At 60.4% G+C, this 87,816-nt stretch carries 77 protein-coding genes and 1 pseudogene; 41 read left to right on the forward strand and 37 right to left on the reverse strand.

Annotation, left to right across the window (positions count from 1 at the left end; genetic code table 11):
* Positions 1–73 precede the first annotated feature (73 nt).
* The 5 genes from AC1RAC_RS06745 to AC1RAC_RS06765 all read right to left on the reverse strand — a co-directional run bounded on the left by AC1RAC_RS06745 (position 74) and on the right by AC1RAC_RS06765 (position 4,231).
* A complete protein-coding gene (locus AC1RAC_RS06745) occupies positions 74–820 on the reverse strand; it encodes a YebC/PmpR family DNA-binding transcriptional regulator (RefSeq protein ID WP_105228200.1) in 747 nt (248 codons plus the stop codon).
* A 135-nt stretch (positions 821–955) separates the two neighbouring features.
* Positions 956–2,731 (reverse strand): aspartate--tRNA ligase, encoded by a 1,776-nt coding sequence (aspS, locus tag AC1RAC_RS06750; RefSeq protein WP_005790914.1) that lies wholly within the window; start codon positions 2,729–2,731, stop codon positions 956–958.
* 108 nt (positions 2,732–2,839) lie between these two features.
* Complete coding sequence (locus AC1RAC_RS06755; protein ID WP_003193872.1) at positions 2,840–3,061, reverse strand: FmdB family zinc ribbon protein; 222 nt, start codon at positions 3,059–3,061, stop codon at positions 2,840–2,842.
* A 162-nt stretch (positions 3,062–3,223) separates the two neighbouring features.
* Entirely contained in the window at positions 3,224–3,577 is a 354-nt protein-coding gene (locus AC1RAC_RS06760) for a ribbon-helix-helix domain-containing protein (protein ID WP_034128584.1), read from the reverse strand.
* 180 nt (positions 3,578–3,757) lie between these two features.
* Positions 3,758–4,231, reverse strand: a complete 474-nt coding sequence (locus AC1RAC_RS06765) for a Dps family protein (RefSeq protein ID WP_003193874.1) — start codon at positions 4,229–4,231, stop codon at positions 3,758–3,760.
* A 427-nt stretch (positions 4,232–4,658) separates the two neighbouring features.
* Here AC1RAC_RS06765 and AC1RAC_RS06770 point away from each other — a divergent pair, with 427 nt between their 5' ends.
* The gene (locus AC1RAC_RS06770; protein WP_003193875.1) at positions 4,659–5,261 is read left to right on the forward strand and encodes a cold-shock protein; all 603 of its coding nucleotides are present in this window, start codon (positions 4,659–4,661) and stop codon (positions 5,259–5,261) included.
* Positions 5,262–5,334: 73 nt separating this feature from the next.
* Here the strand turns inward: AC1RAC_RS06770 and AC1RAC_RS06775 are convergent, their stop codons facing one another.
* Positions 5,335–5,541: a SlyX family protein gene (locus AC1RAC_RS06775; RefSeq protein WP_005790924.1), complete on the reverse strand. Its 207-nt coding sequence runs from the start codon at positions 5,539–5,541 to the stop codon at positions 5,335–5,337.
* A 3-nt stretch (positions 5,542–5,544) separates the two neighbouring features.
* On the reverse strand, positions 5,545–5,970 hold the full coding sequence (locus tag AC1RAC_RS06780) for an HIT domain-containing protein (protein ID WP_054898003.1): 426 nt from the start codon (positions 5,968–5,970) through the stop codon (positions 5,545–5,547).
* Between the two features lie 740 nt (positions 5,971–6,710).
* On the opposite strand from AC1RAC_RS06780, the gene AC1RAC_RS06785 reads away from it, so the two are divergent.
* A complete protein-coding gene (locus AC1RAC_RS06785; protein ID WP_034128586.1) occupies positions 6,711–7,991 on the forward strand; it encodes an OprD family porin in 1,281 nt (426 codons plus the stop codon).
* Between the two features lie 182 nt (positions 7,992–8,173).
* Here the strand turns inward: AC1RAC_RS06785 and AC1RAC_RS06790 are convergent, their stop codons facing one another.
* Together AC1RAC_RS06790 and AC1RAC_RS06795 are read right to left on the reverse strand one after the other, a co-directional pair.
* Positions 8,174–9,016 carry a mechanosensitive ion channel family protein gene (locus tag AC1RAC_RS06790; RefSeq protein WP_054898004.1) on the reverse strand — a complete coding sequence of 281 codons (843 nt, stop codon included), beginning with the start codon at positions 9,014–9,016 and terminating at the stop codon, positions 8,174–8,176.
* Between the two features lie 137 nt (positions 9,017–9,153).
* Positions 9,154–9,639, reverse strand: a complete 486-nt coding sequence (locus tag AC1RAC_RS06795; protein WP_003193880.1) for a YajQ family cyclic di-GMP-binding protein — start codon at positions 9,637–9,639, stop codon at positions 9,154–9,156.
* 123 nt (positions 9,640–9,762) lie between these two features.
* On the opposite strand from AC1RAC_RS06795, the gene AC1RAC_RS06800 reads away from it, so the two are divergent.
* The 3 genes from AC1RAC_RS06800 to AC1RAC_RS06810 are packed head-to-tail and all read left to right on the forward strand — an operon-like array spanning position 9,763 to position 13,344.
* Positions 9,763–10,680, forward strand: coding sequence for a putative 2-dehydropantoate 2-reductase (locus AC1RAC_RS06800; RefSeq protein WP_200583300.1), 918 nt, complete (start codon positions 9,763–9,765; stop codon positions 10,678–10,680).
* 46 nt (positions 10,681–10,726) lie between these two features.
* Entirely contained in the window at positions 10,727–12,763 is a 2,037-nt protein-coding gene (locus AC1RAC_RS06805; RefSeq protein WP_054918432.1) for a sensor histidine kinase, read from the forward strand.
* A 2-nt stretch (positions 12,764–12,765) separates the two neighbouring features.
* Positions 12,766–13,344, forward strand: a complete 579-nt coding sequence (locus tag AC1RAC_RS06810; protein ID WP_032895497.1) for a cob(I)yrinic acid a,c-diamide adenosyltransferase — start codon at positions 12,766–12,768, stop codon at positions 13,342–13,344.
* 110 nt (positions 13,345–13,454) lie between these two features.
* Here AC1RAC_RS06810 and AC1RAC_RS06815 read toward each other — a convergent pair whose 3' ends face one another.
* The 3 genes from AC1RAC_RS06815 to secA all read right to left on the reverse strand — a co-directional run bounded on the left by AC1RAC_RS06815 (position 13,455) and on the right by secA (position 18,620).
* Positions 13,455–14,399 (reverse strand): Nudix family hydrolase, encoded by a 945-nt coding sequence (locus tag AC1RAC_RS06815; RefSeq protein ID WP_200583299.1) that lies wholly within the window; start codon positions 14,397–14,399, stop codon positions 13,455–13,457.
* A 143-nt stretch (positions 14,400–14,542) separates the two neighbouring features.
* Positions 14,543–15,760 carry a bifunctional glutamate N-acetyltransferase/amino-acid acetyltransferase ArgJ gene (gene argJ / locus AC1RAC_RS06820; RefSeq protein WP_014719725.1) on the reverse strand — a complete coding sequence of 406 codons (1,218 nt, stop codon included), beginning with the start codon at positions 15,758–15,760 and terminating at the stop codon, positions 14,543–14,545.
* Between the two features lie 124 nt (positions 15,761–15,884).
* Entirely contained in the window at positions 15,885–18,620 is a 2,736-nt protein-coding gene (gene secA / locus AC1RAC_RS06825) for a preprotein translocase subunit SecA (protein WP_014719726.1), read from the reverse strand.
* A 306-nt stretch (positions 18,621–18,926) separates the two neighbouring features.
* Here secA and AC1RAC_RS06830 point away from each other — a divergent pair, with 306 nt between their 5' ends.
* On the forward strand, positions 18,927–19,382 hold the full coding sequence (locus tag AC1RAC_RS06830; RefSeq protein ID WP_034128591.1) for a DUF721 domain-containing protein: 456 nt from the start codon (positions 18,927–18,929) through the stop codon (positions 19,380–19,382).
* 4 nt (positions 19,383–19,386) lie between these two features.
* Here the strand turns inward: AC1RAC_RS06830 and AC1RAC_RS06835 are convergent, their stop codons facing one another.
* Positions 19,387–20,865, reverse strand: a complete 1,479-nt coding sequence (locus AC1RAC_RS06835) for a helicase HerA-like domain-containing protein (protein ID WP_054898007.1) — start codon at positions 20,863–20,865, stop codon at positions 19,387–19,389.
* Positions 20,866–21,070: 205 nt separating this feature from the next.
* Here AC1RAC_RS06835 and AC1RAC_RS06840 point away from each other — a divergent pair.
* The 5 genes and pseudogenes from AC1RAC_RS06840 to gpgF all read left to right on the forward strand — a co-directional run.
* Positions 21,071–22,102 (forward strand): annotated as a pseudogene (locus tag AC1RAC_RS06840) (HAMP domain-containing protein); the annotation flags it as partial.
* Between the two features lie 93 nt (positions 22,103–22,195).
* The gene (locus AC1RAC_RS06845; RefSeq protein ID WP_370694806.1) at positions 22,196–22,960 is read left to right on the forward strand and encodes a methyl-accepting chemotaxis protein; all 765 of its coding nucleotides are present in this window, start codon (positions 22,196–22,198) and stop codon (positions 22,958–22,960) included.
* 221 nt (positions 22,961–23,181) lie between these two features.
* Entirely contained in the window at positions 23,182–24,303 is a 1,122-nt protein-coding gene (gene gpgS, locus AC1RAC_RS06850; protein WP_054898008.1) for an N-acetylglucosaminyl phosphatidylglycerol synthase, read from the forward strand.
* On the forward strand, positions 24,296–25,048 hold the full coding sequence (gpgD, locus tag AC1RAC_RS06855) for an N-acetylglucosaminyl phosphatidylglycerol deacetylase (RefSeq protein WP_492616453.1): 753 nt from the start codon (positions 24,296–24,298) through the stop codon (positions 25,046–25,048). The genes gpgS and gpgD overlap by 8 nt, the downstream gene beginning before the upstream one ends.
* Complete coding sequence (gene gpgF, locus AC1RAC_RS06860) at positions 25,036–26,145, forward strand: glucosaminyl phosphatidylglycerol flippase (protein WP_492616454.1); 1,110 nt, start codon at positions 25,036–25,038, stop codon at positions 26,143–26,145. Before gpgD ends, gpgF begins: the two co-directional genes overlap by 13 nt.
* Before the next feature lie 122 nt (positions 26,146–26,267).
* Here the strand turns inward: gpgF and purU are convergent, their stop codons facing one another.
* Positions 26,268–27,116, reverse strand: a complete 849-nt coding sequence (gene purU, locus AC1RAC_RS06865; protein WP_019821236.1) for a formyltetrahydrofolate deformylase — start codon at positions 27,114–27,116, stop codon at positions 26,268–26,270.
* A 352-nt stretch (positions 27,117–27,468) separates the two neighbouring features.
* Between purU and mvaT the strand changes: the two genes are divergently transcribed.
* Entirely contained in the window at positions 27,469–27,843 is a 375-nt protein-coding gene (gene mvaT, locus AC1RAC_RS06870) for a histone-like nucleoid-structuring protein MvaT (protein ID WP_019821235.1), read from the forward strand.
* A 90-nt stretch (positions 27,844–27,933) separates the two neighbouring features.
* On the opposite strand, the gene sbcB is transcribed toward mvaT, so the two are convergent.
* A complete protein-coding gene (sbcB, locus tag AC1RAC_RS06875; protein ID WP_463388764.1) occupies positions 27,934–29,361 on the reverse strand; it encodes an exodeoxyribonuclease I in 1,428 nt (475 codons plus the stop codon).
* A gap of 167 nt (positions 29,362–29,528) precedes the next feature.
* On the opposite strand from sbcB, the gene AC1RAC_RS06880 reads away from it, so the two are divergent.
* Genes AC1RAC_RS06880 through AC1RAC_RS06905 form a run of 6 tightly spaced genes read left to right on the forward strand, consistent with a single transcriptional unit; the run spans position 29,529 to position 36,199 of the window.
* A complete protein-coding gene (locus AC1RAC_RS06880) occupies positions 29,529–30,221 on the forward strand; it encodes an RDD family protein (protein ID WP_089042395.1) in 693 nt (230 codons plus the stop codon).
* Complete coding sequence (locus tag AC1RAC_RS06885) at positions 30,218–31,198, forward strand: stage II sporulation protein M (RefSeq protein ID WP_057975099.1); 981 nt, start codon at positions 30,218–30,220, stop codon at positions 31,196–31,198. Before AC1RAC_RS06880 ends, AC1RAC_RS06885 begins: the two co-directional genes overlap by 4 nt.
* Positions 31,185–32,714 (forward strand): DUF4129 domain-containing protein, encoded by a 1,530-nt coding sequence (locus AC1RAC_RS06890; protein ID WP_070415506.1) that lies wholly within the window; start codon positions 31,185–31,187, stop codon positions 32,712–32,714. The genes AC1RAC_RS06885 and AC1RAC_RS06890 overlap by 14 nt, the downstream gene beginning before the upstream one ends.
* Positions 32,711–33,868, forward strand: a complete 1,158-nt coding sequence (locus tag AC1RAC_RS06895) for a DUF4350 domain-containing protein (RefSeq protein ID WP_197900796.1) — start codon at positions 32,711–32,713, stop codon at positions 33,866–33,868. Before AC1RAC_RS06890 ends, AC1RAC_RS06895 begins: the two co-directional genes overlap by 4 nt.
* Positions 33,865–34,860: an AAA family ATPase gene (locus AC1RAC_RS06900; protein WP_197900797.1), complete on the forward strand. Its 996-nt coding sequence runs from the start codon at positions 33,865–33,867 to the stop codon at positions 34,858–34,860. The genes AC1RAC_RS06895 and AC1RAC_RS06900 overlap by 4 nt, the downstream gene beginning before the upstream one ends.
* 7 nt (positions 34,861–34,867) lie before the next feature.
* Positions 34,868–36,199, forward strand: coding sequence for a DUF58 domain-containing protein (locus AC1RAC_RS06905; protein WP_197900798.1), 1,332 nt, complete (start codon positions 34,868–34,870; stop codon positions 36,197–36,199).
* Positions 36,200–36,251: 52 nt separating this feature from the next.
* Here AC1RAC_RS06905 and AC1RAC_RS06910 read toward each other — a convergent pair whose 3' ends face one another.
* Both AC1RAC_RS06910 and AC1RAC_RS06915 read right to left on the reverse strand, forming a co-directional pair.
* Entirely contained in the window at positions 36,252–36,611 is a 360-nt protein-coding gene (locus AC1RAC_RS06910; protein WP_019821226.1) for a PilZ domain-containing protein, read from the reverse strand.
* A gap of 221 nt (positions 36,612–36,832) precedes the next feature.
* Complete coding sequence (locus tag AC1RAC_RS06915) at positions 36,833–37,207, reverse strand: tetratricopeptide repeat protein (RefSeq protein ID WP_003193903.1); 375 nt, start codon at positions 37,205–37,207, stop codon at positions 36,833–36,835.
* A 173-nt stretch (positions 37,208–37,380) separates the two neighbouring features.
* Between AC1RAC_RS06915 and pyk the strand changes: the two genes are divergently transcribed.
* Positions 37,381–38,832: a pyruvate kinase gene (gene pyk / locus AC1RAC_RS06920; protein WP_003193904.1), complete on the forward strand. Its 1,452-nt coding sequence runs from the start codon at positions 37,381–37,383 to the stop codon at positions 38,830–38,832.
* A gap of 178 nt (positions 38,833–39,010) precedes the next feature.
* On the opposite strand, the gene AC1RAC_RS06925 is transcribed toward pyk, so the two are convergent.
* A complete protein-coding gene (locus AC1RAC_RS06925) occupies positions 39,011–39,952 on the reverse strand; it encodes an iron-sulfur-binding ferredoxin reductase (RefSeq protein WP_054918389.1) in 942 nt (313 codons plus the stop codon).
* A 216-nt stretch (positions 39,953–40,168) separates the two neighbouring features.
* On the opposite strand from AC1RAC_RS06925, the gene AC1RAC_RS06930 reads away from it, so the two are divergent.
* The 4 genes from AC1RAC_RS06930 to AC1RAC_RS06945 all read left to right on the forward strand — a co-directional run bounded on the left by AC1RAC_RS06930 (position 40,169) and on the right by AC1RAC_RS06945 (position 47,030).
* A complete protein-coding gene (locus AC1RAC_RS06930) occupies positions 40,169–41,692 on the forward strand; it encodes a fumarate hydratase (protein WP_200583296.1) in 1,524 nt (507 codons plus the stop codon).
* Between the two features lie 599 nt (positions 41,693–42,291).
* Positions 42,292–44,058: an ATP-binding protein gene (locus tag AC1RAC_RS06935; RefSeq protein ID WP_492616455.1), complete on the forward strand. Its 1,767-nt coding sequence runs from the start codon at positions 42,292–42,294 to the stop codon at positions 44,056–44,058.
* Entirely contained in the window at positions 44,052–45,377 is a 1,326-nt protein-coding gene (locus AC1RAC_RS06940) for a sigma-54-dependent transcriptional regulator (protein ID WP_259037984.1), read from the forward strand. The genes AC1RAC_RS06935 and AC1RAC_RS06940 overlap by 7 nt, the downstream gene beginning before the upstream one ends.
* Before the next feature lie 333 nt (positions 45,378–45,710).
* On the forward strand, positions 45,711–47,030 hold the full coding sequence (locus AC1RAC_RS06945; RefSeq protein ID WP_034128609.1) for an MFS transporter: 1,320 nt from the start codon (positions 45,711–45,713) through the stop codon (positions 47,028–47,030).
* A 144-nt stretch (positions 47,031–47,174) separates the two neighbouring features.
* Here the strand turns inward: AC1RAC_RS06945 and AC1RAC_RS06950 are convergent, their stop codons facing one another.
* Complete coding sequence (locus AC1RAC_RS06950) at positions 47,175–47,930, reverse strand: COG4705 family protein (protein ID WP_019817341.1); 756 nt, start codon at positions 47,928–47,930, stop codon at positions 47,175–47,177.
* Positions 47,931–48,107: 177 nt separating this feature from the next.
* Here AC1RAC_RS06950 and AC1RAC_RS06955 point away from each other — a divergent pair, with 177 nt between their 5' ends.
* Complete coding sequence (locus AC1RAC_RS06955) at positions 48,108–48,740, forward strand: flavin reductase family protein (protein ID WP_054897657.1); 633 nt, start codon at positions 48,108–48,110, stop codon at positions 48,738–48,740.
* 125 nt (positions 48,741–48,865) lie between these two features.
* On the opposite strand, the gene AC1RAC_RS06960 is transcribed toward AC1RAC_RS06955, so the two are convergent.
* Both AC1RAC_RS06960 and AC1RAC_RS06965 read right to left on the reverse strand, forming a co-directional pair.
* On the reverse strand, positions 48,866–49,111 hold the full coding sequence (locus AC1RAC_RS06960; RefSeq protein WP_019817340.1) for a hypothetical protein: 246 nt from the start codon (positions 49,109–49,111) through the stop codon (positions 48,866–48,868).
* 41 nt (positions 49,112–49,152) lie between these two features.
* Positions 49,153–49,494 (reverse strand): antibiotic biosynthesis monooxygenase family protein, encoded by a 342-nt coding sequence (locus AC1RAC_RS06965; protein ID WP_003193915.1) that lies wholly within the window; start codon positions 49,492–49,494, stop codon positions 49,153–49,155.
* Positions 49,495–49,821: 327 nt separating this feature from the next.
* Between AC1RAC_RS06965 and AC1RAC_RS06970 the strand changes: the two genes are divergently transcribed.
* On the forward strand, positions 49,822–50,751 hold the full coding sequence (locus tag AC1RAC_RS06970) for an AraC family transcriptional regulator (protein WP_492616456.1): 930 nt from the start codon (positions 49,822–49,824) through the stop codon (positions 50,749–50,751).
* A 123-nt stretch (positions 50,752–50,874) separates the two neighbouring features.
* On the opposite strand, the gene AC1RAC_RS06975 is transcribed toward AC1RAC_RS06970, so the two are convergent.
* The 4 genes from AC1RAC_RS06975 to edd form a co-directional block, all read right to left on the reverse strand.
* A complete protein-coding gene (locus tag AC1RAC_RS06975) occupies positions 50,875–52,344 on the reverse strand; it encodes an ATP-binding protein (protein ID WP_054918370.1) in 1,470 nt (489 codons plus the stop codon).
* Positions 52,334–53,068, reverse strand: a complete 735-nt coding sequence (locus tag AC1RAC_RS06980) for a response regulator (protein WP_003193918.1) — start codon at positions 53,066–53,068, stop codon at positions 52,334–52,336. Before AC1RAC_RS06980 ends, AC1RAC_RS06975 begins: the two co-directional genes overlap by 11 nt.
* Before the next feature lie 137 nt (positions 53,069–53,205).
* A complete protein-coding gene (locus tag AC1RAC_RS06985; protein ID WP_089042387.1) occupies positions 53,206–54,162 on the reverse strand; it encodes a glucokinase in 957 nt (318 codons plus the stop codon).
* Positions 54,159–55,985 (reverse strand): phosphogluconate dehydratase, encoded by a 1,827-nt coding sequence (gene edd / locus AC1RAC_RS06990; protein ID WP_014719752.1) that lies wholly within the window; start codon positions 55,983–55,985, stop codon positions 54,159–54,161. Before edd ends, AC1RAC_RS06985 begins: the two co-directional genes overlap by 4 nt.
* Positions 55,986–56,206: 221 nt before the next feature.
* Here edd and gap point away from each other — a divergent pair, with 221 nt between their 5' ends.
* The 7 genes from gap (at position 56,207) to AC1RAC_RS07025 (ending at position 65,266) form a co-directional block, all read left to right on the forward strand.
* Complete coding sequence (gap, locus tag AC1RAC_RS06995; RefSeq protein ID WP_003193921.1) at positions 56,207–57,208, forward strand: type I glyceraldehyde-3-phosphate dehydrogenase; 1,002 nt, start codon at positions 56,207–56,209, stop codon at positions 57,206–57,208.
* 221 nt (positions 57,209–57,429) lie between these two features.
* Positions 57,430–57,948, forward strand: coding sequence for an RNA polymerase sigma factor (locus AC1RAC_RS07000; RefSeq protein ID WP_072447169.1), 519 nt, complete (start codon positions 57,430–57,432; stop codon positions 57,946–57,948).
* 74 nt (positions 57,949–58,022) lie between these two features.
* Positions 58,023–58,991 carry a FecR family protein gene (locus AC1RAC_RS07005; RefSeq protein ID WP_054897660.1) on the forward strand — a complete coding sequence of 323 codons (969 nt, stop codon included), beginning with the start codon at positions 58,023–58,025 and terminating at the stop codon, positions 58,989–58,991.
* A gap of 116 nt (positions 58,992–59,107) precedes the next feature.
* Positions 59,108–61,672 (forward strand): TonB-dependent receptor, encoded by a 2,565-nt coding sequence (locus AC1RAC_RS07010; RefSeq protein ID WP_492616457.1) that lies wholly within the window; start codon positions 59,108–59,110, stop codon positions 61,670–61,672.
* Between the two features lie 137 nt (positions 61,673–61,809).
* A complete protein-coding gene (locus AC1RAC_RS07015; protein WP_181123943.1) occupies positions 61,810–62,418 on the forward strand; it encodes a biliverdin-producing heme oxygenase in 609 nt (202 codons plus the stop codon).
* A 169-nt stretch (positions 62,419–62,587) separates the two neighbouring features.
* Entirely contained in the window at positions 62,588–62,989 is a 402-nt protein-coding gene (locus AC1RAC_RS07020) for a YbaN family protein (protein WP_014719757.1), read from the forward strand.
* Positions 62,990–63,127: 138 nt separating this feature from the next.
* On the forward strand, positions 63,128–65,266 hold the full coding sequence (locus AC1RAC_RS07025; RefSeq protein ID WP_096144452.1) for a methyl-accepting chemotaxis protein: 2,139 nt from the start codon (positions 63,128–63,130) through the stop codon (positions 65,264–65,266).
* A 46-nt stretch (positions 65,267–65,312) separates the two neighbouring features.
* On the opposite strand, the gene AC1RAC_RS07030 is transcribed toward AC1RAC_RS07025, so the two are convergent.
* Positions 65,313–65,876 (reverse strand): NAD(P)H nitroreductase, encoded by a 564-nt coding sequence (locus AC1RAC_RS07030; protein WP_034128618.1) that lies wholly within the window; start codon positions 65,874–65,876, stop codon positions 65,313–65,315.
* 140 nt (positions 65,877–66,016) lie between these two features.
* Here AC1RAC_RS07030 and AC1RAC_RS07035 point away from each other — a divergent pair, with 140 nt between their 5' ends.
* From AC1RAC_RS07035 to AC1RAC_RS07045, 3 genes are read left to right on the forward strand one after another with little or no spacing between them, the layout of a single operon-like run.
* On the forward strand, positions 66,017–67,456 hold the full coding sequence (locus AC1RAC_RS07035; RefSeq protein ID WP_492616458.1) for a di-heme oxidoreductase family protein: 1,440 nt from the start codon (positions 66,017–66,019) through the stop codon (positions 67,454–67,456).
* 31 nt (positions 67,457–67,487) lie between these two features.
* Positions 67,488–68,552 carry an imelysin family protein gene (locus AC1RAC_RS07040; protein ID WP_020301348.1) on the forward strand — a complete coding sequence of 355 codons (1,065 nt, stop codon included), beginning with the start codon at positions 67,488–67,490 and terminating at the stop codon, positions 68,550–68,552.
* Positions 68,553–68,554: 2 nt separating this feature from the next.
* On the forward strand, positions 68,555–69,652 hold the full coding sequence (locus tag AC1RAC_RS07045) for a DUF1513 domain-containing protein (protein ID WP_034128709.1): 1,098 nt from the start codon (positions 68,555–68,557) through the stop codon (positions 69,650–69,652).
* Between the two features lie 201 nt (positions 69,653–69,853).
* Here AC1RAC_RS07045 and AC1RAC_RS07050 read toward each other — a convergent pair whose 3' ends face one another.
* The 5 genes from AC1RAC_RS07050 to colR form a co-directional block, all read right to left on the reverse strand.
* Positions 69,854–70,081, reverse strand: a complete 228-nt coding sequence (locus AC1RAC_RS07050) for a hypothetical protein (protein ID WP_003193932.1) — start codon at positions 70,079–70,081, stop codon at positions 69,854–69,856.
* On the reverse strand, positions 70,078–70,797 hold the full coding sequence (locus AC1RAC_RS07055) for a lipopolysaccharide kinase InaA family protein (RefSeq protein ID WP_014719763.1): 720 nt from the start codon (positions 70,795–70,797) through the stop codon (positions 70,078–70,080). Before AC1RAC_RS07055 ends, AC1RAC_RS07050 begins: the two co-directional genes overlap by 4 nt.
* A 4-nt stretch (positions 70,798–70,801) precedes the next feature.
* Positions 70,802–71,482: a class I SAM-dependent methyltransferase gene (locus tag AC1RAC_RS07060; RefSeq protein ID WP_054897665.1), complete on the reverse strand. Its 681-nt coding sequence runs from the start codon at positions 71,480–71,482 to the stop codon at positions 70,802–70,804.
* 188 nt (positions 71,483–71,670) lie between these two features.
* On the reverse strand, positions 71,671–72,951 hold the full coding sequence (locus AC1RAC_RS07065; protein WP_054897666.1) for a sensor histidine kinase: 1,281 nt from the start codon (positions 72,949–72,951) through the stop codon (positions 71,671–71,673).
* Complete coding sequence (colR, locus tag AC1RAC_RS07070) at positions 72,941–73,624, reverse strand: two-component system response regulator ColR (RefSeq protein WP_003208587.1); 684 nt, start codon at positions 73,622–73,624, stop codon at positions 72,941–72,943. Before colR ends, AC1RAC_RS07065 begins: the two co-directional genes overlap by 11 nt.
* Before the next feature lie 201 nt (positions 73,625–73,825).
* Between colR and AC1RAC_RS07075 the strand changes: the two genes are divergently transcribed.
* Entirely contained in the window at positions 73,826–75,775 is a 1,950-nt protein-coding gene (locus AC1RAC_RS07075) for an LTA synthase family protein (protein WP_492616459.1), read from the forward strand.
* Between the two features lie 50 nt (positions 75,776–75,825).
* Positions 75,826–76,539, forward strand: a complete 714-nt coding sequence (locus AC1RAC_RS07080) for a phosphatase PAP2 family protein (protein WP_054897668.1) — start codon at positions 75,826–75,828, stop codon at positions 76,537–76,539.
* Positions 76,540–76,713: 174 nt separating this feature from the next.
* On the opposite strand, the gene groL is transcribed toward AC1RAC_RS07080, so the two are convergent.
* The 5 genes from groL to AC1RAC_RS07105 form a co-directional block, all read right to left on the reverse strand.
* Complete coding sequence (gene groL, locus AC1RAC_RS07085) at positions 76,714–78,360, reverse strand: chaperonin GroEL (RefSeq protein WP_034128624.1); 1,647 nt, start codon at positions 78,358–78,360, stop codon at positions 76,714–76,716.
* A 50-nt stretch (positions 78,361–78,410) separates the two neighbouring features.
* Positions 78,411–78,707: a co-chaperone GroES gene (locus AC1RAC_RS07090; RefSeq protein WP_017846112.1), complete on the reverse strand. Its 297-nt coding sequence runs from the start codon at positions 78,705–78,707 to the stop codon at positions 78,411–78,413.
* Between the two features lie 245 nt (positions 78,708–78,952).
* Entirely contained in the window at positions 78,953–79,429 is a 477-nt protein-coding gene (locus tag AC1RAC_RS07095; protein ID WP_034128625.1) for an FxsA family protein, read from the reverse strand.
* Positions 79,430–79,495: 66 nt separating this feature from the next.
* Positions 79,496–80,227, reverse strand: a complete 732-nt coding sequence (locus tag AC1RAC_RS07100) for a HugZ family pyridoxamine 5'-phosphate oxidase (RefSeq protein WP_057975083.1) — start codon at positions 80,225–80,227, stop codon at positions 79,496–79,498.
* Between the two features lie 102 nt (positions 80,228–80,329).
* Entirely contained in the window at positions 80,330–81,337 is a 1,008-nt protein-coding gene (locus tag AC1RAC_RS07105) for a DUF481 domain-containing protein (RefSeq protein WP_034128627.1), read from the reverse strand.
* Between the two features lie 194 nt (positions 81,338–81,531).
* Here AC1RAC_RS07105 and AC1RAC_RS07110 point away from each other — a divergent pair, with 194 nt between their 5' ends.
* The 4 genes from AC1RAC_RS07110 to AC1RAC_RS07125 all read left to right on the forward strand — a co-directional run bounded on the left by AC1RAC_RS07110 (position 81,532) and on the right by AC1RAC_RS07125 (position 86,309).
* Entirely contained in the window at positions 81,532–81,846 is a 315-nt protein-coding gene (locus tag AC1RAC_RS07110; protein ID WP_054897670.1) for an MGMT family protein, read from the forward strand.
* A 43-nt stretch (positions 81,847–81,889) separates the two neighbouring features.
* Positions 81,890–83,422 carry an AmpG family muropeptide MFS transporter gene (locus AC1RAC_RS07115; protein WP_089042382.1) on the forward strand — a complete coding sequence of 511 codons (1,533 nt, stop codon included), beginning with the start codon at positions 81,890–81,892 and terminating at the stop codon, positions 83,420–83,422.
* A gap of 197 nt (positions 83,423–83,619) precedes the next feature.
* Positions 83,620–85,335 carry a proline--tRNA ligase gene (locus AC1RAC_RS07120; protein ID WP_019817246.1) on the forward strand — a complete coding sequence of 572 codons (1,716 nt, stop codon included), beginning with the start codon at positions 83,620–83,622 and terminating at the stop codon, positions 85,333–85,335.
* A gap of 20 nt (positions 85,336–85,355) precedes the next feature.
* Positions 85,356–86,309 (forward strand): hypothetical protein, encoded by a 954-nt coding sequence (locus AC1RAC_RS07125; RefSeq protein ID WP_057975080.1) that lies wholly within the window; start codon positions 85,356–85,358, stop codon positions 86,307–86,309.
* A gap of 129 nt (positions 86,310–86,438) precedes the next feature.
* Here the strand turns inward: AC1RAC_RS07125 and dinB are convergent, their stop codons facing one another.
* A complete protein-coding gene (gene dinB, locus AC1RAC_RS07130; protein ID WP_003193948.1) occupies positions 86,439–87,497 on the reverse strand; it encodes a DNA polymerase IV in 1,059 nt (352 codons plus the stop codon).
* Positions 87,498–87,816 lie beyond the last annotated feature (319 nt).

An 87,816-nucleotide genomic window follows, 5' to 3' on the forward strand; every position in this document is an offset into this window, starting at 1 on the left:
CCTCGGTGCTTCTGTCAAATCGAGGTGATGCTATCGCAGGCAAGCCAGCTCCCACAGTGGATATTCATCGTTCTTAAGCGAGCTGTTCGGCCACAGACTCAGGGATGTCGGCATTCGAATACACATTCTGCACGTCATCCAGGTCTTCAAGCATGTCCAGCAGCTTCAGCACCTTCTGGGCACCGTCCAGGTCCAGTTCGGCACTGGTAGTCGGCAGCATCACGATCTCCGCGTCGGTGCCGTTGAAACCAGCGGCTTCCAAGGCATTACGCACGGCGTAGAAGCTGGCGAACGAGGTGAACACATCGATGGAGCCGTCTTCGTTGGTCACGACGTCATCGGCATCCGCTTCCATAGCGGCTTCCATCAGCGCGTCTTCATCGGTGCCCGGTGCGAAGGTGATCTGCCCCTTGCGCTCGAACAGGTAGGCCACCGAGCCGTCCGTGCCAAGGTTGCCGCCACACTTGCTGAACGCATGGCGCACGGCTGCCGCGGTACGGTTGCGGTTGTCGGTCATGCATTCGACCATCACCGCCACACCGCCCGGGCCGTAGCCTTCATAGGTCAGCTCGACCATATCGTCGGTGTCGGCCGCACCAGCACCACGGGCCACGGCGCGGTCGATGATGTCGCGGCTCATGTTGGCGCCCAGCGCCTTGTCCAGCGCCAGGCGCAGACGCGGGTTGGAGCCCGGGTCACCGCCACCCTGACGGGCCGCGACGGTCAGTTCGCGAATCCACTTGGTGAAGATCTTGCCTTTCTTGGCATCCTGACGCTCTTTGCGGTGCTTGATGTTCGCCCACTTGGAATGGCCAGCCATAACACAACTCCGAATTCTCTAGAAACCTTATCAATCCCGCCCCAGGCGAGATTTCCCTCTTTTAAACGCAAAGGCGCATCCGAAGATGCGCCTTTTTGACTGCGTACAACCTTATCGCGCTTTCACGCTGCAGCCTTACTCAGCCTTCGGCGTCTCGCGCAGGCGGATGTGCAGCTCGCGCAGTGCCTTGGCATCAACCACACCCGGAGCCTGGGTCATGACGTCCGCAGCGCTCTGGGTTTTCGGGAAGGCGATCACTTCACGGATCGACTGGGCGCCGGTCATCAGCATCACCAGACGGTCCAGGCCGAACGCCAGGCCACCGTGCGGCGGCGCACCGTATTTCAGGGCGTCGAGCAGGAAGCCGAATTTCTCTTCCTGTTCCGCTTCGTTGATGCCCAGCAGGCGGAAGACCGCTTGTTGCATCTCTTTGCGGTGGATACGGATCGAACCGCCACCCAGTTCAGTACCGTTCAACACCATGTCGTAGGCACGGGACAGCGCGCCTGCAGGGTTGGCTTCCAGCTCTTGCGGGGAGCACTTCGGTGCGGTGAACGGGTGGTGCAAGGCGCTGAAGCTGCCGTCGTCGTTCTCTTCGAACATCGGGAAGTCCACAACCCACATCGGCGCCCATTCGCAGGTCAGCAGGTTCAGGTCGTGACCGAGCTTGATACGCAGCGCGCCCAGGGCCTCGCTGACGATCTTGGCCTTGTCGGCGCCGAAGAACACGATGTCGCCATCCACCGCACCGACGCGATCGAGGATCGTGTTCAGGTTGGCTTCAGGGATGTTTTTCACGATCGGCGATTGCAGGCCGTCGACACCGTTGGCGCGCTCGTTGACCTTGATGTACGCCAGGCCCTTGGCACCGTAGATGCCGACGAACTTGGTGTAGTCGTCGATCTGCTTGCGCGGCATGCTCGCGCCGCCAGGCACACGCAGGGCGGCGATGCGGCATTTAGGATCGTTGGCCGGGCCGCTGAACACCTTGAAGTCGACGTCCTTGAGCTGGTCGGCCACGTCCACCAGCTCCAGCGGGTTACGCAGGTCTGGCTTGTCGGAACCGTAGCGGCGCATGGCTTCTTCGAAGGTCATGTGCGGGAACTCGCCGAACTCCAGGTCCAGGACTTCCTTGAACAGGTTGCGGATCATCTGCTCGGTCAGGCCCATGATCTCTTTTTCATCGAGGAAGCTGGTCTCGATGTCGATCTGGGTGAATTCCGGCTGGCGATCGGCACGCAGGTCTTCGTCACGGAAGCACTTGGCGATCTGGTAGTAGCGGTCGAAACCAGCCACCATCAGCAGTTGCTTGAACAGCTGCGGCGATTGCGGCAAGGCGAAGAAGCTGCCGGCATGGGTACGGCTCGGTACCAGGTAGTCGCGCGCGCCTTCCGGGGTGGCCCGGGTGAGGATCGGGGTTTCGACGTCGAGGAAGCCGTTTTCATCCAGGAAGCGGCGGATGCTGGTGGTCATGCGCGAGCGCAGGCGCAGCTTCTCGGCCATTTCCGGACGACGCAGGTCCAGGAAACGGTAGCGCAGGCGAGTTTCTTCGCCCACGTCGGAGTATTCGTTGAGCGGGAACGGCGGGGTTTCCGACTCGTTCAGCACTTCCAGCTCATAGCCCAGCACTTCGATGCCGCCGGACGCCATGTTCTTGTTCACGGCACCGGCCGGACGCAGGCGTACCTTGCCGGTGATCTTCACGACGTATTCGCTGCGCACGCGGTCGGCGGCGGCGAAGCTTTCGGCGCGGTCCGGGTCGAACACTACCTGGGCCAGACCATCACGGTCACGGATATCGAGGAAGATTACCCCGCCGTGGTCGCGGCGACGGTGAACCCATCCGCAAAGGGTGATTTCCTGACCTTCCAGGGTCTCGTTCAGTTGGCCGCAATAGTGGCTGCGCATCATGGTCGTGGTTTCACTTCTCGTAATTCGAAATTCGGTGGCAGGCCCGCCTCGTCACCGCACATTAAAGCAGGGGACGGATAATGCAGGAGCCTGCGCGTAGAGTTCAACTCAGTCTGCTTTGTCGCCGCCGGCCAGGTTCTTCTTGGCACCGGTCTTGAAATCAGTCTCGTACCAGCCGCTGCCGCTCAGGCGGAAGCCCGGCATGGACAACATCTTCTTCAACTCAGGTGCCTGGCAGGCAGGGCAATCGACCAGCGGCGCGGCGCTGATCTTCTGAATGGCTTCCAACTGATGACCACAGGAAGCGCATTGATAGTCGTACATGGGCATGGAGATGTCTCGGCGATCAGATCGTTACAGCGCCACGCCCTGCCCTGTGCATAAAGCCCGGCATGCGCAGCAAAGCGCGGGATTATATCTGGTAAATCAATACAGCGCAGCCGGCTTTGTGCCCAGGACCCGGCCCGTCGGGCTGAAGGCCCGGCCATCGGACTACTGCGCGAGCGTATCCCCGGACGTGAGGGCGCCCCGACCTTTGAGGACGTGAACCACGCACACCACCCTCACCAGCCCACTGAAGTTCTTCACGCCTCCGTAACGCAAATGCACTTCCCGATCGACATAGGACAACAGCGCACTGACCGAACAGGTATTGAGCCTGGCGATTTCCGTCAGGATATTCCAATAGATCTGTTCAAGCCGCAGGCAGGTAGAAAACCCATTGAGCCTGACCGAACGGGACAGTGGCTTGGCCAGCCCCATATCAAAACCCTTGGTAAAAGGGTCGACCTTTATCTTGTGAAAACCACAGGCTTCCATCATTCCCTTACCCACTCCACGTGACATACACCTGACACTCCATTGCCAAACAGCAGCCAATGGGCTTCTCCCATTGGACGATGGCCTATAAAACAGCAGCCAGCGCAGAGCAGCCAGAAGACGGGGAGTTGTTAGTTGTAGGACAACGCCAGGAAGCGCAGGGAAACCAGCAGGCGGCGCCGAAAAGGCGCCGCCTGGGTTCGACAGTTACTGGTTTTCAAGCAGGGAGCGCAGCATCCACGCGGTTTTCTCATGAACCTGCATACGCTGGGTCAAGAGGTCCGCCGTCGGCTCATCACTGACTTTGTCGAGCAATGGGAAGATGCCTCGCGCGGTACGCGTGACTGCTTCCTGACCGGCCACCAACTGCTTGATCATCTCTTCGGCGCTCGGCACCCCCTCTTCTTCCTTGATGGAAGACAGGCGGGCGTAAATCGAATAGGCACCCGGCGCCGGGAAGCCCAGGGCACGGATACGCTCGGCGATGGAGTCCACTGCCAGCGCAAGCTCGTTGTACTGCTCTTCGAACATCAGATGCAGCGTACGAAACATGGGGCCTGTGACGTTCCAATGGAAATTGTGGGTCTTCAGATACAGAACATAGGTATCGGAGAGTAGGCGGGAAAGTCCGTCGACGATGGATTTACGGTCTTCTTCACTGATACCAATATCGATTGCCATGTGTTTCCCCTTCAATTGACGAGCATTCATTGATCAGGTGCAGTTCCACTCTAGCAAGAGAGTGCGCCACGTGCAGCCCGACACACTCGGGCTGCATGCGGCAAATCGCCCCGCACCGACTGCGGGATCTGACTTGGCAAGCCTATTTACCTGTAGGAAGGGTCTAGGCCACCACTGAAAAAATCCCGCACCTGTCTAGGACAAGCGTTTGACGCAGAAATGCCTTGGCCGTGGCAACACCCCGAAATGCTTGATTTGAGTAGGCACAGCCTTTGCTGTTAAATAGACGCGGTGTGGCTGCCGTTTATTCCTGCGGCACGTCACATAGGCTGATACCCGCGCACGTGCTCAACGCCTCCCATTGTTCAGAAGCGAACCGTGCCAGTCAGCTCTTCCTTGTGATCCGTCTTAACGTGAGTTAACCAAAATGTTGAAAATCGTCCACCTGCTAACGGGCGTTGCAGCCTTGCTGCTGTCCTTTATTCCGAGCCTGCAGCCTGAAAGCCTGCCCTACCTGGAACAACACGACGCCCTGTACCTGGCCTTGTTCGGCCTTCTTAACCTGACGCTCGCGCCGGTAATCCCTTACTGGAACAAAGGCACGCGTCATCAACTGCAAAACCTGGTCAGTGCGCTGCTGGTGCTGACTGTTGTCGTACAAACCCTCACCCTCCTGGCGCCCATGCCTGAAGTCGGGGGCCATCCGGCCATCCTGCTCAGCCTGGTGATCGCTGTGGTCGCCATCGTTCTTCACCTGGCCATCAGCTTCTACCGCTCGTCTCCAGCGGCCGCGTCGCAAAACTATGACATGACCAACCGGGATACCGGGACCGTCAAGTGGTTCAACACCTCCAAGGGCTTCGGCTTCATTTCCCGCGACTCGGGCGACGATATCTTCGTCCACTTCCGAGCCATTCGTGGCGAAGGCCATCGCGTCCTGGTCGAAGGCCAGCGCGTAGAGTTCTCGGTGATGAACCGTGACAAGGGCCTGCAAGCCGAAGATGTCATCGCTGCCCTGCCGCGTCGCTGATCCCAGCCCTCGCAGCAAAAAAAAACCGCGATCCAGCCTTGGCTGGGTCGCGGTTTTTTTATTGCTTGCGCACTCAATAGTGTGGCGGCGGCGCTTCCTCTTCGGATGACTCGAACTGCCCGCCCATTTCTTCCTGGCGCTTGAGCAATGCAGTCATTTGCAATTGCAGACGTTCGACGGCCCGCTGCTGGGTGACCAGGATGTCGTTGAGGGTCTCAATGGTGTCGTCCTGGAAGGCCAGGCGGCTTTCCAGGTCGGTGACGCGTTCTTGCAGGTCCATGGTTCAGTCCTGGGTAAAGATGAAGTCGGCAGGCAATAGCTCTCGCAATCGGCTGCGAGTCGCGGCCACCTGCTCTTCGGTGTAGGGCCGGGCCGGGTGCTTGCCCCACACCGGGGCTGGCCAGGCGGCGTCGTCGCGCTTGCGCACAATCACATGCACATGCAACTGGCTGACCACGTTACCCAGCGCGCCGATGTTCATCTTGTCGGCCGCCAGCCCGTCGTTAAGCAGCTGCGCCAGGGCCGTCGTTTCTTGCCACAAGGTTTGTTGATCTGCGACATCCAGTTGAAACACTTCGCTGATACCTTCGATGCGCGGCACCAGGATGAACCAGGGGTAATTGGCGTCATTGGACAGCAGCAGGCGACAGAGCGGGAAGTCCCCAATGGCCAAGGTATCTTGTTGCAGGCGTTGATCTAAGGCGAACACGTGGCACTCCGTTCGGCAGGTCGGTAACAGGTGCCCAGCATACCTTCGAATGCCCAAGGCTTCACGGGCAATGCTGGCGGCCTTGAGGCAACCAGGCAAAAAGATGCACCCTTTAGAGGCAACAGCCCAGGTGAGCAACGCTAGGCCGGGCCTCAACGGGATGCACCAAAATAACCCACCTGTGCCTCAAAGGGATCCGCCGATTACCCACTGATAAGGGTCAACCGGTAACGTTTTACCCAGGTACAGGATTCAGGTACCACCGAACCGGGGTAACACCCTGGCGTCAAGCCCAACCGAAATGGCGTAAAACCCCCGTGCTTATGCGGTTTTTACAGGTTCATCACACTTTTCACGAAAAAATGACATTCGGTAAGTGGTTTGAGCACGCTTGTTGCATTCACCCCCATATCGTCGGCAACGACACCCGTTTGGACACAGGAGTTTCGCGATAAAAATAGTGGCGTTTCAATGTGTATCAGGGATGCGTTCAAACTTTGAAAGAAGTCTGAAAACAGCATTGAAGTTGTCAGCCTGGATACATTTCAGGCTGTGAATTTGCGACATGGATCTAGCGATTTACGACAGCCTCGTAAAGAAGCTGAAAGGATAATTGAGTAAGTATCGTCAATAGGGTCTGCGTGAGATAACTTTGCGCCGACACAAAAAGAAAGAGCCGCCCAGATAAAAATACAGGTGGGACGGCAGTACTCTTCCTAAAACCAAAGGAGCAAATCACGATGCGCGTGATGAAGTGGAGCATGATCGCCCTGGCTGTTTCAGCAGGCACCTCGCAGTTCGCAATGGCGTCCGCCCAGGACGATTCCAAGGGCTTTGTTGAAGACAGTACGTTCAGCATCAATACTCGCGCGCTGTACTTCAGCCGTGACTTCCGTAACAACCCGTCGGGCCCAGGCTCCAAGAGCCGTGCTGAAGAAACCGGCCTGGGCTTCAATGCCCTGTACGAATCGGGCTTCACCCAAGGCACCATTGGTGTCGGTGTCGACGTGATCGGCCTGATGGGCGTCAAGCTCGACAGCGGCAAGGGCCGCGCCGGTACCGGCCTGTTCCCAACCGGTTCCGACGGTCGCTCGCAAGATGACTATTCCAAAGGCGGCGGCGCGGTGAAGTTCCGCATCTCCAACACTGTGCTGAAAGTCGGTGACCAATACACCACAGCCCCAGTGTTTGCCTCCGACGACAGCCGCCTGCTGCCAGAGCTGCCGCAAGGTATCTCCATCACCAGCAACGAAATCAAGGGCCTGAAGCTTGAAGGCGGTCACTTCACTTCCAGCGTCGCGCAGAACCAGACCTACCACGACAGCCTGGGCCTGACCAAAACCGACTTCGTCGGCGGTGTGTATGCCTTCACTCCAGAAGTCACCGGCAGCCTGTACTACGCGAAAACCGAAGATTACTTCCGCAAGTACTACAGCAACCTGAACTGGACCCACGCCCTGAGCGATGATCAGTCGTTCGCCCTGGACTTCAACATCTACGACACCAAGAGCGACGGCGCCGGCCTGCAACGCGCAGAGAAAGATGGCGTGACCAAGCTCGACAACCGCGCCTTCAGCTTGCAGGGCGCGTACACCATCGGTGCTCACACCTTCACCCTGGCAGCCCAGAAAGTCACCGGTGACGGCGACTACGGTTACGGCGTAGACGGCGGCGGCACTGTGTTCCTGGCCAACTCCATCGCCCGTTCCGACTTCAACGCCGAAGGCGAAAAGTCCTACCAGGCGCGTTATGACATCAACATGGCAACCTTCGGCATTCCGGGCCTGAGCTTCATGACCCGTTATGTAACCGGTAGCGGCGCCAATACGGGCACCACCTCGAATGGCAAAGAGTGGGAACGCGACATCGAAGCCAAGTACGTGATCCAGAGCGGCCCGGCAAAAGACCTGAGCCTGCGCCTGCGTCAAGCAACTTACCGTTCCGGTGATGGCGTGTACTACGGTTCGCCGTCGATCGACGAGCTGCGTCTGATCGCCAACTACCCGCTGAACATCTTGTAATTGCCGGTTCAATTACAACGATGACTTGAGGCTTCGGCCTTAAACAAAAAGCCGCTCCTCTGTTTAAACAGGGAGCGGCTTTTTTATTGCAGTTTTATTTCAACCAACAAAACAACTAGCAAGCTAAGTAACTAGTTTTTCAAAGCTGACCTTTCGGCCAACTTCGATAGCATCACGCCAAGTTACTTCGGCGCACTTTCCTGCATCACCCGAATAACCCGTTGCGGAAACGGAATATCAATCCCGGCCGCTTTCAAACGGTCACGCGCCAGTTCATTGAACATAAACATCACGTCCCAATAATCCGGTGTGTTGGTCCAGCAACGCAGGGAGACGGTGATGGAACTGTCGCCCAAGGTCGACACCACCGCCACGGCGGCAGGGTCCTTCAGTACACGCGGGTCTTCAGCCAAAGCCAGCAGCACTTCACGGGCCTTCTGCAGGTCCGCCTCATAGTCCACACCCACGTCAAACACAACCTTGCGGGTCGGCTGGCGGTTGGTGTTGGTGATAAGGCCGTTGGACAGGCTGCCGTTGGGAATGATCACCGTCTTGTTGTCGCCGGTGCGCAGCACCGTGTGGAAGATCTGGATGCTGTCGACGGTACCCGAGGTACCCTGGGCTTCGATCCAGTCACCGATACGGAACGGGCGGAACAACAGAATCAACACGCCGCCGGCAAAGTTCGCCAGGCTGCCTTGCAAGGCCAGGCCGATTGCCAGGGTAGCGGCACCGATCGCCGCAACGAACGAGGTGGTGGCCACACCAATCATCGAGGCCACGTTGACCACCAGCATGACTTTGAGCGCGATGTTAGCAAGGCTGGTGATGAAGTGTTGCAGTGCCAAGTCAGCGTTACGCATGGCCAGCAGACGGCCCACGCGGTGAGTCAAGACGTTGATCAGCCACCAGCCGATGGCCAGGGTGACCAACGCCAGCAATACGCGGCTGCCATATTCCATGATCATGGGGAGCCAAGACTGGGAGGTCTTGATCAGGTGATCCATTTCAGCGTTCAAATCCATCTACTTTCTCCTGTTGTGCGGCGATAAGGCTGTATTGACTGCCTGAAAACGCAATTGAGCCCCGAAGGGCTCAATTGTAGGCAATGATGCTTGGGGCGTGGGACGTCAAAAGTGCCCACAGGTTCCCCAAAGTGCCATCAGTCGCGGAAGTTATTGAACTGCAGCGGCATGTCAAATGTCTTGGCGCGCAGGGCCGCGATGGCCTCTTGCAGGTCGTCACGCTTCTTGCCGGTGACACGAACCTGCTCGCCCTGGATGGCGGCCTGGACCTTGAGCTTGGCGTCCTTGATGTGCGCCACGATCTTCTTGGCCAGCTCTTTGTCGATGCCTTCCTTGAGCACGGCTTCCTGCTTCATCAGTTTGCCTGAGGCGTAGGCGTCCTTGACTTCCAGGCACTGCACGTCGATCTTGCGCTTGACCAGGGCCAGCTTGAGGATCTCGATCATCGCTTCCAGCTGGAAATCGGCTTCAGCGGTCAGGTTGACGGTCAGTTCCTTTTCCTTGAATTCGAAGCTGCCCTTGCCTTTCAAGTCATAGCGACGGTCCAGTTCCTTGACGGCGTTCTCGACGGCGTTGGTGACTTCGTGTTTGTCCAGTTCAGATACCACGTCGAACGAAGGCATGTGATTTCTCCAATATAAGGGGCGGGCTCAGTAGAGATGGAGCGCGCCCGAGCTAAAATGCCGGGGCATTATAGCGGTTCTTTCGCGCCGTTCACCGCTGGCGACCTTATGGAGTACACACTGATGTCGACCCCGTGGCATATTCTTGGCGCCGGCAGCCTGGGCACCCTCTGGGCCACGCGGCTGGCACGTGCGGGGGTGCCCGTCAGGCTGATTCTGCGCAATGAGGCGCGCCTGGCCGACTATCGAGCCGGCCAAGGGCTGACCCTGGTCGAGCAGGGTGTGGAACAGACTTACCCGGTAGTCGGTGAAACGCCTGACAGCCCGGAGCCGATTCATCGCCTGCTGGTCGCGTGCAAAGCCTACGATGCTCAAAGCGCTATCGCCCAGTTGCACCCTAGACTTGCGCCCGACGCCGAACTGATCCTGCTGCAAAACGGCCTTGGCAGCCAGGACGCAGTGGCTGCACAAGTGCCGTTGGCCCGTTGCATCTATGCCTCAAGTACCGAAGGCGCGTTTCGCGAAGGCGACTGGCGGGTGGTATTTGCCGGCCATGGTTACACCTGGCTGGGGGATGCGAGCCACCCCACGCCACCGCTGTGGCTGAACGACCTGCAAGCGGCCAGCATTCCCCACGATTGGGCCAGTGATATCCTCACACGCCTGTGGCGCAAGCTGGCGCTCAATTGCGCCATCAACCCGCTGACCGTGCTTTACCAGTGCCGCAACGGCGGTTTGCAAGCCCACGCGTGTGAAGTGGCAACCTTGTGCGCTGAATTGGCCGAGCTGCTGGAATGCTGCGGCCAGCCTGCTGCCGCACAGGACCTGCACAGCGAAGTGCAGCGGGTGATCCAGGCCACGGCGGCCAATTACTCGTCCATGCACCAGGACGTGGCCAACCACCGACGTACCGAGATCAGCTACCTGCTGGGCTATGCCTGCCAGGCGGCGGCACGCCATCAATTGGTGTTGCCGCACCTGCAACAGTTGCAAGCGCGCCTGGTCGAATATCTGCGCGCACGCGGATTGGCCAGCGACTGAGGCACGCGCTACCCTGCCTACCTGTCTATCACCTGGGAAACCCCTGATGCCATTGCGCCAGCGTCTTGAAAATCTACCGGTAGGGCAGAAACTGCTGGCGGCCCTGCTGGTGTTGTTGACCACCGTATTGCTGGTGGCCAACCTGACGTTTATCAGCGCCGCCTACTGGATCTCCCAGGAAAGCATGGCCCCCCAGGCCTTGCAGTCCATTGGTCGACTGGTGTCCAACCCCGCGCTTGCCGCCGAGGCTCTTGAGTCTCCGACCAAGGCCGAGGCGCTGCTCAATGAGCTGACCAGCTATTCACCGTTGCGCGCCGCCGCTTTGTACGATGGCGAAGGCAACCGCCTGGCGCAGATGCAGCACGGCGACCGCCTGCACCTGCCGGACCACTACCGGCATATCGAAGCGTGGCGCCTCACTGAGTTTCGCAGTAACCAGGTCATCACCCTGCCCCGTGGTACTCAGCCTTCGGGGCATTTGTTGCTGGTGGCCAGCAGTGAGCTGCCGGTGGCGTTCTATACCGGCACGCTGACCGCCAGCCTGGGCATCCTGATTTTCAGTGTGTTGTTGTGGCTGGTCATCGCCCGGCAGATCAAACGCCTGATCACACGGCCGATTCATGAACTTGAAGAACTGTCCCGCCAGGTGACCCGCGAGGAGAACTACGCTTTACGCGCCGGGCGTGGCAACCGTGATGAAATCGGCAGCCTGGCCGAAGCGTTCAACACCATGTTGTCGCGCATTGAAGCCCGCGAGCAGCAGCTCAAACGCGCACGCGACGACTCCCAGGCTGCGTATGACCAGGCTCAGGGCCTGGCCGAAGAAACCCGGCATACCAACCGCAAGCTGGAACTGGAAGTCCAGGTTCGCAGCAAGATCGAGAAAAAGCTCACGGGCTTCCAGAACTACCTGAACAGCATCATCGACTCGATGCCCTCGGCGCTGATCGCCCTGGATGAACAACTCTACGTTACCCAGTGGAACCAGGAAGCCACCGCCCTATCCGGCACTCGCCTGGACGAAGCCCTAAACCAGCCGGTTTTCCTGGCCTTCCAGCCGCTCAAGCCGTACCTGCCACAGATCAAGGCCACCGTGGAGCAACACACGGTGGAGCGGATTGAGCGGGTCACCTGGATCAAGGACGACGAGCCCAAGCATTACGCGCTGACGTTCTACCCGTTGATGGGCGGCGCCGGGCGCGGAGTGGTAATCCGAATCGACGACATCACCCAGCGCCTGTCCCTGGAAGAAATGATGGTGCAATCGGAAAAAATGCTCTCCGTGGGCGGCCTGGCTGCAGGTATGGCCCATGAGATCAACAATCCGCTGGGCGCAATCCTGCATAACGTGCAGAACATTCGCCGGCGCCTGTCCCCCGAGCTGCCCAAGAACCTGGAACTTGCCGAACAGGTGGGCATCGAGCTGGAGACGGTCAACCGATACCTGCAAGGCCGCGAAGTCCCGCAATTGCTCGACGGCATTCAGCAGGCCGGGGCGCGTGCCGCGAAAATCGTTACCCACATGCTCAGTTTCAGCCGCCGCAGCAATCGCCAGATGGCGCCCTGCGATTTGCCGGCGCTGATCGACCAGGCCGTGGAAATCGCTGGCAACGACTTTGATCTGACCATTGGTTTCGACTTCAAGGGTCAGGCGATCATCCGCCAGTTCGATCCGCAACTGGGCCCGGTACCCGGCACCGCCAACGAGCTGGAACAAGTGCTGCTCAACCTGTTGAAGAACGCCGCCCAGGCCATTCACCTGCGTGAAGACGACAGCGAACCTGGGCGCATTATCCTGCGCACCCGTCTGAACCCGCCGTGGGCAGAAATCCAGGTAGAAGACAACGGCATAGGCATGAGCGAAAACGTGCGCAAGCGCACGTTCGAACCCTTCTTTACCACCAAGGAAATCGGCCAGGGCACCGGGCTAGGCCTGTCGGTGTCGTACTTCATCATCACCAACAACCACAAGGGCCAGATGGAGGTGCATTCCACCCTGGGCCAGGGCACCTGCTTTACCTTGCGCCTGCCTTTGGCCGGCAGCCAATTGCCCCCCACTGAACTTACCCAACTGGAGCACTGACCATGGGCTTTCGCCTGTCGAAGATCTACACCCGTACCGGCGACAAAGGCGAGACCGGCCTCGGCGACGGCCGCCGCGTGCCCAAGGACCATCCACGCGTGGAAGCGATTGGCGAGGTGGATACCCTGAACAGCCAACTGGGCCTGCTGCTGGCCAACCTTGAAGAACAAAGCGGCAAGCACCCGGCGTTGAAGGACGTGATTGAAGTGCTCACGCCTTGCCAGCACCGTCTGTTTGACTTGGGCGGTGAACTGGCGATGCCGGTATACAAGGCGCTGAATGCGGCGGAAGTGGATCGGCTGGAAGCAGCGATTGATCGCTGGAACGAGGAAGTCGGGCCGCTTGAGAATTTCATCCTGCCCGGCGGCTCAGCCTTGATTGCCCAGGCCCATGTGTGCCGCAGCCTGGCGCGCAGCGCCGAGCGCCGCTGTCAGCACTTGAATGCGGTGGAGCCACTGGAGGGTGTGGGGTTGGCGTACATCAATCGGTTGTCGGATTTGCTGTTTGTGGCGGCCAGGGTGATTGCCAAGCGCCAAGGCGTTGCGGAAGTGTTGTGGCAGGCGGCGGCCAAGCCACACTGACCTGATCGTTCCCACGCTCTGCGTGGGAATGTATCAAGGGACGCTCCGCGTCCAAAACATGACGCAGAGCGTCACAGGAGGCATTCCCACGCAGAGCGTGGGAATGATCATCACACCTGCGGCCAGAACGCTCGAATACCTGCCACACCTTGCGCACCAGCCTCCCAGGCCTGCTCCCGCTGCGCCGGCCCAACCCCGCCCAACAGAAACACCGGCTTGCTGAACCCGGCGATCAACTGCTGCGCCTGCTCCCACCCCAACGGCAGGGCATCCGGATGGGTCTGGGTCGGCTGGACGGGCGACAGGGTGACGAAATCCACGTCCATGATTTCTGCCAGGGCCAGCTCTTCCGCGTTGTGGCACGAAGCCGCCAGCCAACGGTCTTTGGGCAGTGGGCGGCCCTTACTGGCGTATTTGCGCAACTGCGCCGAGGTCATGTGCCAGCCGGCAGCTGGGAAATCCCCCAGCCACTCGAACGGCCCCTTGAGCATCAATTGCGCCTTGCCGGCACACAGGCCCACCGCATCTACCGCCAGGTCACGGTATTTGGGGTCATAGCCGTTGGGCGCACGCAGTTGAACCAGCTTGATGCCACCAGCAATAGCCTTTTGGATACCGCGCAACAGCGTCGGGGTCTCCAGCTCGCCAGGGGTGATCAGGTACTCGGCGGGCAAGCGTGCCGCGGCGACAATCGGCGCATTCGCCGCCGGAAATTCATAGTTGACCAGGTCCCGCGGTGCCACCCACGCCAACGGCTGCCCTTCAGCGCCATGGGGCTCGCCGGTAAAAGCCGAGACTTCCCAGACATCCAGCAATACCTGCTTGTCCGGATAGTCATGTTGCACCTTGATCAGCGGCCGCGCCGTGGTGACCTGGATGCCCAGCTCTTCCTGCAATTCACGGGACAAAGCCGTGGCAACCGACTCATCAGCCTCCACCTTGCCGCCGGGAAACTCCCAGAGCCCGCCTTGATGCTGAGTATCGGCACGGCGCGCCAGCAGGATCCTGCCATCGACACCGCGGATCACCGCTGCTGCTACATGCACTCGTTTCACGCCACTGCTTCCTCTCGTCGTAGCCCTTTGTAGGAGCGAGCTTGCTCGCGAAGAACGTCAACGATAACGCGTGCATCCAGGATAACCGCGATGGCATTGAGTTTTTCGCGAGCAAGCTCGCTCCTACAGGGGGAGGGTCATTTTCAGGTACGGTATTCCGCGTTGATCTTCACGTACTCGTGGGACAGGTCGGTGGTCCAGATGGTTTCGCTGCAGTCACCACGACCCAGTTCGATACGGATGGTGATTTCTTCCTGCTGCATCACCGCCGAGCCCTGGGCTTCGGTGTAGGTTTCGGCGCGGGCGCCACGGCTGGCGATGCACACGTCACCCAGGAACACGTCGATCTTGCTCACGTCCAAGTCCGGCACGCCAGCACGGCCGACAGCCGCGAGGATACGGCCCCAGTTCGGGTCCGAAGCAAACAGCGCGGTCTTGATCAGCGGCGAGTGCGCCACGGTGTAGCCCACATCCAGGCATTCCTGATGGTTGCCGCCACCGTTGACTTCAACCGTGACGAACTTGGTCGCGCCCTCGCCGTCACGCACGATGGCCTGGGCCACGTCCATGCACACTTCAAACACTGCCTGTTTCAACGCCGCGAACAATGGACCTTCGGTGGAAGTGATTTCCGGCAGGTTGGCCTGGCCGGTGGCGATCAGCATGCAGCAGTCGTTGGTGGAGGTGTCACCGTCGATGGTGATGCGGTTGAACGACTTGTTGGCGCCGTCCAGCATCAGGCGTTGCAGCACATCACGGGAAACTTTGGCGTCGGTGGCGATATAGCCGAGCATGGTGGCCATGTTCGGGCGGATCATGCCTGCGCCTTTGCTGATACCGGTGACGGTGATGGTCACGCCCTCATACACGAACTGGCGGCTCGCGCCTTTGGGCAAGGTGTCGGTGGTCATGATGCCAGTGGCCGCAGCCGCCCAGTTATCCACAGACAGATCATCGAGCGCGGCTTGCAGGGCGCCTTCGATTTTTTCCACCGGCAGCGGCTCACCGATCACACCGGTGGAGTAAGGCAGCACCTGGCTGGCGTCCACGCCGGTCAGTTGCGCCAGCTTGGCGCAGGTGCGCGCCGCCGCGACAAGGCCCGGCTCGCCGGTGCCGGCGTTGGCATTGCCGGTATTGGTCAGCAGGTAGCGAATCGACCCAGCCACCCGTTGCTTGGCCAGAATCACCGGCGCAGCGCAGAAGGCATTGAGGGTGAACACGCCCGCCACGGTCGAGCCTTCCGCACAACGCATCACCACCACATCCTTGCGCCCCGGGCGCTTGATGCCCGCCGAAGCGATACCGAGTTCAAAACCGGCAACCGGGTGCAACGTGGGCAAAGGACCAAGACCAACAGCCATGAATGCGCTCCTCAAAAATAGGTGATGTCTGTGCCGTCGCTATCGACGGTGGGAATTAATGGCAAAACGCCGCGACGGCAAAGGCCGGTCGCGGCGCGGGGTGTTGCAGCGTCAGGCGAAAATCTTATTCGATCTGGCCGTGGCAGTGTTTGAATTTCTTGCCCGAACCGCAGTAGCACAGCTCGTTGCGGCCCAGCTTCTGGTCATTGCGAACCGGGGTCTGGGCCAGGGCCACATCGACCTCTTCACCCAATGCTTCAGGCTCATCCAGGCCCGGCGCTTCGTCATGCTGGAACTGCATGCGCGCCGCCAGTGCTTCGGCTTCCTGACGCAGGCGTGCTTCTTCCTCGATCGGGTCTTCGCGACGCACCTGAACGTGGGACAGCACGCGGATCGAATCGCGCTTGATCGAATCCAGCAATTCGGAGAACAGCGTGAACGACTCGCGCTTGTACTCCTGCTTCGGGTTCTTCTGGGCGTAGCCACGCAGGTGGATACCGTGGCGCAGGTGGTCCATGGTCGACAGGTGGTCTTTCCACAGGTCATCCAGCACGCGCAATACGATCTGTTTCTCGAAGGTGCGCAGAGCTTCGGCACTCGCCTGCTCTTCTTTCTCGTTGTACGCAGCCAGCAACTCGGCCATCAGTTTTTCGCGCAGGGTTTCTTCATACAGGTGGTCGTCTTCGTCCAGCCATTGCTGAACCGGCAAGTCCACACCGAAGTCGCTCTTCAATGCCGCTTCCAGGCCGGCAACATCCCACTGCTCAGGCAGCGACTGTGGCGGAATATGGGCGCTGACAGTGGCGTTGAGCACGTCCTGACGGAAATCAGCGATGGTCTCGCCAATGTTGTCGGCGGCCAGCAACGTGTTACGCATGTGATAGATCACTTTACGCTGTTCGTTGTTGACGTCGTCGAACTCGAGCAGTTGCTTGCGAATATCGAAGTTGCGGCCTTCTACTTTGCGCTGGGCCTTCTCGATGGCGTTGGTCACCATGCGGTGCTCGATCGCTTCACCGGACTGCATGCCCAGGGCTTTCATGAAGTTCTTCACCCGGTCCGATGCGAAGATACGCATCAGGCTGTCTTCCAACGACAGGTAGAAACGGCTGGAACCGGCATCACCCTGGCGGCCGGCACGGCCACGCAGCTGGTTGTCGATACGACGCGATTCGTGACGCTCGGACGCGATCACCTGCAAGCCACCGGATTCCAGCACAGCCTGGTGACGCTTCTGCCAGTCGGCCTTGATCTGGGCGATCTGCTCAGGCGTCGGGTTGTCGAGCGAGGCCACTTCCACTTCCCAGTTGCCGCCCAACAGGATGTCGGTACCACGACCGGCCATGTTGGTGGCGATGGTCAGTGCGCCTGGGCGACCGGCCTGGGCAATGATCTCGGCTTCTTTTTCGTGGAACTTGGCGTTCAGTACCTTGTGCTCGATGCCTTCCTTGTTGAGCAGGTTGGACACGTGCTCGGAGGTCTCGATGGTGGCGGTACCCACCAGGATCGGACGGCCCTTGGCCATACCGTCCTTGATGTCGTTGATGATCGCCGCGTATTTCTCTTCGGCGGTCAGGAACACCAGGTCGTTGTAGTCTTTACGCGCCAACGGTTTGTTCGGCGGAATGACCATCACGGCCAGGTTGTAGATCTGGTGGAATTCGAACGCTTCGGTGTCGGCCGTACCGGTCATGCCCGACAGCTTGTTGTACAGACGGAAGTAGTTCTGGAAGGTGGTGGACGCCAACGTCTGGCTTTCGGCCTGGATGTTGAGGTGTTCCTTGGCTTCGATGGCCTGGTGCAGGCCTTCGGACAGACGACGACCGGGCATGGTACGACCGGTGTGCTCGTCAACCAGTACCACCTGGCCGTCCTGCACGATGTATTCGACGTTGCGATGGAACAGCTTGTGGGCGCGCAGGCCAGCGTACACGTGGGTCAACAGGCCCAGGTTGTGCGCCGAGTACAGGCTTTCGCCTTCGGCCAGTTCGCCGATCTGGGTCAGCATTTCTTCGACAAACTGGTGACCGGCTTCGTTGAGTTCGACCTGGCGGGTCTTCTCGTCGATGGTGAAGTGACCTTCTTTGGTCACCACGCCTTCCACTTCCTCGATGTGCTGCTCAAGACGCGGGATCAACTTGTTGATCTCGGTGTACAGGCGCGAGCTGTCTTCGGCCTGGCCGGAGATGATCAGCGGGGTACGGGCTTCGTCGATGAGGATGGAGTCGACTTCGTCGATCACGGCAAAGTTGAGTTCACGCTGGAATTTTTCATCCATGCTGAACGCCATGTTGTCGCGCAGGTAATCGAAACCGAATTCGTTGTTGGTACCGTAGGTGATGTCGCAGGCGTACGCGGCGCGCTTCTCTTCCGGCGGCTGGAACGGCGTTACCACGCCGACGGTCAGGCCGAGGAATTCATACAACGGGCGCATCCAGTTGGCGTCCCGGCGAGCCAGGTAGTCGTTCACCGTCACAACGTGCACGCCCTTGCCGGACAGTGCGTTGAGGTAAACGCCCAGGGTTGCCACCAGGGTCTTGCCTTCACCGGTGCGCATTTCGGCAATCATGCCTTCATGCAAGGTCATGCCGCCGATCAACTGGACGTCGAAGTGGCGCATGCCCATGACGCGCTTACCGGCTTCACGGGCAACCGCGAAGGCTTCGGGCAGCAGCTTGTCGAGGGTTTCACCTTTGGCTATGCGGGCCTTGAACTCTTGGGTCTTGGCGCGCAATTGCTCGTCCGACAGAGCAACCATCTGCTCTTCGAAGGCATTGACCAGCTGCACCGTCTTGAGCATGCGTTTGACTTCGCGCTCATTCTTGCTTCCAAAAAGTTTCTTTAACAAAGGCGCAAACATATCGGCAGGTTCTTCCACACATAGGGATGGAGGGCGCACCGTGAGTGGCCCGAGCAGCCCTCACGGCCGCATTGCGAACGCGCATTCTACCCGGAATCGTGGGTGAGGAAAGTGGCGTTGTTCCCTGAGACAGGCACGGCATAGTGAGAGGGCATGTTTAAAATAAGGGCTTTTGCTGGAACTTCAACCCACCAGGCGCAGAAGTTACTTATTGATTTGACGGAGAAAGCCCTGCCGACGCAGAGCCTCGGGGCATACAGGCGCTTTCTGCTAAGATAGCCGCTCTGTTACCTAAGGTGTCTAGACATGGCATTTCGCCCTCTCACAGCCCGCGCCCCCGGCGCGTTGCTCCGCGAAGCCAAACCGCTGAAAGCTATCTTCGGCCAGGCGCAACGCTTGGGCCATCTGCAACGCCTGCTGGAAAGCCAACTGCAGCCGGCCGCCCGGGAACATTGTCACGTCGCCTCCTGGCGTGAAGGCAACCTGCTATTAATTGTCACCGATGGGCATTGGGCCACCCGCTTGCGCTACCAACAGAAGCGCTTGCAGCGCCAGTTGATGGCGTTCGACGAATTTGCCAATTTGACGCGCATTCAGTTCAAGGTACAGCCACCCACCGTGCCGCAAGGCGCAGTGGGGCATACCATGGACCTGTCGGAAACGGCCGCCGAAACCCTTCAGGCCACTGCTGAAGGGATCAACGACCCGGGGTTGCGCGCTGCCCTGGAACGGCTGGCCGCCCATGCCCGGCCCAAAGCCTGAAGCGCTATTTGCGTTTGCTGCCGCCCAGCAACGAACCCAGCAACCCCCGCACCAACTGGCGCCCCATCTGATTGGCGGCCTGCTGCATGGCTGATTTCAACGCCTTGCCCGCCGTGGTCCCCAGGAATGCACCCGCCTTGTCGGTGAAGCTCGGCTCTTCGGCGGCCGGAGCAGCCTGCTCGGCAGGCCCAAGCTCCTTGCGGGCCATCAGCACCTCATAGGCAGACTCACGATCCACTGGTTTGTCATAGCGCCCCAACAGCGGCGAACTGGCAACCAACGCTTTACGTTCGGCTTCGGTGAGCGGCCCGATCCGCGATTGCGGGGGAGCAACCAGTACGCGCTGGACGACTTCCGGCGTGCCCTTTTCCTGCAAGGTTCCCACCAATGCCTCACCAGTGCCCAATTCTGTAAGCACTGACAAGGTATCGAATGTCGGGTTGGGCCGAAAACCGTCCGCCACCGCTCGCAAGGATTTCTGCTCTTTGGCGGTGAATGCGCGCAAACCGTGCTGGATGCGCAGGCCCAGTTGCGCCAGTACCGTATCCGGCAGGTCGCCCGGCGACTGGGTGACGAAGTACACGCCAACCCCTTTGGAACGGATCAGGCGCACCACTTGCTCCAGGCGCTCCTGCAAGGCTTTTGGCGTATCGGCGAACAACAAGTGCGCTTCATCGAAAAACAACGCCAGCAACGGTTTGTCGGCATCGCCGCGTTCCGGCAATTGTTCGAACAACTCTGCCAGCAGCCATAACAGGAAGGTCGCGTAGACCTTCGGCGCTTCATGCACCAGGCGGCTGGCGTCCAGCAGGTGGATGCGACCACGCCCATCACTGGCGGGCTGCAAAATATCCTCCAGTTGCAGGGCCGGCTCGCCAAACAAGGCTTCGGCGCCCTGCTGCTCCAGCACCGCCAGGCGTCGTAACAAGGCCTGGCTGGAACCGGTGGTCATCAAGGCGGCGTCTTCGCCCAGCAGTTCCGGGTGATAGCGCAGGTGATTGAGCAGTGCCTTGAGGTCCTTGAGGTCCAGCAGCAACAGGCCTTCGCGGTCGGCCACTTTGAACGCCGCATAGAGCGCCGACTGCTGGCTGTCGGTGAGTTCCAACAGGCTGCCGAGCAAGAGCGGGCCCATTTCACTGATGGTGGTGCGCAACGGATGACCGGATTGGCCGTGGATATCCCACAGGGTGACCGGGTACGCCTGGGCCGTGTAATCAAGGAAGGGCATACCGGCGATGCGCTCGGCCACTTTGCCCTGGGGGTTGGCGGCGGCGCCCAGGCCGCAGAGGTCGCCTTTGATGTCGGCAGCGAACACCGCCACGCCCGCATCACTGAAGGCTTCCGCCAGGCGCTGCAAGGTGACGGTCTTGCCGGTGCCTGTGGCGCCGGCGATCAACCCATGACGGTTGGCCAGGCGCATGGACTGGGCGATGGGCTGGCCGTCAAGGCCTGCACCGATAAGCAGTTGTGTGGAGTCAGGCATTTCGTCACCTATGGTTAATCTTTAGTGCCGCGAGGTCGATATAGACGGATGTAAGCCCGACAAAGACTAAAAAACGGTCAGATAATTCCGATACGGACCAACGGAGCTATCACCAGAAATACCACACCTTTTTTAACGCTGCCATTTCGCGCCTCCCGCATTGGATGCGCCTCGGATATTAAGACCTTAGCGGACCCTTCAAGCCATGAACAAAAATCTGCGCTTCAGCCACAAGATCCTGCTTGCAGCCTCCCTTATCGTCATCGCCGCCTTTGCGTTGTTTACCCTCTACAACGACTATCTGCAGCGCAACGCGATTCGCGACGACCTCAACAATTACCTGCACGAGATGGGCGACGTTACCGCCAGCAACATCCAGACCTGGCTCACCGGGCGTATCGCCCTGGTGGAAAACGCCGCACAGAACATCGCCATCAACCCTGAAAAAGCCGTCGTCGCCAGCCTGCTGGAGCAGAAAGCGCTGACCTCGTCATTCATGGCGACCTACGTCGGTGACAGCCAGGGCACGTTCACCATCCGCCCTGACACCAAGATGCCCGACGGCTTCGACCCGCGTGTTCGCCCCTGGTACAAGGGCGCCCAGGCCAGTAATGGCTCGACCCTGACCGAACCCTATATCGACGCGGCGACCGGGCAACTGATCATCTCCGTTGCCACGCCCAGTACCAAGGGCGGCCAGAGCATCGGCGTAGTCGGCGGCGACCTGAGCCTGCAGACCCTGGTGGACAACATCGGCGCGCTGGATTTTGGCGGCATGGGCTATGCGTTCCTAGTCAGCGCCGACGGCAAAGTGCTGGTGCACCCCGATAAAGCCCTGGTGATGAAGACCCTGTCGGACGTTTATCCAAAAGACACGCCGAAGATCAGCGGCGACTTCAGCGAAGTGCAAGCCAATGGCAAGACCAATATCGTGACGTTCACACCGATCAAGGGCCTGCCATCGGTGAACTGGTACCTGGGCGTTTCGGTGGACAAGGACAAGTCTTTCGCCATGCTCAGTGAGTTCCGCACCTCGGCGGTGATCGCCACGATCATCGCGGTGGTGATCATCATCGCCCTGCTCGGCATGCTGATCCGCGTCTTGCTGCAACCTTTGCACCTGATGACCCGCGCCATGCAAGACATTGCCGACGGTGAAGGCGACCTGACCCGCCGCCTGACCATCCAGAACAATGATGAATTCGGCACCCTGGGCAATGCTTTCAACCGCTTCGTCGAGCGCATTCATACCTCGATTCGCGAAGTGTCTTCAGCCACCGAGCACGTCAATGAAGTGGCCCTGCGGGTGGTCAGCGCCTCCAACTCGTCGATGGTCAACTCTGACGAACAGGCCAACCGCACCAACAGCGTCGCTGCCGCCATCAATCAACTGGGGGCCGCAGCCCAGGAGATCGCACGCAACGCCGCCCAAGCCTCCAGTCAGGCCAGCGATGCCAGGCACTTGGCCGAAGACGGCCAGCAGGTGGTTGAACGCAATATCAAGGCGATGACGCAGTTATCCAGCATGATCAGCACCTCAAGCACCAATATCGAAGCACTTAACAGCAAAACGGTGAATATCGGCCAGATTCTTGAGGTGATCACCAGCATTTCCCAGCAAACCAATCTGCTGGCGCTCAATGCGGCGATCGAAGCGGCGCGCGCGGGGGAAGCCGGGCGTGGATTTGCGGTCGTGGCCGATGAAGTGCGCAACCTCGCTCATCGCACTCAGGAGTCGGCGCAACAGGTGCAGACGATGATCGAAGAGCTACAGGTGGGTGCCCGGGACTCGGTGACTACCATGAGCGAAAGCCAACGCCACAGCCTGGACAGCGTGGAAATCGCCAACCTGGCAGGCGAGCGCCTGAACAGCGTGACCCAGCGCATTGGCGAGATCGACGGCATGAACCAGTCGGTCGCCACCGCAACGGAAGAACAAACCTCGGTGGTGGAGTCGATCAATATGGACATCACCGAGATCAACACCCTCAACCAGGAAGGGGTGGAAAACCTGCAATCGACCCTGCGCGCCTGCTCGGACCTGGAACAACAGGCCTCGCGCTTGAAGCAATTGGTGGGCAGCTTCCGGATCTGAGGTGCCCCCACCTTAATCCACCTGTAGGAGCGAGCTTGCTCGCGAAAAACGTCAACGATAACGCGGGCTGCCTGAAGAAACGCGGAGTCTGTGAGTTTTTCGCGAGCAAGCTCGCTCCTACAGCGTGCGTTTGTCCACTCCCGCCACCGTCATGCTGCGAATCTAAACCGAACATCTATCCTTACCTCAGGTCCATCTAGGGAGAGCAATGGATCGGAGGGATGTTCATCGTGCATATCGCTGACATAACCATGTTCTACGCCCCGGCCAGCGGTGGCGTACGCACTTACCTTGACGCCAAGCACCGGCGTCTGGCGCTCAAGCCGGGCATTCGCCATAGCCTGTTGATTCCTGGCGCACACTTGAGCGAGCAGGACGGCATCTTCAAAGTACCGGCGCCCGCCCTGCCCTTCGGCAAAGGCTATCGCTTCCCCCTTCGTTTGGCGCCTTGGCGAAATGTCCTGCACGATTTACAGCCCGACCTGATCGAAGTTGGCGACCCTTACCTGACCGCCTGGGCCGCGCTGGATGCCCGACGCCAATTGGATGTGCCGGTCATCGGCTTTTACCACTCCGACCTGCCACTGCTGGTGAGCAACCGCATGGGGCCTTGGTTTACCCCCAATGTTGAAGCCTATGTGCGCAAACTCTATGGGAATTTTGACCGAGTGCTCGCCCCCAGCCAGGTAATGGCCGACAAGCTCATCGGGCTTGGCGTCAGAAATGTCTTCGTACAACCCCTGGGCGTAGACCTGCAAACCTTCACCCCTGAGGTACGTGACCCCGGCCTGCGCGCCGAACTGGGGATTGGCGAAGACACTCGGCTACTGATCTTCGCCGGGCGCGGCTCCAAGGAGAAAAACCTGCCGGTGCTGCTCAACTGCATGAAACGCCTGGGGGAAGGCTACCACTTGCTGCTGGTGGGCTCCGGCATGCCGGCCAGCGTGCCAGACAATGTCACCGTGATTGACGGATTCCGGCCCGCCCAACATGTCGCTCGGCTGATGGCCAGCGCCGACGCCTTACTGCATGGTGGCGACCAGGAGACCTTCGGCCTGGTGATCCTGGAAGCCATGGCCTGCGGTATTCCAGTGGTCGCCGTGGCGGCCGGGGCCTTTACCGAGATTGTCGACGAGCGTTGTGGCCTGCTGTGCGCGCCAAACAACCCCAAGGCCATGGCCGAGGCGGTGCGCGAGCTGTTCAGTACCGACAGCCGACGCCTGGGTGCTCAGGCTCGGCGCCATGTCGAGCAGCATTATGCGTGGGACACGGTAGTCGACAGCCTGCTGGGGCATTACTGCGCCGTGCTGGGCAGCCATGAACCGATGCTCGCCCATGGCTGAGCGCGCGCTGATGCTGGTACTGCACGACGTGGCTCCGCACACCTGGGCCGACTACCGGCCGTTCGTCGAGGCCGTCGATGCACTGGGCCGCGTGCCCATCACTTGGCTGGTGGTGCCAGACTTCCATCACCATGACGACTTGGCCGCCCACCGCGATTTTCGGCGCCTGCTCGACAGCCGTGTCGCCAAGGGCGATGAGCTCACCTTGCACGGTTACTACCATTGCGACGACCAACCTCGGCCGCGTACGCCAAAAGAATGGTTTATGCGACGCATCTATACCCACGAAGGCGAGTTTTACCAGCTGTCCGAAGCCGAGGCGCTGCGGCGGTTGACCGCCGGCATTGAGGTATTTGAGCGCAATGGCTGGCCGCTGCATGGCTTTGTTGCGCCCGCCTGGTTGATGAGCGACGGCACCCGGCAGGCATTGCGCCAGTTGCCGCTGAGCTACACCAGCGACCCACAACATCTTTATCGCCTGCCGGACTTCACGCCTATCAACGCCCCCGGCCTGGTGTGGAGCGCCCGCAGTGCCTGGCGCCGGGGATTGTCCAAAATCCTCAGTGATCGCCGTGAACAGCGGTGGCAGGAGGCCCCGCTGATCCGACTGGGTTTGCACCCGGTGGACATGCGCCACAGGTTTTCCGGCGATTATTGGCTAGACACCCTGCAACGCCTGCTCAACGCGGGGCGCGTCCCCCAAACCAAGGCCGCCTGGCTGGCGACGCAGCCATGGGCCGACTGATCTGGTTAGTGTTGGCGCTCTTGGTGGCGCTGGTGATCCCATTGTGGCTGGGCGGCGGCGAAAGCATTGCGCGCCTGCGCCAGTTTCCCTTGCCCCAGTTACTGGGGATGTTCGCCATGATCATTGGCTGCTGGCTGATCAACAGTCTGCGTATCCGCCTGCTGCTTGGCGAGCATCGCAGCGAGTTAGGCCCGCTTAAAAGCCTTGGCGTGGTGATATCCACCGAGTTCGCCATGTGTGCAACACCCGGCGGCAGCGGCGGGCCGTTGACCCTGATGGCCCTGCTGGCACGCAATGGCATCCGCCCCGCCCAAGGCAGCGCGGTGTTTGCCATGGACCAGTTGAGCGACCTGGTGTTTTTTCTCTGCGCACTGGTGGGGATCTTGCTATATGCGCTGTTCAATAGCCTCAGCCCGCGTCTGGAGTGGTTGCTGGGGCTCAGCGCCGTGTCGATGGTGGGTGGGGTACTCAGTGGCTGGGCCGTGGTGCATTTTCACCGACGGCTGATTCGCCTGGCGGGTTTGGTACTCAAGGCCATGAAGGTCAGTGCTATCACCCGCCGACGCTGGGCACGCCGGTTGCTGCGTTTTCTTGCGGCGTTCAGCGCCACCCTGAAACTACCCCGGAGCACCTTGCTTGGGGTCTTTGCGCTGACCAGCCTGCATTGGCTGCTGCGTTACAGCGTGCTGTACCTGGCGCTGCGCGGGTTGGGGGGCGAGGTGCAGTGGGCCTGGAGCTTTCTGATCCAGATGTTATCCCTGACTGCCGGGCAGTTCAGCCTGGCGCCAGGCGGGGCCGGCGCTGCGGAGTTGACGTCAGCGGCACTGCTGGCGCCCATGGTGGGCACATCCACAGCGGCTGCGTCGATTCTGATCTGGCGCGCGGTGACCTACTACTTCTATTTGCTGGCCGGTGCGCCAGTGTTTCTATTGATGGTCGGCAAACCGCTGCTCAAGCGTCTTTTTCAGGGGCGGCAGGCGGCTGGTCCTGCGCCTGTGTCTGTTCCCATAAACGCGCCGCGCCTGGAAAATCAGTACCATCCTCGGCATCCAGCGCGTCCGGGTCGTAACGACTCAAACAGCCCTCGCCCAAGGTAGCAGGCGCCCGTGAGGTGGCTTTATCCAGCGGGTCGCTCATGGGAATCTCCTGAAACAGAAATAAAAAAGGGCCTGGAGAGTTTTACCTCCAGGCCCCGGTGTCTTCAATCAAAACCGCTGGGTCAGAAGACCACGGTCTTGTTGCCGTGCACCAACACGCGATCTTCCAGGTGGTAGCGCAAGCCACGGGCCAACACCATCTTTTCGACATCACGGCCGAACCGCACCATGTCTTCAATACTGTCGCTGTGGCTGACGCGCACCACGTCCTGCTCGATGATCGGGCCGGCGTCCAGCTCTTCGGTCACGTAGTGGCAGGTTGCACCAATCAGCTTCACGCCACGCAGGGAAGCCTGGTGATAAGGCTTGGCACCAACAAAGGACGGCAAGAAGCTGTGGTGGATGTTGATCACCTTGCCAGCGTATTCGCGGCACAACTCCGGTGGCAGGATTTGCATGTAGCGCGCCAGCACCACTACATCCGCGTCATGCTGCTTGACCAGGCGCGACACTTCGGCGAATGCCGGCTCCTTGTCCTGTGGGTTGACCGGCACATGGTAATAAGGGATGCCATGCCATTCGACCATGCTGCGCAGGTCGTCATGGTTGGAGATCACGCAGGCAATCTCGCAATCGAGTTCGTCGCTGTGCCAGCGGTGCAGCAGGTCTGCCAGGCAGTGGGATTCGCGGCTGGCCATCAGCACCACGCGTTTCTTCTGCTCTGTATCGGTGATGTGCCAGGTCATCGAAAACTCTTCGGCAATCGGCGCAAACGCCTCGCGGAAGGCTTCCAGGCCAAAGGGCAACGTATCGGCACGGATTTCGTGACGCATGAAAAACCAACCACTGAGATCGTCCGAGTGATGGCTCGCCTCGGTGATCCAGCCATTATGGGAAGCCAGAAAGTTACTGACCTTGGCAACGATGCCAACCCGGTCCGGGCAAGCAATCACCAGCCGAAAAGTGCGCATTAGGGGGAAACTCCAGAACTTCACAAAGGCCGCTATTCTAGCGATTACGCAGAAAAACTGCAGTATTCCCTTGCACCTTATCTTGAGGCATGGCCGTGGTAACACCCCTTAATCGTGTAAGGTTTTACCAGCGCTATATGACGATACAACGGCATGCTCAGGCCAGTAGCAAAAAATTAAGGTGATTATCTTTTGCGCATAACGCTCACTAATTAACTCATCGGCCAGGTTTTCTCCCACACATTCAATGTCATTCGCCTAAATACCGTCTTAAATGTTTACTTGATGAAATTGCCTGACTATTATTAGGCCACTCACCCTGTCAATCAGCGTTCTACATAAGGTAGTCCACATGTCACTGATCAACGAATACCGCGCCACCGAAGAAGCTATCAAAGAGCTGCAAGCCCGTTTGAAGAACCTGTCCGAAGACGACAAGCTGAAAACCGAGCTGGAATTCGAAGGCAAATTGCGCACCCTGATGGGTGAATACTCCAAATCCCTGCGTGACATCATCGCGCTGCTGGATCCAGAGTCGAAAGTTAAAGCACCGCGTGGCGCTGTGAAAACTACCGGCACCAAGCGTGCTCGCAAGGTCAAGCAGTACAAAAACCCGCACAACGGCGAAGTAATTGAAACCAAAGGTGGCAACCACAAAACTCTGAAAGAGTGGAAAGCCAAGTGGGGCGGTGACGTAGTTGAAGGTTGGGCAACCCTGCTGGGCTAAGCCCGGTCGGACGTTCACCCGATACGTCACACATGAAAAACGCCAGCTTGCTGGCGTTTTTTATTGTCTGAATATTCTGTAGTTATGCGCCTACAGATTCAGGCTCGCCGCTAAGGAATCCACATAGTCCTGCCATTGCGCCAGTACCTGGCACTGAAACGATGTAGCACTAACCGCCAACTCCTCACGCGCCTGCTTAAATGCCAAGAGGGTATTCGGCGCCCCCCACTGTGCATCCGACAAACGTTGCTGACAGAAAAGTTTCCAGCGTTGTTGCTCCTCATTGTTCAAGGTTTCAGGAAAGTTACGCGCCCGGTAGCGAAATAATAATTCCGGCAAACGATGATCATCGAACGGCCACTGCTGACGGGCTAATTGCGCGGGCTCTGCCATGCGAACTTGCTCACATAAACGGCGGTCACGGTCACCAATAAAACCCTCGTAGAGCTGCTGCTCCGGGTCCGAGTTTGACGCAAAGTCTTCCTCGGCATAAATGGCCGCTAACTTGTCCCGCCAAACTTCCTGTGCGTCAGTTAGCCGCAGCGCCCGCGCGAGGCAAGCTTCCTTATCCAATTGAAGGCGCTCGAGGTCTTGAGGGCGCAGCACCTTCAACGGCGCAACCACCGGGCAGCGGTTGATATGCAGCAACTTGAGCGGAACCGGCAGTTCACCTTCGGCTAGCTCATCGCGGCGCGTGTAAAGACGCTGACGCAGCGTCGTCGCATCCAGGTCCAACAGCCCTTGTGGATCGAGCCCCAGGTCACAGACGATCAAGGCATTGCGATTGCGCGGGTGCCACGCCAGGGGCAAGACCACGCCCAGATAATGGCGCTCGGCGGAAAAACGCCCCGAGATATGCACCATCGGTTGCAGCAACCGCACCTGATCCATGACCCGCTGCTTGCTGCGCAATTGAAACAACCATTCATACAACTTCGGTTGTTTCTCCCGGACCAACCGCGCCAGGGCGATGGTTGCACGCACATCCGACAACGCATCATGGGCCTGGCCATGGTCGATGCCGTTGGCCTCGGTCAAGCGTTCGAGCTTGAGGGTCACACGCCCGTCCTGCTCGGGCCAGTTGATCCCCTCCGGCCGCAGGGCGTAGGCAGTGCGCATCACATCGATCAAGTCCCACCGGCTGTTGCCGCCCTGCCACTCGCGCGCATACGGGTCGAAAAAATTGCGGTACAGACTGTAGCGCGTCATTTCATCGTCGAATCGCAGGGTGTTGTAGCCGGCGCCGCAGGTACCTGGCGCGGCCAGTTCGGCGTGCACCCGAGTCATGAAATCGGCTTCGGCAAGGCCCTTCTCGGCGAGGACACCCGGCGTGATGCCCGTGATCGCGCACGCTGCCGGGTGAGGCAGGATATCGTCGCTGGGCTGGCAATAAAGATTGATCGGCGCACCGATCTCATTGAGCTCAAGGTCGGTGCGGATCCCGGCTACCTGGAGCGGGCGATCATTGCGCGGGTTGATGCCAGTGGTTTCATAGTCGTACCAGAAAATCGAGGTCACGGGCTATTCCTGTGCTGAAGATCGACAAAGTCTAGGCGCTGCAAGGCGTTGGGAGCCAGCGATACCTGACTGTATAAATATCCAGAAAACCCTCGAATGGTTGCTTCCACCGTTGACACTGCTAGCATCCGTGTCTCTCAAGTCGCCTCGCACTGCCAAGGATCGCAATGCCATCAACGCCTTTGGATACCCACTATCAGATAGAAACGCCGGAGGGCATCGACCTGCCCCTGCGTCCTGCTGGCCTGCCCTCTCGGGCATTGGCCTTTGCATTCGACCTGGGCGCGCGAGGGATCATCATGGGGATCCTGCTAGTGCCGCTGGCGCTGCTCGGCAATGTGGGGATCGGGCTGGGTTCGCTGCTGCTGTTCGTGGTGAGCTGGTGGTACATGGTGTTGTTCGAAGTGCTCAACCACGGCTGCTCGCCGGGCAAGCAGGTCATGGGCCTGCGCGTGGTACAGGATGACGGCACGCCCATTGGCTGGTCGGCATCATTGATCCGCAACCTGCTGCGTTTTGTCGACATGCTGCCCTTCGGTTATTTCCTCGGCGCGATCAGTTGCCTGCAGCATCCGCACTTCAAGCGGCTCGGCGACCTGGCGGCAGGCACGCTGGTGGTCTACCGCGATCTGCCGCTGGTACGCCCGAGCATCCCTCAAGCACCCGCCCTGCGCCTACCCTTCGCACTGGAGCTGAGCGAACAGCGGGCCATCCTCGGTTTCGCCGAACGCCAGGCGGAACTCTCGGCCGAACGGGTGCATGAACTGGCCGCCATCCTCGCAGGGCCCCTGCAAGTGCCTGCACCGCGTGCCGTGGAGCAACTCAACGGTGTAGCCCGTGGTTTGTTGGGGCCGACATGAAGCAAAGCCTTTTTGAAAGCCGCCACCAGCATCAATGGCAAACCTTCGCCGAGCAGTTGAAGCAACTGGAGCAAGGTAAAGCCAAGGCCGCCGATGTCGCCGACTTCCCGCATCAATATCGACGCCTGTGCCAACATCTGGCCCTGGCTCAGCAGCGCGGCTACAGCAGTTACCTGGTCGATCCGTTGCAACAGCTGGCATTGCGCGGCCATCAACAACTGTATCGCCATCGCAGCCAACTGACGGCAAACATACTGGCGTTTCTTCTCGCCGACTTCCCGCGCCTGGTACGCGAACAATGGCGCTTCGTGCTGATCGCCGGCCTGCTGTTCTTTGGCAGCCTGGTGGGGATAGCCCTGCTGGTGTACCTGTTCCCCGACCTGGTCTACAGCATCATCAGCTCCCAGCAGGTGGCCGAGATGCAGGGCATGTACAACCCCGATGCCAGCCGCCTGGGCCGCGCTGCCGAGCGTGCCGCCAGCGAAGACTGGATGATGTTTGGCTATTACGTGATGCACAACATCGGCATCGCCTTCCAGACCTTCGCCGCCGGCCTGTTGTTTGGCCTGGGCAGTGTGTTCTTCCTGATTTTCAACGGTTTGGTCATAGGTGCGGTCTCCGGGCACCTTACCGACATTGGCTATGGCCAGACCTTCTGGTCGTTTGTCATTGGTCACGGCGCATTCGAGTTGAGCGCCATCACACTGGCCGGTGCCGCAGGCTTGCAACTGGGCTGGTCACTGGTCGCCCCCGGGCGCTTGGCGCGCAGCGAAGCCCTGCGCCTGGCCGCGCGCAAAAGCGTAAGGATGCTCTGTGGTGTCATGGTGTTCCTGTTGATCGCCGCCTTTATCGAAGCCTACTGGTCCTCAACCACTCGCATTGAGCCCTGGATCAAGTACGCGGTAGGCGCCGCCCTCTGGCTGCTGGTGGCCGCTTACCTGACCCTGGCCGGGCGGAGTCGCCATGCGCCTGACTGACGCCAGCGTAGTCATTCGCCCGCGCACTTCCTGGGAAGCCATGGACTTGGGTGTGCTGATGGCCCGGGAACGCCGTTTCTTGCTGATGAGCAGTTGGGCGCTGGTGAGCCTTCCGATATTCAGCCTGTTGACGGTGCTGCTCTGGAGTTACCCGTCTCTGGTCATGTTCCTGTTCTGGTGGCTCAAGCCGGCCTTCGACCGCTTGCCGCTGTACATTCTTTCCCAGGCCCTGTTTGCTGAGCCCCCCAGCCTCAAACAGGCCGTTCGCCATTGGCCGCAGTTGCTCAAAGGGCAACTGTTCGCCAGCCTGACCTGGCGGCGGCTGAGCATGAGTCGCAGCTTCACCCTGCCCGTCAGCCAACTGGAAGGCCTGGACGGTGACGCACGTCAACGACGCCTTGGGGTGTTGCTGCAACGTAACGCTGGCGCCGCACGCTGGCTGACGACGATCGGCGTTCACCTGGAAATCGGCCTGTGGTTTGGCGGCATGGCCCTGTTCTATCTCTTCATCCCGCAACAGGTTGAACTGGACTGGGACTGGCAACGACTGGTATTGGCATCAGGCTCGGACGTGCTTTGGCTTGAGCACCTGAGCAATGCCTTCTATGCCCTGGTCCTGGTGTTCTGGGAACCCATCTACGTCGCCTGTGGCTTCAGCCTGTACCTCAACCGCCGCACGGTGCTGGAGGCCTGGGACCTGGAACTGGTATTCCGTCGCCTGCGCCAGCGCCTGAACAACGTTGCACCGCTGCTGTTGCTGGTCGTTGGCCTGGCACTGCTACAAATCAGCCCACCGACCATGGCAGATGAAACCACAGCCCATAAGCCACTCAGTACCCAGGCCGCCAGCCAATCCATCCAGGCATTGCTGGAAAAGCCACCTTTCAAGAACCCGGAAACCGTCACACGCTATCGGTTTGGCGAAGAAAAAGCGCCGGTTGAAAACAAGGCCAAGGGCGACGGCAAATTACCCGGCTGGCTCCAGGCACTGCTCGACAACCTTAACAGCGACACCTTCAAATACGTCGCCAAAACCTTGGAAATACTGCTCTGGAGCCTTGTGATTGGCGGCCTGGCCCTGGTGTTCTGGCGTTACCGTGAATGGTTGCTCACGTTCGTCAGCCGCCTCGGACCCACTCGCACTACCGCCCCCTCGCCCGTTCCCGCTCAGTTGTTCGGCTTGGAGCTGGGCGCCGAGACATTGCCCGAAGACATCGCCAGTACCGCCGAACAACTATGGCCCACCCAGCCCCGGGAAGCCCTTGGCCTGCTGTATCGCGGGTTGCTCAGCCGGCTGTTGCACGAGTTCGACCTGCCACTGACAAGCGCCGATACCGAGGGGCAGGTGCTGGAGCGCGTTCATCGTTTGCAACAACCGCAATTACTGGCGTTCAGCGACGAACTGACGCGCCACTGGCAAAACCTGGCCTATGGTCACCGCCTACCGCCCTCTTCAGCCCAACAAAAACTGTGCAGCGACTGGCGTGCTCTTTTCAGTGACGGAGCGAGCCAATGAACCGGGCGTTATGGTGGGTAGCGCTGCTACTGGCGTGCCTGTTGGGTGCGGGCGGCCTATATGGCTGGCACAAGGCAATTCCCTACGAGGAAGTGGTAAATCGCGGCCCGTCACCAGAGGCACGCGCCAACCCTTACCTGGCCGCCGAGCACTTTTTGCGCCAGCAAGGCGTGGTGGTGGCGCATGCCAATGGCCTTGAACGACTCGCCGAACTGCCCGCCAAAGGCCATAGCCTGTTGCTGCTGGGGGAGCGCAGCAACATGACCCCACGCCAGGTCGAACAACTGCTGGGCTGGGCAAAAGCCGGTGGCCACCTGCTACTGGTCGCCGAGGCATTATGGGATGAAGAAACCGGCACCAGCGGTGACTTGCTGCTTGATCGCCTCACTGTCCGCCAAACCTTGAGCGACACCTTCGACGAACCCGCGCCACCGCGTAAAAAAACCAAGCCGGACCTGACCAAGCTGTATGTCGACAACGAAACGGCACCGGCCTATTTCAGTTTTGACACCGACTTCAACCTCACCGACCCCAAGCACCTGGCGCAGTTTTCCGCCAACAGCGCCAAGTCCAGCCACCTGATGCAACTTGACCTGGGGCAAGGCCGCGTCACGGTGATCACCGACAGCGACCTGTGGAAAACCGCGGATATCGGCAAACATGATAACGCCTGGTTGCTGTGGTATCTGAACCAGGGCACTGACGTCACCTTGCTGTTCAACAGCGACACGGACGATCTGTTTACTCTATTGCTCCGTTATTTCCCCCAGGCCCTCGTCGCCCTGGTTGCGCTGCTTGCTCTGGGGCTGTGGCAGGCAGGCATGCGCCAAGGCCCGATCCAGGCACCGGCTCCCAAGGCACGTCGCCAGTTGCAGGAACACTTGAAGGCCAGCGCGGACTTCCTATTGCGCCGCAGCGGCCAGGGCACGTTGTTGCAAGCCTTGCGACACGACATTCTGCGCGCAGCCAGGCGACGCCATCCAGGGTTCGAACACCTCGATGCGTCAGAGCAACGCCAGGTGCTGGAACACCTTACGCGACAACCCCCTCACATCATCAGCCAGGCGCTTGAGCCCGTTGCGCTGAAGCGGCTCTCCAGCGCCGACTTCAGCCGACAGGTGGCGCACCTGCAAACCCTCAGGAATGCCTTATGAGCGACTCTCGACTGGCCACCACCCTGACCGCCGAAAACCTTCAGCATGCCAGCCAGCAGGCGCAGGCGCTGCGCGTGGAATTGCGCAAGGCCGTGATTGGCCAGGACCTTGTGATTGACGACGTGCTCACCGCCCTGATCGCAGGCGGCCACGTATTGCTGGAAGGCGTGCCAGGCCTGGGCAAGACCTTGCTGGTACGAGCCCTGGCCCGCTGCTTTGGCGGTGATTTCGCCCGTATCCAGTTCACCCCGGACCTGATGCCCAGCGATGTCACCGGCCACGCCGTTTACGACCTGCAGACCGAACAGTTCAAACTGCGCAAGGGGCCGATATTCACCCACCTGTTGCTGGCCGATGAGATCAACCGTGCCCCCGCCAAGACCCAGGCAGCGCTGCTGGAAGCCATGCAGGAACGTCAAGTGACCCTGGAGGGCGAGGCGTTGCCCATCGGCCAGCCCTTCATGGTGCTGGCGACCCAGAACCCCATCGAACAGGAAGGCACCTACCCACTGCCCGAGGCCGAGCTGGACCGGTTCATGCTCAAGGTGCGAATGGACTACCCAGATGCTCTACAAGAGCTGGATATGGTCCGCGAAGTGACGCGCTCGTCCAAGGCCGACATGCTGGAGGTACAGCCGTTGCGTACGGTGCTGCAAGCCGCGGACGTAGTAACGATGCAGCAAATTGCCAGTGACCTGCCACTGGATGAGCAGGTGCTCGACTACGCCGTGCGCCTGGCCCGTGCCACGCGCAGTTGGCCGGGGCTGGCCATCGGTGCCGGCCCCAGGGCCTCCATCGCCCTGGTACGCGGGGCACGTGCCCGTGCGCTGTTGCGCGGTGGCGAATTCGTCACCCCCGATGACATCAAGGGCTGCGCCCTGGCGGTACTGCGTCACCGGGTACGCATCGCACCAGAACTGGACATCGACGGCTTGGAAGTCGACCAGGTGCTCCAGCAGTTACTCGACCAGATTGCAGCACCAAGGCAATGACGCGGCCATGAAACCGACTCGTCTGCTGCTGACCTGGCTGGGCGTTCTGCTCGGTTTGAACATCTTGTTGGGCGCCTCGGCAGCGTTGCAGTTCAAAGTGCCCGCCACCTTGCATTCGGTAGCCTGGGGCCTGCTGCTGGCCCTGTTGCTGCTGGCGATGCTGGATGCTGCACGCTTGCGTCGCCGCCCTTCGGCCCGCGTGTACAGAACATTGCCTGGTAGCCTGGCGCTGGGGCGCTGGGAAGAAATACGCCTGTGCCTGGAGCACGACTACCCGCAACCTCTGACCGTGCAGGTGTTCGATCACGTGCCCGATGGCCTGGCTGTGGAGAACCTGCCTCAATCCATTCAACTACGCCCCGGTGAGCGTGCCGAGCTGGGCTATCGCGTACGCCCCTTGCGGCGCGGGCACTTCCATTTCAGTCGCTGCGAACTGCTGCTGCCCAGCCCATTGGGGCTGTGGTCGGCACGACGCTGGGTCGAGACTCACGATGCCACTCGTGTTTACCCGGATTTCGCACGTTTATACGGTGCGCAGTTGCGGGGTGTGGATAACTGGCTCAGCCAACTGGGCGTGCGCCAACATCAGCGGCGAGGATTAGGCCTGGAGTTTCATCAACTGCGCGAGTTTCGTGAAGGTGACAGCCTGCGCCAGATCGACTGGAAAGCCACCGCCCGCCAACGAACGCCCATTGCCCGGGAGTACCAGGACGAACGCGACCAGCAAATCGTGTTCATGCTCGATTGCGGCCAGCACATGCGCAGCCAGGATGATGAACTGTCCCATTTTGACCACGCGCTCAATGCCTGCCTGCTGCTGAGCTACGTTGCCTTGAGACAGGGCGATGCCGTAGGGCTGTGCACGTTTGCCAGCGACCAGCCGCGGTACCTGAAGCCGGTCAAGGGCAGTGGCCAATTGAACCTGTTGCTCAATGCGGTCTATGACCTGCAGACCACGCGAAAAACCGCCGACTACCAGGCGGCCGCCAGCCAGTTGTTGGCACGTCAAAAACGCCGGGCACTGGTGATCATCGTCACCAACCTGCGGGATGAGGAGGATGAAGCGCTGATGGCTGCCGTCCAGCGTATCGGCAGGCATCACCGGGTACTGGTGGCCAGCCTGAGGGAAGAGGTCCTCGACCAACTACGCCAGGCGCCTGTGCAGACACTGCCCGAAGCGCTGGCTTACAGCGGCACGATCGATTACCTCAACACCCGCAACCAACGCCATGATCGCTTGAGTGCCCATGGGCTGTCGGTGCTCGATACCTTGCCATCGGCGCTGGGTGCCGGGCTGGTCACGCGCTATCTGGAGTGGAAAAAGGCCGGGGTATTCTGAGGATGACTGCGCAGGGGCATGGCCAGGAAACGGCCACGACCCCACGCATAATTCAGACAGAGGCCTGCAAAGGATAAAAGCTGAAGTACTGCAACAGCGCGTTGATCAGGTGCCGGTACTCTTCGGGCGCCTCAAGCACGCTGAACCCAGAGTCGTAATGCTGCGGGGTGACATCCTCGTGACTCCACAAGCAGGTTGCCGTGAGGTCAATTGCCTTGAACTCGCCTTGCGCCACCGGCACTTTCAAGCGTAGCTCGAAATCTACCTCGGTCATCATGGGTAACGAGCTGATCAGCATTAGACCGTTTTCAGACACATTTCCAAGATAGCCGATTGGCTTGTCAGTAATACGATTGAACACCTGCAGAAAATACGGCAGTTGATGCCGCTCGATCCTTCGTTCAGTAAACATGGTGAAGTCGCCATCCAATAGCCAAAAATCTGGCCGTGCCAGTGATTCGGAACAAGCAATCGCTCGCTCTCCCTGGATCTCGGTGTGACAACAGCTACCGCTTGTCACCAAACAGCTGCCGAATCCGGGCATTGCATCCGTTCGAATGGGTACTGCACAAACAGACATTCAAAGAATAGCGCAAGACTGGCGACAGGCCAGCCATGAAGCGACAAATACCCTTACAACGACGCAGGCCTTGGTTTTGCCAGGCCTGCAGCCGGCAGATGCCCCAGTTGCTGCAAGGTATCGAGCCGCGCACGGGCTCGATAGGCGTACTCGCTCGACGGGTAGTGGCCGATGATGAATTGATAGGTCTGTGCGGCATCGACAAACAGTTTCTGGCGTTCCAGGCACTGCCCGCGCAACATCGAAACCTCCGGTTGCACGTAGCGGCGGGTACGGCTCTCGCGATCGACCTGGGACAACTCCAGGGTGACACGCTGGCAATCACCGACCCCATAGGCACGGTAAGCGTTGTTCAAATGGTGGTCCATCGACCAGCGGGTACAGCCGACAACACTGACGGCCAGGGCAGCAACGAGCAAAATTCGCATGGGGTTCTCCTGTCTTGTGCAGTGTATCGACCCCTGGTCGAAAATCTTCAAGGCGTTTGCCCATTCAACCGCAGCCAAAACAAGCCAATCGTCGATAAGTAGTGCAAACGAACAATGACTACAACGAAAGAGCATAGTAGCCTTCCCCAGCGCTTGAACTCAGGAGTCCGTGCATGTCCGTCCGTCGTACCAAAATCGTCGCCACCCTTGGCCCGGCCAGTAACTCGCCGGAAGTCCTCGAACAGCTGATTCTGGCTGGTTTGGACGTCGCCCGTCTGAACTTCTCCCACGGCACCCCGGACGAGCACAAGGCTCGCGCCAAGCTGGTGCGTGACCTCGCCGCCAAGCATGGCCGCTTCGTTGCACTCTTGGGCGACCTGCAAGGCCCGAAAATCCGTATCGCCAAATTCACCAACAAGCGGATCGAGCTGAAGATCGGTGACAAGTTCACCTTCTCCACCAGCCACCCGCTGACCGAAGGCACCCAGGACGTGGTGGGCATCGACTACCCGGACCTGGTCAAGGACTGCGGCGTCGGTGACGAACTGCTGCTGGACGACGGCCGTGTGGTGATGCGCGTTGACACTGCCACGCCGACCGAACTGAACTGCACCGTGATCATCGGCGGCCCGCTGTCCGACCACAAAGGCATTAACCGTCGCGGTGGTGGCCTGACGGCGCCGGCCCTGACTGAAAAAGACAAGGCCGACATCAAGCTCGCCGCCGAAATGGAAGTGGACTACCTCGCCGTGTCCTTCCCGCGCGACGCCGCCGACATGGAATACGCCCGTAAGCTGCGCGACGAAGCCGGCGGTACCGCCTGGCTGGTAGCGAAGATCGAACGTGCTGAAGCCGTGGCCGATGATGAAACCCTCGACGGCCTGATCAAGGCCTCCGATGCAGTGATGGTTGCCCGTGGCGACCTGGGCGTTGAAATCGGTGACGCCGAGCTGATCGGTATCCAGAAGAAGATCATCCTGCACGCACGCCGTCACAACAAAGCGGTGATCGTTGCGACCCAGATGATGGAGTCGATGATCCAGAACCCGATGCCGACCCGTGCCGAAGTGTCCGACGTGGCCAACGCCGTACTCGACTACACCGACGCCGTGATGCTCTCGGCTGAAAGTGCCGCCGGCCCTTACCCGCTGGAGGCCGTACAGGCCATGGCGCGTATCTGCGTCGGTGCCGAAAAGCACCCGACCAGCAAGACCTCCAGCCATCGCATCGGCAAGGTCTTCGAAAGCTGCGACCAGAGCATCGCCCTGGCTGCCATGTATACCGCCAACCACTTCCCGGGTGTCAAGGCCATCATCGCCTTGACCGAAAGTGGCTACACGCCGTTGATCATGTCGCGTATCCGCTCCTCGGTGCCTATCTACGCGTTCACCCCACACCGCGAAGCCCAGGCCCGCGCGGCCATGTTCCGTGGCGTGTACACCATCCCGTTCGACCCGGCGTCGCTGGCACCGAACGAAGTCAGCCAGAAGGCGATCGACGAGCTGGTCAAACGCGGCGTCGTGGAGAAAGGCGACTGGGTCATCCTGACCAAGGGCGACAGCTACCACACCACCGGTGGCACCAATGGCATGAAGATCCTGCATGTGGGCGACCCGCAGGTCTGAGTGACAGGCTGAAAAACAAAAGCCCCGCCCTGTGAATGGCGGGGCTTTTTGCATTTCAGTGCAGGCAGGCCAGCTCCCACAATAGTTAGACAACTCGGTCTACTGTGGGAGCTGGCTTGCCTGCGATGGCGTCATCAGCACCCGGCGATAAACTCCGATACCGACTTGAGCAGGCTTTTCATAAAGTGAAAGGGCGGGATAGAAACACATCCGCCAGCAATTGATTACGCGGCAGTCCCGCCAGGAACAAGCGCTTGGAAAAGGCCTCGACGCTGGCAGGGTGCCCGCAAAGCAAGGCCAGGGTATGCCGGGAAACCAGCCGCAGTTGCGCCAACGCCGGCTGCAACTGCGCCGCGGTCCATAGCTCCACGGTCAGGTTCCCATGCCGGGCGGCAAGGGCTGCCAGGGGTTCAGCCAGATAATGACCTTCGGCCTCATGGGCCAGGTGAATCACGCGAATGTCGCCCTGGTGATCCTGGCGCAGCGCCTCGCGCAACACCCCCCATAAGGGCCCCAGGCCAGTACCGGAAGCCAGCAGCCACAACGGCCGCGATTGCCAGTCAGGGTCATAGTGCAGTGCTCCACCCCGCAGTTCACCCAGGCGCAAAGGATCACCGACCTTCAACTGTCGCGCCGCATCGCTGAATGCACCGGGTTGGCGACACTCGATATGAAACTCCAGGTACGGCTCTTCCTGGGGCAAGCCCGCCAGAGAATAGGGGCGCGCCACCTGCCCCGCCCACAGCACCAGATGCTGCCCGGCGTTGTACCGCAGGGCACGTTCCGGTTGCAGGCGCAGGCGCAGTACCGTCGAACTCAGCCAATCGGCGCCCACCACCTGGGCGGGCAGGCCATCGCGCTGAGGGTCAAACGCTTCGACCTTCAGGTCCGCACTGACCCGGCACTGGCACGCCAGGCGCCAACCTTGCTGGCGCTGCGTCGGGCTCAAGGCTTCGGGCTGCTGGTCGTCAACCTCACCCTCGCAACGCACCAGGCACGCATGGCAACTGCCGGCCCTGCAACTGAAGGGCACGGCCACGCCGGCCTGATTCAAGGCATCCAGCAGGTTGCTGCCGAGGGATACAGACCAGTGGCGTTCGCCGACGTACAGTTCAGGCATATAAAGACTCAATCATAAGGAGCGCGCACAGGGAATCATGCCTGCGACAGTTTGACCATAGTCGGGTGTATCGGCCACCGTGCCGGGTTATACTGCCGCGCCTTTTTAGCGTCGCGCCTGCACCATTCTGGCGTGCCTTGGAAAGATGGCTTCAGCCGACCGATGCAACACTGGCGCCATCTTTATTGAATGTTCCCTTATAGAGGAGCGCGACTCATGACCGTGATCAAGCAAGACGACCTGATTCAGAGCGTTGCCGACGCCCTGCAATTCATTTCCTATTACCACCCCGTTGACTTCATCCAGGCCATGCACGAAGCCTACCTGCGCGAAGAATCGCCGGCAGCCCGTGACTCCATCGCCCAGATCCTGATCAACTCGCGCATGTGCGCCACCGGCCATCGCCCAATCTGCCAGGACACCGGTATCGTCACCGTGTTCGTGCGCGTGGGTATGGACGTGCGTTGGGACGGCGCCACCATGGGCCTGGACGACATGATCAACGAAGGCGTGCGTCGCGCCTACAACCTGCCAGAAAACGTCCTGCGCGCCTCGATCCTCGCCGACCCGGCAGGCGCCCGCAAGAACACCAAGGACAACACCCCCGCGGTCATCCACTACTCCATCGTCCCGGGCAACACCGTGGGAGTGGACGTGGCGGCCAAGGGTGGCGGCTCCGAGAACAAGTCGAAAATGGCCATGCTCAACCCGTCCGACTCGATCGTCGACTGGGTGCTCAAGACTGTTCCGACCATGGGCGCCGGCTGGTGCCCACCGGGCATGCTCGGCATCGGCATCGGCGGTACCGCCGAGAAAGCCGCGGTAATGGCCAAGGAAGTGTTGATGGAGTCCATCGACATCCACGAGCTGAAAAAGCGCGGCCCGCAGAACCGTATCGAAGAAATGCGCCTGGAGTTGTTCGAGAAGGTCAACCAACTGGGCATCGGCGCCCAGGGCCTGGGTGGCCTGACCACCGTGCTCGACGTGAAGATCATGGACTACCCGACCCACGCCGCGTCCCTGCCGGTGTGCATGATCCCCAACTGCGCCGCCACCCGTCACGCGCACTTCGTGCTGGACGGCTCGGGCCCGGCGTCGCTGGAAGCGCCATCGTTGGACGCCTACCCGGAAATCGTCTGGGAAGCCGGCCCATCGGCCCGTCGCGTCAACCTCGACACCCTGACTCCGGAAGAAGTGCAGAGCTGGAAGCCGGGCGAAACCGTACTGCTCAACGGCAAGATGCTTACCGGTCGCGACGCGGCGCACAAGCGCATGGTCGAGATGCTGAACAAGGGCGAAACCTTGCCGGTGGACCTCAAGGGCCGCTTTATCTACTACGTCGGCCCGGTTGATCCGGTGCGCGAAGAAGTGGTTGGCCCGGCGGGCCCGACCACCGCGACGCGGATGGACAAGTTCACCCGTCAGATCCTCGAGCAAACCGGCCTGTTGGGCATGATCGGCAAGTCCGAGCGCGGCCCGACCGCCATCGAAGCGATCAAGGACCACAAGGCCGTGTACCTGATGGCCGTGGGCGGCGCCGCTTACCTGGTGGCCCAGGCCATCAAGAAGTCGCGCGTGGTTGCCTTCGCCGAACTGGGTATGGAAGCCATCTACGAGTTCGACGTGAAAGACATGCCGGTCACCGTTGCAGTGGACAGCAAAGGTGAGTCCGTCCACATCACCGGTCCTGCCATCTGGCAGAAAAAGATCAGTGACAGCCTGGCGGTAGAAGTGCAGTAAGCACCTCATCCAAAAGAATAAAGGCGACTGCGGCCCCACGGCCCAGTCGCCTTTTTTCTGCCTGAAGCAAGGGAACTGCTCTTGCTCTTGCTCTTGCTCTTGCTCTTGCTCTTGCTCTTGCCCTGCTTTTGATCTTGATCCCAGGCGCCCCGTTAAACCACGCTGGCCGAACGCAGGCTTGAATTCGTGGGTAACCCGGCAGGACGCCGGGTTAGCCGCCCCGCGCCATGGATGGCGCGTGGCGGCGGCCCACGGATTCAAGCCTGCGTTCGGGCACACCGAGCCTAGGCGAGGTGCCGAGTGGTGGGGCAAGAGCCCTTTGGTTACTTTGGGGCTTTTCCAAAGTGACCCGCCGTCAGGGCGGAACCCTAAGTGGCCGTTACCGCAGCAATGGATATGCACACAATCCAACTGTGTCGCCTGCCAGGCCCCCTTCGCGAGCAAGCCCGCACATTGGGATCGTGGGGCGTCAGGTAGATAGCCGTCGGCTGGCAGGCCGTCATCGCAGGCAAGCCAGCTCCCCCACAAGCTCCTTGGTCACAAGATATGAGCTGCCCATGCTATGGTGCTCGCCCCTTACCGTGCCTGTTCATCATCGTATGATCGTGATCCCTCGCCCCCTGCGCCTGACCTTCTATTCTCTGTTGATCATCGCCGGTGCGGTGCTGGCTGCCGCCTTGGCCACGCGCCATGCCGAACGCCAGGCCCTGGTGGACGACGCCGCCCGTGCCAATCAGCAGCTCGCGCTGTATGCCAACTCGCTGCATACCCTGATCGAACGCTACCGTGCCCTGCCCGCCGTACTGGCGCTGGATTCGGAGATGATCAGCGCCTTGAAGGGCCCGCTGGACGCCGCCACGCAAGACCGGCTCAACCGCAAGCTGGAGCGCATCAACGGCGCTGCGCAGTCTTCGACTCTGGAACTGATGGACCGCACCGGCCTGGCCGTGGCCGCGAGCAACTGGAACCTGCCCAGCAGTTATGTCGGCCACAACTACGCGTTCAGGCCGTATTTCAGCCAGACCTTGAGCCAGGGCACCGGGCGCTTTTATGCAGTGGGCGTGACCACGGGTATTCCGGGCTACTTTCTTTCCAGCGCGGTCGTGGATGAGCACGAGCAGTTCCTCGGCGCCATGGTGGTCAAGCTGGAGTTCCCCGAGCTGGAGCGCGAGTGGGCCCAGGGCAATGACCTACTGTTGGTCAGCGATGCGCGGGGCATCGTGTTTATCGCCAACCAGCCGGGCTGGCGTTATCGCAACCTGCGGCCGTTGTCCGAAAATGACCTGGCTGAACTCAAGGCCACCCGCCAATACGACAAGAAGCAACTGCAGCCGCTGGACACCCAGCCCCTGCAACGCTTTGACGAAAACAGCCACTTGATCCGCGTCAACGGCCCCGACGGCAACGCCAATTACATCTGGGAGTCGCTGCCGCTCAAGCGCGAAGGCTGGACCCTGCACCTGTTGCGCAAACCCCAGTTTGCCTTTGAAGACCAACGTAACGCGGGCCTTGCCGCTGCGGGTTCGTGGCTGGCATTGGTGTTCCTGGGGCTGTTCCTCAGCCAGCGCTGGCGCCTGGCCCGCTTGCGCCAGCGCAGCCGTGAAGAACTGGAGCAATTGGTCGAAGAACGCACCCAGGCGCTGCGCACCGCCCAGGATGGCCTGGTGCAGTCGGCCAAGCTGGCGGCATTGGGACAGATGTCGGCCGCCCTCGCCCATGAAATCAACCAGCCGCTGACCGCCCAGCGCATGCAACTGGCGACGCTGCGGCTGTTGCTCGACCATGGTCGCGTGGACGATGCCTACAAGGCTCTCACGCCATTGGATGACATGCTCACGCGCATGGCCGCGCTCACCGGCCACCTCAAGACATTCGCGCGCAAGAGCCCCAGTGGCCTGCGCGAAAAGCTGGACCTGGCAACGGTGGTCGACCAATCCATGCACCTGCTCGACGCGCGCCTGCGTGACGAAGCCATCGGCGTGGTGCTGGACCTCACTCGCCCGGCCTGGGTACGTGGCGACGCGATCCGCCTGGAACAAGTGCTGATCAACCTGCTGCGCAACGCCCTCGACGCCATGGCCGATAAACCGCGCAAGCGCCTGGAAATCCGCCTGCACGCCGATCAGCAACTATGGCAGTTGAGCGTCTGCGACAGTGGCGGCGGGATTGCCGAGGAACATTTGAGCAGCGTATTCGACCCGTTTTTCACCACCAAACCGGTGGGCGACGGGCTCGGCTTGGGGCTCGCGGTGTCCTACGCTATCGTGCATGAACTGGGCGGACGCCTGAGTGCCGCCAACCGTGGCGATGGCGCGATTTTCACCTTGACCCTGCCTATCGCCCTGGAGACGCCAGACCTATGTTGAACGCGGTGATTGTGGTCGATGACGAAGCCAGTATTCGCACGGCCGTCGAGCAATGGCTGAGCCTGTCGGGGTTTGACGTGCAGTTGTTCAGCCGCGCCGAAGAGTGCCTGGCGCAACTGCCCAAGGACTTTGCCGGGGTGATTCTGAGCGACGTGCGCATGCCGGGGCTCAGCGGCCTTGAACTGTTGGCCGAGGTGCAGCGCCGCGATGCCGATTTGCCGGTGATTTTGCTCACCGGCCATGGCGACGTGCCAATGGCCGTCGAAGCCATGCGCGACGGCGCCTACGACTTCCTGGAAAAACCCTTCAGCCCCGACGCCTTGCTCAACAGCCTGCGCCGGGCGTTGGACAAGCGTGGCCTGATCCTGGAAAACCGCCGCCTGCATCAACAGGCCGATCATCGCGCGCAGTTGGAGTCCAGCCTGCTGGGTGTGTCCAAGGGCCTTCAAAGCTTGCGCCGCCAAGTGCTGGACCTGGCGAGTTTGCCGGTCAATGTGCTGATTCGCGGTGAGACCGGCAGCGGCAAGGAGTTGGTCGCCCGCTGCCTGCACGACTTCGGCCCACGCGCCAAGAAGCCGTTTGTGGCCCTCAATTGCGCGGCAATCCCCGAGCAGTTGTTCGAAGCCGAACTGTTCGGACATGAAAGCGGCGCCTTCACCGGCGCCCACGGCAAACGCATCGGCAAACTGGAATATGCCCACGGCGGCACCTTGTTCCTGGATGAAATCGAAAGCATGCCCCTGGCCCAGCAAGTGAAATTGCTGCGCGTATTGCAAGAGCAGAAGCTGGAGCGGCTGGGCTCCAACCAGAGTATCCAAGTGGACCTGCGCATCATCGCTGCCACCAAGCCCGACCTGCTGGAAGAAGCCCGTGCCGGGCGCTTTCGCGAAGACCTGGCCTATCGGCTCAACGTCGCGCAACTGCGCCTGGCGCCATTGCGTGAACGTCGCGAAGATATTCCGCTGTTGTACGAGCATTTTGCGCAAAGCGCCGCCGAGCGTCTGGGCCGCCAGGTCGAGCCTTTGAGTGGCCCACAGTTGGGGCGCCTGCTCAGCCATGACTGGCCGGGCAATGTGCGCGAACTGGCCAACGTCGCCGAGCGCCAGGTGTTGGGGCTGGACGAGCCGGAACCGCAAGGGATCGAAGCCGGGCAGTCGTTGGCGGCGCAGCAGGAGGCGTTCGAGGCACACTGCCTGAAGGCCGCGTTGACGCGTCACAAGGGCGATATCAAGGCGGTGCTGGCCGAGTTGCAACTGCCACGTCGCACCTTCAATGAGAAGATGCAGCGGCATGGGTTGGTAAGGGAGATGTTTGTGTAGCGACCTTTGGATCGCCATCGCGGGCAAGCCCGCTCCCACACTGATCGTTCCCACGCTCCGAGTGGGAACGCAGCCTAGGCCGCTCTGCGTCGCTTTTTAAAGGCGCGACGCGGAGCGTCACAACAGGCGTTACCACGCAGAGCGTGGGAACGATTACTGCAGCCATAAGCGGATTTCCGCTCACCACCCCAAAACCATCAGCGAATTTCCGCTCAATAAAATCCCGCAACCCTTCTATTCCGGGCCTTCCTCTACCTGGCACAGCTCCTGCTATAGCCCCAACAGGCTGCGCACGCGCCGCTCCATAAAAACAACTAGATGAAGGATCCTTCAATGGATAACTCCAACACCGTGCCTCTGGGATCGACGGCCGTCAAAGCGCAGGAGCGCACCACCTCCAGCCGCATCAAGTCGATCTTCAGCGGATCGGTCGGCAACATGGTCGAATGGTACGACTGGTACGTCTACGCCGCCTTCTCGCTGTACTTCGCCAAAGCCTTCTTCCCCAAAGGCGACACCACTGCCCAACTGCTCAACACCGCCGCGATCTTCGCCGTGGGCTTCCTGATGCGCCCGATCGGTGGCTGGCTGATGGGCCTGTACGCCGACAAAGTGGGGCGTAAAAAAGCCTTGATGGCCTCGGTGTACCTGATGTGCTTCGGCTCGCTGCTGATTGCCCTGAGCCCCGGCTATGAAATCATTGGTATCGGTGCGCCGATCCTGCTGGTGTTTGCCCGCCTGCTGCAGGGCCTGTCGGTCGGCGGCGAATACGGTACCTCTGCCACTTACCTGAGTGAGATGGCCACCAAGGAACGTCGCGGTTTTTACTCCAGCTTCCAATACGTGACCCTGATCTCCGGCCAGCTCATCGCGCTGGCGGTGCTGATCGTTCTGCAACAGGTGCTCACCACCGAGCAGTTGTATGCCTGGGGCTGGCGTATCCCGTTCGCCATCGGTGCATTGTGTGCAGTGGTCGCGCTGTACCTGCGTCGCGGCATGGAAGAAACCGAGTCGTTCACCAAGAAAGAAAAAGCCAAGGAAAGCGCAATGCGCACCTTGATGCGCCATCCCAAGGAGCTGATGACCGTGGTCGGCCTGACCATGGGCGGCACCCTGGCGTTCTACACCTACACCACCTACATGCAGAAATACCTGGTGAACACGGTCGGCATGAGCATCTCCGACTCCACCACCATCTCGGCGGCGACGCTGTTCCTGTTCATGTGCCTGCAACCGATCATCGGCGGGCTGTCGGATAAAATCGGCCGCCGCCCGATCCTGATCGCCTTCGGCGTGCTTGGCACCCTGTTCACCGTGCCGATCCTCACCACCCTGCACACCATCCAGAGCTGGTGGGGCGCGTTCTTCCTGATCATGGCGGCGCTGATCATCGTCAGCGGCTACACCTCTATCAACGCCGTGGTGAAGGCCGAGCTGTTCCCGACCGAAATCCGCGCACTGGGCGTGGGCCTGCCGTATGCCCTGACCGTGTCGATCTTCGGCGGTACCGCTGAATACATCGCGCTGTGGTTCAAGAGCATCGGTATGGAAACTGGCTACTACTGGTACGTGACCGCGTGTATCGCCGTATCGTTGATGGTCTACGTGACCATGAAGGACACGCGTAAACACTCACGCATCACCACCGACTAAAAAATGTGGGAGCGGGCTTGCTGTGGCGAGCAAGCTTGCTTGCGCTGGGGTGCGAAGCGCCCCCAAAAAGCTGGCTCCAGCTACGCTGTCGAACGGGAGCAAGCTACCTCGCCACAGCAAGCCCGCTCCCTCATTTATTTAGCCTTAGGACAACTCTGCGGCCTCATTGCGCCCATAGCGCCGCTGCGCATACGACGCGCCAGCAATCATCACCACCAGCACCGCAGCCAATACCGCGGATGAACCGATGGTGCCGAAATCCAAGCCGCCTTTTTCATGGGGTTTGGTCAGGAAATCCCCCAAGGTCGCGCCAAACGGCCGTGTCAGTACAAACGCCACCCAGAACAACAATACCGACGAGATGCGGGTGAAGTACTTGAGTACCACCACCGCGGCGATGGTCGAGCCGATCAACAATGCGCCACCGGCGAAGCCCAGCCCCGAATCGTCCGCGAGGAAATCGCCCAATGCGGTGCCCAAGGTGTTGGAGAACAGGATCGCCATCCAGTAAAACAGTTCCCCTCGGAAGGTCTGCACCTTGTTCACGTTCAGCGAGTCACCACTGAGGTGCCACAATGCAAAGATGATCATCAGGATCACGATCAGGATCATCGACCCGGTGGCGTAGCCCAGCCCCAGCGTGCGGTCCATGAAGTCGGACATTGTGGTACCCGCCGTGCTGGTAGACAAAATCACGATCCAGTACAGCACCGGGTTGTAGGTTTTCGACCAGAGTTGCGTCACCAGGGTCACCAGGAACACGCTGATGAGGATCATGGAGCTGATGGCGTAGCCAACATTCAAGGTCATCGACAGCAAGTCCCCGGCAGTTTCGCCCAAGGTAGTTGCGCAGATTTTCATGACCCAGAACGCCAGGGTGATCTGAGGAAGTTTGTTCATGCAGTGGATAGCTCCAAGGCTCAGTCTTATAGGGGGTATTGACCTTGGGCGCAGACTGAAGGGGAAACTGTGAAAAATAGGTGGCAGATGTATGAAAAATCCATGGGCACGATGGAAATTCACCGCCATGAATTGCACTATGACCGCCTCCCAAACCGCGTAGCAGGAACCCCGGCCATGCCTGACGACATCCACTATTACGAACCCGCCAACGGCCACGGCCTGCCCCATGACCCGTTCAATGCGATCGTCGGCCCACGCCCGATTGGCTGGATCTCCTCGCACGATCGCGAAGGCCGCCTGAACCTGGCGCCCTACAGCTTCTTCAATGCGTTCAACTACATTCCGCCGATCATTGGGTTTTCCAGTGTCGGGCGTAAAGACAGCCTGAACAATATCGAACAGACTGGAGAATTCGTCTGGAACCTGGCCACCCGCCCGCTGGCCGAGCAGATGAACCAAAGCTGCGCGGCCGTATCGCCCGAGGTAAATGAATTCGAACTCTCCGGGCTGACGCCGGTGGCTTCGAAAATCGTTGGCGTACCACGGGTGGGCGAGAGCCCGGTGTCGTTCGAGTGCAAGGTGACGCAGATCATCCAACTGCAACGTGCCGACCAACAGTTGGTGCCAAGCTGGCTGGTGCTGGGCGAGGTGGTTGCGGTGCACATCGCCAAATGGTTGCTCAAGGATGGGATCTACGACACTGCTGCCGCCGAGCCGATTTTGCGCGGGGGTGGCCCGGCGGATTATTTCCAGCTGGGGCCTGAGGCCCTGTTCAAAATGCACAGACCAGGCGCCACCAAACCCTGACTAAAATGCAATCAAAACTGTGGGAGCTGGCTTGCCTGCGATGACGGTGGGTCAGTTAACTCAGGAGTGACTGATACACCGCTATCGCAGGCAAGCCAGCTACCACATTGGTTAGGTGTGCTGCCTCAGCGTTCAGCAGTCGCCCAGGTCAGTTGGCCTTCTGCATCCACATCGACCAGATGCTCGAGTTGCAACGTCGCCGCATCATCGGCATCGGACGCAGTCTTGAACGTCTGCCCATCAAGGATCTTGTGAAACCTGGGTGCGCCCATGCCATCCAGTGCCTTGACGGCGACGGCGGCGCTGTAGCCACCTTCGCCCGGTACTACGGCGGAAACGGCTTCGTGGTGGGCAAATTGTTTACGTGCCATGTTGCAGGTCCTGGCCAATGGAAAGTCGGCCATTCTAACCGTTAACCGGCCAGTTGCAGGTACTCGCCGTAGGCCTGTGCCGCCGATGCGTCGGTGAAGGTCTGGAAGTCCATGCTGCGCACGACCATGTCGTTCAGAAGCTCGGTGAAGATCATCAGGGCCGGAGAGTTGAAGTAGGCGCTCATGGCCTGCTCGCTGCTCCAGAACCCGGACACCAGCCAGACATCGGGATCGACCTGGGAGTGCTGCAACGAGAATTGCAGGCAACCCTGGGCCTGGCGACCTGGTTCGATCAAACTGCTCAAGCGTGCACCGAGTTCGGTGCTGCACCCGCTACGGGCGCGGATAAAGGCCATATGGCTCGCGGGAATGGGGGTGGACATGTTCGACTCTCCCGTTGAGAAGTGATGCTCGGCAAGCACAATGAGGGCGTGTTGCCACAGGATCAAAGATAACGGCGCGGGGGTGGGCGCGGTTAGTCAATTCCTGCAGGCTTATTGCACAATCCTGCGAGAAGCGTAGGGAGGACGTTCTGCCCCAGGATTTATTCCAGGCCCAGGCCTCATGTTTCAGGGTGATGACAGGCTGCGCACTTGCCTGATTCACGCTATCTCGCAGGATCAGGCAAGGATGCTGCAGAATCGACGTAACACTTTTTGAAAAGCCGCCGCTAAGCTGAGCCCATCAAAGCAGCGTGTAGAGGACGCCCCATGCCGTCGCCCGAATTCAAGTCCATTCCCCTCGATGCCGAGATGGAGAAACAACGCGCCGAGCTGGCCAGTATCGTGCACCGCCATACCTGGGAGGACGGCTCCTACGGCACGGCGATCACCTCGCTGTACCTGAACCGCCACAACGCGCCCCGGGATTTCATGCCGGTGCTGGTGGAACCCGCGCTGTGCATCCTAGCCAGTGGCAGTAAGGAGGTGCGCCTGGCCGACGAAATCTTTGCCTACGACCCGCTCAACTACCTGGTGTTCTCGGTGGCGATGCCGGTAGCCGGCCGCATTATTGACGCCACCGCCGAGGACCCGAACCTCTCGGTGCGTATCAATATCGACCCGGCGCAGCTCACAGCGCTGATCGCAGAGGCCGGGCCGATGGGCGTGCCCTCGCGCCCGACCTCACGAGGCATGTACGTCGACCGCATCGATCACGCACTGCTCGACGCGGTGCTGCGCCTGACCCGCTTGCTGGACACGCCTAAAGACATCGCGATGCTCGCGCCCTTGATCAACCGTGAAATTCTCTACCGCTTGCTGCGTGGCCCGCAGGGTTATCGCCTGTATGAAATCGCTGTGGCTAACAGCCAGAGCCATCGGGTGAGCCAGGCGATCACCTGGTTGAACGGTAACTACGAACAGCCGCTGCGTATCGACGACCTGGCCAAAGAAGTGAACCTGAGCGTCTCGACCCTGCACCATCGCTTCAAAGCGATCACGGCCATGAGCCCGCTGCAATACCAGAAGCAACTGCGCTTGCAGGAAGCCCGGCGGCTGATGATTGCCGAAGGGCTGGAGGCCTCGGCGGCGGGCTATCGGGTGGGGTATGAAAGCCCGTCCCAGTTCAGCCGGGAGTACAGCCGGTTGTTTGGTGCGCCGCCGCTGCGCGACCTGGCCCGGTTGCGCCAAAGCATCTGATGTACGCAGAGCAACATGTGGGAGCTGGCTTGCCTGCGATGGCGGTGTGTCAGTCACTAATGAGTCAACTGAACCACCGCTATCGCAGGCAAGCCAGCTCCCACATTTGATCTCAGGTGTTTGTTAGTCCAAGGTTCTTGGTAGTTGCAGGGTAACGCGCAGGCCGCCTTCACGCAGGTTCTGCAAACTCACTTCGCCCCCATGGCTGTGGGCAATATTGCGCGCAATCCCCAACCCCAATCCGTAACCCTGCTGCTGGCCGGCCAGGCGGAAGTGCGGCTCAAACACCTGCTCCAGTCGCTGCTGCGGCACACCGGGGCCCTCGTCATCCACATGCAGGATGAACTGCACGCCATCGTCCTCGATATGCAAATGCGCGTTCTGCCCGTACTTGAGCGCGTTGTCGATCAGGTTGCCGATGCAGCGCTTGAGCGCCAGCGGCTTGCCTGGGTAGGCTGACAGGGCCGCGCCATCAAGGGTCACTCGGCCATTGCCATGGGGTGCCAGGTACGGCTCCACCAGGCATTCGAGGACGTGGTTGAGATCCACCGGCTGGATGTTTTCGTGGATGTCGGTGTCTTTCACGCATTGCAGCGCGCCCTTGACCAGCAATTCCAGCTCATCCAGGTCACGGCCGAATTTGTTTTGCAGGTTCTCGTCTTCCAGCAATTCCACACGCAGGCGCAGGCGGGTGATGGGCGTGCGCAGGTCATGGGAAATCGCGCTGAACAACTGGCTGCGCTCGGTCAGGTAACGGCTGATGCGTTCACGCATGGCATTGAATGCACGGCCCACTTCCACCACTTCACTGCCGCCGCCTTCAGCCACCGGCTCCACATCGGCGCCCAGGGACATGTCCCGCGCCGCTCGCGCCAGGCGCTTGAGCGGTCGGCTTTGCCAGTGCACCAGCAGGCCGATGAACAGCAGCAGAAAACCGCTGGTGAGCACGATGAACCACACCTGCTGGGACGGCAGGCCTTGCTCTTCCAGGCTGGTGTAGGGCTCGGGCAATAGCGAGGCGATGTACAGCCATTCACCGGGTGCCAGTTGGATCTGGGTGACCAGCACCGGCGGGTTCACCGGTTCCAGGGTCAGCGCGTAATGGGCCCAGGAACGTGGCAGTTCGTCGAGCTTCAGGCCGGCATTGAAGATGCGCAGGTCTTCGGCGCTGACAAACTCCACCGAGATATGCACGTCGGCACCCAGGGTCTGGCGCAGCACTTCATCCACCGCCACCAGCACCGCTTGCTTGCGCGGGGTTTCGGGCAGTATTTGCATGTCCAGCGGGCGATCATTGAGGGTCACCACAAAACGCGTGCCGCCCATGCTGCGCAATTGGTCCAGCACTAACGGGCGATAGGCCACCGGCAGCGACCGGAAGTAACTCACGCTGGCGGTCATTGAGTGCGCCAGGCTACGGGCGCTGGTCACCAGGCCCTCAAGCTGGGTGGCGCGCAGTTGCGACACCCAGATCACGCTGGACAGCGCTTGGGCAAACAGCACCGCCAGCAAGGTCAGCAGTAACATGCGCCCCAGCAGCGAGCGGGGTACCGGGAAGCGGCGACGGCGTTCGTTCAGCGGTTCAATGGGCATTGCCGGCAACCACGCTGGCTGCCAGTTGATAGCCGCTGCCACGCACGGTGCGGATCAGCCGCGGAGGTTTCTCGGTGTCGCGCAGGCGCTGGCGCAAGCGGCTAACGGCCATGTCGACGATACGGTCCAGGGGCATCAGGTCGCGGCCACGGGTGGCGTTGCCGATGGTGTCGCGGTCGAGGATCTGTTGCGGGTGGTCGAGAAACAACTTGAGCAAGGCGAAGTCGGCACCGGAGAGGATCACCTCTTCACCATCCACATGAAACAAGCGGTGGCTGATCATATCCAGGCGCCATTCATCGAACACCCACACATCACCGCCGCTGCTGCGCTCCTGGCCGAATTGGCAGCGGCGCAGCAGTGCCTTGATGCGCGCCTGCAACTCGCGGGGGCTGAATGGCTTGCCGATATAGTCATCGGCGCCCAGCTCCAGGCCGATCACGCGGTCGGCTTCGTCGGAACTGGCGGTGAGCATGATGATCGGCACCTGCGCCTGGCGCGGGTGCTGGCGGATCCAGCGGCACAGGCTGAAGCCGTCTTCGTCTGGCAACATGACATCGAGGATGACCAGGTCGCACGGCGCCTCGTTCATTGCCTGGCGGAACCCCGCACCGTCGGACACGCCACGGACCTGGAAGCCGGCGCGACTGAGGTAGGTTTGCAGCAATTCGCGGATTTCCTGGTCGTCGTCGACGAGGAGAATGGATTTACTGATTACGCTCACGGGGCCTCCTTGTTGTTATGGCCTGGCTTAAATCATCGGGTGCCCTTTAGGCCGTCATCGCAGGCAAGCCAGCTCCCACACTTGGAATGCATTCCAGACTGTGGGAGCTGGCTTGCCTGCGATGGCGCCATTATGACCTATGCAAAAGCTTGCTCAAGCGCCACACCAGCCCCAGTCAACCCGGAATACGGCGCTGTCACCAGCCACACCGGAATACCTTTGAAGTAGTCGCTCATGCAGCCTTTGTCGCGAAAACTCTGGGCAAAGCCACTGTTGATAAAGAAGTCGGCAAACCTCGGTATCACCCCACCCACGATGTACACGCCACCGCGCCCACCGGTGGTCAAGACGTTATTGCCCGCCACTCGGCCCAGCCAGATGCTGAACTGGTCCAATACTTCCATGGCCACCGGATCGCCGGCCAGGCCCGCCGCCGTGATGGCTTCGGGGGTGTCGAGCACCGGCTCGTGCCCATCCACCGCACAAATCGCCCGGTACAGCCGTGGCAGGCCGCCACCGCTCAACGCGGTTTCGGCGCTGACATGCCCGATCTCGCTGTAGATGTGTTGCCACAGCTGGGTTTCCCGTGGGCTGCTCAGGGGCAGGTCGACATGCCCACCCTCCCCCGGCAATGCTGCCCAACGGCCTGCGCCGAGGTCCAGCAAGGTGCCGACGCCGAGACCCGTACCTGGGCCGATCACCACGGCCGGGCGCAAGGGCTCCGGCGTGCCTTTGCAGACCACGCGGAATTCGTCGGGCTTGAGTCGGGTCATGCCCAGGGCCATGGCCGAGAAGTCGTTGACCAGCAACAGTTCATCCACCTGCAGGGCCTGGCAAAACGCGGTTTTGCTCAGGCGCCAGTGGTTGTTGGTGAACTTGAATTCATCGCCGCTCACCGGCCCGGCCACCGACAGGCACACCGCACCGATGTCCCCGATTTGCAGGCCTTCTTCTTTGAGATAGACCTTGATCGCCTCTTCAGGGCTGCCGTGATCCGCCGTGGCATGCACGCGGATCGAATGCAGTTCCTGATCCCGCCATAACGCAAAACGGGCGTTAGTCCCCCCGATGTCACCGACCAGCGCAAGCTTCACTTAAGCGTCTCCAAGGCAGAGGTAAAGGCGCTGGCGCCCTGCTCTGCGGAGCTTGCGGCCAAGCGCATGAATGCAAACAACTCGCGACCGGCCCCCACGTTATTGCCCAACAGGCCCGTGGCAGGCGTGCGCGCTGCAAATACTTCGGCGTCCACCTTAAGCTCCAGGGTGCCGGTAACGCCATCCACACGGATGATATCGCCATCCTGGACCCGCGCCAGCGGCCCGCCGCTCTGGGCTTCGGGGTTGACGTGGATCGCGGCTGGGATCTTACCCGACGCGCCGGACATTCGCCCATCTGTCACCAGCGCCACTTTGAAACCACGGTCCTGCAACACGCCCAGGAACGGGGTCATCTTGTGCAGTTCCGGCATGCCGTTGGAGCGCGGCCCCTGGAAGCGCATCACCGCGACGAAGTCTTTTTCCAACAGGCCGGCCTTGAAGGCATCGGCCAGGTCCTGCTGGTCCTGGAACACCACCGCGGGCGCTTCGACAACCTGATGCTCCGGCGCTACCGCCGAAACCTTCATCACGCCACGGCCAAGGTTGCCTTCCATCACGCGCAAGCCGCCTTCCGGCGAGAACGCACGGGCCACCGGGCGCAGGATGGTTTCGTCGAGGCTTTCGATCGGGCCGTCGCGCCAGACCAGTTCGCCATCCACCAGGAAAGGTTCCTGGATATAGCGGCTCAGGCCCTTGCCGGCCACGGTGTTGACGTCTTCGTGGAGCAGGCCGGCTTCCAGCAGTTCGCGGATCAGGAACGACATACCGCCCGCCGCCTGGAAGTGGTTGATGTCAGCCTTGCCATTTGGATACACGTGGGACAGGGTCGGCACCACCTCGGAGAGGTCGGCCATGTCCTGCCAGGTCAGGATGATGCCTGCCGACATGGCAATGGCCGGCATGTGCAGGGTGTGGTTGGTGGAGCCGCCAGTGGCGTTGAGCGCAACGATGGAGTTGACGATGGACTTCTCGTCGACAATCTCGCCAATCGGCGTGAAGTTGCCATTGGCCTTGGTCAAACGCGTGACCTGGTGCGCAGCTTCACGGGTCAACGCATCCCGCAGCGGCGTGTACGGGTTGACGAACGAAGCGCCGGGCAAGTGCAGGCCCATGACTTCCATCAGCAACTGGTTGGTGTTGGCGGTGCCGTAGAAGGTGCAGGTACCAGGGCTGTGGTAGGACTTCATCTCCGATTCCAGCAGTTCTTCGCGGCTGGCCTTGCCTTCGGCATAGCGCTGGCGCACATCGGCCTTCTGCTTGTTGGAGATACCCGACGGCATCGGCCCGCCCGGCACGAAGATCATCGGCAGGTGGCCGTAGCGCAGCGCGCCCATCATCAGGCCAGGGACGATCTTGTCGCAGATGCCCAGCATCAGCGCGGCGTCGAACATGTTGTGGGACAGCGCTACCGCCGTGGACATGGCAATGACTTCACGGCTGAGCAGGCTCAGCTCCATGCCTGGCTCGCCCTGGGTCACGCCGTCGCACATGGCGGGGGTCCCGCCGGCGAACTGACCGACCGAGCCGACTTCGCGCAGAGCCTTTTTGATTTGTTCGGGGAAATGCTCGTAGGGCTGATGCGCCGAGAGCATGTCGTTATAAGAAGAAACAATTGCCACGTTGGCGGCATTCATCATGCGCAGGCTGTTTTTGTCTTCGGTGCCGCAACCGGCCACGCCGTGGGCGAAGTTGGCGCATTGCAGCTTGCCGCGCATCGGACCGTCGCTGGCTGCGCCGCGAATGAGCGCAAGGTAAGCCTCGCGGGTGGCGCGGCTGCGGGCGATAAGCCGTTCGGTGACCTCAAGAACGCGGGGATGCATGTATAGAACTCCAGGCTAACGGATGTGGCGACCTGAGTGTCTATGCTGATCAAACGCCCACGGCTCATGGGATGGCAGGGGGTCGTTTGGATCATCGGACCAGTTGATTCAGGTCACTCGTTGTAGATTGAACAAAATATTGCCACTAAAAAGGCTTGTTTTCTATTTTTATGCGAATAATCTTGTAATTCTTACAACAAATCGACGACAGGCACCTTCCAATGACTCTTCGTATCGCAATCAATGGTTTTGGCCGTATCGGCCGTAATGTCCTGCGCGCACTGTATACCCAAGGCTATCGCCAGGATCTGCAGATCGTCGCCATCAACGATTTGGGCGACAGCTCGATCAATGCTCACCTGCTCAAGTACGACACCGTACACGGCACTTTCGACGCAGAGGTTGCCCACGATCAGGAAAGCCTGACCGTCAATGGTGACCGGATTGCCGTGAGTGCCATTCGCAACCCCGCCGACCTGCCGTGGGCTGCGCACAAGATTGACGTGGTGTTCGAATGCACCGGTCTGTTCACCGACCGTGACAAGGCTGCCGCCCATATTAGCGCCGGCGCGCGCAAGGTGATCATTTCGGCCCCGGCCAAAGGCGCGGATGCCACTGTGGTTTATGGCGTAAACCATGACATCTTGCGTCAATCCCACCAGATCATTTCCAACGCATCGTGCACCACCAACTGCCTGGCGCCGGTGGCCCAGGTGCTGCACCGCGAGCTGGGTATCGAAAGCGGCCTGATGACCACCATTCACGCCTACACCAACGACCAGAACCTTACCGACGTGTACCACACCGACCCGTACCGCGCGCGCTCGGCCACCCAGAACATGATCCCGAGCAAGACCGGCGCCGCTGAAGCGGTGGGCCTGGTGCTGCCAGAACTGGCAGGCAAGCTGACCGGCATGGCGGTGCGTGTACCGGTGATCAACGTGTCGCTGGTGGACCTCACCGTGCAGTTGAAGAAAGAAGCCACGGCCGATGAAGTCAACGCCCTGCTCAAACACGCCAGCCAGCATTCGAAGATCCTCGGCTACAACACCCTGCCGCTGGTTTCCAGCGACTTCAACCATAACCCGCTGTCGTCGATCTTCGACGCCAATCACACCAAGGTCAGTGGCAAATTGCTCAAAGTATTGGCGTGGTATGACAACGAGTGGGGCTTCTCCAACCGTATGCTGGATAACTGCCTGGCGTTGTGCAACGCCGAGTAACTCCACAAGATCGACCAGATCGTTCCCACGCTCTGCGTGGGAATGCCACCCTGGACGCTCCGCGTCCTGCTCTTAAAGTTGTGACGCGGAGCGTCACAGGATGTGTTCCCACGCAGAGCATGGGAACGAGCGGCACAATCTCCAAGGCATCTCAAAGTGCCACTTGCCATTTCAGTTGATGATAAGCATTATCATTAACTGCAAATCGGTCTGGTATCACTGTGAGCCAATCTCGCTTCAACCACGTCTTCCTCACCCAACGGGTGATCCTGCTACGAACTCTGCAACGCATGGTGCATAACCACAGCACTGCCGAGGACCTGTTGCAGGAAACCTACCTGCGCGTGACTCGGGCCCTCAGCGAGCGGCCAATCGACCACCTTGAACCCTTTGTCTACCAGACGGCGCGCAACCTGGCGCTGGATCACTTGCGTTCGCGCAGGATTCAGGCGCGTACCCTGCAGGAGGATGTCCCGCTGGATGTCCTGCAAAGCGTCGCCGCGCCGGCCAGCACGCCGGAGGAAGCTACCCAGGCCGAGCAGCTACTGGAGCAACTGAGTGTCAGCCTCGGCCAGTTGAGCGCCCGCCAGCAGCGGATTTTCATCCTCAGCCGTCTGCACGGTTGCAGCTATCAGGAAATTGCCGATCAGTTGGGTGTGTCCTTGAGCACGGTGCAAAAGGAACTCAAATTGATCATGGCTATCTGTGTGGGTGTGGCCGAACGGCTGGATCAGCCTTAAGCTTCACCCGACAGAGGTGTCGATCCAAGCTGTAGGAAAAATGAATAGAACGTGGCGAAGACCCGAGGAACACCGTGACGGACCCGAATAAACTGCGCCCCCATGCGTTGGCTCATGAGGTGTTGCAAGACGCGGCCATGGACCAAGCCCTCGATTGGCTGATCGCCTTGCAGTGCCCGCAACCTGGGCAGCAGGCCGCGTTCGACGCTTGGCTGGCCCAGGACCCGGCGCATGTCCACGCCTTCAGCAAGGCCCAGGCCGCCTGGGGTGACGCGCCGGTACACAGCGCCGCCGTGGCCCTCGCCGCACCGCGCAAGCCCAGCGGCTGGCGCCGGATCAGACCGCACTGGAAACCCCTGGCCACCGCCGCCGTGTTACTGGTCGGCCTGTTCAGTTTCAGCAACCTGCCGGTGCGTTTGCAGGCCGACCATCTGACGGTGGTCGGCGAGCGCCAGCGCCTGCAACTGGACGATGGCTCCAAGGTACTGTTGAACACCAACTCGGCATTTTCCAGCACCATCAACCACCACCAGCGCATTGCCCGCCTGTACCAGGGCGAAGCGTTCTTTGAAATAGCGCCCACCCGTGGCCTGCCCCTGGAAATAGACGCCGGCCCGGTGCGCGCCAGCGTGCGTGACACCGCCTTTGCCGTGCGCTACCTCAATGGCGAAGCCCAGGTCCAGGTGCAGCGCGGCGATGTCGACCTGAGCAACACTTTCGACGATGCCCGCGTGCGCCTGAGCGCCGGTGAAAGCATTCGCATCGGCCCCAAGGGTTTCGGCCAACCGGCCAAGCTCGATCCCAGCAAGGACCTGGCCTGGGTGCAGGGCCGGCTAGTGTTCGAAAACTGCCCGATGAGCGAAGTGCTGGCTGAGCTGCGCCGCTATTACCCAGGCTGGATCGTCAACAACAACGAGCAGTTGGCCAGCGTCGCCGTCACCGGCAACTACCGCCTCGACCAGCCCCTGGACGTGGTGCGCTCCCTGGCCCACATCACCTCGGCCAAGCTGTCGGAGTACCCGGCGCTGGTGATCCTGAACTAAATGAGAATTATTTTTACTCGATGTTAACCGGCGATACGTCTCGTTATAGCCAATGCAACTGATTCCTATTTGGTTCGGTTCGCAACTATAAGATTCGTATTCCCGGAGCGCTCTCGATGTCCTCTCGTTTCAACCGCCGGTCTGCTTCGCCCGTTTTGTCCTTGCTGACCGCCGCGATCCTGCTGGCTGGTGCGCCCGTCATGAGCGCCACCGCCGCGGAACCTGCCGCTCGCAGCCACGCCAATTACACGTTCAGCATCGAACAGCAGCCATTGGTGTCGGCACTCAACGCTTTCACCGCAGTGACCGGCTGGCAAGTGGGCCTGCCGGCCGAACTGGGCCAGGGCGTATCGTCCCCTGGCGTGCGCGGCCCGCTGCCAGCGGAAAAAGCCCTGGACCGGCTGTTGGTGGGGACCAACCTGAGCTATCGCAAACTGGGCACCAACAACATCGTGCTGGAAAAACGTAGCGCCGGCAGCGCCCTCGCCCTGCAACAGGTGACCATCAGCGCCACTCGCAATGAACAGGATGTGAACAGCGTACCGAGCACCGTCAGCGTGCACGACCGCGCAGAACTGGACCGCCAGAACGTCAACAACATCCGTGAACTGGTGCGCTACGAACCCGGCGTCTCCGTCGGCGGCGCCGGTACGCGCTCGGGTAACGCGGGCTACAACATTCGTGGCATCGACGGCGACCGCGTCCTCACCCAGGTGGATGGCGTTGAAGTGCCGGACAATTTCTTCAACGGCCCTTACGCCAAGACGCGCCGCAATTACGTCGACCCGGAAATCGTCAAGCGCGTGGAGATCTTGCGCGGCCCGGCCTCGGCCCTGTACGGCAGCAGCGCCATCGGCGGCGCGGTGAGTTATTTCACCCTCGACCCGGATGACATCATCAAGCCAGGCCAGGACGTCGGTGCCCGCCTGAAGACCGGCTACAGCTCCGCCGACGAGAGCTGGCTGACCTCCGGCACCTTCGCCGGGCGTGTGCAAGACTTCGACGGTTTGCTGCACCTGAGCCAGCGCAATGGCCATGAAACCGAATCCTACGATGGCAACAACGCCACCGGCCTGGCCCGTACCGGCGCCAACCCGGAAGATGCGCGCACCACCAACGTGCTGGCCAAGCTGGGCTGGAACTATGGCGATGACAACCGCCTGGGCCTGACCTACGAGAAGTTCAAGGATGACCGCGACGTCAATCTGAAAAACGCAGTGGGCGGCCCGTTCATCGGTGGCCGGGGCATGAACCTGTACCGCGACCGTCGGGGTAACGACACCATTACCCGCGAGCGCTTCGGCCTGGAAAACACCTTCGCCCTGGAGTCGCCGATTGCCGACCGCATCAAGACCAGCCTCAACTACCAGATCGCCAAGACCGACCAGACCACCGCCGAAATCTACCAGGCCGGCCGTCGCGTCCTGCGTACCCGCGACACCCTTTACGAAGAGAAGCAGTGGGTCTTCGACGCGCAACTGGACAAGGCCTTCAGCCTCGGCGAAACCGACCACCAGGTTACCTACGGCACCACCCTCAAGCAGCAGAAAGTCACCGGTTCACGCGAAGGCTCGGCCTCGTGCCTGGCCATTGGTGCCGGCTGCACCGCCATCGGCGCGCCAAGCCCGCAAGCGAGCGACAGCGTGAAGAAGGCCAGCGACTTCCCCGACCCGACCATCAACACCTACTCGCTGTTCGCCCAGGACCAGATCACCTGGGACAAATGGACCTTCCTGCCCGCCGTGCGTTATGACTACACCCGGCTCAAGCCCAAGCTGACCCAGGAATTCCTCAACACCGTCAACCCGACCGGCGCCTATGCCGTCGATGGCAAAGACAAGACCTGGAACCGCGTAACACCCAAGTTCGGCCTCACCTATGCCCTGACCGACAACTACACCTGGTTCGGTCAATACGCCGAGGGCTTCCGTACGCCGTCTGCCAAAGCGCTGTACGGTCGCTTCGAAAACCTCAACCTGGGCTACACCGTCGAACCCAACCCCGACCTCAAGCCAGAAACCAGCAAAGGCATCGAAACCGGGATTCGCGGCAAATTCGACGAAGGCTCCTTCGATATTGCGGTGTACTACAACAAGTACCGTGACTTTATCGACGAAGACAACGCCGTGGTCGGCGGCACTGTGGAGCAATTCAAGGCGGTCAACATCAAGCGCGCCACCGTCAAGGGCGTGGAAGCCAAGGGCCGCCTGAACCTGGATACCTTCGGCGCGCCGAAGGGCCTGTATACCCAAGGCTCGGTTGCCTACACCTACGGTCGCAACGACGACAATGGCGAGCCGTTGAACAGCGTCAACCCGCTCAAGGGCGTGTTTGGCCTGGGCTACGACCAGGACAACTACGGTGGCCTGGTGAGCTGGACCTTGGTGAAAAAACAGGACCGCGTCGACAGCACCACCTTTCACGCGCCCGACGGCGGCACCGACGGCCCGTTCAAGACCCCGGGCTTCGGCATCCTCGACCTGACCGCATACTACAAAGTGAGCAAAGACGTGACCGTCAACGGTGGCCTCTACAACCTCACCGACAAGAAGTACTGGAACTGGGATGACGTGCGCAGCTACGACAGCGTCGGCGAAGCCGGTGTGACCGGCCCGGCCAACCTCGACCGCCTGACCCAGCCCGGTCGCAACTTTGCGATCAACGTGATCTGGGACATCTGACCCTTCCGCCTCACCTCGCCGCCATTGCATCCGCGGCGAGGTGAGGATTTTTTACTGTGCCGCGTCTTCTTGTTCGTCTAGTTGATAACAGCTCTTTTCAGGGCACCCAGGCGCTTCTCTTCTCAAGGACTTTTTTCATGACCGCTTCTTCCACCGCAGAACGTCCAAGCCTGCGCTCCCAACGCCTGAACCAGATCACCAACGAGCCGCACACCAAGCTCGACGCATTGGTGAAGGCTCACGCGCCGTTCGAAACCCAAGCCAACTTCGCCCGCTTCGTAGTGGCCCAGTACCTGTTCCAATCGGAACTGGTGGCCTTGTACAACGATGCCGAACTGAACCAGATCATCCCTGACCTGGCCGCCCGCTGCCGCGCCGAAGCCGCCAAGCTCGACCTGGCAGACCTGGACACCGAAACCCCGGCCCCGGTTGCCGGCGCGGTGAACAACCCCAGCAAAGCCGAAGCTTTGGGCTGGCTGTTCGTCTCCGAAGGCTCCAAGCTGGGCGCTGCGTTCCTGATCAAGCGCGCCGTGGGCCTGGGCCTGAGCGAAACCTTCGGTGCCCGCCACCTGGGCGAGCCGGCCGGTGGTCGCGCCGAGGGCTGGAAAAGCTTCACCCGCACCCTCGACGGCCTGGCATTCAGTGCCGAAGAAGAAGCTGCCGTGGAAAAAGGTGCGATTGATGCGTTTGTGCGCTTCACCGTGTTGCTGGAACAGGCGTACGCTAGCGCACCAGAACTGGCGTAAGTGTTCTGGTAGACAGCGGTTCAATGTGGGAGCTGGCTTGCCTGCGATGGCGGTGGGTCAGCGCCAGATGTTTAACCTGATACACCGCAATCGCAGGCAAGCCAGCTCCCACACTTGGGTGCATTTCATGGCTGATAATGTGTAAACCTTCCCACCAGAAAACTGCAGCATGACCGGCAAACCCCAATCCTCCTCCAAAATCGCCCAAGTCCTCTTTGGCCTGCTGGCCTACGTCAGCCTGGGGATCGGCTTGGTGGCGATTGTGATACCGGGGTTGCCCACCACCGAATTCATCTTGCTCGCCGCCTGGGCCGCCACCAAAAGCTCGCCGCGCCTCAGCGCCTGGCTGGAAAACCACCGCCTGTTCGGGCCGATCCTGTCCAACTGGCGCAATGGCAAGATCATCGCCCGCCGCGCCAAGGTCAGCGCCACCGTGAGCATGTTGCTGTGCGCCGTGCTGATGCTGGTGATGCTCGATCACGGCTGGCCGGTGTACCTGGCGATTGCCGGGATGAGCCTGGGCAACCTGTGGATCTGGTCCCGCCCCGAGCAGCTCGCACGCCCCGTATAACGGCCGGTGTAGGCATTTTCCTACCGCTCATCGCCTATTGCTCATGAATTGATTTGTGACGCCGATGTTTCAGGTACGGCGCCGAATGGACTTGGCTCTTCTGCGTGCATTCCAACAAGTCCATTCGTGAGTGAACCTATGTTCGACACCCTCTCCATCCGCTTGAAAATCGTGTTGCTGTCCGGCCTGTGTCTGTTGGGTGTGATTGCACTGGTGGTCGGCATCAATATCTACAACACCAACCAGAACGATCGGCTGGTCAGTGATTCAAGCTCACGAATGCTCACCGCCAGCGTGGAGCAGTTGCTGCAATCCAAAGCGGCCGAACAGGCCGGCCACTTGCAGCAGACCTTCGGCGAAAACCTGCTGGTGGTCACAGCCCTGGCCGACCAGATCAAAGACCTGCGTCAGTTGGGCACTCAGCGTTCCCTTGAAGCCGGAGCCCTGCGTGAAGAGCTCAACCGCAGCGTCAAAACCGCGTTCGAGCGCAACACCAAAGTGCTGGGCATCTGGTTGTCGTTCGAACCCAACGGACTGGATGGCAAGGACAGCGAATTCATCGACGACAAGGCACGCGTCTCCAATGAAAAAGGCCGGTTTTCCAGCTACTGGAGTCGTGCTGGCGGCGAAGGCCAGAACACCATCATGGTCGAAGATGACCTGACCAAGACCACCCTCAACCTCAGCGGCACGCCCTACAACATCTGGTACACCTGCCCACGAGACACGCGCAGTACGTGCCTGCTGGACCCGTACGAAGACACGGTGGCCGGCAAACCGGTACTGATGACCACCATTTCCCTGCCGCTGATCGTCGACGGCAAAGTCATCGGTGTGGTCGGCGTGGACATCGCCCTCACCGCCCTGCAAGCGACCACCGATGCTGCGCAGAAAGACCTGTTCAACGGTGCCGCCCACCTGGAGATTCTGTCCAGCACCGGCCTGATCGCCGCCTACAGCGGTGAACCAGCCAAAGTCGGCAAGAACCTGATCGACAGCATCGGCGCCGAAGGCAAAGAGATCGTGCAACTACTGGCCAATGACCGGCCTGTTATCCGTGAACAGGACGACACCATTCGTGCCGTGTACCCGCTCAAGCCGATTGCCGGTGCCAAATCCTGGGGCGTGGTGATCAAGCTGCCCAAAGCGGTGATGCTGGCCGACAACGAAAAACTGCAAGCCGTACTCGACGAGGCCCAGGCAACGGGCACGCTCAAAGCCCTGCTGGTGGCCGCCGCCGCTGGCCTGCTGGGCTTGCTGTTGATCTGGCTGACCGCTACTGGCGTGACCCGCCCTATCAATAGCGTGGCCGCCATGCTCAAGGACATCGCCAGCGGTGACGGCGACCTCACCCAACGCCTGGCCTATGCCAAGAAAGACGAACTGGGCGAGCTGGTGAACTGGTTCAACCGCTTCCTCGACAAACTGCAGCCGACCATTGCGCAGATCAAGCAAAGCATCACCGAAGCTCGTGGGACGGCCGATCAGTCGTCCGCCATTGCGCGCCAGACCAGCGAAGGCATGCAGGTGCAGTTCCGTGAAATCGACCAGGTCGCCACCGCGTCGAACGAAATGAGCGCCACCGCCCACGACGTGGCCAACAGCGCCTCCAATGCCGCCAGCGCGGCACGCGGTGCCGACCAGTCGGCCCGCGAAGGCATGTCGATCATCGAGCAGAGCACCCGCGATATCACCACCCTGGCCGACGAAGTCAGCAAAGCCGTGGGCGAAGTCGAAGCCCTGGCGGTCAACAGCGAGCAAATCGGTTCAGTGCTGGAGGTGATCCGCAGCATTGCCGAACAGACCAACCTGCTGGCGTTGAATGCGGCGATTGAAGCGGCACGCGCCGGGGAAAGCGGACGTGGTTTTGCGGTGGTGGCCGACGAGGTGCGCAACCTGGCCAAACGCACCCAGGACTCGGTGGAAGAAATCCGCCTGGTGATCGAGCGTATCCAGAGCGGCACCCGTGGCGTAGTGGCGACCATGCACTCCAGCCAGCACCAGGCGCAGAGCAATGCCGGGCAGATCCATCAAGCCGTGCAAGCCCTGGGCAAGATCAGCGACGCGGTCACCGTGATCAGCGACATGAACCTGCAAATCGCCAGCGCGGCCGAACAGCAGAGCGCGGTGGCCGAAGAGGTCAACCGCAACGTCTCGGCGATTCGCACCGTGACTGAAACCCTGACCGGCCAGGCTACCGAGTCGGCGGCGATCAGTAGCCAGCTCAATGCGCTGGCCAGCCAGCAGATGAAGTTGATGGATCAGTTCAGGGTCTGACTCGGTTCTGAAACATTGCCCCCTGTAGGAGCAGAATGGTGGTGAATTACCGGCCGGGCCAGGCCTGGACGAACGGCGTCAGGTCTTCCTTCGGCGCCGTACGCGGTGGGTTCTGCGGCGTGCCCAGGTAGAGAAAGCCAATCACTTCTTCATTCGCCGCCAACCCCAGGCCTTTAGCGACATGGGCTGAGTAGGACAATTCGCCGGTACGCCACACCGCACCAATACCCTGGGCATACGCCGCCAGCAGAATGCCGTGGGCCGCACAGGCGGCGGCCAGCAACTGCTCGGACTTGGGCACTTTGAAATGCTCTTGCACACGTGCAATCACCACCACCACCAGCGGCGCACGCAGCGGGCCGTTCTGAGCCTTGTCGATGGCGGCTTGCGGTGCGTCGGCGTCTTGCAGACGAGCGGCTTCGGCCAACAGCGTGCCCATCTGTTCACGGGCGCAGCCTTCCACGGTGAGGAAACGCCACGGGCGCAGTTGACCGTGATCGGGCGCGCGCATGGCGGCGGCGAACAGCAGGTCGCGCTGCTCCTGGGTCGGTGCCGGGTCGAGCAAACGGGGCACGGATACACGGTTGAGCAAAGCGTCGAGAGCCTGCATTGGCCACCTCCATAAAAAAATGTGCAGCCATTCTAGCGGGAAAGAATCGGGATGCCACCAAACGATAATTGCTCTTATTCAATCTGCCCTGCCCTGTTAGACTTTGCGCCTTAATTTTCTGCCCTCGTCCAGGAATCTCGATGTTCCGTGCGCTTTTGTACCTGCCTGCAGCGTTGATGGCTTTAAGCCTGACTGCTTGCGATGACGCCCCTCGCTTCACGAAAGCAGAGCCGGGTGAATCGCGGGCCGGTGGCGCGGCGACGGTAAACAAGCGCGACCAGAACGCCTTTTCCCTGCCCTCGGCCAACCTGGCGCCGACGCGGCGCCTGGACTTCAGCGTCGGCAACAGTTTCTTTCGCAACCCGTGGGTGATTGCGCCGTCCACCACCACGGCGCGCGATGGCCTGGGCCCACTGTTCAATACCAACGCCTGCCAGAACTGCCATATCAAGGATGGCCGTGGCCACCCGCCGCTGCCCGACGCGCCCAATGCCGTATCGATGCTGGTGCGCCTGTCCATCCATCCCTCTATTACAGAGCAGCCCGCCTACGCCAAGCTCATCGAACAGATCGGCGTGGTACCCGAGCCGGTCTACGGCGGGCAACTCCAGGACATGGCGGTGCCTGGCGTTGCGCCGGAAGGCAAGGTGCGGGTCGACTACACACCGGTCAACGTCAGGTTCAAGGACGGCACGCTCGTTGAATTACGCAAGCCCGACCTGCAGATCACCCAACTCGGCTACGGCCCGATGCACCCCGACACACGCTTCTCGGCGCGTATCGCCCCGCCGATGATCGGCCTGGGCCTGCTCGAAGCGATCAGCGATGCCGATATCCTGCGCAACACCGACCCCAAGACCGCCGACAAAGAGGCCATCCTGGGCCGCGCCAATTGGGTCTGGGATGACACTCAGGCCAAAACTGTCCTCGGGCGTTTTGGCTGGAAAGCCGGGCAGCCCAACCTCAATCAACAAAACGTTCACGCGTTTTCTGGTGATATGGGCCTCACCACGTCCCTGAGACCCTTCGATGACTGCACCGACGCCCAAGTGGCCTGCAAACAGGCGCCCAACGGCAATGGCCCGCAGGGTGAACCGGAAGTCAGCGATAACATTCTGCGCCTGGTGCTGTTCTACACCCGCAACCTCGCGGTGCCCGCACGTCGGGACGTTGATACGCCGCAAGTGCTGGCCGGCAAGAACCTGTTCTACCAGGCCGGTTGCCAAGGCTGTCACAAGCCCAGCTTCACCACCGCCGCCAATGCCGCCGAACCTGAACTGGCCAACCAGTTGATCCGCCCTTACAGCGACCTGCTGCTGCACGATATGGGCGAAGGCCTGGCCGACAACCGTAGCGAATTCAAAGCCACCGGCCGCGACTGGCGCACCCCGCCGCTGTGGGGTATCGGCCTGACGCAAACCGTGAGTGGTCACACCCAGTTCCTGCATGACGGCCGCGCCCGCAACCTGCTTGAAGCCGTGCTGTGGCATGGCGGTGAAGCTCAAGCGGCGCAGCAACATGTGTTGTCGTTCAATGCCGAGCAGCGTGCCGCGTTGCTGGCGTTCCTGAATTCTTTATAAGCTTTGCCCCACTTACAGAAGGGAGCTCGACATGTTTCGTCCCAAGTTGTTGTTCACCAGCCTCGCCGCCCTGGCCTTGGGCGCTTGCTCGCCCCAAGACCCGCAAGCAGTGACCTCGGCAGCCATCGCCAAACAAGTGATCCTGCCAACCTATAGCCGCTGGGTTGAGGCCGACCGTCAACTGGCCGTCAGCGCCCTGGCCTACTGCCAAGGCAAGGAAAGCCTGGACACCGCCCGCGCCGACTTCCTGCACGCGCAAAAAGCCTGGGCCGAGTTGCAACCGCTGCTGATCGGCCCGCTGGCCGAAGGCAACCGGGCGTGGCAGGTGCAGTTCTGGCCAGACAAGAAGAACCTGGTCGGCCGCCAGGTCGAGCAACTGGTCAGTGCACAGCCGCAGATCGACGCCGCGGCCCTGGCGAAATCCAGCGTGGTGGTGCAGGGCCTGTCGGCCTACGAATACATCCTCTACGACGCCAAGCCCGACGTCGCCGACGAGGCCCAGAAAGCCCGCTATTGCCCGTTGCTGATGGCTATCGGCGAGCGCCAGAAAGTCCTGGCCGAAGAGATCCTGGCCAGTTGGAACAGCACCGACGGTATGCTCGCGCAAATGACCAAGTTTCCGAACCAGCGCTACGCTGATTCCCACGAAGCCATCGCCGATCTGCTGCGCGTGCAAGTGACCGCCCTGGACACCCTGAAGAAAAAACTCGGCACCCCAATGGGCCGCCAGACCAAGGGCATCCCGCAACCGTTCCAGGCCGATGCCTGGCGCAGCCAGTCGTCCCTGCAGAGCCTGGAAGCCAGCCTCGCCGCGGCTCAGACCGTGTGGGTAGGCGTCGATAACAAAGGCCTGCGTGGCCTGCTGCCGGCGGACCAGAAGCCACTGGCCGAGAAAATCGACGCCGCCTACGCAGCGTCGCTGAAACTGTTCGCCAGCAACCAGCGCACCCTCAACGAACTGTTGAACGACGACGCCGGGCGCCAGCAACTCAACGACATCTACGACAGCCTCAACGTAGTCCACCGCCTGCATGAAGGTGAACTGGCCAAGGCGCTGGGCGTCCAACTGGGCTTCAACGCCAACGACGGTGACTGATGATGCTCAGGCGACAGGCTTTGGCGGTGGGCAGCGTGCTGCTCAGCGCTATCACCTTGGGTGGCTGGACGCTGTTCAAGCACAAAGACAAAGGCCCGCTGCTGCTGTCGGCCCGCGATGATGCCGACGGCAAGCACTACGCTGTCGGCTATCGCCTGGACGGCAAGCCGGTATTTGCCACTCAGGTCAGCCAGCGCTGCCATGACATCATCAACCACCCGACGTTGCCGATTGCGTTGTTCGTCGCCCGTCGCCCAGGCACCGAGAGCTACCTGATCGACCTGCGCGATGGCAGGCTGCTGCAAACCATCACCTCGAACGCCAACCGCCATTTCTATGGCCATGCGGTGATCCACAAGAGCGGTGACTGGCTGTACGCCACCGAGAACGACACCTCCGACCCTGGCCGCGGCCTGTTGGGTGTGTATAAGTTCGAAGGTGAGCGGCTGGTGCACAGCGGCGAGATATCCACTCACGGCATCGGCCCGCATCAAGTCTCGTGGATGCCCGACGGCGAGACGCTGATCGTGGCCAACGGTGGCATTCGCACCGAAGCCGAAAGCCGGGTAGAAATGAACCTCAACGCCATGGAGCCGAGCCTGGTGCTGATGCGCCGTGACGGCAGCCTGATCAGCAAGGAAACCCTGGCCCAGCAGATGAACAGCGTGCGGCACATGGGCATCGCCAGCGATGGCACCATCCTCACCGGGCAACAGTTCATGGGCCCGTCCCAGGAGCGTTCCGAGTTGCTGGCGATCAAGCGACCGGGGCAGCCGTTCGTGGCGTTCCCGGTGGCTGACGAACAGTTGCAGGCGATGGGGCATTACACCGCCAGCGTGGCGGTGCACAGCGAACTGCGCCTAGTGGCGTTGACGGCACCTCGTGGCAATCGCTTTTTTATCTGGGACATGGACACCGCCGAACTGCGCCTGGATGGGCCCTTGCCTGACTGTGCGGGGGTGGGTGCGGTGGCGGATGGATTTGTGGTGACATCCGGTCAGGGCCGTTGCCGCTTCTATGATTGCCGCCAGGAAAAGTTACTGGCAACACCACTGGAGTTACCGGCGGGGTTCTGGGATAACCACCTGCACCTGGTCTAAAGACCGACGACATCAAAATGGCTGATCGTTCCCACGCTCTGCGTGGGAATGCAACCCGTGACGCTCTGCGTCACTGGCGCTAACGGACGAGACGCAGAGCGTCTCAAGAGGCATTCCCACGCAGAGCGTGGGAATGATCATGCCTGGCGCACCATAAAAAAAGGGCCTCGCATGGCAAGGCCCTTTTCGGGGTCAATCGTTTCAACTTTGCGGCCTCATCGCTTGAGACATGCCGAACATGAATAACAGCAATTCATGGTCGGGCTTGGCCGCCACACTCGTCTTGGCAATGCGTGGCAGCAGGCATTGCCCGCCACCGTCTACCGCACTCAACACTTGTGTACGAGGTTGTTCCCATACCGCCAGGGCCAGGGCTGCAACACCCAATGCCCCGACCAGAAACAAACCTCGTGCTATTTCTAGCTTCATCTGGTTAAACCCTTGATAGCGCTGCCAAACGCCGTCTCGTAAAAGTAGCTGAGTTTTTTCCAGTCGGTATCATTCCACGACGAATGGCGACGCAATTGCAGCATGTCGTGGGACGCGGCCCGATAAGCGGTCAGGCGCTGGCGGCATTTCTCAAAGTCCAGCAGGGCCACTTCCACAGTCGCCGCATCAGGCTCACCGGTCACCCGCACGAAAATGTGCTTGATATACAGGCAACCGTGTTGCCAGCGGCCTTTGTGCATACGGGCCAAGGTGCCGGCCAACTCTTGCAGCAGGCGCTCGTGGACCGCCTCGCCATACTGTTCGCGGCCACCGGCGGCGTACCAGTTTTCAATCTCGTCGAAACCGTCCAGAGACGCGGTGACCAACAGGGCTTTCCATTGGTGCTCCGGGTCGCGACGTGCTTCGCAAAACACCAGTTCCGGCACACGCACATCCAGCAAACGCAGGCCTTTGAGGGCATCGCGTTCACGCAGCACGGTCGGACGCCCAAAGGGGTGCAGCCAGCTGCGGTAAATGTGGCCGGTCTGGCGCTTGCAATAGAGCAAACGGCCATTAGGGCTCATCACCCGTTGCACGCCACTTTCGCCACCACGTCGGCGGTTGGGTTCTTCAACCCACTCACCCTGTTGACGCCAGAAAAAATCAAATCGTTCTTCGGGAGCTACATGACTGCCTACTACGCACTCAACTGCCATCCTGTTACCTCTTGCGCAATACATACACTCGCCACATGGCGTAGAGCGGTATGAAGTCCAGGGATTCCTGAACACGGAAACCGGCCTGCTCGAATTCTGCCTCGACAGTAGCAGCCGGTAACACAAACCGGTTTTGGTAACCTTCTTGCTCACCTTTTTTGCGACGACGCACTTCGCTGCGCTTGCGCTTCCAGGCCTTGAAATTACCGTCTACCCACAGCGAAATAATCACGCTGTCGCGGGTAACACGTTGAAACTCGCGCAATATTGTCAATCTGTGCTCTGGATCACCGATGTGGTGCATCAAGCGCATGCAGAAAATACTGTCGACGGAGTTATCTGGCAAATCGATATCAAAGGCAGACGTCTGCAAAGGGCGTACCCGTTTCACCACATCTGCCGGTTGGGCAGCGGTGGCGATCTTCAACATCGACGCCGAATTGTCAGCTCCGATAATCACACGGTTGGGTTTTTCGGCCAGCAACGGCCAGAAACGTCCAGCGCCACACGGCAGGTCCAACACCAGCCCCGGCTCGCCGGCCATGGCCAGCGCACCGCGCGCCAACTGCTCGTCGCGCTTGTGGGACAACCGGCGAGCCAGATTGTCCTGATGCTTGAGCAAATATTTCTGGGCGTGTTGATCGTCGTACTTATCAGAAAATTCCAGCTTGATCGGGGAAGGCATCTTACGTCTCCAGTAACTGATGCCTACGACCTTAAGCAGCGAACTGTGATCAACAGGTCAACTCGTTGTGAAAATCTTGTCCTGTCCAATTGCATACATTTCAAGACTTTACAGAAACATTCAGTAGCACCGGGCCATCTTCGCCGAAAAGCACGCAGTCTGCATCAGCAAAACGACAGACTGAATGGTCAGGTTTTGACTGGGTTGAGCTCCACATGAAAACGGCAGCCATTAGGCTCCATGGTGCTCAGGCTCACGCTCCAACCCTGGCTTTCGCAGATCCGCTGCACCAGTGACAAGCCGAGGCCAAGGCCCTCGCCACGCTTCTCGCTACCGCGCACGAACGGCTCGAACATCGCTTCGCGCTTCTCTTCGGGGATGCCGACACCGGAGTCCTCCACCGTGAAACCACTGGGCTCCAGGGTCAGGCGGATAAACCCGTGCTCGGTGTAATGCAGTGCGTTGCGCAGCAGGTTGCCCATCACCGCATGCAAGAAGGTGGTGTTGTAGCAGGTGTCCAGGGGGTTGCCTGGCAGGTAGATCAACGTCAGGCCTTTTTTCTCGATGGGCTCGCGCCAGATACCGAGCAGGTCCTCGGCCACCTGGGTGAGGTTGCCTTGGGGCGAACTGGCGGCGTCGTCGTGTTTGGCGCGGGCCAGCATCAGGAAGGTTTGCACCAGTTCGCGCATTTCTTCACAGGCACGGGCAATTCGTTCTACCTGATTGCGACCGCGCTGATCGATGGCCGGGTTTTCGCGCAACAGTTCGCAGGAGCTGGCCAGGACCATCAAGGGCGTGCGCAACTCATGGCTCACATCGCTGGTAAACAATTGCTCACGTGACAGCGCCTGGCGTAAACGACCCAAGGTGGCGTCGAACGCCACCGCCAGTTCGCCCACTTCATCGGCGGCGTAATCCGGCGCCAGGGGCGGTGCCAGGCCCAACAGTTGGTCACGATGACGGACCTGACGGGCCAGGCGTACCACCGGCGCCATCACCTTGCGGGCCAGCACCCAGCCGAGGAACGCCGCCAGCGCCAGGCTGAGTACGAACCCCACCAGCACCACCGCAAACAGCACGCGCTCACGCTCTTCGAAATCGCTCTGGTCTTGCAGCAATACATAACGCCGGCCGTCGACCACTTCGACCATGGCGTGGTACGACAGCGCCTCGCGAAACACCTCATGGAACCCCGGGTCCAGATGGCGCAGATCCTTGGGCAGTTCAAAATCGCCACGCCCGCCGCTGAAATAGAACAGCTGGTCCGGTTCTGGCCGGTGGCTCCAGTCTTCAACGCTGTCCATCAGCAACAGGCGCTGCAGGTCACCCCCCAGGCCAGCCGAGATCAACTTCTCCTCCACCAGGTGCACCGTCGCGATGATGCCGATGGCGAAGGCCCCCGCCACCAACGCACTCATCAAGGCGAAGGCGATGATGATGCGCTGGGCAAGGCTTTGCTTAAACTCCATCACGACCCTCGGCCAGGCGATAACCCACACCGTGCACCGTTTGCAGTAGCGGTTTGGCGAAGGGCTTGTCGATCACTTGACGCAATTGATGAACGTGGCTGCGCAGGCTGTCGCTGTCCGGGCAGTCGTCGCCCCACAGGGCTTCTTCGAGAATTTCCCGGCGCAGAACGTGCGGGCTTTTTTGCATCAGCACGGCGAGCAGTTTCAGGCCCACGGGGTTGAGCTTGAGCAAGCGCCCTTCGCGGGTGACTTCCAGCGTATCGAGGTCGTAGTTCAGGTCACCCACTTGCAGGGCACGACGCCCGCCACCCTGGGCACGGCGCAACACCGCTTCGATACGCGCAGCCAGTTCCGACAAGGCGAAGGGTTTGAGCAGGTAGTCATCGGCGCCAGACTTGAAGCCCTGCAGCCGGTCGTCCAGTTGATCGCGAGCGGTAAGCATGATCACCGGCGTGTCGCGGCGCGCGTCTTCGCGCAGGCGTTTGCACAGGGTGTAGCCATCGATGCCGGGCAACATGATGTCGAGCACGATCAGGTCGTAATGCTCGGTGGCTGCCAGGTGCAGGCCCGACAAACCGTCCTGCGCACAGTCCACTGTGTAGCCTTTGAGCCCCAGGTAATCGGCCAGGTTGGCGAGGATATCGCGGTTGTCTTCAACCAATAGAATTCGCATGGGCAGTGTCTCCGTACGCGGTAACGGCCGTGTTGGCTCGCGCAGCTTAAGGCCAAGCGGGGCTCAGGGATAGAGCGCAGAGCCCCGCCGATAAAGCTTTTCAACTGTTTTTAGAGCCAAACAAGTTTTTCACTATAGCTTCACAAACTGACTACAGCCTCAGGAAGAAGATCGCCCCCCATTGATCTAAGGAACATAGACATGGTTTTTTTCAAAACCGCGCCAATGCGTTATTTGCTGTTGATCACCGGTGCCTGGTTAGTGGTTTTCCTGCTCACCCGCAGTGTGCTGCTCATCACTCACCTGGATGAAGTCGGCGGCAACCTGCTGCCGGTGTTTGGCGTAGGTGTGCTCTACGACCTGGCCTTCCTCGCCTATGCAGCCTTGCCGCTTGGCCTGTATTTGCTGCTCTGCCCACCCGCCCTGTGGCGCCGCCGTGGCCATCGCTGGTTCCTGCAAGCGGTGCTGACCGTCAGCCTGTTCGCCATGCTGTTCACCTCGGTAGCCGAATGGTTGTTCTGGGATGAGTTTGGCGTGCGCTTCAATTTTATCGCCGTCGATTACCTGGTGTACTCCGATGAGGTACTGAACAACCTGCTGGAGTCTTATCCGATCGGCAAGCTGCTGAGCCTGCTGGCAATGCTGGCGTTGATTCTGAGCGTGGCTCTGCGCAAACCCTTCAATGCCGCGATGGCAGCGCCATTGCCTGCACTGCGTGGCCGTGTGATCAACGCCCTGGGCCTGCTGGTGCTCGCCGGCCTCAGCCTGCAACTGGTCAGCCAGGACAGCCCGCGCACCCAAGGCGGCAACGCGTACAACAACGAATTGGCCAGCAATGGCCCCTATCAGTTCTTCGCCGCGTTCCGTAACAACGAACTGGACTACACCCAGTTTTACAAAAGCCTGCCGACCGACGTCGTCGCCAAGCAGTTGCGCGCCGAACTGAGTGAACCCAACGCCCGCTTTATCGACCAGGACCCGCTGGATATTCGCCGAGCCATCACCAACCCCGGCACACTGCGCAAGCCCAACATCGTACTGGTGACCATCGAGAGCTTCAGCGCCAAGTACATGGGCAGTAATGGCGATGCGCGCAACCTCACGCCCAATCTGGATGCGTTGCGCCAACAGAGCCTGTACTTCAATAACTTCTACGCCACCGGTACGCGCACCGACCGCGGCCTGGAAGCCATTACCCTGGCAATCCCGCCGACGCCGGGCCGTTCGATCGTCAAGCGCATCGGCCGCGAAAGCGGGTTCGCCAGCCTGGGGCAACAGCTCTCGGCCATTGGCTATGACAGCGTGTTTGTCTATGGCGGGCGCGGTTACTTCGACAATATGAACGCGTTCTTCAGCGGCAACGGCTATCGGGTGGTGGACCAGAGCAGCGTGCCAGAGTCGGAGATCTCGTTCAAAAACGCCTGGGGCATGGCCGACGAAGACCTGTTCAAACAGACCTTGAAACTGGCCGACGCCGACTACGCCAAGCAACAGCCGTTCTTGCTGCAACTGATGACCACCTCCAACCACCGTCCTTATACCTACCCGGACGGGCGCATCGACATCAAATCCGGCAAGGGCCGCGACGGCGCGGTGAAATACACCGACTACGCCATCGGCCAGTTCCTTGAGGCAGCGCGCCAGAAGCCGTGGTTCGATAACACGATCTTCGTGTTCGTCGCCGACCACACCGCCGGCAGCGCGGGCAAGGAAGACTTGCCTATCACCAACTACCAGATCCCGCTGTTTATCTACGCGCCCAAGCTGATCGACGCACGGGAATCCGCCCAACTGTCCAGCCAGATCGACCTGGCGCCAACCTTGTTGGGCCTGCTCAACCTGAGCTACGAATCGACATTCTTTGGCCGCAACCTGCTGCAAGACAACCCATTACCTCCACGGGTGGTGGTGGGCAATTACCAGCACCTGGGTCTGTTTGATGGCAAGGACCTGGCAATCCTCAGCCCGCGCCAAGGCTTGCGTCGCCACGACCAGGCCCTGGGCGAGAGCCAGGAGCTGCGCGTCGGTAGCGATGACCCCTTGATTCAACGGGCGATCACCTACTACCAGGCCGCCAGTTACGACTACAAACAGCAACTGCTGAGCTGGAAAGCGCCCAAGGAAGAGGCACCAGTCTTAAGCAAACGCTAATCAAAAAGCCCCGCGCAGGTGAGCGCGGGGCTTTTTTACCAAGGTTCGAGATGAAATCCCCCTCCTCTTTACCGGTTTCCAAACCGCTTGATTTTTGGCTGTGCCTGGGCCTGCCTGCCAGCGCTGCAGTGGCCTTGCTGTTGCTGGAGCTGACGTCACTGGACATGGACCTGGCCAGGCTTTTCTACAGTGCAGAGGCTGGCGGCTTCATTGGCCGCTATAGCTTCTTCCTTGAAGACATCCTGCATGACCGTGCCAAGCAACTGGTGATCCTGTTTTCGGTGCTGGCGATTCTGGGCCTGGTCGGCAGCTTCATGCTGCAGCGACTCAAGCCGTACCGCCGTGAACTGGTGTGCCTGGTGCTGTCGCTGGGAATGGCGACGGCGTTCGTGTCGCCATTGAAAACCATCACCGCCGTGCAATGCCCCTGGAGCCTCAAGGAGTTCGGCGGCCAGGAAACCTACAGTGAACTGCTCAGCCCGCGCCCACCTACCGATAAACCCGGCCGTTGCTGGCCCGGCGGACATGCCGCCACCGGGTTCGCCTTGTTCGCCTGGTTCTTTGCCTTGCGGGATCGACGGCCGCGGCTGGCCCGATATGCGTTCATCTTTGCCGTCAGCCTGGGCAGCGTGTTTTCAGTCAGCCGTATGCTGCAAGGGGCGCATTTCTTTTCCCACAATGTGTGGACAGCGATCTTTTGCTGGCTGATCTGCCTCGGGCTGTATTGCTTGTTGCTGTACCGGCCTAATCGCATTCTCCTGTAGGAGCGAGCTTGCTCGCGAAAAACGCACAGGCGCCGCGTTTACTCAGCAAGCACGCTTTACCGTTGACGTTTTTCGCGAGCAAGCTCGCTCCTACAGAGGAAGGCAAGCCGTGCATAAAAAAGCCCCGCCTGCATCACTGCAGGCGGGGCTTTTTAAAGCGCCGGGTAGGCTGGCTTACATCATGCCGCCCATGCCACCCATGCCGCCCATGTCTGGCATACCGCCGCCAGCCGAGCCTTCTTTCTTCGGTGCTTCAGCGATCGCAGCTTCGGTGGTCAGGATCAGACCGCCGATGGAGGATGCTGCTTGCAGCGCGGAACGAGTCACCTTGGTTGGATCCAGGATGCCCATTTCGATCATGTCGCCGTACACGCCAGTCGCAGCGTTGTAACCGTAGTTACCTTTGCCGTTCTTGACTTCGTTGACCACAACGCTTGGCTCATCGCCAGAGTTGGCAGCGATCTGGCGCAGCGGTGCTTCAACGGCACGGCGCAGTACAGCGATACCAACGTTCTGGTCAGCGTTGTCGCCGGTCAGGTCAGTCAGGGCTTCCAGAGCACGGATCAGCGCAACGCCACCGCCAGGTACCACGCCTTCTTCAACGGCTGCACGGGTTGCGTGCAGGGCGTCTTCAACGCGGGCCTTCTTCTCTTTCATTTCAACTTCGGAGCCAGCGCCAACCTTGATCACTGCAACACCGCCAGACAGCTTGGCCAGGCGCTCTTGCAGTTTTTCACGGTCGTAGTCCGAGGAAGTCTCGGCAACCTGGGCACGGATCTGAGCGATACGGGACTCGATGTCGCCTTCAACGCCAGCACCGTCAACGATGATGGTGTTTTCCTTGGAGAGGGTCACGCGCTTGGCACTACCCAGGTTTTCCAGGGTGGCGCTTTCCAGGCTCAGGCCGATCTCTTCGGAGATAACGGTACCGCCGGTCAGAACGGCGATGTCCTGCAGCATGGCCTTGCGACGGTCGCCGAAGCCTGGAGCCTTGACGGCTGCAACCTTGACGATGCCACGCATGTTGTTCACAACCAGAGTCGCCAGGGCTTCGCCTTCAACGTCTTCAGCCACGATCAGCAGTGGGCGGCCGGCTTTGGCAACGGCTTCCAGCACTGGCAGCATTTCGCGGATGTTGGAGATCTTTTTGTCGACCAGCAGGATCAGCGGGCTGTCCAGTTCGGCAACCATGGTGTCCGGCTTGTTGACGAAGTACGGGGACAGGTAGCCACGGTCGAACTGCATGCCTTCTACAACCGACAGTTCGTTTTCCAGGCCCGAGCCTTCTTCAACGGTGATCACGCCTTCTTTACCGACTTTTTCCATGGCTTCGGCAATGATGTCGCCGATGGAGCTGTCGGAGTTGGCAGAGATGGTGCCTACCTGAGCGATGGCCTTGGTGTCGGCGCATGGCTTGGACAGGTTCTTCAGCTCTTTGACGATGGCGATGGTCGCCTTGTCGATGCCGCGCTTGAGGTCCATCGGGTTCATGCCGGCAGCAACGGCCTTCAGGCCTTCGTTGACGATCGACTGAGCCAGTACGGTTGCGGTGGTAGTACCGTCACCTGCGTCATCGTTGGCACGGGAGGCAACGTCTTTGACCAGCTGCGCGCCCATGTTTTCGAAACGGTCTTCCAGTTCGATCTCTTTGGCTACGGAAACGCCGTCCTTGGTGATGGTCGGAGCGCCGAAGCTCTTCTCGATGATCACGTTACGGCCTTTCGGGCCCAGGGTCGCTTTTACTGCGTCAGCCAGCACGTTGACGCCAGTGAGCATTTTCTTGCGGGCGGAGTCGCCGAATTTAACTTCTTTAGCAGCCATGATCGATATTCCTTAAATACTTTGTAGTAACGGGAAAATGAGCGGGGAAATCAGCCTTCCAGTACAGCGAGAATTTCGTTCTCAGCCATTACCAGCAGGTCTTCGCCGTCGACTTTCACAGTGTTGCTGCCGGAGTAAGGGCCGAAAACAACCTTGTCACCCACTTTCACGGCCAGCGCACGTACTTCACCGTTTTCCAGGGTCTTGCCTGGGCCAGCAGCGACGATCACACCGTGGTTGGCTTTTTCAGCAGCCGAACCTGGCAGAACGATCCCGCCAGCGGTTTTCTTTTCTTCTTCGCTGCGACGGATGACGACGCGGTCGTGCAGAGGACGAAGCTTGCTCATTGTCGATCTCTCCTAATTGTGTTTTTCATCGGCCGGTTCAATCCGGCGGGTTAAATTCCGGCGGTGCCGGTCGCGGCTCGCTGGGCGAGACGCGGAAGTCTGTCTAGTGTCACCACCAGAAACCTTGCGGTGACCGTTACATAAGGGCGCCCAGGCTTATTACAAGGGGCCGAGGATGAAATTTTTTGTGTCGGCTCAAGGGTAAATGCAACACGGCACCCGAAGGTGCCGTGCCGGTGAAGCGGTTATTTGTTGTCGCGGTGTTCGAATTCGCCTTCGATCACATCACCTTCACGCCCCAGGGGTTGGCGCGGAGCCGGACCGCCACGGGGTTGCAGGTCGTCGGCGAACGCACGCTGGCGCATGGCGGCCTCTTCAGCACGCTGGCGCATTTTGCCGGCCAGCAGCTTGCGGGTGAATGGCAGCAACAGCACCAGGCCAAGCACGTCGCTGATAAAGCCCGGCAGGATCAGCAAGCCACCGGCCAGGGCCATCATCAGGCCCTCAAGCATGGTCTGGGCCGGCAGTTCGCCGCGGTTCAGGCTTTCACGGGCACGCAACGCGGTCGCCAGGCCGGCGACACGCAGCACCAGGACGCCGAGCATGGAGCCTACGATGATCAGCAACAGCGCCGGGAAAAACCCGATCGCACCGCTGACTTTAACGAATACGAACAGCTCCAGCACCGGGAACAGCAGAAAGAGCAATAAAAAAGGGCGCATCAAATGGTTCCTCAACGCAAGAATGCCTTGCCAGTCCACCTTAGATGACGTCGCCGTTGTGTAAATTCAAGCGTCAACCGTGGTTTTTTTCGGCCACACCTCGGCGTGAGCCAATGAAACCAGGGCTTCGCGTACTTGTGTCGGTGTGTTGCAAGGCGTCTCGAAAGGCAACCAGTGCAAGGATTGGCCGATACGCAAGTGCATGCCTTCGCTGTCGATGCCGGCCAGCTGTGCCGGCTCGCTGGTCGGCAAACCGCCGAGGTCGACGTAATGGGCGATGGCCTTGGTGTGATCGCTGTTCATGTGCTCGATCATGCTGCGCTCGGCCTTGCCCGCAAACGGGTTGGCCAAGGTTAACTGGTCGACCCAATGGATCGCGCCAAACCCACCGATGTAACGGTGACGGACGGGGTTGAGCACCCAGAAATCGAAATCGTGGGCCTTGTGGTAGTTGGCCGAATCAGGGAAGTAGCGGTAGTAGCGCTCGGCCGCAGCTTCGATGACGGCCGGGTCTTCCAGCTTCTCGGCTTCGGCCAGGTAGGTCAGGCGCCCCACGGCTTGCACATCATCGGCCTCGCGCTCACCCACCAACAGCGAACACTTGGGATCTCTTTGCAGGTTGTGGGTGTGCTGGGCAATGCGGCTGATCAGGATCAGCGGGCGGCCCTGCTCGTCCAGGCAGTAGGGCACCACCGAGCCAAAGGGAAAGCCGGGCATGGCTTTGGACTGTGTGGCGAGCGCCCCACGGTATTCCTTGAGCAACAGCTCTCGGGCGTTCTTGGCAACCTGCGTGCTCAATAGATGACTCCTCGGGTGTTCCGCCGCCCATGGCATATGGGAATGGATCTCAACACAAGGTAATCAATATCTGCGCAGGTTGCCAGAGTGGCCGACGCCGGTTTACCAGGCCACGCCGAAGCCTGCGGTGTAACGGGTCTTGCTCAAGCTGCTATCGGAGTCGCCGCTGATGACGTCACGCTCGGCCTTGAGATTGAGGGACGCCCATTCGGTGACTTTGTAGCGCAGGCCCATCTCGGCATCCAGGGAGTAATCGGCCGGACCGTCCAGAGGCTTGCCCAATTCGCCGTTGGTGAAGAACTCCACGGTCTTGCCCACCAAGTAGCGGTTGTAGTTCCACTTCATGGCCAGAGAGTAGAAGTTGTCCTTGCCGCCGTCGGCATATTCGTAATCGGTACGGTTGACCAGCGATCCGAGGGAGAACGCGCCCAACTCATCGTCCCAGAACTGGTAGCCCGGGCCGGTACCCACGGTGCGCTGGCGCGCCAGGTCTTCGACCTTGTCGCGCTTATAAGTCAGGCGCCCCTGCCAGAACCAGTGCTCGGTGATAAAACGGTCCAGGTCGTATTCCAGGGCCCAGTTGTCGGTGGTGGTGACGTCGTCCTGGAACTCCCGGTTATATTCGCCCTTGCCCGTATGACGCCACTGGCCGTGACGGGCCGAGGTCTTGAAGTCGATGTCGTAGTCGTTGGTGTCTTTGTCCGCGCGTTTGTAGTCCAGCGCTAGGTCGACATTACCCTTCCACACCAGGTCTTCGATCACGGGCTTGGGCTTCATGATCTGTTGGATACTTGCCAGTTCCACCGTCTTGGGCGCCTCGCCATTGGCCAGCACCACCTTGCCGTCATCCGATGCCTGCAAGGACTTGGCCTTTTCACCGCTGTAGGCGTCCTGCTTGACCAGCAGCTCCTGGTCACTTTCCAGGGTTTTGACCTGCTTCCAGTCCACCGGAATGGAGCCTGCGTAGTCGGTTTGGATCAGCAACTTGCCACCGTCGAAGACTTTGATCTTGCCGGTGAGCCGGTCACCGTTTTTCAACCAGACGGTATCGGCGAGCAAGGGCGTGGAAGCACTGAAAACAGCAAGGCACAACAGGGTTCTGGACAACATAAGCAAGTACGGGACTCGGGGTTGGCGAAAATAAGGGGCGTTATAGTGTTACATGGCTAGAACTGACTCAAGGATTTATATTGAGTTCAATACTCATCGTCATGTTTACAGACGTTTCTGACAAAACAACGACGATCTCAACGGATATCCCCACAGTGATCCTACCCGCCGATACGCCACAAAGCCCCGCCGAGATGCGCCGCACCGCACTCTACCTGACGTTGTCGCAGGTGCCCGAAGGCTGCGTGGTGAGTTACGGCGAGCTGGCCCACTTGGCCGGTTTGGGGCGGGCTGCCCGCTGGGTCGGGCGCACCCTGAGCCAGTTGCCGCAAGACACGCGGTTGCCCTGGCATCGGGTGCTGGCTGCCGGTGGTCGGATAAGTTTGCCGGTGGGCAGTGCCTCGGGTGACGAACAACGTGCGCGTTTACGTAGCGAAGGCGTCACCATCCTGAACAATCGTGTTGATATTCAGCGTCATGGCTGGCGCCCGGTAGAGCACAGCGGTTAGAGTGCGCGCTTTGTTTCCGCAAATCTGAGGCAGACTCCAGCCCATGCCCCGTAAAACCTGGCGCGCCGCGCTCGCCGCCTATGCCAGCCCTTCGACGTTAGTGCTGTTGTTGCTCGGTTTCGCCGCCGGCATGCCTTACATGTTGGTGTTCTCGACGCTTTCGGTGTGGCTGCGTGAAGCCGGTGTGGCTCGCGAGACCATTGGCTATGCGAGCCTGATCGGCCTGGCCTACGCCTTCAAATGGGTCTGGTCGCCGCTGCTCGACCAATGGCGCCTGCCGTTGCTTGGCAAACTGGGGCGTCGTCGCTCCTGGCTGGTGCTGGCCCAATCGCTGGTGATCCTCGGATTGATCGGCATGGGCTTTTGTGACCCGCAAAAACACCTGTCCTGGTTGATCGCCATTGCGGTGATCGTCGCCTTCGCGTCGGCCACCCAAGATATCGCCGTGGATGCCTACCGCCTGGAAATCGCCGACGACAGCCGTCAGGCCGCCCTGGCGGCAAGCTACATGTCCGGCTATCGCATTGCCGCCCTGCTGGCTACCGCCGGTGCGCTGTTCTTTGCCGAAGGCTTTGGCTCCACCGGCTTCAACTATAAACACTCGGCCTGGACCGGCACCTATGTGCTGTTCGGCGTGTTGATGGTGCCGGCGTTGCTCACCACCTTCCTCATGCGTGAACCTGATGTGCCACTGCGCACCCAGTTGCAGGCCGGACGCTACAGTTTCATGCACCAGTTGGTGTCGGTGTTTGTACTGATCGTGCTGTTGGTCTCGGTACCGGCGATGTTCACCCAGTTGTACAACACCGACTTCGCCAGCGTGCTGTTCCAGGGCGTGAGTTTGTGGGAACTGCTGATGGAAGACCGCGCGTTCCTGCGCGCCATCCTCTATATCATACTCACTACCCTGTGCCTTTCAGCCATGGGCCGCCGGGGCCTGGCGCCCGTGCTCACGCCGGTCAACGACTTTATCCTGCGCTACCGTTGGCAGGCGCTGCTGCTGCTCGGGCTGATTGCCACCTATCGCATGTCCGACACGGTGATGGGCGTCATGGCCAACGTGTTCTATATCGACCAGGGTTTCACCAAGGACCAGATCGCCGGAGTGAGCAAGATCTTCGGCCTGATCATGACCCTGCTCGGCGCCGGCATGGGCGGCCTGTTGATCGTGCGGTTCGGCATATTGCCGATCCTGTTCATCGGCGGCGTGGCCTCGGCCGGTACCAACCTGCTGTTCGTGATGCTCGCCGACATGGGCCCCGACCTGCAGATGTTGATCGTCACCATCTCCCTGGACAACTTCAGTTCGGGCATGGCCACTTCGGCGTTCGTGGCGTACCTGTCGAGCCTCACCAACCTCAAGTTCTCCGCCACCCAATATGCGCTGCTCAGTTCGATCATGCTGTTGCTGCCGCGTTTGATCGGCGGCTATTCAGGGGTGATGGTGGAGAAGTTCGGTTACCACAACTTCTTTATGATCACCTGCCTGCTGGGTGTGCCGACGCTGATCCTGATTGCGTTGCACTGGTTCCAGGAGAACCGCCGCGCCCGGCTGAATCCCCCGCCGGAAGACTGACACGACTCAGTCAATGTGGGAGCTGGCTTGCCTGCGATAGCGGCGTTGGGTTCACCATCGCTATCGCAGGCAAGCCAGCTCCCACACAAGCGACGGTTACGACAGATACACCCAGCTACCTCACGCCTGTACTCCGGCGACAAGCGCCCGTACAATCCCAAGTCATTTCAAGTCCACGCAACCGACAACGGCCTACCATGCGTACCAGTCAATATTTGCTCGCCACACAGAAAGAAACGCCTTCCGACGCGGTTGTGATCAGCCATCAGCTGATGCTGCGCGCCGGTATGATCCGCAAACTGGCCTCGGGCCTGTACACCTGGTTGCCCATGGGCTTGAAGGTGATGCGCAAGGTCGAAGCCATCGTTCGTGAAGAAATGAACGCGGCCGGCTCTCTGGAAGTGTTGATGCCGAGCACCCAACCGGCTGAGTTGTGGCAGGAATCCGGGCGCTGGGAAGAGTACGGCCCTGAGTTGCTGCGCTTCAAGGACCGTCATGGCCGCGATTTCTGCGCCGGCCCGACCCACGAAGAAGTCATCACCGACCTGATGCGCAACGAGCTGAGCAGCTATAAGCAGTTGCCGCTCAACCTGTATCAGATCCAGACCAAGTTTCGTGACGAGATCCGCCCACGCTTCGGCCTGATGCGTGGCCGCGAGTTCATCATGAAGGACGCCTATTCGTTCCACGCCGACCAGGCTTCCCTGCAAGCGACCTACGACCGCATGCACCAGGCCTACTGCAACGTGTTCACGCGCCTGGGCCTGAAGTTCCGCCCGGTTGAAGCGGACAACGGCTCCATCGGCGGAGCCGGCTCCCACGAATTCCACGTGCTGGCCGAGTCCGGCGAAGACGATATCGTGTTCAGCAACGGTTCCGACTACGCGGCGAACATCGAGAAGGCCGAAGCCATACCACGTGAAACCTCGCGCCCTGCTCCCACCGAGGAGCTGCGCCTGGTCGACACGCCAGACACCAAGACCATCGCGGCCCTGGTGGAGAAATTCAATCTGCCGATTGAAAAGACCATCAAGACCCTGATCGTGCGCGCCGAAGAAGAAGGCAAGCTGATCGCCCTGGTGATCCGTGGCGACCACGAGCTCAACGAAATCAAGGCCGCTAACCAGCCTGGCGTAGCCAGCCCGCTGGTCATGGCCACCGATGCCGAACTGCGCGACGCCATTGGCGCCGGTGCCGGCTCCCTGGGCCCGCTGAACCTGCCGCTGCCGATCATCATCGACCGTTCGGTCGAGCTGATGAGCGACTTCGGTATCGGCGCGAACATCGACGACAAGCACTACTTCGGCGTGAACTGGGAGCGTGACCTGCCGGTTCCGACCGTGGCCGACCTGCGCAACGTCGTGGCCGGCGACCCGAGCCCGGATGGCAAGGGCACCCTGGAGATCAAGCGCGGCATCGAAGTCGGGCACATCTTCCAGCTGGGCAACAAGTACAGCAAGGCGATGAAGTGCGAAGTACTGGGTGAGAACGGCAAGCCGATCACCCTGGACATGGGCTGCTACGGCATTGGCGTATCCCGCGTGGTTGCCGCTGCCATCGAGCAGAACAACGACGAGAAAGGCATCATCTGGAGTGACGCGCTGGCGCCGTTCCAGGTAGCCCTGGTGCCATTGCGCTATGAAACCGAGCAAGTACGCGAAGCCACCGACAAACTGTACGCGGAACTCACCGCTGCCGGTTTCGAAGTGCTGCTCGATGATCGGGACAAGAAAACCAGCCCGGGCATCAAGTTCGCCGACATGGAACTGATTGGCATCCCGCACCGGATCGTGGTCAGTGACCGCGGCCTGGCGGATGGCAATCTGGAATACAAGAGCCGGACCGAAGCCGAAGCCCAACCGTTGCCGGTGGCTGACGTGCTGTCTTTCCTCCAGGCGCGTATTCGTCGCTGAAAACCAGATCAAGAGAAGTCATGTTCAAGCGAAACACCAGAGCCCTGGGGGGCGCCGCCTTGTGCGGCGCCCTGCTGGTCAGCGGCTGCGCCAATCAGATGTCGCAACGCAGTGAGCACGAGGAGCGGGTCGAGCGTAAGTTGCTCGACCACAGCCTGCAGATCGATGTAGGCGAACCCACAGTGCTGGAGCTGCCGCAACGCCGGGTTCGCATTCATGAGCAGAAGACCTTCGAGGTCACCGAATTCGAAGTCACCCGTCGTTATGACCGATACACGCCCTACCAGCCCTGGCGCAAACTCTATGAGATGCCCTTGGGTGCCGTGGCGCTGGTGGCGGGCGTGGGTGCCAACGTGGCGAATATCTTCGCCCTCGGCAACCTGCCCACGAGTGTGACCCATGACTGGTTGAGCTACGGCGTGGACGGCATCAACCCGTTCATGAACGTGCAATCCCACGGCCGTGCGCAACAGAACCTGGCGGCTATCGATGAAGTCCAGCGTGACAAGCGCCTGGAGTATTCGAGCCTGCCCTGGAGCGAGCGCCCGGTGCAAGTCACTGCCGGCAAGCAGACCCATGAGCTGACCACCGACCGTAACGGCATCCTGCGCCTTAACCTGTTGGACAGCCCCTTTGCCGAGCAGGACCTGAACCGCGTCACCACGCTGAAAATCACTGTGGCGGATGGCCAGGACGACGTGCATACCGACTCGACCCTGGCGGTCAGCAACACGCTGCGCAGCAAGCTGCTCGAAGCCCATGCCCTGATCTATGACGACCTGGAAGATGACGAAGTGAACCAGTGGGTACACCGGGTCAAACGCCTGTCGGAGCTGGGCCTGGAAGAAGAAGCCAGTGAGCTGGAACAAAGCCTGATTGAACTGACGCGCAATGATCCGGAGTTGCAGCAGGAGTTTGTGCAGGCGTTGACCAAGGATGGGGGGCGCTTGGTGGCGGATCCCGGCGCACGCTGATCGCTCAATACCTGTGAAGATCAAACTGTGGGAGCTGGCTTGCCTGCGATAGCGGTGTATCAGTTAAAGCATTCGTGACTGACACACTGCTATCGCAGGCAAGCCAGCTCCCGCATTTATTTCGGGTTTTTACCAGGAAAACTCGAGCTGTTCGTTGCCGCCGCTCAGGTCCAGCAACCGTACGCCTATCCCCAACAACCGCACCGGCTTGCCCCCGCGATTGAACGCCTGGGTCATCAACTGTTCATAACTCTCCAGATCCCGCCCTGCCCCCGCCTGCTCCAGCGTCGTCTGGGTAAAGTCATGAAACTTCACTTTCACGAACGGCTTGCCCGCCCGGTAGCTACTGTCGATACGCGCCATGCGCCCGGCCAGGGTCTCCATCAACTCCGGCAGTTTCGCCAGGCAACTTGAAAGATCGGGCAAATCCACGTCGAAGGTATTTTCTACACTGATGGATTGCCGCCGGCTGTCGTTTTGCACTACACGATCATCAATCCCACGGGCCAGGCTCCAGAGGCGCTCGCCAAAACTGCCGAATTCGCGCACCAGCGCCAGTTTGTTCCAGTCGCGCAATTGCAGGCAGTCTTCGATGCCCAGGCGCGCCAGCTTGTCAGCGGTGACCTTGCCCACGCCATGCAGCTTGCTGACACGCAACTGCGAGACAAAGTCTTCAACTTGATCCGGCGTGATCACAAACAGGCCGTTGGGCTTTTTCCAGTCGCTGGCGATCTTGGCCAAAAACTTGTTGGGCGCCACGCCGGCAGACACAGTGATATGCAGCTGGTTGGAGACCCGGCGCCGAATGTCCTGAGCAATACGCGTGGCGCTGCCGCCAAAATGCGGGCTGTCAGACACGTCGAGGTAAGCCTCATCCAGCGACAACGGCTCGATCAAGTCGGTGTAGTCGCGGAAAATCAGCTGGATTTCTTTCGACGCTTCTTTATAGGCATCCATGCGCGGCTTGACGATGGTCAAGTCCGGGCACAGCTTCAGGGCGTGACGTGACGACATCGCCGAACGCACCCCATACGCCCGCGCCTCATAATTGCAGGTGGCGATCACGCCGCGCCGATCTGCCGAGCCACCGACAGCCAAGGGCTTTTGCGCCAGGCTCGGGTCGTCGCGCATCTCGATGGCGGCGTAGAAGCAATCACAGTCGACGTGGATGATTTTGCGCTGCGTCATATAAACGGGGTGTTAACCAACGGGTGGCCAGTATCGCACTCACCCCTGTATATAGCACCAGTAGTTTGAATCTTCTGTCTGAGCGGTAGGAAATTTCGTAGATGAATATATTTTCTCAATCGAATCCAGCATCCCAATAGAGCTGAAAGCCTTGCCCTGCCTAGCTTCAAGCCCTCAAGAAGCCCCTCATCAAGCGCTAACCAATTGAAGCAAAAGCGCTTTTCTTCGATTCACAGGTTGACACACTCGCGTTCCTCTGTAGAATGCCGACACACAGACGCGGGATGGAGCAGTCTGGTAGCTCGTCGGGCTCATAACC

The organism is Pseudomonas sp. GW823-FHT02F05, assembly GCF_058797315.1.

Bases quoted from the DNA above. Each gene is read 5' to 3' on its own strand.
- AC1RAC_RS07010 (WP_492616457.1), top strand. From the start codon at position 59,108: ATGTCCTCTCGTTTCAACCGCCGGTCTGCTTCGCCCGTTTTGTCCTTG.
- AC1RAC_RS07025 (WP_096144452.1), top strand. From the start codon at position 63,128: ATGTTCGACACCCTCTCCATCCGCTTGAAAATCGTGTTGCTGTCCGGC.
- AC1RAC_RS07050 (WP_003193932.1), bottom strand. From the start codon at position 70,081: ATGAAGCTAGAAATAGCACGAGGTTTGTTTCTGGTCGGGGCATTGGGT.
- argJ (WP_014719725.1), bottom strand. From the start codon at position 15,760: ATGGCTGTTGGTCTTGGTCCTTTGCCCACGTTGCACCCGGTTGCCGGT.
- dinB (WP_003193948.1), bottom strand. From the start codon at position 87,497: ATGACGCAGCGCAAAATCATCCACGTCGACTGTGATTGCTTCTACGCC.
- AC1RAC_RS06790 (WP_054898004.1), bottom strand. From the start codon at position 9,016: ATGGATTTGAACGCTGAAATGGATCACCTGATCAAGACCTCCCAGTCT.
- AC1RAC_RS07030 (WP_034128618.1), bottom strand. From the start codon at position 65,876: ATGCAGGCTCTCGACGCTTTGCTCAACCGTGTATCCGTGCCCCGTTTG.
- AC1RAC_RS06830 (WP_034128591.1), top strand. From the start codon at position 18,927: ATGGCATTTCGCCCTCTCACAGCCCGCGCCCCCGGCGCGTTGCTCCGC.
- AC1RAC_RS07125 (WP_057975080.1), top strand. From the start codon at position 85,356: ATGTTCAAGCGAAACACCAGAGCCCTGGGGGGCGCCGCCTTGTGCGGC.
- AC1RAC_RS06965 (WP_003193915.1), bottom strand. From the start codon at position 49,494: ATGTCCACCCCCATTCCCGCGAGCCATATGGCCTTTATCCGCGCCCGT.
- AC1RAC_RS06925 (WP_054918389.1), bottom strand. From the start codon at position 39,952: ATGCCTGAACTGTACGTCGGCGAACGCCACTGGTCTGTATCCCTCGGC.
- AC1RAC_RS06755 (WP_003193872.1), bottom strand. From the start codon at position 3,061: ATGCCCATGTACGACTATCAATGCGCTTCCTGTGGTCATCAGTTGGAA.
- edd (WP_014719752.1), bottom strand. From the start codon at position 55,985: ATGCATCCCCGCGTTCTTGAGGTCACCGAACGGCTTATCGCCCGCAGC.
- AC1RAC_RS07015 (WP_181123943.1), top strand. From the start codon at position 61,810: ATGACCGCTTCTTCCACCGCAGAACGTCCAAGCCTGCGCTCCCAACGC.
- gpgF (WP_492616454.1), top strand. From the start codon at position 25,036: ATGGGCCGACTGATCTGGTTAGTGTTGGCGCTCTTGGTGGCGCTGGTG.
- AC1RAC_RS06775 (WP_005790924.1), bottom strand. From the start codon at position 5,541: ATGGACCTGCAAGAACGCGTCACCGACCTGGAAAGCCGCCTGGCCTTC.
- AC1RAC_RS06895 (WP_197900796.1), top strand. From the start codon at position 32,711: ATGAACCGGGCGTTATGGTGGGTAGCGCTGCTACTGGCGTGCCTGTTG.
- secA (WP_014719726.1), bottom strand. From the start codon at position 18,620: ATGTTTGCGCCTTTGTTAAAGAAACTTTTTGGAAGCAAGAATGAGCGC.
- AC1RAC_RS06975 (WP_054918370.1), bottom strand. From the start codon at position 52,344: ATGCCCATTGAACCGCTGAACGAACGCCGTCGCCGCTTCCCGGTACCC.
- AC1RAC_RS07110 (WP_054897670.1), top strand. From the start codon at position 81,532: ATGCGCCGCACCGCACTCTACCTGACGTTGTCGCAGGTGCCCGAAGGC.
- AC1RAC_RS06910 (WP_019821226.1), bottom strand. From the start codon at position 36,611: ATGTTTACTGAACGAAGGATCGAGCGGCATCAACTGCCGTATTTTCTG.
- mvaT (WP_019821235.1), top strand. From the start codon at position 27,469: ATGTCACTGATCAACGAATACCGCGCCACCGAAGAAGCTATCAAAGAG.
- AC1RAC_RS06835 (WP_054898007.1), bottom strand. From the start codon at position 20,865: ATGCCTGACTCCACACAACTGCTTATCGGTGCAGGCCTTGACGGCCAG.
- AC1RAC_RS06915 (WP_003193903.1), bottom strand. From the start codon at position 37,207: ATGCGAATTTTGCTCGTTGCTGCCCTGGCCGTCAGTGTTGTCGGCTGT.
- AC1RAC_RS07120 (WP_019817246.1), top strand. From the start codon at position 83,620: ATGCGTACCAGTCAATATTTGCTCGCCACACAGAAAGAAACGCCTTCC.
- AC1RAC_RS06905 (WP_197900798.1), top strand. From the start codon at position 34,868: ATGAAACCGACTCGTCTGCTGCTGACCTGGCTGGGCGTTCTGCTCGGT.
- colR (WP_003208587.1), bottom strand. From the start codon at position 73,624: ATGCGAATTCTATTGGTTGAAGACAACCGCGATATCCTCGCCAACCTG.
- gpgD (WP_492616453.1), top strand. From the start codon at position 24,296: ATGGCTGAGCGCGCGCTGATGCTGGTACTGCACGACGTGGCTCCGCAC.
- AC1RAC_RS06800 (WP_200583300.1), top strand. From the start codon at position 9,763: ATGTCGACCCCGTGGCATATTCTTGGCGCCGGCAGCCTGGGCACCCTC.
- purU (WP_019821236.1), bottom strand. From the start codon at position 27,116: ATGCGCACTTTTCGGCTGGTGATTGCTTGCCCGGACCGGGTTGGCATC.
- AC1RAC_RS07105 (WP_034128627.1), bottom strand. From the start codon at position 81,337: ATGTTGTCCAGAACCCTGTTGTGCCTTGCTGTTTTCAGTGCTTCCACG.
- AC1RAC_RS06930 (WP_200583296.1), top strand. From the start codon at position 40,169: ATGACCGTGATCAAGCAAGACGACCTGATTCAGAGCGTTGCCGACGCC.
- AC1RAC_RS07020 (WP_014719757.1), top strand. From the start codon at position 62,588: ATGACCGGCAAACCCCAATCCTCCTCCAAAATCGCCCAAGTCCTCTTT.
- AC1RAC_RS06795 (WP_003193880.1), bottom strand. From the start codon at position 9,639: ATGCCTTCGTTCGACGTGGTATCTGAACTGGACAAACACGAAGTCACC.
- AC1RAC_RS07095 (WP_034128625.1), bottom strand. From the start codon at position 79,429: ATGCGCCCTTTTTTATTGCTCTTTCTGCTGTTCCCGGTGCTGGAGCTG.
- AC1RAC_RS07080 (WP_054897668.1), top strand. From the start codon at position 75,826: ATGAAATCCCCCTCCTCTTTACCGGTTTCCAAACCGCTTGATTTTTGG.
- pyk (WP_003193904.1), top strand. From the start codon at position 37,381: ATGTCCGTCCGTCGTACCAAAATCGTCGCCACCCTTGGCCCGGCCAGT.
- AC1RAC_RS06785 (WP_034128586.1), top strand. From the start codon at position 6,711: ATGCGCGTGATGAAGTGGAGCATGATCGCCCTGGCTGTTTCAGCAGGC.
- AC1RAC_RS06760 (WP_034128584.1), bottom strand. From the start codon at position 3,577: ATGTCACGTGGAGTGGGTAAGGGAATGATGGAAGCCTGTGGTTTTCAC.
- aspS (WP_005790914.1), bottom strand. From the start codon at position 2,731: ATGATGCGCAGCCACTATTGCGGCCAACTGAACGAGACCCTGGAAGGT.
- AC1RAC_RS06745 (WP_105228200.1), bottom strand. From the start codon at position 820: ATGGCTGGCCATTCCAAGTGGGCGAACATCAAGCACCGCAAAGAGCGT.
- AC1RAC_RS07040 (WP_020301348.1), top strand. From the start codon at position 67,488: ATGTTTCGTCCCAAGTTGTTGTTCACCAGCCTCGCCGCCCTGGCCTTG.
- AC1RAC_RS06935 (WP_492616455.1), top strand. From the start codon at position 42,292: ATGATCGTGATCCCTCGCCCCCTGCGCCTGACCTTCTATTCTCTGTTG.
- AC1RAC_RS07055 (WP_014719763.1), bottom strand. From the start codon at position 70,797: ATGGCAGTTGAGTGCGTAGTAGGCAGTCATGTAGCTCCCGAAGAACGA.
- AC1RAC_RS07045 (WP_034128709.1), top strand. From the start codon at position 68,555: ATGCTCAGGCGACAGGCTTTGGCGGTGGGCAGCGTGCTGCTCAGCGCT.
- AC1RAC_RS06955 (WP_054897657.1), top strand. From the start codon at position 48,108: ATGCCTGACGACATCCACTATTACGAACCCGCCAACGGCCACGGCCTG.
- AC1RAC_RS06845 (WP_370694806.1), top strand. From the start codon at position 22,196: ATGGTCAACTCTGACGAACAGGCCAACCGCACCAACAGCGTCGCTGCC.
- AC1RAC_RS06970 (WP_492616456.1), top strand. From the start codon at position 49,822: ATGCCGTCGCCCGAATTCAAGTCCATTCCCCTCGATGCCGAGATGGAG.
- AC1RAC_RS06945 (WP_034128609.1), top strand. From the start codon at position 45,711: ATGGATAACTCCAACACCGTGCCTCTGGGATCGACGGCCGTCAAAGCG.
- groL (WP_034128624.1), bottom strand. From the start codon at position 78,360: ATGGCTGCTAAAGAAGTTAAATTCGGCGACTCCGCCCGCAAGAAAATG.
- AC1RAC_RS07090 (WP_017846112.1), bottom strand. From the start codon at position 78,707: ATGAGCAAGCTTCGTCCTCTGCACGACCGCGTCGTCATCCGTCGCAGC.
- AC1RAC_RS06940 (WP_259037984.1), top strand. From the start codon at position 44,052: ATGTTGAACGCGGTGATTGTGGTCGATGACGAAGCCAGTATTCGCACG.
- AC1RAC_RS06770 (WP_003193875.1), top strand. From the start codon at position 4,659: ATGTTGAAAATCGTCCACCTGCTAACGGGCGTTGCAGCCTTGCTGCTG.
- gap (WP_003193921.1), top strand. From the start codon at position 56,207: ATGACTCTTCGTATCGCAATCAATGGTTTTGGCCGTATCGGCCGTAAT.
- AC1RAC_RS07065 (WP_054897666.1), bottom strand. From the start codon at position 72,951: ATGGAGTTTAAGCAAAGCCTTGCCCAGCGCATCATCATCGCCTTCGCC.
- AC1RAC_RS06880 (WP_089042395.1), top strand. From the start codon at position 29,529: ATGCCATCAACGCCTTTGGATACCCACTATCAGATAGAAACGCCGGAG.
- AC1RAC_RS06960 (WP_019817340.1), bottom strand. From the start codon at position 49,111: ATGGCACGTAAACAATTTGCCCACCACGAAGCCGTTTCCGCCGTAGTA.
- AC1RAC_RS06900 (WP_197900797.1), top strand. From the start codon at position 33,865: ATGAGCGACTCTCGACTGGCCACCACCCTGACCGCCGAAAACCTTCAG.
- AC1RAC_RS07060 (WP_054897665.1), bottom strand. From the start codon at position 71,482: ATGCCTTCCCCGATCAAGCTGGAATTTTCTGATAAGTACGACGATCAA.
- AC1RAC_RS07115 (WP_089042382.1), top strand. From the start codon at position 81,890: ATGCCCCGTAAAACCTGGCGCGCCGCGCTCGCCGCCTATGCCAGCCCT.
- AC1RAC_RS07035 (WP_492616458.1), top strand. From the start codon at position 66,017: ATGTTCCGTGCGCTTTTGTACCTGCCTGCAGCGTTGATGGCTTTAAGC.
- AC1RAC_RS06805 (WP_054918432.1), top strand. From the start codon at position 10,727: ATGCCATTGCGCCAGCGTCTTGAAAATCTACCGGTAGGGCAGAAACTG.
- AC1RAC_RS06885 (WP_057975099.1), top strand. From the start codon at position 30,218: ATGAAGCAAAGCCTTTTTGAAAGCCGCCACCAGCATCAATGGCAAACC.
- AC1RAC_RS06810 (WP_032895497.1), top strand. From the start codon at position 12,766: ATGGGCTTTCGCCTGTCGAAGATCTACACCCGTACCGGCGACAAAGGC.
- gpgS (WP_054898008.1), top strand. From the start codon at position 23,182: ATGTTCATCGTGCATATCGCTGACATAACCATGTTCTACGCCCCGGCC.
- AC1RAC_RS07075 (WP_492616459.1), top strand. From the start codon at position 73,826: ATGGTTTTTTTCAAAACCGCGCCAATGCGTTATTTGCTGTTGATCACC.
- AC1RAC_RS06765 (WP_003193874.1), bottom strand. From the start codon at position 4,231: ATGGCAATCGATATTGGTATCAGTGAAGAAGACCGTAAATCCATCGTC.
- AC1RAC_RS06890 (WP_070415506.1), top strand. From the start codon at position 31,185: ATGCGCCTGACTGACGCCAGCGTAGTCATTCGCCCGCGCACTTCCTGG.
- AC1RAC_RS06950 (WP_019817341.1), bottom strand. From the start codon at position 47,930: ATGAACAAACTTCCTCAGATCACCCTGGCGTTCTGGGTCATGAAAATC.